Origin of the sequence: Butyrivibrio sp. WCD2001 (assembly GCF_000424485.1) — a bacterium.
Classification (GTDB): domain Bacteria; phylum Bacillota; class Clostridia; order Lachnospirales; family Lachnospiraceae; genus Butyrivibrio.
This window is the reverse complement of the sequence record NZ_AUJZ01000001.1, coordinates 57,672-173,014: the sequence shown is the minus strand read 5'-3', so window position 1 is coordinate 173,014 and position 115,343 is coordinate 57,672. Positions and strand designations below refer to the sequence as shown.

Below are 115,343 nucleotides of genomic sequence, written 5' to 3'. Positions count from 1 at the left end.
GGTAGTCGTTCTTTAAGGGATTGTTCAGATAAGCCCCGATAAGAATATCAAATGAGCCCTCTTTTTTCTTTTCGTAGTTGTCAACTTCGTAGGGTTTAAAATATTTATATGCATGCTTGATGTCAAAGAAAGAAAGTCTGCATTTCTCTGAAAGTTCCTCGAGCTTCTCCCCAACATAAGCGGATGTAATATCGTTTTCAAGTTCAAAATAAGAAGTCTTTTCATCTTCAAAACAAACACTGATACCAATAAGATCAGTTGACTCTGATGTGTCATCAAAAAGTGAAAGCTGTCCGATTTTTTCCCTCTTTTTTCCTGACGGGCTATCATCGGATAAAATTCCTATTCCGATAAACCGGTCGTTCCTTGATCCGGCATAAGACAAAGCAGCTTTAAATACTGCATCTGCTTCAGACTTCGTATTGATGTCTTTAAAATCAATCTTAATCTCTGTTTTTGTAACATCTCCCTCAAACTTCGAAAGGAGATTGCGGAAATTCAGTCTTTTAAAAAGCTCATAAGCTTCGCGATTAAAAATGTTGTCGATTGTGGCATTTTCGAAAGAGTAATCAAACTCGGCATTCACATCGATTGTTGCGAGAGTCTTACTCAAATCGCATAGCTCCCTGTTAGCCGCAAGCGATTCTCTTATTGCCTTCTTTGATATATTGTCAAGATTGGCATATATATTCTCAATAGATCCGTAAGTAGTCATAAGCTCAATTGCAGTCTTCTCACCGACCTTGGGAACCCCGGGAATATTATCCGATGAATCTCCCATAAGGGCTTTAAGCTCTATAAACTGAACCGGATTTACTTTATATAAAGTCTCGACATCACCTGCAAAATAATTCTCGATTTCTGTTTTGCCCTGTTTTGTCTTGGGAATACGAACGCAAATATGATCCGTTGCAACCTGCAAAAGATCCCTGTCACCGGAGACAAGTCTGACTTCCATGCCTTCTCTCTCGCCTCTCTTAGCGATAGTTCCGAGAATATCGTCAGCCTCAAGTCCTGCCTTCTCCATACGGCAAATGTTCATGCTGTCAAGAACTTCCTTCATCAGCGGCACCTGCTGTCTGAGTTCTTCCGGCATTGGCTTTCTGGTTCCCTTGTACTCGGCATATATTTTGTGTCTGAATGTGGGTTCGTGGACATCAAAAGCAACAGTCAGATAATCCGGCTGTTCCTCATCAATCAGTCTGAAAAGAATATTCAGAAATCCATAGACTGCACCTGTATGCAGGCCTTCTGAATTAGTAAGATCAGGAAGACCGTAGAAGGCTCTGTTAAGTATACTGTGTCCGTCTATCAGTAATAATTTCTTCCCCATTTTAAAAATATCCCCAACTAAATAATATTAAGCAAATAAAATCTATCCGTTGTCCTTATTCTCAGCGAAGCGCGATTGAAAGCGCAATCGCTGCTATAATTTCAGCAACGACCATAATCTGCAGAAAGTATGCGGTCTTCAATAATCTCTTACGCATACGAAGTCTTACCCAGGCATCATTCGTAGTGGACTTCAGTTCTTTCGTAAGGTTAAAAGTACTACCATCCTCAAGTCTCTGAATACCTGTTTCTATCAAAAACTGTATAGTAAGTTCTTCCTTACAACTTCTGCAGGATTCCATATGATTCAAAAATGACTCAAGAGAATAATTATCCAATTCATCAGCTAAAAAGCCGGGTATCATTCTCTGAAATTCTTTGCAATCCATAGTATCGCCAACCCCAATATCTTGTATGAACATAATATCGCAAAGCATACTATTAAACAATATCTAGCATACACCAAAACAGTCAATATTACAATCGGTTAAACTCCCTATATGACGGAAACGGAACTATAAATCACATATGGTGCAGAAAAATATATGGCACCAAAATCTCGTTGCTTACGCATAATCGATTTTGGTGCCATACACTTTTCTTTATATATATTCTTTATATTTCCGTTTCCTGGCTATTACTTTCTCCCCGCGATTTCGGAGGAGATTTCTTCGATTTTCTCATCAGTCAAGATGTACTTTTTCTTAAACCAGAAGATCGCGAAAAGGATTCCGATAACAGGAATGATTGTCATTGTCATGCGAAGCCCCATCTTCTGCATGATATCCACTCCCTGTGAATAGTCTATGTCTGTTGTGGTTTCTGCAGTATCATTGCTTAGCTGCAATATCTGGAGCGCAAGAGCAGCAATAAATGCCGATACTCCGGACGCAAGCTTTACCACAAAGGTTTGCATGGAAAATATAACAGATTCATCGCGGCGGCCGTTCTTAAGTTCACCGTAATCAACAGTGTTTGCAAGGAATACGGTTGTAATAACCGCAAGCATTCCGTTTGCAGAGAAGATGAAAAACGACGGAATAAAGAGGATATATACGTTATCCATTTTTGTTGATGCAAGTACAAGAAGCGATATATATCCTGCAATAGCCATTCCCATGCTTATGAAGTAAATCTTTATAGATGTAAAGAATCTTCTTAGGAATGGATATAAAAGCATCATTGCCAGAATCTGAATTCCGCCGCCAAAGGTTGAAAACAGTGTGTATGCACCTCTCCAGCCTACTGTTCCGAAATCGTATTTAAAGAAATAGATTACAAGGTTTGATGTAATGTAGATTGAGCAATTAACGATTACGATAGCTACAACTACTGTCATTGCCTGATCATTCTGAATAAGTGCTCTGAACATCTCTCCTATAGATGCTGTTTTCATGTCAACTGTGGATTTTTCCTTAACATTGATACAGCATATTACAGTAAAGAGCACAAACAAAGCAGCGATCACAATTGTAAAATATGAAAAACCGATTCGTTCTACATCTCTATCGGTGATGTCCGCTCCTCCAAAGATATGGCCAAGAGCAGAAACAGACATTACTGTTATGATTGTAATTATCGCGGAACCAACACCTGCGCATGAACGAGCGAGTGTTGTAAGCCCCTCTCTTTCTTTTCCGCCCTCAGTAAAAGCAGGTATCATTGACCAATAGGGAATATCCATCATCGTATAGGTAACACCCCAAAGTATATAGGTTACAGCCGCATAGGCTACAAGCCCGCTTCCCGACAAAGTCGGCGGTGCTGAGAACATCAGATATAGCACTATGGCATTTGTTATAGTTCCGATAAGAAGCCAGGGTCTGAATTTTCCGAATCTGGTCTTCGTCTTAGCAACTATAGCTCCCATTATAGGATCATTAAATGCATCAAAAACTCTTGCCACCATAAGAATTACACCCATAGCGGCAGCACTAACCCCAAGAATATCCTGGAAGTAATACAAAACGTATGAAGCGGAAAGCATGTAAACCATGTCTTTTCCGACTGCTCCAAGACCATAAGACGCCTTTGCGGCTCCGGACAATTTGTTATGTTCGCTCATTACTTTTTAACCTCTCAAATCAAATTACTTGTTGTTATTTTTCATCCCCATGGCAAGCTCCACAACCTTGTAAGCTCCGTCATAGAGACCTGCCTTTTTATTTTCAACAATATTGTTACACATATCATCGAGCAGCGATGTATGCAGGAACTGGCTCAGCATCTGTACTGTATGCGGAATGTCTCTACACTCAAGTGTTCCGTCTCCCACCTCGGCAGAATGTATAGCTCCCCACATCTCATGCTTTCCCACTCTCTTTATAAACAACTTGGGAACAGGATAAAATGCAAGTTCACTGGGTTTTGTAACAAGTACATCGCAGCTTCTCATAAGGAGATTGGTACAGTAAACAGCTTCAAAAATGTTCTCATGCCAGAAGCCGTGAATACCGGTCACTTCATTGGAAGGATCAAGCGCATCAGCCGCAAATTTTTCTGTATCCGCAAAATCTCCGAGGTGCTCGTGGATGAAGGAACTCATTCCCGGAATCTCTTTTTTCAGATCCTCCCAGACCTGTCTGTAATCACCCACATTTACATATAAAGCTGCTTCATTCTTCTTTATCTTCGGAAGCAGATACTTTATTATTGCAGCAAATATCTCCTTTTGTGCTCCGGCTCCGCCAATTGTAAGAAGGAATCTCATTGGCTTTTTGTTTTTCCTCCTGTCACATCTGGCCTTACAGTCATTCTCAATATTTGAAACAAGTTCATGGTCAATATAATGTCCGGTATAAACAAGTTCCTTTCCCGGCATTGCCTTGCAGACCTTATTCTTGTTCATACCGTTAAGTATTCTGTAGCCCATATATGCATTTCTGCACTGTATTGTATGAACAGATCCTTCAGAAAAATGAAGTGCCATCGGCCAGTTATCGGGAACCGCATTGACTACATACTTCATACCGGCATGGATCGCAGCCTGAGCAGGCCATACATGTGTTGCAATAACAGGAATATCCTTTGGCACATTTTTATAAACAGGTGCCATCAGCTCAGCATTTGCCTGATCAGCCGCATTATATGAAAGAGCTCTGAAGCCTTCATAGTTTACAGGCTCCCACACTAGTTTGTTGAAAATAGGATTTTTTGAAAGTCTTGATCCAAGAGAATACAAGTCATTCTGAGCACTTATCAGCTTCGTGCAGGTTGTATGCGGATAGGAATTAAGATCCATCCAGTACGGTGTATATCCCATATACTTAGCACATGAAGCCATTGCCATGCTGATTCTGTAATGTCCAAAGCCCATTCTGATATTTCCTACAATAAGTCCTTTTTCCTCATCGAAAGGCAGTGTCCCGGAAACATCAGCATTTTCAGGCAACACCTCGATATTTTTAACCCCGAGACTCTCTCCTATGTATTTATTCTCTGTTATTTTGACAGGGTAATTTGCTTTGGAGTCATCTCCGAATTTTTTCTTGTTCTTTTCTTTTGTTTTCATTGCCTTCCTGTATACTTTTTCAGGCATTTCGTTTCCGAAAATTATCTTGGATTTCTCAGACATTACCATTTATCCTTTCACTAATTGTAAAACTTATTTCTTTCTTTATTTTCTCTCCGCTCGCACGAAGACTTATTATCAGCTTACCTGTAGAACCCTGGCGCCTCTTGGATTTAATATAGGTCCCGGCCATTCCGCCTCTGAGCGGCACCGTTCTGGGGCCGATAATCTCAATTGCACCTTCTGTCTTAAGCTTGCAGGGTTCGGCAAAAAACGGTAAAACATTTCCATTCTGGTCAACAACTCTTATCCTCACCGATGCCACATCGTAAGATCTGCCCTCCATAAGCTCAGTGTTACTAACCACAGTTTCAATGCTTATCCCCTTTACCGTCTCTTTTACGATTGTTGCTGCAACCTCGCCATTCTTAATAGCCTCAAATTTAAACGATGTTGCCTCGCCGCCCCAGTCACCGATGTATTTCTGGTACATATCAACTATGTCCTTAACAGACATCCTATGGAAAAGCATCATCTCAAGACCGGTAATCTTATCGCCAAGAGATAGGCTCCCCATGCCGTGGCGTGCAGCCTGGTTTAGTGCATGCTTAACTTTTCCTGCAAAGTATTTTGAGAACTTTTCATTTTCCGCAAACTCATCACCAATAAAGTCGTCCACAAGTATTGGACCATGTTCAATATTTCTATAAGGTGACGCACCTGGATAATACTCTTTTATAAAAACATCGTTCTTATACATTTTTACGGAATCCGCATTTGTAAAGAGCCAGATATCACCGCGAATGCACTCGGGATGCTCTCCGATATCCATAGCAGATGACAGTTCCAGTACTGTCTTGTCATTTCCCTGCATTGCATATCCGTAAGCAGCAAGCTTGGGATTCCTGAACATGTCCATCACGCCGTGATAACAGATTCTGTCGCCCGAACCGAAATCCTTGTGGGTGTTGTAGTCAAACATGCACCAGCCAATGCCTCCGGCTATGTCCCTCTCACCTGCTATAGCATCCATGACTCTTATATGTCTCATCGCATGTTCGACTCTTGTATCTTCAGGATCGAAAGCTTTTGTCGGATACATATGTCCGTTATACTCTGTTACCATGTACGCCGAAGACATATCCGGTGTTGCCTGTCTCTTTTTAATGCAACCGGGCGTTTTCCCGTTATGTGAAAAGTCATTTAATGTATATACATCCTCAAGAAGATGCATTTTTGTAGCCGCTCTTACTCCTCCGGTGGCTCTCGAAGAATCAAGCTCATGAGCGATATGATTTGTTTTTAAGTAAAAATCATCATCATCTGCAGATTCATTAATTCGGACACCCCAAATAAAAATCGAAGGATGATTCCTGTACTGGAAAATCATTTCTCTTTCATTCTCAAGAGCCTGTTTTTTCCAATCCTCATCACCTATATGTTGCCATCCGGGTATCTCGGTAAATACAAGTATTCCCATTCTGTCACAGGCATCCATAAAATCCTGAGACTGCGGGTAGTGGGAAGTTCTTACGCAGTTAAGACATAAGTCTTCTTTTATTATTCTCGCATCCTCTATCTGCATCGAGGCAGGCATTGCATATCCAACATACGGATAGGACTGATGTCTGTTCAAGCCGCGCAGTTTGAATTTTCTTCCGTTTAGATAAAAGCCGTCTGCCTTAAAAGAAGCATTCCTGAATCCAAACGTTATAATTTTCTCATCAATGAGCTGATCATCTCTGTATATTCTTATGATGAATTTATAAAGTGCGGGATTTTTCACATCCCACAAGACAACAGGAAGAGTATGATAATCAAAGGTCATCTTATTTTTTGCAGCTATCCTGTTTAGTTCAGTTTCCTCTGCATATTCATCATTTGCATCCTTGGGCAGCTCACCTGAAATTCTTTTTAGTGACTCGGTTACAACACAACCGGTAAGTGATCCCTTGATTCTGAATCTCGCACGTAGGAAAGCTCCGACAGATCTTGGTGTAACATCCTTCTCCTTAAGCGAAACGTTCATAACCTCAGGAACTTCTGTATATACAAACGCTCTGGAAATATAGGTCTTATCGGTTATTTCGATAAATACATCTCTGTAAATACCTCCATAAGTCATATAATCCACCACAAACCCGAAGGGCGGAACATTCAGAGATTCTCTACTGTCAAGCTTCACAACAATTGTGTTTGGTTCGTCATAACGAATATGCTCGGATATATCAAACTCAAAGGCTGTATAGCCGCAGGAATGTGTTCCAAGAAGCACACCGTTAAAATATACCGTAGCTTCATGCGCCGCACCTTCAAAATGAATTGCAACTCTCTTGTCCTTCCAATTATGGTCTGCCCTGAAAGTCTTGCGGTAGCAGCTCACCATCTGATAAACAGCATCATCAAAATAATTGAAAGATGTCTCTGCAACTGTATGTGGGATTCTTATATTTTGAAATCCTGTATCCCTGAAATCTGAGCTGATCATACTCTCATCAAATTCGCTCTTAAATTTCCAGTCATTGTTTAAATAGATTACTTTTCTCATCAGGCTTATCCTCAATTGTGTCCGGAAACGAATTGCATGTATTTACGTTTCCACATGTTTATAGTAACACTCCACGCGTGGAGAAACAAGAAACGAAATGTGCAAATTTCGTTTCCGCATTTTGTGCAATAATACTATATTCCAAAAATATATATGTAAGGGGAATAATAATCTGAATTAGCAAAAGAAAAAGACATCCAAACATATACTGCCTGAATGTCATAATAATAGTGCCGGCGGTGGGACTTGAACCCACACGCCCGTGAGGACAACAGATTTTGAGTCTGCATCGTCTGCCATTCCGACACGCCGGCCTATGTGCAAAAATCTGCGACTCACCTATGTTAACATATCAAAAATGGATATTCAAGCACCAAATGGACATATTATCAAAAGAGCCGTCAACTATCCCATTCTTCATACTCGAAAGCGGTTTCTTTTCTTCCTGCCTTTTTCCCAAGGAAGTAGAATATGCCTGCTATAACAAGCACTCCCACGAATACGGAAAGTCCGATTATAAGCAGGTTCTTCTTATCATCATCAAGATCATCGAAACGATCCTGCGCATATGCGCAAGCACTCTTAGCCTTGGTTCCTGTAAAAGAAAGAACCTTTTCTGCACTCTTTTTAAGTTCATCAATATCGATATCCTGTATTTTTTTATCAAACAAGCAACTCATAATAATCCCCCTTTACATGGCTCATCCATGTTCTCCTGAATAAATGATATCATTTCTTTGCCGGCTTTCACAACCTCTTTTCCATAAAATCCATGACCGGCATCAGTTATCTGTATGATTTTGGCTGCAGGAAAATTCCTTCTTGCATCAAGACTGTATGAAATCGGAACAACCTGATCGATATTGCCATGCAAAATAAGTACATTCCTGTCATATTTGCCCATACAGTCATGTATATCAAGAGAAAATGCATCCTCGTAGTATCTGCGCCCTACCGGAAGACCGAAAACAGTTGTTGTTTCCTCAATCATCTCTTTCTTTGGATATCTGTTTTTAGCATCGTCAAAAAGAATATATGCAGGATATAGAAGCACCATAGCCCTGATTTCTTTAGGTGTTTTGGAAGCTGCAATAGTCGAAGCTACGCCTCCCTGGCTTTCTCCCATAAGAAATATATTCTTCCTGTCTGCAAAAGGTGCTTTTCTAATATTTTCAACCACAGCTTCTATGTCCTTGCTTTCTGTGAGCACAGACATATCAGTCATTTTACCGTCGCTCCTGGACGATAGACCACCGCCGCAGAAGTCAAAGATATAACACCCTATCCCTTCCCTTACAAGAAGTTCCGCATAAGGCCTTGTTCCTTCCCGGCTTCCCCCGAAGCCGTGCGCCATGATCACTATGGGATATCTTCCCTTAGCATCATCAGGCAAATATAGTTCCCCAGAAATGTGATACCCGTCTCTCTCCACTATATATGTCTTTTGCATAGCTGCCTCACATATAATACAGAACCACATTTTTCCGATAACTATTTTATCAAAATTTCATACAATTAACAAGTTTTGGGGCATCTATAAACGGTTAAAAAAACATAAAAATAATCTTCAAATTTTCGAAAGAAATCTATTGAATTAATTCAAATATGTAATACAATATATAGTAGTTGAAGGGGAATTATTTCAACTATATGTATGTATATGTTGGATTTTACTATTTTTGGGGGTTCTTTATGTCAGCCATTTTAACAAAAGAATTTGATATTGATATGACCAACGACAGCGTTATCGATTATACACTTATCAGACATATGCTTCGTTCCATAGGCATTAATCACTGGTCTGTATCCAAGGCAATGGATGAATATGATGTGCCTGAAGATCAGCGTGACATTTATATGGAGACTATTGCTGACAAGTTTTTTGTCAGCTGATACGATAGTATAACCCTATTCCATAAGAACAAAAACGGACATTTTTGAGAAAATGTCCGTTTTTGTCGTTCATATTTCAATATTATATATGTCCTATGTTTATTTTACAGTAACCTTACAGGTTGCTTTCTTTTTCCCATCCTTTGTAGATACTGTGACGATACAAGTACCTTTTCCTTTTGCCTTCACAACACCTTTTTTTGTTATCTTGGCGACTTTTTTGTTGCTGCACTTCCATACAAGCTGCGTAGTATCCTTAGCTGAAACCGGGTTAGTTTTTACAGTCAGTTGGAATTTCTTTCCCTTTTTCAGCTTTAGCTTTTTCTTATTCAGCTTTAATGACTTTATTTCTGAGTTTTCCTCAGTAACCGTAACATAACAGATATCCTTTTTGCCATCCGGAGAAGAAACCGTTACAGTACAGGTTCCTGCTGCTACAGCATTCACCTTGCCGTTTGAATCTACTGAAGCCACATTTTTGTTATTGCTCTTCCATGTAAGAAGTGACTCTGCTCTGGCAGGCTTAACCGTCACCTTGAGCTGACTACTTTCTCCGGCCTTCAAAGTAAGTTTATCCTTACTAAGTGACAGCGTCTTTACAGATACATAGGAACCTACAGTTCCCGTATTATAGCTTGTAGAACTCATGGGATGAAGCTGATAAAATGACGAATCCGCATACTGCGACCATCTTTTGTGATCATCAAATTCACTGTCACATTTCATAAAGTACGCATATTTTTCCTTGTCTTTTCCCGCATCCCAGGTTGCATCAATGTTATAGTAATAATCTCCAACTCTAACAATATTCCAGCCATGCCCTCCGGAACTTGTATTCCCGGCAATAAGCCTGCAGCTTACCCCCGCATCATTTAAAAGTCTGTAAACAAGGAGCGCATATCCCTGACAAACAGCACTTTTATTTATCGCAGCCGCATAGCAGGTATATTTTAACTGAGAATTACCATACTCATATTTTACGTTGCCGCATACATATTCATACACCGCCAGAATTTTGTCATATTCTCCCTTTGATGAGAGCGACAATGCGGATGAAATCTGGCTTACTTTTGCATTCACAGATTGTTCCTGCGCTGCAGAAGTATAATAAGTCATATAAAAAGTGAAAGTTCCGCTTGTTTTGCCATCCTTCTTATCATAGGCTATCTGCATTCCCATGCCGCTATAGCCCCATTTGAGATAATCACCTTCATTACCCTTGCCTGTATGCTGCATTGCAATATTGAAAGCATTATTCTCCATAGTTATAAGCGAAGAAGCATCATAATCCGTACCCGGGAATGTGAAGTACACATAGATATTCCTATCCTTACGTTTTAATCCTTCTCGCAAGACAGCAGCTGCCTCAGCTACAGAAGAACTCTTTTCCGCATTAAGAACAGACTCCTCGGTAACCCGAAGTTCAGGGCCGTGATAAAGCTCATCCTCAGAAATAATCCCGGCATATAAAGGATTAACCCTGTAGATTGCCTCTGTAGTTTCTAAATATCTGTTATTATCCTCTGCTTTGGAAATAATGGAATAATTCTCCGAAGAACTCACGAAAAGAAAGGCTATCAGAGCGATAGCGATGAACCTGATCTTTTCCCTCGTAAAAAAATATTTCATTAAATAACCCTCAATAACGAAAAAATGTTACTGAGGGTATTATAACACATTTTTAGTATCTTTACATTTATTGATGGTTTTTTTATTGTTGCAAAGCTTCAACTATTGTGGGCAAAAGCTGCTTTTTCCTTGATACAACCCCTTTTAACAGCGCTATATGGTCACTGCCTGCTGTCACATGGAAACCTGCATCAATGATACTCTCCGCCTTGTTCCCTTCAAAAGCCACAATCGAAGATTCGCTTATTATATTGGTCATCATAAAGAAAATCATATCAAGTCCGTCGCTCACCATAATATCCTTGAGCTCAGGAAGTACTCTCTCCTTGATCTCTGCAAGCTCTTCTGCGCTCATAGAATTGACCTGACCAATACCGATTGTTTTATCTTCAACTGTAAACTTTTTGAAGTCCTGATGAACAATCTGTTTTGGAGTCTTGCTTCCCATATTGGATCCTGCACGGAACATCTCCCTTGCAAAATCCTCAACATTTATCTCCGCAATAGCAGCAAGCTCTTCACCTGCGCGCTTATCTATCTCTGTACAGGTAGGTGATCTGTACATGAGTGTATCCGAGATAATGGCCGACAGCATAAGTGCCGCCGTGGTTTTATCAACCTCAATCCCAGATTCTTTATACATCGAATAGATTATTGTACACGACGAACCAAGGGGCTGATTTCTGAAAAATACCGGATTTGCAGTCTCTATCGATGATCCGAGTCTGTGGTGATCGATTATCTCAAGAATTTCTGCACTCTCAGCTCCATCAACAGTCTGACTCTTTTCATTATGATCAACAAGAATTAGCTGTTTTCTCATCGCTCCCAGCAAATTACGGCGTGAAATCATTCCCACAAAGTTCTCATCTTCATCTAAAACCGGGAAATATCTGTGGCGAACCTGTGCCATGGTCTGCTGAATATCTTCAATAAAATCATTGGTATGAAAAGAAACAAGTTGTTCTCTTTTCATGATGGAGCCAACAGGCGCGCTCTCATTGATAAGTCTTGCTACGGTAAAGGTATCATAAGGAGTTGTGATAATCCTACAGCCGCGTTCCTCCGCAAGCTTCTGTATTGTATTGGTGACCTTGGCATCTATGCAGACAACTATACAGGCTGCCTGGTTCTCTATAGCAACAAGCTGCGTTTCATAGCGGTTACCGCATATAACTATATCTCCGGGATCAATTACCTCCTCCATGATTTCCGGAGAAGCTGTCGCAATCAGAACTTTACCTGATGTAATCTGCTCTGACATATCCCCCACAAGCATATTGCCATCAAGCGTATCAACTATATTTCCGTAATAGGTCTTTGTTTCGGAAAGAATTGTCGCATCATGAACATCCATACAGGTCTCCATGATGTCATTTGTTGTAATAAGACCTGTCAGTTTTCCATTCTGAGTAATGCAAAGAGTAACTACATTCTCATCCTTCATTCTCTCCCAAGCGCGTTTTAAGGAAATATGATCATCATCAGCATGGAGGTCTCTTATCTCCATGTCGCAAACCTGTGTACGCACATCCTTTGTATACTTCGGCGCAGTTATACCAAAACGCCCCAGCACAAACTGTGTCTCCTCATTAAGATGCCCGCATCGTCTGGGTTCACAGACTTCTTCACCTGCAATCTTGTTCTTAAGATTCGCATAGCATATTGCTGCACAGACAGAGTCTGTATCCGGGTTTTTATGTCCAATAACGTATACCGGTCTCTTCTTCATAAACTTCTCCTGAATCTATGTATAAAAAATCCTCTTTTTATAGTGGCAATCTTTTGCCTATTATTTTAACTCATTTTATGTAAAAAATATTTAATTTATTCACTGTTCAAACTGGCTTCTGTATAGATCTGAGTAAAAACCGTTGGCTTTAAGAAGCGAGTTATGATCTCCCTGCTCTATAATATGTCCGTCTTTCATTACAAGTATCCTGTCAGCTTCCTTGATAGTAGACAATCTGTGAGCAACGATAAAACTAGTTCTACCCACCATCATTTTCTGGAATGCTCGCTGAATTCTCATCTCCGTGCGTGTATCAATAGAGCTTGTTGCTTCATCCAGAATGAGCATCGGAGGTACACTCAGCATAATTCTTGTAATACACAAGAGCTGCTTCTGTCCCTGAGAAAGCATTCCTCCATCCTCACTTATCACGGTGTCATATCCGTCCGGTAATTTTTTAATGAAGCTTTGAGCATGCGACTTTTTCGCCGCTTCTATAACCTCAGCCTCAGTAAAGCCTGTTCTGCCAAGAGTAATATTATCCTTTATAGTCCCGCTTCTAAGCCAGGTCTCCTGAAGTACCATTCCATAATTTTCGCGAAGCTGCGCTCTTCTTAAGTTTCTTATGTCACATCCCTCGACACTTATAGCACCCTTATCTACATCATAGAATCTCATCAGAAGATTGATAATAGTTGTTTTTCCGCTTCCAGTCGGACCTACTATAGCTACTCTCTGACCTTCTTTTACGGAAAGTGTGAGGTTTTTGATCAATTCTCTGTCCTTATCGTACGAAAACTCCACATCTTTAATTTCAATATTGCCTTTTGCAATGCCGAGTTCATCGCAAGGAACAGCATCCGGGATCTGCGGCTTTTCATCAATAAGATCAAATACTCGCCTTGCACAGGCAAGCGCATTCTGAAGTTCTGTTACAACACCTGATATCTCATTAAAAGGTTTAGTATACTGCGTAGCATAACTCAAAAAAATTGTAAGCGATCCAACACTCATTATTCCATTTATACATTCGAAAGCTCCAAAGAGTGCCACAAAAGCATAAACAGTATTATTAACAACTCTGGTGCTGGGATTTGTAAGGGATGAGAAAAATGTGGCCTTTAAGCTGGTCTTTGCGAGTCGTTCATTAATCTCATCAAAAGTCTCCTGATTTTCATCTTCGTGTCCAAAGGCTTTTACAACCTTCAGATTGCCTATCATCTCATCAATGAGCGCCGTCTGCTCAGCTCTTGCTTTAGACTGCTCCTTGAAAAGTGAGTAGGATCTTGTTGCTATAAATCTCGCAACAAGAAGTGATATAGGCGTAAGAATTACTACCATAGCAGCTATCTTCCACTGAAGATAGAACATGAAAACCAACGTACCAACAATGGTAACAATGCCTGTAAAAAGCTGTGTGAAACCCATAAGAAGACCATCTGCAAACTGGTCAACATCTGAAATAACCTTACTAACCACTTCTCCCTGTGGATGACTATCCAGATATTCAAAGGGCAATATCTGAAGCTTATCAAAGGCGTCATTTCTTACATCTCTGATAACGCTAAATGTAATTCTGTTATTAACGCCATACATAAACCACTGGCAAAGTGCAGTAATACCAATAACAATCCCCATCCTCATAAGGAGCGACCTTATAAGTTCAAAGTTCACATCCCCTTTGCCAACGATACAGTCCACAACCTGCCCTGCAATTATAGGCGCATATAGCGTTAGTACGGCTGATATAACAGCAAAACTGATTGATAAAAATATCAATAATTTATATGCGGAGGCATATTTCAAAACACGTTTAAGTTCACGCATTTACGGCCTCCTTTCCAAACTGTGACTCAAAAATTTCTCTGTAAGTCGCACTGTTCATAAGGAGTTCTTCATGCGTTCCGATTCCATCGACATGTCCGTCATCGAGAACTATTATTTTGTCACAGAATCTTATTGATGCCGCTCTCTGCGAAACTATAAATGTTACCGGCTTATATGAAAGCTTTGAAATAGCATTTCTAAGATTTTTATCAGTCATATTATCGAGAGCTGATGAGCTGTCATCAAGTATCAGAACTTCGGGCTTTTTGACAAGAGCTCTCGCTATCGTGAGCCTTTGCCTCTGACCTCCCGAGAGATTCCTGCCGCTTTGTGTTATTTCAGCTGAAAGCTGCCCCTTCTTTTCTTTCACAACTTCGGCTGCCTGCGCAGTATGAACCGCATCCCAAATCTCTTCATCACTCGCATTTGCATTGCCCCATCTGAGATTATCTCTTATAGTTCCTTTGAAAAGAACTGCCTTCTGAGGAACAACACCAATCACATCTCTCAGGGATTCAAGTGTATAATCCCTGACATCTCTTCCTTTGAATTTAACGCTTCCGCCTGTGGCATCATACAATCTCGGAATAAGATTAACAAGCGTAGTTTTTCCCGAACCGGTACCACCAATAATTCCGATCGATTCGCCCTTCTTTGCGGAAAAAGTCACTTCCGAAAGTGAATCTTCGCTGTCACCTTTGTAGCACAATGATACATTCTCAAAACTTATTACAATATCATCCTTCATTGATACACTTTTTGCATCAACGCTTCCACCTGTCATTGACCCTGTTTCTTCAAGCATGGTCTGAATTCTGTTTCCGCAGGCAAACGATCTCGTAACCTGAATGATCAGATTTGCCAGCTTAACAAGCTCTACCAGAATCTGAGACATATAATTATAAAGAGCCACTACTGCTCCGGTGGTAAGAATTCCGGTATAAACCTTATCCGCCCCCGTCTTAAGAAGAATTATTATTGCAATATTAAGAATCACATAGGTTATAGGGTTCATCAGTGCAGAAACCCTGCCAACAAACTCCTGAAGCTTAGTGAGCCCTTCATTTTTAGCTCTAAAGTTGCCCGTTTCATTTTTTTCAAGTCCGAAAGCTCTTATCACACGGACTCCCGAAAGATTTTCTCTTGTGAGGCCAAGAACATTATCCAGAAGTTCCTGAACCTTTTTATATCTTGGAATTCCCCAAAGCATAATTCCGAAAACAACTATAGACAGAACAATTATCGTAACAAGGAAAATAAGTGCCTGGTTAAAATCAATAGTAAAAGCCATAACCATTGCACCAAAGACAACAAAAGGTGAACGAAGAAGCAGTCTAAGGGTAAGATTAACGCCTTGCTGAACCTGGTTTATATCACTTGTCATCCTGGTTATCAAAGTATTGGTACCAAGGCTGTCAATCTGTTCGTAAGATAGCCCCTGGATATTCTTAAAAAGATCTTTCTTAACCGCAGCAGCAAAATAAGAAGCTGCCTTAGCTGCAAAAAACTGCGCCGTTACAGAACTGATATACCCTACTACTGCAAGAAGTATGAGGACCAGGCTCATTTTTAATACATACGAGCTGTCGCTGTTTCTGATACCCTTATCAATTATGGCTGCAACAACAAGAGGCACGATAAGCTCAAAACTGGCCTCAAGCAATTTGAAAAGCGGACCCAGGGCGGCTTCCAATGAATATTTCTTAAGATATTTCAGTAACTTTTTCATGTATAAATTCTTAGTCCTTTCGGATAGTGGTTCTTTAATGAGCCCCCCGCATACTTTGACCATCCCAGGCTGTAGCCATCAAATGTGATAAGATACCAGCCATTTGAAAGCCCCGGTTCTCTGAAGCTCATGCCTCCTATAAACTGCATTGCTTTTGAAGTATCATGAAGTTCATACGAATACCGTACAGCCTCAGTCGTTATTGCAAGTGCCAACGCATGAGATGGTTCAAACCGGTCTTTTTTTATAGTTCCCAGGTGTAACCCCGGTCTCAAAACAGTAAGCCCTCTGATTCCGGGCATCCCTTCCGGCGCCAAATATAACTGGTCACCAAAAAGAAAAGGATTACCACTTATACAGCCTTGTATATGTACAAATCCTTTTTGATCCTTAGTAATATCTATTTCTTTTATATTTTCATCAGCAAATTGCATGAAGGGTTTTATATCTGTTTCTTTCACGGGTTTTATACTTCCGTTAATACCATAATTCCCATGATTAAGGCTAATATCCCCTTCTTTTTCAAAAACTGCAAGAAAATGACCTTCTCCCTTAAGCTTATGAGGCCACAGTCTTGCCGTACATTTTTTTACTGCCTCGTTAATCTCCGAAGAAATCTGCTTCTGAAAAAATATATATTCATCAAAATCAAAAGTTCCGACAATATCTCTGACTTTTTGAATATTAGCGATATCTCCGGGAACCATGCCGTCATATAATTCTATGCTTACAGGCTTTAATCCATCCTGAATCAAAATACCGGCCTGAAGTTCATCTTCTTCAGGTGCAAAGGTACATGTAGAATAAACAAGTCGGCCGCCCGGTGCAAGCATTTTAACCGCAGATCTTAGTATATCTGTCTGTCTCTTCGCACAAAGCTCAACATTATCCTCGCTCCAGTTATCAATCGCTTCATCATTTTTTCTGAACATACCTTCACCGGAGCAGGGTGCATCAACAAGTATTCTGTCAAAATACCCTTCAAAAATTTCAGAAAGGATTTCCGGCTTCATGTTCGTGACAAGAGCATTTCTAATTCCGAGCCTCTCAACATTCAGTGATAATATCTGTGCTCTTTTCCTGTCAATCTCATTTGCTACAAGTATACCCTTACCCTTCATCCGGCATGCAATCTGAGTACTTTTTCCTCCCGGAGCAGCACAAAGGTCGAGCACCTTTTCACCAGGCTGAGGATCCAGAAAACTCACCGGCGACATTGCACTGGGTTCCTGGATATAGTAAACCCCTGCTTCATGATAAGGATGTTTACCCGGAGTTCCGGAATTAAAACTATAGCCTGTAGGTTCCCATAAGATTTCATCCTCAAGATTGGCTGAGGTTTTACCAAGAATTATCGAGGCTTTGTTGGCACTCGTATCCCCAAGTCGTATCGGATTTAACCTTATTGCCCTTACGGGCTCTCTTTCAAGGGCTTCCTCAAGCTGTTCAAATTCATCACCGAGAATGGCCTTTATCCTTTTTTCAAAATCATTACTCAAACTCATCTTTATGCTCTTTTATATATTTCTTAATTCCCTTAAAGGTTTCCGGACTAATGATGTGCTCAATTCTGCACGCATCATTTTCTGCTACTTCCGGAGATACTTTTGCAGTCAGCATGAGAAATTTTGTAAGATTTGTATGTCTGTCATAAACACTTTTGGCCTTTTTCAAGCCTTCCTGTGTAAGCTCAAGCTCACCATCGTTTGCCACGGTAATGAATCCGTTTTCCTTTAAGATTCCAACAGCCCTCGAAACGCTGGGTCTTGAAAAGCCAAGTTCATTGGCAACATCTATTGAACGAACATAGCCATTTCTCTTTTTCAAGAGATAAATTGTTTCGATATAGTCTTCACCTGACTCTTGCATATAAGCCTCCTTAAGATATGTTTTTGTATCTTTATTAGTATAGTATAAACCGTTAGCACTATCAAACTTTACAAAATAAAAATGACCGATGTGTTTTCCACATCGGTCATTATCATTTCAGTCTAAAATTATTTAGCAAAATCAGTTGCCCTACTCTCACGAATGATATTAACCTTGATCTGTCCGGGATATTCCATCTCGTTCTCAATCTTCTTAGCAATGTCTCTTGCCATTAATACCATATCGGAGTCACTTATCTGCTCGGGAACAACCATTACTCTGACTTCTCTTCCGGCCTGAATAGCAAATGAGTGATCAACGCCCTTAAAGCTTCCTGTGATCTCCTCGAGTTCTTTTAATCTGCTGGTATAAGTCTCCAGAGTCTCTCTACGAGCTCCGGGTCTTGCAGCTGAAATGGTATCAGCAGCCTGTACTATAACAGCTATAAGTGACTGAGGCTCAACATCTCCGTGATGTGCCTCTACTGCATTGATGACGGTTGCAGATTCTTTGTACTTCTTACAAATATCAACACCAAGTGAAATATGTGAGCCTTCCATTTCATGATCAACGGCCTTACCGATATCATGAAGGAGACCGGCTCTCTTAGCAAGACGAACATCCAGCTCCAATTCTGAAGCCATAAGTCCGCAAAGCTGTGATACTTCAACAGAATGCTTTAATGCGTTCTGACCATAACTTGTACGGAAACGCATGCGACCAAGAAGTTTGATGATTTCAGGATGCAATCCATGAACACCTGCTTCAAGAGCGGCATTCTCACCTTCTTCTTTAATCTTATTGGCAACTTCCTTCTGTGCCTTTTCAACCATCTCTTCAATTCTTGCAGGATGGATTCGGCCATCCACAATCAGTTTTTCAAGAGCGATTCTGGCTACCTCTCTTCTGATAGGATCAAATCCCGAGATAACAACAGCCTCAGGTGTATCATCAATAATAAGATCAACACCTGTCATGGTTTCGAGAGTTCTGATATTTCTTCCCTCTCGGCCGATAATACGTCCCTTCATCTCATCGTTAGGAAGCTGAACAACCGAAATGGTTGTCTCCGAAACATGATCTGCTGCGCATCTCTGAATTGCATTTACCACAATTTCCTTAGCGCGCTTATCTGCCTCTTCCTTAGCCTCCGCTTCCATGTTTTTAATCATGACTGCGGATTCATGTTTTACGTCATCTTCAACAATCTTTAAAAGATACTCTTTTGCCTGCTCGGAGGTTAAGCCTGAGATTTTCTCAAGTTCCTGTCTTCTCTGCTCATCAAGCTTCGCAACCTCTTGCGTTTTCTTGTTCAATGCATCTTCACGTGCATTTAAACTGGCCTCTTTCTTCTCAATTGCTTCTGATCTCTTTTCGACGTTCTCTTCTTTCTGCTGAACTCTTCTTTCTGAACGCTGAACCTCTGCTCTCCTATCCCTCACTTCCTTTTCAAGGTCATTTCTGGCCTTAAGTGATTCTTCTTTTACTTCCAGGAGTTTTTCGCGCTTCGATTCATCGGCAGCTCTTACAGCGTCGTCGATGATTTTTCTTGCCCTTTCCTCTGCGGTTCCGATCTTGCTCTCATTCTCAGCGTCAATTTTCTTTTGACGGAATGTCATGACCAAAGCGGTTACCAGTACCGAAATGACAAGAGTTGCTGCTACTGCTACAAAAATAATTGCAAGCATACAGGAGCACCTCCTTATTTAATTTTCATTGTACGATATTTTGTATAAAATGATTAAAAAATTCATTATTTCATACAATATAACAACATATTAAGTTTACGCTCAGTTTATGCCCGTGTCAAGTGATAACGCTCTTTGTATGGTGTCGCCGCCAAAGCCTTTTCGGTATAAAAATGCCATCATTTTCTGCCTTTCCTCATAGGAGGCATTTTCGTTATCAAAGTGTTTCTTTCGTAAAAGAGAAATGCATAGATCAAGCTCGGGATCATCATTTTCCTCTGAATAAGCCTCGGACACCATTTTCTCGATTATGTCAGCAGATATTCCTTTTTGTATCAGATCCTGTTTTATTCTGTTTTTACTCCGAAGATTTATCTGATATCTGATGTAATCCCCGGCATATCTCTCGTCATCAATGTATCTGTAGGATTTAAGATAATCTATAGTCTCATCAATCACAGATTCGGCATACATTCCTTCCCTAAGCTTATCCCGCAGCTTGCGTTCTGTATAATCACGTTTTTGAAGCAAATTCATAGCTCGTAGCTTTGCTCTTTTAGGAATAACCGTCTCTGTTATCTCATTAAAAACAGGCGAAGAAATCTCTTCGCCTGTTTTAATTCCATAACTTCTTATCTCGCCTCTGTACAGGATAAAAGCGAATTCGCCATCTATAAATACTTTAGATCTTTTATTGTCAAACGCTACTATATCCGTTACAGTCATGTTGCTTATGCCTCTTCTGATTTGGAAGCCTTAGACTTTTTTCCTGTGGGAGCCGGCTCCTCTTCCTTGGCTTCTTCGCCGCCCTCAAGTCCGTAATGACTCCTTACTTTTGCAGCAATTTCTTCAAGCACTTCAGGATGTTCAGCAAGATAAGTCTTAGCATTCTCACGTCCCTGGCCGATCTTGTCACTTCCGTACTGGTACCACGCGCCACTCTTATTCACAATGTCACAAGCGGCTGCAAGATCAAGTACATCACCAGTATAAGAAATTCCTTTGCCATACATGATGTCGAATTCAGCCTCTTTAAACGGAGGTGCAATCTTATTCTTAACAATTTTCACTCTTGTACGGTTTCCGATAGACTCTCCGCTCTGCTTCAAGGTCTCAATTCTTCTTACATCCATTCTTACGGAAGAATAGAATTTGAGAGCACGTCCGCCGGTTGTAGTCTCCGGATTGCCAAACATAACACCAACCTTCTCTCGAAGCTGATTTATAAAGATAACCGAGCAATTGGACTTGCTGATAACCGCTGTAAGTTTACGAAGCGCCTGTGACATGAGTCTGGCCTGAAGTCCGACATGGGAATCGCCCATATCGCCATCTATTTCTGCTTTAGGCACCAACGCAGCAACAGAGTCGACTACAACAATGTCAATAGCTCCTGAGCGAACCATTGTCTCACAAATCTCAAGGGCCTGTTCGCCGGAATCCGGCTGTGAAATATATAAATTATCCACATCAACACCGATATTCTTGGCATATACAGGATCAAGCGCATGCTCCGCATCAATGAATCCGGCGATACCGCCTCTCTTCTGAACCTCTGCGATCATGTGGAGTGTGACCGTTGTCTTACCACTGGACTCAGGTCCATAAATCTCAACAATACGTCCCTTCGGAATACCTCCGAGACCAAGTGCTATATCAAGACTGAGTGAGCCCGTCGGAGTGGTCTCAACATTCATCTGAGCCGAAGGATCACCTAATTTCATAACGGCGCCTTTACCAAACTGCTTCTCAATCTGTCCGAGTGCTGCCTCTAATGCTCTCTGCTTATCTTCTCTTTCCATACTGTTCTTCTCCTTTTCTCCAGAACAAGCGTTCTGTAATGATAATAAAACAAATGTTCGTATGTGTCAACATAAAAAACTCGAAAGTTTACCCGTAAAACAAATAAAAAATGGAAAAAATTGGCGACACGCCATAATTAAGACTTTTGTATATTACACACATCTGGAAGAAAAGTCAACCCAAAATCTGTGCATGCGAATCACACAGAAAATGCAAAGAGAGCCAGTTTGGAAACAATAAGTTCCCTTACTATCATACCTGCTTTTTCTTTTTCCGAAGGAGTAATTGCTGCAAGCTGGTTCATCGTATACACTTTTTCCTGATAGTGATCAGAGGATCCTTTTCTTAACTGGCTAACTCTTACCTTAGCCTTGAGTTGTTTGAAAACCCGAAACTGAAAATCCTCCTCTGCCAGGTAATAAAGGTGACTCTCAAGGGTTGTGGCCGGATCCATATCCTTAACTATGTACCGCTCCACGATAGTCTTAAACTTAAACGGTGCCATCTCATCCGCGAGGATTTCTGTATAACTCAGCCTTGCTCCAAAGTAATATTTTGAAACATCCTGCATGGTATATTTAAAATCATCCTCGTTTACAATGTTGTACAAGTACCTGTCCCCTTTGTTCTACCTAATACTATCATTTTTGGTGTACGATAAATCACCCTTATTCTCAAAACAAATCCGATTGAAGGGAAATCATTCCTTCTTTTCAGGTTTATAATCTATATCTTCTATCTGGTTGCCGCACGCTTTGATTGCTTCAAGTATTTTTGCTCTGTCCCAGCCGGTCTCTTCAGCAAGCTCATCTACAGTACAGCTTCTTCTGAGTTCATCGGCCAGCTCCTTAGCCTTATCCGCAACCTCCTGAACAAGCTTAACAGCTTTTTGCGCTCTGGCTGTTTCTGCAGCATCATCCTCTATAAGATTCTCCATGGCATCCATAACCATCTGAGCCAGAAATGCATCACATTCTTTATGATCTTCCAGATTGGAGAGATCTCCAACCGCCTTCATAAGAGCAATGTTGCCCTCACCTATAAGATCCTCAATAAGTACTCCCTGCTCTGCATACAGCTTTGCAACATCGGCAACCATGGAAAGGCTTATCTCTGCCAGTTTCTTCTGCGCATCTGTTTCTCCCGCCATGGCGGAAATAATAATTGCTTCCTTTTCACCGTCAGAAACAGTTTCAATCATGGATAATTCTTCAAGATACTCAGAAAGATATCCCGATTCTTCCTCACTGAGGTACTCACTTGAATCGATAGTCTCTCCAATACCTATATTGTGTTTTTTTAAATAATCATATATAAGTTCGTACTGGGCATCGCTAAGTTCAAGGTTTTCAAATGCATCCCTTATCTCGTCCTCAGTAACCGTTCCGCCCTGCCTTCTTGCATGCTTCGTAATATCTGCAAGGACCTGGGCGAATTCCTTTTCCTTATTATCAAGATTAGACATATAAATCTCCTGTTATTTCACATGTGTATGAGTAAAAAGATGTTCCTGACAATACTCATAATTGCCGTTACATTTGGAACAAAATCTGAATTCCATGGTGGGATCATCACTTTCTGTTTTGCCGCAAACAGCACATTTATGTTTCGTAATTCCCGGCGGCGTTATCTTTACAGAACGTTTGAAATCGTTTCTTCTCTTGACTTCTTTCGGCCGAAGATGCATGAGGCGTCCGCCTGAGAACCAGAAAATGGCAAAGGTTAAAAGTGAGGCCGTAATAGCAAAGAACAGATAAATATTACCATTCACAAAAGCGGAAATAGCTTCAAAGGCAAGCCAGCCACCATATACTATTCCAAGCCACTTCATCTTAAGCGGAATAATGAACATGAAAAGTACAACGTTATCAGGAAAAGTTGCGGCAAAGGCAAGCAGTATAGACATATTAATATAATATGTACTAAATGAATACGCAGCCAACTGCATCTCAAATCCGACATCTCCTGTCATATAAGGTGTATTCATTCCCATTTTTAATTCAAACAGAACAAATGCATAGCTTAAAAAAGCAGCTATGATCATTAAAAGTAAACCGGTAAAAATATAGAGATTATATTTATACTCTCCCCATACTCTCTCCATGGTCGTTCCTATTGAATAATAAAAATACAGCATGATAAGTACAAAGAAAAGATTACTCTCCGTAGGTGGAATAAGTATCCAGGTTACAATTCTCCATATCTGGCCACGCAGAATCAAATGTGGATTAAGAGTAAGCATATTTAATATGCCTGTTCCAATTGGAGCAAATCTCAAAATGTAGCCGATTATATAACATATAATAAGAACCAGTGTCAGATTCTTTATCGCATATTTCCCGAATTTCTTTTCAAAATTACTCATATAACTCCTATGATGAAAACTATCACAAAAAATAGCTTTCTTTGCAAAATTTTATTATATGTTTTTACACATTCTTATTGAGTTTATCACATTTTATGCCCTTTTGCACCGATATTTGAATAATTGATTTTTAAACTTTCTTCGATTATAATGTAGCGTAATGCGCATTTTATTTTTGCGATATAAATATAAGTAGTAACAGATTTGTTTTTAGGTTTTTAGGTTTCAGAGGTTTTTATTTATGATTTCAAAGGACTACACACTTGGCATTGACATTGGTTCTACCACCGTCAAGATTGCTCTTATGGACTCAGACAGAAACATCGTCTTTTCAGATTATAAGAGACATTTTGCAAACATTCAGGAGACACTCTTATCACTTCTTCAGGATGCTGCAAAAATAAGCGGTAATGTTACCCTTCACCCTGTCATTACAGGATCCGGCGGTCTTACTCTTGCCAGCCATCTGGAAGTACCTTTTGTCCAGGAAGTTATCTCCGTATCCACAGCACTTAAGGCTCTTGCTCCCAAGACTGACGTAGCTATTGAGCTTGGCGGCGAGGATGCAAAGATCATCTACTTTGAAGACGGTAATGTTGAGCAGCGAATGAACGGTATCTGCGCAGGCGGTACAGGTTCATTTATCGATCAGATGGCATCGCTTTTGCAGACAGATGCATCCGGTCTTAATGATTATGCCAAAAATTATCAATCTCTCTATACCATTGCGGCTCGCTGCGGTGTTTTCGCAAAATCAGATATACAGCCTCTTATCAATGAAGGCGCAACTAAGGAAGACCTTGCAGCTTCTATTTTCCAGGCTGTTGTAAACCAGACTATAAGTGGTCTTGCCTGCGGCAAGCCTATCAGAGGACATATCGCATTTCTCGGCGGACCTCTTCATTTCCTTTCAGAGCTCAAAGTCGCTTTTATCCGCACACTTAAGCTTGATGATGAGCATATTATCGATACTGATAATTCTCATCTATTTGCCGCGATCGGTTCAGCTATGAATGCACAGGAAGACTGCCATTACTCAATGGTTGATATGATTGGGAAACTCTCACATAAAATAACAATGGCTGCAGAGGTCTCAAGACTTGAGCCACTCTTTGAGTCGGAAGATGAGTATAAGGAATTCCTTGATCGCCAGAATAATTATCGTGTAAAAACTGCAAAGCTTGACACCTATAAAGGAAACGCATTCCTCGGAATCGATGCGGGAAGCACCACAACTAAATGTGCCCTCGTATCTGAGGATGGCGATCTTCTTTATTCATTCTATTCAAGCAATAACGGAAGCCCTCTTAAAACAGCTATCAGCTCTATTCAGGAAATCTATAAGCTTATGCCCGAAGGCGTTAATATAGCTCGTTCCTGCTCCACCGGTTACGGTGAAGCTTTGCTTAAGTCCGCACTTATGCTCGATGATGGCGAAGTAGAGACTATTGCACATTATAATGCAGCAGCATTCTTTGATCCTGAAGTTGACTGTATCCTGGATATCGGCGGTCAGGATATGAAGTGTATTCATATAAAAAACGAGACTGTCGACAGCGTTCAGCTTAATGAAGCATGCTCTTCCGGTTGCGGAAGCTTTATAGAGACTTTTGCAAAATCTCTTAATTACAGTGTTCAGGATTTTGCAAAAATCGCTCTGTTTGCTGATGCTCCCATTGATCTTGGTACTCGCTGCACTGTTTTCATGAACTCACGAGTTAAGCAGGCTCAGAAGGAAGGCGCTTCTGTTGCTGACATTTCTGCAGGACTTGCTTATTCAGTTATTAAAAACGCACTCTTTAAGGTTATAAAGGTATCAGATGCAAAGGAACTCGGTGATCACATAGTTGTTCAGGGTGGTACCTTCTACAATGATGCTGTTCTTAAAGCTTTTGAAAAAATTTCCGGAGCTCAGGTTACACGTCCTGATATTGCGGGTATTATGGGTGCTTTTGGTGCCGCTCTTATCGCCAGAAATCGATTCCATGAAAAGAACAGCTCCAAGACAACCATGCTTACAATCGATCAGATTAATAAGCTCGAGTATTCAACAAGCATGACCACCTGTCAGGGCTGCACCAACCATTGTCGTCTTACCATCAATAAGTTTACCGGTGGACGTCAGCACATTTCCGGTAATCGCTGCGAACGCGGTATCGGTAAAGTAAAAAATGCTGCCGGGATTCCTAATCTTTTTGAATATAAGTACAAGAGAATATTTGATTACAAGCCGCTTAATGAACTTGAAGCTAAGCGCGGAACAGTTGGTATTCCAAGAGTACTTAACTATTATGAGAACTATCCTTTCTGGTTTACATTTTTCACAAAGCTCGGATATCGCGTCGTTCTCTCGCCCAGATCCACTCACCAGATTTATGAGCTTGGCATTGAATCAATTCCCAGCGAATCTGAGTGTTATCCGGCGAAGATTTCTCATGGTCACATAGAGTGGCTCATCAGAAATAACGTTGATTTTATCTTCTATCCCGGGCTGTTCTATGAGCGCGATGAGGTAGATGGAGCAACAAACCACTATAACTGCCCTATTGTTACTTCATATTCCGAAAACATAAAGAATAACGTAGAGGCAATTACTGATGGAAAAGTAAAACTCAGAAATCCTTTTATGTCCTTTGCAAGCCTTAAGACTGCCACTGATGCTCTTGTTAAGGAATTTTCAGAGCTTCCTGCCAATGAGATAATTGCAGCGGCAAGCGAAGGCTGGGCTGAGATGGAAAAGGCAAGGGATGATATCCGAAAGAAAGGTGAAGAGACGCTTCGCTGGATGAAGGAAAACAATCGTCACGGTATTGTTGTAGCGGGTCGCCCCTACCATGTAGATCCCGAGATTAATCATGGTATTCCGGATATGATTTGTTCCTACGGTGTTGCAGTTCTTACAGAGGATTCAGTATCTCACCTCGGGACACCTGAACGCCCCCTTATCGTATCAGACCAGTGGATGTATCACTCACGTCTGTATGCCGCAGCAAGTTTTGTACGCACAAGAGATGATCTTGATCTTATTCAGCTTAACTCTTTTGGTTGCGGTCTGGACGCAGTAACCACAGATCAGGTAAATGATATATTATCAGGCTCAGACAAGATTTATACCTGTCTTAAAATTGATGAAGTTAATAATCTTGGCAGCGCAAGAATTCGTGTTCGTTCATTGCTTGCGGCTATACGTGTGCGCGCACAGAAAGAAAACAAAGAACGCACAATAGGTTCAACCGCGATTAACAGAAAGCTCTTTACAGAGGAAATGAGAGCAAATTACACCATTCTCGTTCCCCAGATGTCTCCTATTCATTTTGACATCATTGAGCCGGCTCTATGCGCATGCGGATACAACATTGTTGTAATGCAGAATGATAATAAGCATGCTATAGACATGGGTCTTAAGTATGTTAACAACGATGCATGCTATCCTTCACTCTGGGTTGTTGGTCAGATTATGGATGAGCTTCATTCAGGAAAGTATGATCTTAACAGAACTGCCGTACTTATGAGCCAGACAGGCGGTGGATGTCGTGCTACCAACTATGTTGGTTTCATAAGAAGGGCTCTGAGAAAAGCCGGTATGGAACAAGTACCCGTTATCTCCGCCAACTTAAGTAAACTTGAGGCGAACCCGGGCTTCCATCTCAATTTTGAGATGCTTGAAAGAGCTGCTTATGCGGCAGTTTTCGGTGATATCTTCATGAGATGCGTATACCGTATGCGTCCCTACGAAGTTACTGAAGGTTCGGTTAATGCCCTTCATGATAAGTGGAAGAAAAAGTGTATAGAATTTGTTTCTGCAAAGCATCTAAGCTTCTTCAAATTCCAGCGTATGTGCAGGGAAATAGTTGAAGATTTTGATAAGATACCGATTACCGATGCCATTAAACCAAGAGTCGGTGTTGTAGGAGAGATTCTTGTAAAATTTGCTCCCGCTGCTAACAATCACCTTGTAGAGCTTCTTGAATCAGAAGGCGCCGAAGCTGTTGTTCCGGATCTTTTGGACTTCATGCTCTACTGCTTCTACAATCAGGTTTACAAAGCTGATCAGTTTGGAACAAGCGCTAAGACCAAGGCCTTTTGTAAAGCAGGTATATGGGCTCTGGAAAAGCTTCGCGGCGGAGCTTCCAAAGCATTTGAAAAGAGTATTCACTTTGATGCTCCAACAAGCATTTATAAGCTTGTTGAATATGCAAAGCCTATTGTTTCAATCGGTAACCAGACAGGTGAAGGCTGGTTCCTTACAGGCGAGATGGTTGAACTCATCAAGGAAGGTGCCTCCAATATTGTCTGCACACAGCCTTTTGGTTGTCTTCCGAATCATGTTGTTGGTAAGGGCGTAATTAAGCAGATGAGAAAACTCTATCCCGGATGTAATATCGTAGCAATTGATTATGACCCGGGTGCAAGTGAAGTAAATCAGCTTAACAGAATCAAGCTCATGCTCTCTACGGCTCACACCAAGGCTCATGAAGAAGAAAAGCTTGAAGAGGCAAAAGCAATTTCATAAAGTATGAGAAATAAAAATCAGCCGGTGCATTTGCACCGGCTGTATTTGTTTACTTACTTTGCCTTTTCATTAAGTTTATCGATGTCATCCTGAAGTCGTTCCATAGCAAACTCATTAGATCTTAAAGCCAGATGCGCTTTAAGTGAACGATTATGAACATCGTTTCTCTTCTTGAAATAATCAAGCAGATTTTCATCATCGATCTTAAGGTATCCATCGGCTATTGCCCCCGGAAGTACAAACTTTTTGACTACATCCGAAAACTCAACCTCTATATACTTGCCATCCTGTTTAACAATTGTGCCTTTACCAAATTTCTCATGCGTAATCTTTAAATTCAAGGCATCCTTGTTTCCGAGAGCTGCTGCTTCTTTATCGAGATCCTCAATCTCTCTCTCCATATTGGCATGCTCAGTCTTAAGTTCTTCCATCCGCTTGGCATTCTCTTCCAAAAGTTCTTTGGTTCTCTTGGTTCTGGTCTTAGTTGTAGTCTTTACTTCCTTCTCTTCCTCTTCAAGATCTAAACCCATAGGTTACCCCTTTTCCGCAGATAAAAATCCGCAAGCTAAACATCATCGATATATTATATTTTAGCTTATTTTTTATCGTTTGCGGACATAGTACCCCATATTTCATAAAACTTTTATGTTTATAAAAAAAACATTTCAGATAGTTTCAGTCGTAAGGGCAGAGGTTGCTTTTGTTTTTTTCTCGTCATCAAGGATCTGGCCCCATCTATATGGAGTTGCCTGATATACATAATAATCAAGCCAATTGGAATACAGATTATTACAGTGAGAACGCCAGGTTAACTTTGGTGTATTATCAGGATCGTCTTCCGGATAATAGTTTTCAGGAATATGTATTGGAAGATTCTTGCTTAAATCTCTAATGTATTCGTTGTGAAGAGTCAGTCTGTCATATTCTGCATGCCCCATAACAAAAATGTTTTTGCCGTCTCTGCTCATGCAAAGAAATACGCCTGCAACAGTTGATTCCGCGAGAACTACAAGGTCTTTGCATGCATGTATCTCTGATGAGGGTGATTCCGTATGTCTTGAATGGGGCATAAGAAATACATCATCAAATCCCCTTACAAGCGGAACTTTTCTGTTCTCCACCCTGTGCTCAAATAAACCAAAAAGTTTTTCCTGCAAAGGGCGTTTCTTTATTCCGTAATGGTAATAGAGTCCGGCCTGTGCCCCCCAGCAGATATGAAAAGTAGAAGTTACGTTTGTTTTTGACCACTCGAAAATTCTGCAGAGTTCCTCCCAATAATCGACCTCTTCGAATTCCATCTGCTCAACCGGAGCTCCTGTTATAATAAGTCCGTCATAGGTATTATCCTGAAGCTCATCAAAGGTATGATAGAATCTGTTAAGATGGTTTGGCGATGTATTAAGCGACTTGTGACTGCTTACTCTCATAAAAGAAACATCTATCTGTAAAGGTGTATTAGATAAAGATCTAAGGAGCTGAAGCTCTGTATCCTCCTTTAATGGCATCAGATTCAGAATACAAATATTCAAAGAACGAATATCCTGATGCATGGCGCGATTTTCATCCACCACAAAGATATTTTCTTTTTCCAGGATCTCACGTACCGGGAGATCATTCATAATTTTGATCGGCATACCATAACCTCCATCACCTTATAAAAGGTATATTATTTTATTAATTCAAGAAATTCTTCTTCGTTTATAACTTTAATACCCAGTTCCTGTGCCTTGGTCAGTTTACTGCCCGCAGCTTCACCCGCAAGAACCATAGTAGTCTTCTTCGAAACACTTCCGGCAGCTTTTCCACCGTTTTTCGTAATAAGCTCTTCTGCTTCTTTTCTCCCAAGACTGGGCAGTGTTCCGGTAACAACAATTGTCATACCACTTAGTTTATCCGAGGCGTCCTCATCAATTTTAACAGCCATATTTACCCCGGCATCTTTCATCCTGAGTATCAATTCTTCATTATCCTTGCTGTGGAAGAACTCGTACAAATCATTTGCCGTCGTCTCTCCAATATCAGGCATAGACAAAAATCCATCCACAGTAATTTTGAAAAGATCAGTAAGATCCGATACATGTTTCATGATTTCTCTGGCTGTAGCTTTCCCGACATTTCTTATGGCAAGTCCTGTCAGAAGCATTACCGGGTCATTTTCTTTTGACTTTTCTATCTCAGATAGGAGTTTATCTGTATTCTTTTCCTTACCGATTATTCCCTTTTCAACCATCTCATCACGGTACTTGTAAAGGTCATATATATCGGCATAGCTTTTCAGATATCCGTCTTTTGTCAGGGCTTCTATGAGCGTATCACCAAGTCCCATGATGTTCATGGCATCTCTTGATGTAAAATAGGCTATAGTTCTCGTAACCTGAGCAGGGCATGTGGGATTAACGCACCTTATGTCTGCTGTATCCTCTTCCCGTACTAGCTTATGCCCGCATACAGGACATATTTCAGGAGCTTTGAATATCTCTGCAGGTTCTTCCACACAACCATTCAATTTAGGTATGATCTCACCTGATTTGAAGAGTTTATATGCTCCTCCTATACCTATTTTCATATCCCTGATGTAATCCTGGTTGTGCAGTGTTGCTCTTGAAACTGAGGTTCCACAAAGTCTTGCGGGTTTTCCGGTCTCTTTATCATGAAAACTTCCTGTAAACGTAAGCTTACCAGTTCTGCCTACATCTACAATGATTTCATCCATTACAACAACTTTTTCTTCAGGCGGGTACTTGTATGCAATATGTCCACTTGAGTATTTGCTGCCTGCCGGAAAATCGTCTCTCCAGGCTGTATGATCAACCTTCACTACAGCTCCGTCGAGATCAAAAGTAAGGTCAAATCGCTCGTCACCGATGGCATCTATCGCATCAACAACATCCTCGGAACTATTGCAGAGTCTGTGTCGTACAACAGGAATACCGAGCTCCTCCAAAGTATCAAGTGCTTTGCAGTGGCTTTCCAAAAGCTCTGCAGGACCATCCTGAACATTAAACACAAACATTCGAAGGCCGCGTTCCTTTGTAACCGCACTGTCAAGCTGCCTAAGCGTTCCCGCCGCTAGATTTCTCGGATTAGCTGCAAGCTTTTTGCCGAGCTTCTCCTGCTGTTCATTGAATCTGTCAAAGTCCTCGTGTGACATATATACTTCACCGCGAAGCTCCAGATAACTTGCACTGTACCTTATTTCCTTCTGTACATCAGGAATCACAAGAGCATTTATTGTAACATCTTCCCCGATTCTTCCATCCCCTCTGGTCTCAGCCATCACAAGCTTCATAAAACCGGGCTTATCTGTATCCGCCTCATACCTGAGAGTCATCGAAAGACCGTCTATCTTCTGTTCTACAGAAAACTGCGCATCCGGATGCTTTTCATGAACTTTATTCACCCAGGAAGTAACATCTGCCTTGTCAAATACGTCTTCAATTGAAAGCATAGGAACATTGTGAGTTACCTTCACTCCGGCTTCTCTCTTTGCTGTGCCTCCGATAATCTGGCTCGGAGACTCCTTGGTTATGAGCTCCGGATGCTCTTTCTCCATTTTTTTAAGTTCCAGCATCAACTGATCATACTCATAATCAGAAATCTCAGGAGCATCCTGATTGTAATACCGGTCCATATGATAGCGGATTTTTTCCGAAAGCTCCTTATATTTTAATTGTGTATCATTATCTGCCATAAAAAACTCCCCATAAACAACTTATTTTACCTTTTTCATACTAATTCTTCCGGACAAGCTCATAGAGCATTTTGAGTTCATCGCCCTCAATCATGCGATGCTCTGAATACCCAAGCTCACCCAGCTCAATATTCAGTATGCGCACTCTCTTCAGCCTGACAACACCATATCCAAAAGCGTCGCACATTCGTCTTATCTGCCTGTTCAGCCCCTGAGTAAGTATTATTCTAAAACAACTCTCAGATATTTTTTTCACCTTACAGGGTCTTGTCGTTTTATCAAGTTCCTTAAGATAAACTCCTTTTTCCATATCAGTTAGGAACTTTTCCGTAATGGATTTATCAACTTCAACGACATATTCCTTCTCGTGGCCGTTGCGGGATTTCATCATTGCCTGAATAAGATCCCCATCATTCGTAAGGATCATAAGCCCCTCAGAATCCTTGTCCAGGCGGCCTGCGTAGGTCACACGTCTGTCAAAACCGAGATCCTCAATTATTGTTCTCTCTGCATGTTCATCCTTTTCAGTGCAAACTACGCCCACAGGCTTATTATACGCAATAACAATTTTATCACCAAATCGGGATATCAAAACACCGTCGCAGAGAATCTCATCCTCATCGCTAACCTTCATCCCGCACTGAGCCGGCTTACCATTGACGGTTATTCTTCCTTCCTCTATGAGCTTGTCAGCATCCCGCCGTGAACATACGCCGCACATGGCAATATATTTATTTAATCTAATCTCTTCCATATTTTCTTTGTTCTTAGAATATATTCGTGGTTTTCATAGTATAAAAAAGGAACGTCCTTCATCGGAAGTCGTCCCTTTTGGTAAAACTCATTTATAAATGCAGTGGTCCTTCTTCGAAAGTTATAAACTGCGGAGTCTCTCTATTGCATCCCCGTTAAGAACAGTATCAAAGTTCTCATCCATATGACAGATTATACTGTCCTTCGTGGTTACAAATTTGCCGAACTCGTAGCACACAGAGAAAACTGCAGCAAATGTTTTTGCATTTTCATCCTTTCGGTCAAATACCATATAAAACATATTATCGGAAGGATTTCTGTACAATGTACTGCCCATGACAACATCATCGGGAATCTGCTTACTTAGTAAAATAGCTGTCCTCAAATCCTTAATTGAAAAGACAAAAGTCTTAAAGCCGATCTTCTCAAGTTCTTCAGATACCCTTTTTTCGTCTCTGTTTTCTATTCTGGTCTGTCGTACAGATCCTCTCTTTACCGGTATACTGTCATCCTCTTTATCATTCATATCAGATGAAGTCTTCTCTACCATATTCTTAACTGAATTGGTGAAATCCTTAAGACTCTGAAGATATTCACTCAATTTGGGAATTCTGTCTTCCTCCGGAACATCACCGAGTTCCTCCAGGAAATTCTTAGGAAATCTCAGTCCTGCTTTTTCAGTTAAATTCTTAAGCATATCCGCAAAAGCTCCCTCCGTATTCTCGGAAAGAGTAAGCGATATTGAATGGTCCGGAAGGACGGTTATCTGCATGGGTGTAAAAGCTCCCTGGGGCTTGTAATCAACCTCAGCAGCTGCTTTCTCCATAACTTCGTGTAAGAAATCCATAGCCTCCTGGCTCTTATCAAAAAGATCCTCGAGACGAAGTCCCTGCTCGTCCATATCATCTTCTGTAATTATGCAGTTAACAGTGTCCTTATTAACTCTTGTAAATTTCATATTAAACTCCAAATATGTCAAAAGCCACTTTCAAATCACAACATATAGTGCATTATATCACAGTATATTCAAATTACAAAGCAATTTACGCTTTATGTCCTATCAGCATATTCTCGGAAGTCCCTCACCATACAGTGGTCCGATAAGTCTTGTTCCTCCGATTGATGTATGAAGTATTACACCTGAATTATCGGCTTTTTTGACCTCTCCGATAATAGTTGCATTTTCACCATATTTTGATGACTTTATGATAGAAAGTGCCTTATCCGCGTCGTCACCTGAAACCGCGCAGATCATCTTTCCTTCGTTTCCCATATAAACCGGGTCAAGTCCGAGCATTTTACAAAAATCCCTTACTTCTCCGCTTACAGGAAGCTTATCCTGATATATATTTATCTCACAATCTGAAGCCTTCGAAAACTCATGTAAAACAGTACCGAGACCACCTCTTGTCACATCTCTCATGGCATGTACTTTTACATTCTCATCTATAAGTGAGTGGCACATCTCGGAAAGAGGCGCATTATCGGACTTAATATTATTTTTTATATTCATTCTGCCCGATAGAATTGCTGCATGGTGGTCACCGAGATTACCGGATACTATGATTACATCGCCCTCTTTAAGTCCTGAAGGTGAAAGTGAAACACCCTCGGGCATAAAACCGACGCCTGATGTATTTATCATTATTCCGCCAAAATCTCCTCGCTTTTCCACAACTTTTGTATCGCCTGTTATTATGGTGACACCTGCTTCTTTCGCTGTAGCTGCCATGGATTCGATTATCTTATCAAGATCATCCAGATCCATTCCTTCCTCAAGGATACATCCACAGGTAAGATACTTGGGAACAGCACCGCTCATAAGCAAATCATTAACTGTGCCGCATACGGATAGTCTTCCGATGTCTCCGCCCGGGAAGAAATACGGGGTTACAACAAAACTGTCTGTAGTAACCGCCAGTCTCCCGCTTCCGGGAACAACTGCGGAATCCTCCATCTGATCAAGATATTCATTCTTAAAATGTTTGGCAAATATGTTTTCTATCAGTTCAGTTGTTGAAGCACCGCCGCTTCCATGTGCCATTGTAACTTTCATCTATATTTATTCCTTATCTCTTCTTTCTGCCTGAAATATAATAATTGTAACAACTTCCCTCCGTGGAGACCATGCATGCACCATGAGCATCCTCGGGCGTACATTTATTACCAAATAAAGGGCATTCATCGGGAGATATTTCCCCGGTCAGTACCCGTGCACAGCTGCATCCCGGCGGCATATGATCCTCATCAAGACCATAGCTTCCGGCATCATACTCGCTATATTCCTTTTTCAGTCTCATACCGGATCCTGGAATCATTCCCATTCCGCGCCATGAAGCGTCACAGGGTTCAAAAAATTCGCTGACTGCTTTTCTTGCTTCCTCATTTCCTTTTTCCGTGACAGCACTCTTATATACATTCTTTATTCCGCTTTCGCCCTTCATTCCGCAAAGAGCATATACAGCAGCCAAGAGGCCCTGGCCGTCAAAACCTGCAACAACAAACGGAAGCCCTGTCTCCTCTGAAAGTTCTTTAAACAGGTCCGAACCTGTAATTACACTTACATGTCCGGGCGCAAGAAATCCGTCTATATTATCAGTATTTTTGCAAACCCATCTTATCACCTGGGGCATAGTCTTAAGGGATGTCAGGAGCTTTAAATTATGAACATCCTGCGAGATAATCTCTTTTAATACCATAGCGTAAACGGGGGTTGTAGTCTCAAACCCGATAGCTGCAAAAACATAATTCCTGTCAGGGTTATTCTTTGCCATTTTCACAGCATCCATCGGAGAATAGAGCATCTCGACGCTGCCACCGTTTGCCCTTGCATCGGCAAGGCTCATCTTTGAGCCTTTTACCCTTAAAAGATCCCCAAAAGTAAGCACTGTAGTATTGTCAGTGAGTGCCAGCTCTGTAAGCCTGTCAATTACTGCTGTGACAGTAACACATACCGGACATCCGGGACCTGATATCAGATGGATTTTGGGCGATATCATCCCCGGTATACCATTTTCAGAAATAGCCGCAGTGTGAGTTCCGCAAACTTCCATAAAACGGAGCTCTTCGCCGTCATAATTTTTTAGTTTTTCCTTTATAAGCTCTAATTTATTCATAAATTAAATCTGAATATCCTCTATTTCCCGGAAAAGTTCTTCTATCTCATCTGCTTCTTCATCGCTCATTGTCTGAATTATGCAGCCTGCATGTACCAGAACTCTGTCTCCGATTTTCACCTTTACAAGTCCTGCCTCTGCCTCAACCGTGTTGCCCGAAAAATCCACAGTTGCCTTTGTTCCGTTAAGCTGCGTAATACGACCGGGTATTGCTACGCACATAATTATTCCTTTCAAATATCATAAATACTAATTTGATTTTTCCTTTAAGTCTGCCAGATATATCTGACCTGCGCTTATTCCCTGATCATTTGTAGGAAAAACGCGGTTATAGTATACCACAAAACCATCATTTACAAGTAATCTTTCACATAATGACAAAAGAACCCTATTGGTAAAAACTCCGCCAGAAAGGCATATGCTGTTAAGTCCTGTCCTTTCTCTGAGTTTCAGACATACTCTTAAAGTTATTTGCGCTATCACATTGTGAAAGGCATATGCGAGCATGCCGATATCCTTTCTATTGGCATTATCAGTCAGATACCCAAGGAGCTTTTGCATATCAGGAATGTATTCTTCATTATCATAATTAATCCTGATCAGATCTGAAATCGGAAGGTCTTTGACAATCTCATCGGATTTCCGGGATTTCAAATAATCCTCAGCCTTATTCTGAAGCTTTATAGCACACTCACCCTCATAGGAATTGTAATTACATACCCCGAGAATACAGCTTACAGCATCAAACAGCCGCCCCATTCCTGAGCTTTTGTGTACATTTATATTATTTTGAAGCGCTGCCTTCAGTAATCCTTTTTCCGACTCATTCAGAATATGGTCAGGTATATCTATACCTGAATCATACAGATAGCAGAATGCAGATATTTCCGCATTTTTCATAGCCTCATCACTACCTGCAATTCTCACACTCTTAAAATGTCCTGCCCTCTCAAAATCTCCGCTCCTGCAGATAAGAAATTCGCTGCCCCAAATAGTATTATCAGTTCCGTAGCCTGTACCATCAAATGCTACACCAATGCACTCTGTAAGTGCATTTTCCGCCATGACAGAACCAATATGAGCGTGATGATGCTGAATCTTCAGATGTTCCCCACCAGCCTCATCTGCAAGAGCAGATGAATGATATCCCGGATGCATATCTGAAATGACAATTTTCTTTTCAGTACTTAAATTGTCAGTTCTAAAAAGCTTCTCGAATTCCGCCAGTTCATATCTTTGAAGCTTTAGTACACTATAGTCTTCCATATCTCCCAAAAACTGACTCTGGATAATTCTATCCCCAAAGCCTATAGCAAAGGAATTCTTAAGATCCGCTCCATAAGCCTCATACAGTATTTTTTCCTTAAGCGGCTTTTCCAAAAACATCGGGAGCGGCACATATCCTCTGGCGCGCCTTATGAACCTTGGACATTCATAGTCGTCTTCTGTTCGATAAATCTGTAAAACTGAATCATCAAGCGGTCTCAAAATATCACGCTCATAATAGAGTATCCCGTCAATGCTATCCCCGAATTTATCAGCAAAAACCGTATCATCTGTTATCATCGGTTCCCCGGAAATATTGCCACTTGTCACGATAAGTTCGGAAAGTTCAAGAGTAAGTAATCTGTGAACCCCTGATGAAGGTAAAAATCCACCTATCTGCCTTGAATCTCCACATACATTTTCCGCAAAAGGATCCTCTTTTTTATCCAAAAGAACTATAGGTCTTGCCGAAGATTCCAAATATTTCTTTTCAAGTTCCGAAACAAAACAGAACTGCTCTATTTTCCGAACCGAATCAAACATAACTGCAAATGGCTTTTGTTCTCTTCCCTTAAGCAGACGCAGTCTTTTTACCGTATCGTAATTATATGGACTAGCAGCAAGTTGATATCCGCCTATTCCTTTTATCCCTATAATGCCGCCATCTCTAATAACCCGTATCGCCTGTGACAAAGCATCTTCTTTTTCGAAGAAATCACCATCACTTCCGCTCCTGAAAACGATTTGAGGGCCGCAGTCATGACAGGATATTGTCTGGGCATGTCTTCTTCTCCCACTTCTGTACTCCTTTTCACAAACCGGGCACATTGAAAAGACGCCCATTGTGGTCGTCTCTCTGTCATAGGGAAGTTCTTTTAATATACTGAATCTTGGTCCGCAGGAAGCACAACTTATGAGCGGATACCGATGCCTTCTGTCTTTTTTATCAAGAAGTTCTTTCATACATTCCGGACATATACCTATGTCCGGCGGAAATACAGGCAAATAATTTTTATCAAATTCTCCGCTGCTCTCTACAATACGAAAACCGGAATGGTCACTTTGACCTTCCGGTTCGTTACATTTTGAATAATCAAGTGATACTCTTAAAACAATACTTCCCGAGGGTGAATTAGTCCTAAGTTCATCTGCAAATGAACTAATCTTATCACCATCACCCTCAGCAGTTATTTCCACTATACCACCAAGATTCTTCACTTCTCCTCTGAGCTCATATTTATTTGCAAGCTCTGCTACAAACGGTCTGTAACCAACGCCTTGGACAGCCCCTGTAACACGGATAAGTGCTTTCATTTTTATTCGTCCTTTTTCTCTGCTGCAGCTGCCTTTGCTGCCGCTGCGGCTGCCGCACGTTCCTTGGCTGCCTTCATAAGTGCTTCCTGAGCTGCAATAGCCTTTTCTGACTGCTTAAAGGTCTTGGTAACCTTTTCGGTTCCGGGCTCTGTAAAGTGAGTGTCCATAGAAAGACATTTCTTAGGACAGTTATCAACACAGCATCTGCACTGAATACAACTCATAGGTCTGATTGACCAGGTCTTCTCAGTTTTATCAACAGTTATCGCATGTGTCGGACACTTTATGGAACAAAGACCGCAAAGTACGCACACGTCCATGTCGTTTTGTACATGACCGCGAGTACGCTCAGGATATACCTTTGGCTCGAAAGGATATTTACGAGTCGCAGGTTTTGAGAACAGATTTTTTAATACTGTACCGTTAAAATTTATTAGACTCAAATCTCTCTACCTTCTTTCTAAATAAGCGTTAGCGTTCTGTACAACTGATACAAGGATCAATGGTAAGTACGAGAATCGGAACATCTGCGAAATCACATCCTGCCAGAATATCAACAAGTGCAGGAATATTAGCAAATGTGGGAGTTCTAACTCTCATACGATCGATAAACTTTGTACCGTTCGCTTTTACATAGTAAAGAGCTTCACCTCTTGGCTGCTCAATTCTTGCCATGTACTCACCGTTAGGCAATTGATTAGGTTTAACCTGTAAATCAACCTCACCTGCAGGCATCTTATCGATACACTGTCTCATAATATCAATTGACTGATAGAGCTCTTTGATACGCACTTCTGTACGAGCATAAGAATCGCAATCTGTGCTGATGATAGGCTCAAACTCAATCTTATTATATGCGCAATAGCCTGTTGATCTGATATCTCTTGCAATACCACTTGCACGAAGGAAAGGACCTGCTGTACCAAGAAGATCTGCCTTCTCGGGAGTAAGGATACCAACACCTACAAGTCTGTTCTTAACAGCAACATCATCGAAGAAAGGCTTGCTAACCATCTTAAGGCCTTCTTCAATACTATCAAGTCTCTGTCTGAAATCCTTGAGCATATCGTCCGGAATGTCGCGGCGAAGTCCGCCAATCTTCATGATGGAGAAGATAACTCGACCACCGGTTGCCATCTCAAACATATCAAGAATCTCTTCACGGATTCTCCAGCACTCCATGTATAATGACTCAAAACCAAATGCATCTGCAAGAAGACCAAGCCAAAGCATATGTGAATGCATTCTGCTAAGCTCTGAAAGCATTGTTCTAAGGAACTTCGCTCTGTCAGGCACTTCAAGGTCCATAATGTGCTCGACAGCATCACAATAGCCAAGTCCATGACCAAGTGAGCAGATACCGCAGATACGCTCTGCTACATATACCATTTCATGAAAATCTTTTTTATCTACAAGCTTTTCCAGACCACGATGGATGAAACCAATGGAAGGAATAGCCTGGACAACCTTCTCATCCTCAAGTACCAGATCAAGATGTATGGGCTCCGGCAATACAGGATGCTGAGGTCCGAAAGGAATTACACTTCTAGTTGACATAGAATCTCCTCTTTCTATTTACGTTATTTACACAAACTAATCACAAGGAAGTTACTTAAATGGAGTTTCTATAGCTGTTCTATAGAAATTACCCTTGTAGTCAAGACTGATCATCTGAATATCTATTCCGAACAGGTCATGCATCTCGTTTTCATAAAGAAAAGCACAGGGAAAAACATGACTGATACTGTTTATGGGCTGATCATTCTCAAGGATTATCTTGACCTGTAATACCTCAAGTGCCTTGCCAAAGCTGTATACAAGTTCATAGCCTTCAGCGGTCTTTGTCGCACACTGCTGCATAAGATGGTAACCATCAAACTTCAGCTTCTGCGCCTCGTCGATGACTTCCTCCGCCTTAACAATCTTAAATTCTGTATTCATCAGGCGTTTCCTCCTTCATCCTTTTTAGGCGCAGCTGTTTCAGTTGCAGGTGCTGCGGGTGCAGCTGCCTTCGCAGGAGCTGCAGCAGCGGGCGCTGCCGGCTTAGGTGCAGGCTTAGCTGTCTGTGCCATCTTGGCCTCTGCCTGCTCTCTTAATGCCTCTTCTGTCAAAACTGCATCATACTGCGTAGCCGGATCATAATCCTCAGCCTTCATACGAACTGCAATCTTACTGTAATCAACTGTGCAGTAACCCTGCTTCATTGATTCCTTAACCTTAACTCTCTTTTCCTCAAGGATTGCAAGTGCCTTAACCACACCATCAATAAGTGCCTCAGGTCTTACTGCACATCCGGGAACATATACATCAACAGGAACTACCTTATCGGAACCTCCGAGAATGTTATAGCACTCCTTGAAGATACCACCGTCACAGGAACAAATTCCGCAGGCAATAACTACCTTGGGATCCGGCATCTGGTTATAAAGCTGTCTTACAACGGGTGCTGTCTGAGCATTTATACCGCCTGTAAGAAGCAGAATATCAGCATGCTTGGGATTTCCTGTATTTATAATTCCAAATCTTTCAACGTCATAAAGTGGAGTCATCGTTGCAAGAACCTCAATATCACATCCGTTGCAACTGGATCCATCATAATGTAACACCCAGGGTGATTTTGAAATTTTCATAGTTTCTCCTTTTACTTAATTACACTTAAGATAAGCAAGTTTGTTCCGGCTGTTACAAGAATTACTACCCAGCTGGAAATAAGCATCGCCATGTATTTAACACGGGGGAATATGTTATCTATCAGTGTCTCCATGAGATAGAATATTATGCATGCAATAACAGCCCAAACGATACTGATAGGATTGTTGTAAATAAAGAACATTGCAACGATACCCATCATAAGGACTTCATCATACCATTCCGCTATCTCATAGAAAGCAAGGTTCGTACCTGAAATATCAGAGGTAAGACCCTTAACCATCTCCTGGTGTGCGTGATGAGAAGTACTCATGTCAAAAGGAGATTTTCTAAACTTGATTGTAAGTATAAACAAAAATCCGATGAGCATTCCGGGAATCTTAATGATTGCAGGGTTTGCAGCATGAATAAGATCATTTACCATAAAGCTTCCGTTTGCTTCATAAAAACCAATGGCAACCAAAAGAATCATGGGCTCATAACACATCATCTGCAAAAGCTCACGGTTTGCTCCAAGCGCACTGTAAGGGCCGTTTGTTGAATATGCAGCAAGAACCATCATAACCTCTGACATTGACAGAGCGAAGAATACCAGCAGCATATCACCGCCACCAAAGAAAAGTGCACCTGTAAAAATAGTAAATATTGTATAAGCAATCACAAAGAGAACCTGAATACTGTTAACAACAGTGGTCTGCTTTGCAAGAAGCTTATAAACATCATAAAACGGCTGGAAAAGCGGAGGTCCCTGTCTTCTCTGCATTCTGGCTGATACGACACGGTCAACACCTTCCATGAGTCCACCCAGGATGGGTGCGAGTAAAATATAAAGAACAACCTTAATCACTGTCATAATCATCAGAAAGCACCTCCGCAAACTATAATCAGCATTACGATTACGATTATTGCAGAAATCACAATACTGGGAACAAGAAGCTTATCCTCTCCGAAGTATTCTGTCATATACCAGTTTGACATATACAGAGGTCTTGCCTTTCCGAAAGAGTCAATATAATTACGGTCATCACCGGCATTAACACCGGCAACATAGGACATAGTCATCTTACTCTTCTTACCAATGGCAAGTATTCTGCTTCCTATAGGAATAGCAAATATCATGGCTACCATGATCATCATTATGATGACATCGGAACCACCGATAACATTTGGAATATTTTTGTGGAATGCCTCATTAAGTACGGGCTGAACCATGATGTCAGACATCTTCGGGAAAGCGAAGCACATGATAATGATCATCATAGTAAGCGGTACAAGTGAAATCATCTCACTCTTGGGAGTAATATCCTCGAGCTCATAAGACTGATGAATAACAGTACAAATCTTTCCAAGCCACTTAGCCCAATAGAACAATGTTGAACCTGAACCAAATACAAGGAAAAGAACAAGCCATACAGAGTTTGAATCAACGAATGATTTAAGAGCAGCCCACTTTGAAACTAGCATTCCGAAAGGAGCCATAAACATTCCGCAAATTCCGATGATCATTATGAATGCAAGCTTAGGAAGCTTGATAATAAGACCATGCATATCCTCAATGTCACGGCTGTGCATGCAGTTCTCGATATCGCCGACTGTCTGGAACAGAAGTGACTTTGATACAGCGTGGAAAAGAATAAGCATTGTAGCTGCCCATACACCCTCTGTAGTACCTGTACCAGCACAGGCTGTGATAAGTCCGAGGTTTGAAATTGTTGAATAAGCAAGTACCTTTTTACCATCACTTACTGTGATAGCAAGAAGTGAAGCTGCAAAGAATGTGAATCCACCGATAACAGTGATCATTACACCTGTGAAGGTTCCGTTAAGCATGGGTGAAAGTCTGATGAGCATATATACACCAATCTTAACCATGGTAGCTGAGTGAAGAAGTGCACTACTGGGAGTAGGCGCAACCATCGCTCCAAGGAGCCATCTTGAGAACGGGAACTGTGCACTCTTTGTAAGAGCAGCAAATGCAATAAGTGTTACAGGCACCATTACAAACATATTCTGTCTCGGAACAAGTGCTGTAAGCTGACTTAAGTTTGAAATACCAAGAACAAGATTGCAGACAAGAAGAGCCGCTCCAAATCCGCATCCGCCAAGAAGGTTCATCCAAAGTGCTCTGAAGCTGTTGTTTACAGCTTCCTCGGTTCTTGTATAGCCGATGAGAAGGAATGAACAAACACTTGTGATTTCCCAGAAGAAATAGATCCATCCGAGATTGTCGGACACAATGAGCCCGAACATGGCACCTACGAAAACAAACAAAAGTGCCAGGAAATAATTGGATCTGTCCTCTACCTCAGTATGGTGGTTATGATAGTCCTTCATATAACCAACTGCGTAGATACAGATCAGGATACCCACAATACCAACAATAAGTATCATAACTGCTGAGAGGAAATCCACTCTTAAGTGAGGCGCTCCCTCTACCGCATAACCTGATAAATCCATCGCAAGTACCGGAATTGTACCCACCATGGACAAAAGTATAGCATAATACTTCTTATACTTTATACTCAGGAAAACAACTATTGCCATGAGAAGAAGCTCTCCTCCCATGATAATATGATCATGTGGAGCAGTCGCAGTCAGATATGTATTGCGAGTAGTTCCCTTCATGGAAAGAACCCTTATGCCTACCATTATAGCGGTAGCCATAACACTGAATCCTCCTACAATTGCAACAAAATTGCGCAGTAGTGATGAATTCTTAATGCAGAACATAAGAACTGCAATTACAAATGGAAAAAGAATCAGGAAACTTACTGCTTTTAGAATTGAAATAGTCAAAGATTCTCCACCCCTTTCAGGATAATAATATTATGCAAATCCCTTGCAAAAGACCGCAAAAGTTGCCTTAAATATACTACCACAAAACATTAAGTTTTTCATAAAAAATTGTTATAAAAAAAACAAATAATTTATAAAAATTTTAGCGAACTTTCGAAATGATCAAATATAGCAATCTGTAAAGTTCTTTAGCATCATTTTCGGAAAGCTTTACGCAGTTTCCTATTTTTCCAGGGATATCTTTAGCCTGATTCTTTATCGACTCTCCTTCAGGTGTAATAGATACTAGAAGATTACGCTCATCTGTCTTGGATCTGGTCCTTTTTATATATCCTTTACTCTCAAGTTTCTTCAAAACAGGCGTAAGAGTACCGGAGTCAAGGTATAAGCATTCCCCAAGGCTCTTTACATTCATCTCCTTTTTATCCCACAGTACCATCATCGTGATGTACTGAGTATATGTCAGATCCAGTTCATCCAGATAAGGCTTATAAGCCCTTATTATCTCCTTAGAACAAGCATAAAGCGGAAAACATAGCTGATTCTCAAGCTTTAATTGATCAAAGTTTTCTTTACTCATTTTTCCCTCCAAATAACAACAAATTAAATTGCGAGCAATTATACTGCTATCTTATAATAGCACATTGCCAGTCAAAATCAATATTTTTAATAAAAATATAATCAAAATTTAAATGATTGATTTCAAAATAAAAGGATGCTGACCGCATCCTCATATTTTTATTCTTTCACCTGATGCTTAATATTCTTAATCGGTATATTCGCATATAGGGCAGGAACGCATTTCTTTTCATCGCCTGTCCCTTCTGTATCCATCTGTGTAAACTTAATATCAAGGCCTTCTTTATCCACTTCAACATATTTTGAAAGCACTTCGATTATATCATTTTTAATTCGATCCATTATTTCAGGTGAACAGTTCTGCCTGTCAGAAACCAGAACAAGTTTAAGGCGATCCCTGGCTGCCTGACCGGAAGTTTTTTTCTTAAAAACATCTGTCAGATTCATGACATATCCCCCTATCACCTATGGAAAACGCTGGCTATAGCTGCGAACAATCCCTTTCTCTCATCAAGATCAAGGAACGGAACAGAATCACCAAGTATCCTTCGGCATATATTCATATATGCCTGTCCCGCAAGTGTGCTGTCACCTGCAAGCGGTTCTCCGTTATTGGTTGCAATAACTATATTCTCATCGTCCGGTACGACGCCAAGAAGATCAATAGCAAGGATATCCACAACGTCATCGGCGCTCATCATATCGCCTCTTCTAACCATATCCGGTCTTATTCTATTGACAACAAGCTGAGTCTGTCCTATCTCATTAGCTTCCAGAAGACCAATTATTCTATCTGCATCTCGTACAGCAGAAACCTCAGGAGTAGTAACAACAATAGCTCTTTCTGCACCTGCTATAGCATTCTTAAAGCCCTGCTCTATACCGGCAGGACAATCCATAATAACATAATCAAATTCCTGCTTCAGTTCCTCACAAAGCATCTTCATCTGATCAGGTGTCACGCTGGTCTTATCTTTGGTTTGTGCCGCCGGCAAAAGAAATAGAGTATCAAATCTCTTATCTCTTATCATCGCCTGCTTCACCTTACAACTCCCCTCAACAACATCGACAAGATTATACACGATTCGATTTTCAAGCCCCATGACAACGTCAAGGTTTCTTAGCCCAATATCGGTATCAATCAGCACAACCTTCTTGTTAAGCTTTGCAAGCGCTGTACCAATATTTGCAGTAGTTGTTGTTTTTCCAACACCGCCTTTGCCGGAAGTTACGACTATTACTTCTCCCATACAACCCTCCATAGAAAATTTATATAAAACGATTATCTCTCAAAAATGCTGCGCCGTAAACATCTTTTACAATATGTCCGTTTAAAATATATGCCACCTCGGTCTTTTTGTCAGTCTGACCTTTCATAAAACTTTTCATTTTCAGCCTGGGGCCCTCATCTGAATCCGGAGAAATAGCAATCTTATCGGCAATTCTGACCTGCAGTGGATCAAGCTCCAACGCCATTATAAAAGCACTCTCATCGCCTGTGCTTCCTGCATGTGCGCTGCCTCTAAGAGCCCCCATAACAAAAATATTGCCCTCCGAACTTACTGATGCTCCGGGTTTAACATCCCCCAGAATTACTACACTTTTGACAAAAGAAAGGTCCTGGCCGGATCTCAGATTACCCGTATGTATATCTGCCTGTTTTTTTATAATATCCGGATCAATCCCTAACTGTTCTTCATCCGGTTTACTATCCTCTTCCTGTTGTACAATTACAGGTTGTTTTACATAGCTTGCAAAAATTCTGTCGGTGTCCGGATCATCTCTGATAACACAGCACACATCTATATCGCAATTATTGGAAATAGTATCAAGAATTTCATTCTCTTCTTTGTCACAAAGAGTCCTGCCTCTTATTATCATCCCCATAGAGGCTTTCCCCAGAAAGGATTTTGATTCACGGAACTTGTCAGCAATCTCTTTAACAAGAATCTCAAATGACTCCTTGGGATCCAGTTCAAGGATAATTCCTTTTCCCGTACCTTTAAGATTAACTGCCCCCATCTATAACTCCTCCCAAACAAACTTTTTCGATATTATTCAATAAAAACGCCCCTGCCGTTATATAACGGCAAGGGCAATCAAATCTAATACTTGATAGGAATATTACTGCATTCCTGCCTGCTTAGCAACCTCTTCTGCGAAGTTCTCTTCTCTCTTCTCGATGCCTTCACCGGTCTCAAAACGAACAAAACGCTTGATAGAAAGGTTTGCGCCATTCTCCTTAGCAACCTGAGCAACATACTGAGCAACAGTCTGCTTACCATCTTCAGCCTTTACGTAAACCTGCTGGTTAAGGCAGATCTCCTTAAGCTCTTTCTGGAGACGGCCCTCGAGCATCTTCTCGATGATCTGCTGAGGCTTTCTCTTTCCTTCAGGAAGTTCTTCATTCTCCTTAGTAGCCTGAGCAAGAAGAATCTCCTTCTCATGGTTTCTGAACTCTTCAGAAACATCGTTCATATCAACATACTTAGGATAAAGTGCTGCAATCTGCATTGCAATGTTCTTGATAGCATCCTTGATGTTATCGTTAACAACATCTGTATCTGCCTCAACAAGAACAGAAATTCTTCCGCCACCGTGAACATAAGGTACTACAATACCGTTCTCTGCAGTAACCTTCTCGAAACGACGAATGCTGAGTTTCTCAGAGATAACTGCTGTGATATCGATAAGTGCTTCCTGAACTGTCTTAGAAGTATCAACATTCCACTTCTCAGCCATGAAGCTATCCATATCCTTAGCGTCAGACTCAACAGCCTGCTTTGCAACTGCCTCAACAAAAGTCTGGAACTGCTCGTTCTTAGCAACGAAATCTGTCTCTGAATTAACCTCTACAACTGCTGCAGTCTTATCATCCTTAACTGCGATTCTTGTAAGGCCCTCAGCTGCGATTCTGCTAGCCTTCTTCTCAGCCTTAGCCTGACCGTTCTTTCTAAGGAACTCAACTGCTGCGTCCATGTCTCCGTTTGTCTCAGTAAGAGCCTTCTTGCACTCCATCATACCTGCGCCGGTAGACTCACGTAACTCTTTAACCATTGCTGCTGTGATAGCCATGTGTATTATCCTCCACGATATTTAAATTATATTTTTCAAATAATATTCTGAATAAGGATTACTCCTCAGTAGCCTCTGCAGCCTCTTCGTCTGCAACCTGCTCCTCAGATGTAAGGTTCTCTGCACCCTGGTTAGCCTCGATAACAGCGTCAGCCATCTTACCAACAAGAAGCTTTACTGCACGGATAGCATCATCATTTCCGGGAATGATGAAATCAAGCTCATCAGGATCGCAGTTTGTATCGCCGATACCGATAAGTGTAATACCAAGTGCCTCAGCTTCCTGAATGCAGATTCTTTCCTTCTTAGGATCTACTACAAAGATAGCATCAGGGATTCTCTTCATATCGCGGATTCCGCCAAGAACCTTGTCAAGCTTCTCATATTCCTTCTTGAGCTGTGCAACTTCCTTCTTAGGAAGAACATCGAAAGTACCATCTTCCTGCATCTTCTCAAGCTTCTTAAGACGATCAATTCTGCTCTGAATTGTACGGAAGTTGGTAAGCATACCACCAAGCCATCTCTCGTTTACATAGTACATGCCGCAACGCTCAGCCTCAGACTTAACTGCGTCCTGCGCCTGCTTCTTAGTACCAACGAAAAGAACTGTACCACCCTGTGATGCGATCTCAAATACTGCCTTGTAAGCCTCGTCAACCTTAACAACTGACTTCTGAAGATCGATAATGTGGATACCGTTTCTCTCTGTGAAGATGTAAGGAGCCATCTTAGGGTTCCATCTTCTGGTCTGGTGTCCGAAATGTACACCTGCTTCAAGTAACTGTTTCATAGATACAACGCTCATGTTATTACCTCCATTTGGTTAATCTTCCGCATTTCTTTGCTCTTTTTGCCCGAAGGGGCGTTAAATCCTCCGGAAAGCTATCACCCTATCCATGTCAGACACCGGATGAAATCTGGAAATACGTGTTTATTTGCTACACTGTCAGCTAAAAATGGGCATAAAAAAACCCAAATGCTCACAGCTTCATAAGAATACCATGATTTTGGGCTTTTGACAAGACATTTTTATTTGGTAATTATTGATGTGATCTCCTCAAAGGAAGCACCTCGAGGGATCTGTTTCGTTCCGGATCGTATAAATCTATCCTTCCCGGTACTTATAAGGTAGTTATTATACTCAACTCCGTCAGTAATAATTCCTGCCTCTCTTAAAATTCTGGCACAGTCATCCGAATCACTGCCGCTTGGCAAAACAACAACCACATAATTTGTATCACTGCTGTTTGCCACCTGAGAAGTTTCTGAACTTTCATTAGAAGAATCGTTTGCAGAAGCAGCTTCACTTACTGAGGCTTCTTCCGGGGCAGTTTCTGACTCGTCTGTTGAAGTTTCTGTTTCTGAAGTTTCTGCTCCTGTTTTTTCGGCTTGAAGAGTTTCTGTGGAAGCTGTTTCAGAAGCGTCATCCGAAGCGAGCTTAACATCTTCTTCGGCTGAAATGCTTTCACTGCTTTCTCCAGTCGGTTCGCTCTCCTGCGTCTTTTCATCCACTTCAGGAACTGATTCACCTGCCGCAGACTCGTCTTCGTGGATTTCTTCAAATATTTCTTCTCCTTTTTCATCCACTTGCGAATCGGATGCAGTGTTATTGGCTTCATCGATTACCTCCGAATTCTTAGCCGTCTCCGAATAGCTTGACAACGTACTTTCGGCTTCAACCATCCCGAGCTGCTTAGCCCTCTTTATTATTTCCTCATCACTCATTTTGGCAGTACGTTTTCCAAGCGCAATACCCATTATCACAGCTGTAAGGACAATTCCGAGACCAAGTCCCCTTAAATAATATTTTAGTTTCATGATAACTCTTTCATTCCCCCAAAACCGCTGTTACATTATTGAACTGCGGTTTTTCTTATGTTTTCCGGCAAGATCTATTACAAGCTTAACCTCTCCTATGCCAAGTCTCAGTTCTCTCGCAATGACTACCGCTGACTTTCCTGCCTTATGCATATCAAGTATTTTCTGATTTCTTGAAGCGGGATCACTTATTACATCATTATTCGGAACAACCACCTCTTCAATAGTCTTTTTCCTTGTAGCATCGGAAATTGAAACTACCTTCGCAGGCTTTTCAACCTGAGCAGGTGCCTCTTCCATTGGGATTTGTTCAGTAGAATCATCTACAGCAACAACAGTCTGAATTTCAGGCTGTACGAGGGGAGTGTTCTCAATAACCTCATCAGCAATATCATCAAGAAAATCATTCTCATCTGAATCCGGCCAATATTGTGAGCGAAGTTCCATTGGCTCGTTATCATAATACTCCAGTTCTTCCGACATAGCCCGGGCTGCACTTTCAGGCTCCGAACCTATTACTCTGTTCTGAGTCTTTTTAGCTGCAGCAGCATCAGCTCTGTCAAGAATATCGGCAAGTGATGAAAACTGCGGTGCTGATTCCTCCTGCACCCCTGCCTCAATCTCCGCCTGCTTCGCTTCTTCCTGTAATCTGGCCTGTCTTGCGGCTTCTTCTTGTAACTTAGCCTGTCTTGCGGCTTCTTCCTCGGCGCGTAGTCTTGCTTCTTCCTCAGCCGCTTTTCTTTTTGCTTCAGCCTCTATCTCAGCTCTTCTTCGCGCTTCCGCTTCACGCTCTGCCTGTCTTCTTTCTTCCTCTTCGCGAAGAGCCTGTTCTCTGGCCTGAGCCTCCAGTTCAACCTGTTTTTTGGCCTCTTCCTCAAGCTCAGCCTGCCTTTTAGCTTCTGCTTCCTTTACTTCCTTGGCAGCACGATTAGCCTCAGAAACAGTGTTTTTGAGGTTCTTGTGCTTGTCATTAAGCATATCATACATAAAAACTACTTCATCATGATTTTTATGGATATCATTCATGACAGTATCTGAATATTCGCTTATGGCAGACATCTTCTCGTTGGTTACCCTGTCCATTGCACGCTCGGCCTTATTAATTGCCTCCTCCATGCAATCATCAAGCATCTCATCGATTTGTCCCTGAGAATTCTTGATCGCTTTGGAAACCATATCATTTATCTTCTGATTGGTCTTGTCAAAATCGAAACCGGCAGCCTCTTTGCCTCCCGGAATCAGATACCCTATTATAACCGCCAGGACTCCGGCGGCGATTAAAATTATTTCCGTGACACTTATCATAACATCCCCACTCGAGCAAAGTATCCCGCTCCTCCATAACGAAATACATTATCTAGTATTATAAAGTGTTCAGATTTTGAAGTCAAACCCCGAGGAAATATGCATATCCAAAGGCTTTCCATCGGCCCCTATAAGGGTTTCAGACAGCTTTTCAAGCTCCTCGGGAGTTCTATACTTGTTTTTACCTTTTCCGCCATTTCCAAAGTACTCATTTTTTCCTTTTTCTTTGGCATCGTGTTTTTCTTTTTCCTGCTGGGAGACATCTTCTTTCTTAATCACAGAATTGGACTTCTGATCAACTTCTTTGTTGAACTCGGTCTGGAAGGCATTCTGATCAGTGAAGACCTTGTTGTCTTCATTTTGCTTAATCTGTGAAAAATCGTTAGTTCTTAAAACATTGCCCTGAAAATCAATTCTGTTAATCGACATATTTACCTCCCTTCTCCCGCAATATATCTCCCCTTTCTATAATTATTATATCGTACCAAAACGCCAAAAACATTATATTGGCCCGGTTTTTACATATCCATCCCTAAGTTCGAATCTGCAATAAGTAGATTCTGTTTTGAGCGTAGTCTGCTGATCACCGATATGAATTGTAATTCCCGGATATGCCGTCCCTTCAACTACGACGTAAGCATCCTTTGAATCCGCAAGCTTTTGCTGAAGCTGCTCAAGTTCTTTATTGTTCTTCTCAATCTGAGATACCAGAACTTTATTCATTGTGATAAGCTGCTGAGCCTGTCTGGTCTGTTCCGGCGAAAGCTGTCCGCCTGTTCTAAGTCTTTTTGTAATGGACTCAACGGTTGGCTTTATAGTAACCAGACGCTTGGTCGAATCCGAAACTGCCTTTTGAAGTTCCCTTATTCTTACTTTTATGTTGGGATCCGCACCAACTTCAATAATGGTTGTGGCTCCCATATCACTTCCAAGATCCTTTGCAGTTATCTTATCAGTAGCTGTAACTCTGCCGCCCGCAATAAATCCCTTTTTACCGGAAACGTTGATTTCCGTTCCGGAAGAAACATTTGAATGAAGGATACTCTCGCTTGTAACACTTCCTTTCGCAGTTACTTTCGAATTTTCAATAAACTTGGTAACAATATTACCTCCGGCCTTTATTTCTCCTTTACCCATACCGTTAATGCCGCGTTCCAGAATAATATCGCTTCCGGCATTTAAGCTGGCACCTTCAACAACACCTTTTACGATAATATTTGCACCTGCTTTAATTGAAAAACCTGATGCTACAGTTCCTTTTACTACCACACTTCCGTCATAATTTATATTTCCCGTCGAGACATCAACGTTTTCAAACTCTATAACGTTACTTACCGTAACTTTACCGTCCTTCAAAGTGACATGCCCATCTGCATCAGCATACAAAACGAGCCCATCCTCGGAAAGATAAGTATTTTTGCCTGGAACAAGCTTTAATGCCTTTACGGGATGAGGATTCAAAATCTCGCCATAAATATTCTGTCCGGGATCTCCGGGGTCTTCGGGCGTTAGTATGGCAAGCTGCTCGCCTTTATGTACATGGTTAATAATATTCAGATTAAAATAGTCAACACTACCGTCTTCACGCATAGTGGGTTTCGCATGCAAATCCGCCTTGAAAGTATAATCAACCTTCGCATTGGTCCCTTCTCTTGTTTTTGACCCTTTTGCCACCACGATTTCCTTGCAATATTCTCTATCAGAGAAATAGTTGCTTATAGCTTCAGAATCTATCCCAAATACAATATTTCTGTACGCAAGATCTTCGATAAACTCCTTAGGGGTCATCTCCTCTGCACCTTCGGAAGGCGCATAAAAAAATGCCGAGGCCTCCATACGGTCACGGGAAATAGTGAGCCTGTAGCTCTCTCTTTCCGGGAAAGCCGCGTTGTCGTTTAAAACAACAAGCTCTCCTGTCGCTTGCGTAACAGCCTCGTTCAGCACTTGTGGTCTATAGCTTATTGATCTTTCATCAAGGTATTCCTTGATATCATCATATTGAAGGGTTTCTCCGAAATCTGTAGGCGGAAAAACCTTTATACCGGTCGTAGTGGGCATAGTGATTAGTTGAAAATAACCGTTCATTCATACCCTCCTGTCAATTAGCCCCTTTAGCCAAGTTGTGTAAGTATGCCCATGTACTTTCCGAGTTTTTCTCTCATTTTTTGCAGAGCTCTCGTGTGCAACTGTGAAACTCTGGACTCGGAAACCTCAAGCACATTGCTTATTTCCTTTAGTGTCAGTTCTTCGTAATAATATAAAAGAATAACTTTCTTCTCTTTATCGGTAAGAAGAGCCAGACTTTCGGCAAGCATCTTCTTAAGTTCTTCTTTTTCAATTGCTTCCTCGGGTTTTTCAAAACTCGAGGCAAGATTATTGGTATCCTCCGGAACATCACTTCCCTGTTCCATAAATTCATTCAGAGAAACAACACCGGTAACCTTCATCTGATTCTGCCAGTTTACATACTCATCATCGGAAATACCGAGTTTCGAAGCTATCTCCGTATCAGTCGCAGGATGCCCCTGTTCTTTTTCGATCTCATGTATCGCCGCCTCAATTTTTTTCTGCTTCTGGCGGATGGTTCTGGGAATCCAGTCCATCTTCCTTATCTGATCAAGAATCGCACCTCTTATACGGACGCTTGCATAGGTTTCAAATTTGACATCCTTCATAAGGTCAAACTTATCTATGGCGTCAATCAGACCAAAAATACCATACCCAACAAGGTCGTCATACTCAACGTTGAAGCCAAGGTACATGGAAAGTCGCCCCGCCACCAGTTTCACAAGCGGAGCATACTCCAAAATAAGCTTCTCTCTAAGTTCAGGTGCTTTATTCTTATGATATTCATTCCAAAGCTTACTTCTTCCAGTCTCATCCATAAGCTAACAGTCCCTGTCAAAATTCCGAAAAGTCTTCCCCGACTACGAAATCATCGCTTTCTCCGAATGGATTATACTCATTCGGTGTATTTTGGTTTTCTGTTTCTTCATCTGCCAAAGCAGCAGCCTCTTCGGCAGCCAGCCTCTCAGCTTCGGCCTGCGCCTCAGCTTCGGCAGCAGCAAGTTCATCGGCTTCTCTTTGAGCTATAGCCTCTTCCTGAACAAGAATTGCATCTTCTTTGGCTCTGTTCAAATTGTCAAAATGACTGACAATCAGCTCAAAAAATCTACCAACCACAAAAAAAACAGCCAATGATAAAAGAAGAGTTTTAATCCAGGCTCCGATTTCGTAATGCTGCAGAAGTGTGAATATCGCCATGAATCCACCTCCAAGCAGCATAACGAAAGCGGTAATAAGTCTTGTCTTAGGAGCTTCGGTAATAACCCTTGTCTCCTTATGAAATTTTCTTTCTTTTTTCTTCTCTTCCGGCTTTTCTTCGCTGGCCTCTACTATTTTCTCTTCAGTAATCTCTTCAGCACTCATATCGTCTTTTCCGGTTTTCCTACTGCTCTAATGACAAAGTTGCCGTTCTCTGGATAGAAAATAACAGTACGTCCGTAAGAATCTCCGGTATCCTGCGCCAAAATAGGAATACCCAGTTCTTTTAGTTTTTTAATCGTAGCTGCTACATTTCGTTCTCCCACACGCATGGTAGCATTGCCGGAATTAAACGCAAACATCTGGGCGCCACCGGCTATCTTTGCCACAAGGCGTGATTTATTGGCACCTTTAGCCACTACCTGCTTAATAAGTTCATCAATTCCTGTATCCGCAAATTTCGGAATATTGGAATTGTTTTTTATTTCTTTAGAATCAGGTAGCATAATATGTGCCAAACCGCCAATTTTCGTTACCGGATCCCTTACAGCAATCCCTACACAGGAGCCAAGTCCAAGTGTCGTGATACCGTCAGGAGAGACGCAAATATTAAGATCGGCCATACCAACCTTGATAATTTGACTCATTCACTTAGCTCCTTATCCACTAATTGTGACATCTCCCATTCCAAGAGATGAAAGTATCTTGCTGTAACCATCCATATCAGGCAGAAGAATGAAATATCCGCTCAGTGTCTCGGTGTCAAAAAAGCTTGTCTCAATAAGAAGAATCTTGTCACCCATCATACCGAACTCAATAGCAGGCACAGAAAGTATTGCTCCCGCCATATCAATGGCAATAAACGGTACTGAAGGCAGCAACTTAAGATTAGTAATCATAGAAAGTGAATTCAGATAAGAGCCTGTAATAATGTTACCCACTTCCTTGATTGCTGAAAGCTCCGTATCATCAAAAGGAACTGTTTCGTCCTTGTCTTTAATACCCATAAGCATATTAACAAGATGTCTGGCTGCTTTCATACCCAGAAGGAACATAATACTTCCATTAATGTCCCCTTCAACGCTCAGATAAATGCCTGTCATAATCTGTTCAGCACCACCCATCAGGTCTCCGACGTCCTTAAAATCAAGAAGTCTTACCTGTGGTACAGACATATCAACCTTAGTATTAAGCATCTGTGCAAGAGCTGTTGTAGCATTTCCTGCGCCGATGTTGCCCAGCTCTTTTAAGACATCAAAATACTGGCTGGACAGATTCTCCAAACTCATTTCACTCAAAGGTCTTCCTCCTTCAAATACTCTTAAGCCTTAGCCTTGTCATCTTCCATCTCTACCATTCCAAGATCAAGAATGGAGACAAGCCCACCTTCATATTTTCCAACACCGCTTATGAAACTGTTAAGCTTTTTGCCCTTATCGGCACTGTAGGTTACCTTTTCAATGCTCTTACTTCCAAGAGTAAGAACCTGATTAACCTGATCTACAATAATTCCAATAAGAGTATCTTCCTCAGCCTTAAGAATGATTATTCTGCTCTTGTCCGTTATCTCATCCGGTTCCATATCCATCTTGAGTCTGAGGCTCATTACAGGAACAATGACACCACGAATGTTGATAACGCCCTTAAGGTAATGCGCTACCTGCGGAACCCTTGTGATCTGCTGCATACGTACAATGTTATCAATATATTTGATATCTATTCCATACTGTTCGTCGCCAAGCCTGATGATAATATACTGAATCAGTTCGCCGACATCCTGAGTATCTCTTAATTCATTCATAATATTATCCTTTCTTTGTGGAAGTTATGCTAACTGATTTGTATCCAGGATCAGAGCTATCTCGCCATCACCAAGTATTGTTGCGCCACTTATCATACGGCACTTATTCATGTATCTGCCAAGAGGCTTGATAACAATTTCCTGCTGTCCCATGAGTTCATCAATTACAAGACCAAACTGCTGATCACCTTTTCTTGTGATAACAACAACAAGATCTTCATCCTCATTCTTCGTGCTCTCTGTTTCAAGAGCTCTGCTTACACGAATAATAGGAGTTACACTTCCGCGAAGATTAATAACCTCCTTATTCTCAACTGTTTTAATGTCGGTCGGAGCAACGTCCTCAATACTCTGAATTGAATCAAGCGGAATTGCATATTTCTCACCGCCAACTACAACCATCAGAGCCTGAATGATAGCAAGTGTCAGAGGCAGTCTGATCTGCCAGGTACTTCCTTCTCCAAGCTTTGTCTTAACACTTACTTCACCGGATAGGGACTCAATCTTTGACTTAACAACGTCAAGACCTACGCCACGTCCTGATACTTCAGTAACCTGCTTTGCTGTGGAGAATCCGGGATGGAAAAGGAAATCCACGCACTGCTGCTCTGTAAGTGAAGCTGCTTCCTCAGGTGTTACGATACCTTTCTCAATAGCTTTGTTCTTAACTATTTCAGCATCGATACCGTTACCATCGTCACCAACTTCGATAACTACGCTGTTACCATCCTGGAACGCATGCAGGAAAATATGACCTTCTTCGGTCTTTCCTCTCTCGGCACGAAGTTCTGCGGACTCAATACCGTGATCGGCACTGTTACGCAACAAGTGCATCAGAGGATCACCGATTTCATCAACCACGGTTCTGTCCATTTCAGTATCTTCACCGGTCATGGTCAGTTCCATTGTCTTGCCAAGCTGCTTATTAAGATCTCGAATCATACGAGGGAATTTCTGGAGTACGCTCTCGATAGGTACCATTCGGACTTTCATGACAGATTCATGAAGATTGGTAGTAACGCTTTCCAGATATTCTATCTGCTCGTTTACATTGCCACTTACAATTCCTGCTGAATTTGCGGCAGATATCAAAGAGTTCTTCGCAATGATAAGCTCACTTACCAGGTTCATGAGGACATCCAGTTTATCGATATCAACACGAACTGTGCGGTTAACAACAGGCTTACCAACAGGCTTCTTGCCTCCGGCATCCTTAGCCGGTGCCTTCTCTGCAGGCTTAGCTGCAGGCGCTGCGGGTGCTGCAGGCGCTGCTGCTGCGGGTGCAGGTGCTGCTGCGGCTGCAGGTGCTGCTGCGGGTGCTGCTTCCTCCGTGCTGGCTGCTGCATTAGGATCATAATCACCTATCTCGCAGTCCTCAATTTCAGAAACGCTCTTTACTATTTCTTTGATTTTTTCCTTATCTTCTTCGTCTGTAGAAATGATTAGACTAAAATTGAATTCAAACTTTTCATCCTCAATATCCTGGGTAGAAGGCTCGGAAACAACAAGCTCGCCGATATCCTCTATTCCCTTAAACACGAGGAATGCTCTGGCTGCCTTAAGAATGCAGCTCTCCTGTATCTTAACATTAAGGCCATAAAGCTTTTTGCCCTGACTCTTCATATCTTCCAAATTGCCCTTGGTGTCAGGATCAATCTTTATAGCTCTGTAGTCCTTTGTAGGATCAGCATCGGGTGCAGGTCCTCCTGCTGCGGGCGCTGCTGCGGGCGCTGCTGCAGGTGCTGCTTCTGCTGCAGGTGCCGCTTCTGCTGCGGGCGCTGCTGCAGGTGCTGCTCCTCCACCTGATGCTCCAGCTCTGATATCAGCCAAAGCCTTGATAATATTAGCATTTTCCTCAGTTCCTTCGTCCTGTGACTCTGTGATATTATCCACATAAGCCTGTATTGCATCCAGACACTGGAACAAAGTGTCGATCATGCTTGAATCGATTTTGAGTGTGCCGTTACGCACATCAGAAAATACATCTTCCATATCATGGGTAAGATTCTGCATGTTCTTATAACCCATGGTACCTGCCATTCCTTTCATGGAATGCGCAGAACGGAAAATTTCATTAATACAATCCTCGTTCTCCGGATCCTGCTCCAACTGCATGATGCTGTCATTCAGTGTTTGCAGATGCTCCTTTGCTTCGTCGAGAAAGACGCCTAGATACTGAGAAACATCCATAATCCCTTTACCTCCATAAGAAAACCCTCACGCAGGCGTCAGAAATCAGGAAAAGCTAGTCATCGAACACCTACGTTCATAATGATTTCCTGGGCTACGTCATCAAGCGTAACGACCTGATTAACGAGACCAGCTGTTGCCAATGCCTTAGGCATGCCATAAACTGTGCAGGATGCTTCATCCTGACCAATGACATGTACCTTCTTAACCGATTTCAGATTTTTAATTCCCTCAGTACCGTCAGCACCCATTCCGGTGAGTACCACGCAACAAATTGAGTCGTAATCGGAATCCATAAGTGACTCATACATAAAGTTTGCACATGGTCTTACACCTTCTCTTGTGGGACCGTCCACATAGTGAATGGTGTGCTTTCCACCGGAGGTCAATACATGCATATGCTTTCCGCCTCTCGCGATATAGACGGTGCCGGCCTGAAGAACATCTCCTTCAGCTGCTTCCTTAACCGTAACCTCAGATAAGGAATTAAGTCTCTCAGCAAGGGATGCTGTAAAGCCTTCCGGCATGTGCTGTACAAGTACAACCGGTGTTTTAAGATTTTTGGGAAGTTTGGGAATAACCGCCTGAAGCGCACGAGGCCCACCCGTAGAACTTGCAATCGCAACGATACGATTACCTGTGACCTTGTCTGCATGCTTAGCGACAATATCCACCATCTTACGAGAGGCTTTGATTTCATCAATCGAAAAAGCCTTCGCACTAACCGGCGCTTTTGAATCGCAAACTGCTGCGAGAGTTCTTGTAAGCGTCGTAGTGAAATCATCGCCGCGGCAATCCGAGGCGCGATCCGGTTTGTGAATAAAATCAAGGGCGCCGAGTTCCAAACAGTCGAGGGTAACCTTCGCCCCTTCCTTAGTATCTGTGGAACACATCATAACTTTCACCCTTATTTTATTTTTGTTAATCTCCTTGAGTAACGTAATTCCGTCCATGCGAGGCATGTTGATATCAAGAATACATGCATCATATGAATTTTTCTTCAGCAACTCAAGGGCTTCAACTCCGTCTTTAGCCTTATCTACAACCTGAAATCTTGAATCTGAATTAACTATATCACTAAGTACGGTTCTCATGAGTGCAGAGTCATCAACTAATAAAATTTTTTTCGACATTTAGTTTTGCTTCTTTCTAATTTTTCGTTCTTCCTCAAAGATAAAATGTATGATATCTTCTCTGGAAGTTTCGTCAATGTAGCTGTACTGTATGCGGTGCTCATACAGTCCCGGCCTGTTTTCGAGTTCCTGTACCCGAAGTACGGTGCACACCATCTCGTACTCCACATTATTAATGTTTCCGGGTAAGCGATATGAGCAGTAAATCGTACTGCCCTCTTCATATTGGAAATTAGCGACAAATCGTAAACCACCGCCGCTGATATCCACTATTACACTTCGCTGAAGAGGCTTATTCGTCCCAAGCAGAAGTCCCCAATTTCGTCTTATAGCTTCCACTTCCTCCTCAGAGAATATCCTCGACCTCAGTTCCAACGCACAACTAAATCTGTAGTATTCTCTTCTCTGTAACCTCTGAAGGTTGCTCAGAAGATCAAGGACCAGAATATAGACATTGTTACTTCGATATCTGTCTATGATTCTTCCGTAACACTGGAACAGTCCCCTTGAGCTGTAAAAGCACAAACTATATTCACCGTCCACGGGAAGTAATACCAACTTCCCCTTGTCCATCGGCATGAGTACTTCAATTCTGTCCTCTGACAAAACATCGGTAATCTTGCTTAGGTGAATTTTCTTCGTGCGGCTGTCATCGTCCATCCAGACCTTCCCGATGGCCTTCAGTTCAATTTTGTTGCCTGGCGCAATATAGTCCGCAAGCATACAGGTACCCCTCTTACCTTTTATTTATTGACCGGATGCTTTGTCTCCGGTATTTTTCTCCGAATTCAATTTGCGACCTGTAATAATATGTGAAAAAAACGCTGCCATACCCCTTGGCTTATATTTTTCACTCTCCGTTTTCTTCACAAGATCAGCTGCAATCTTTTCAAAAGATTTGGCTGACTTTGAATTAGGATACTGTATTGAAACCGGTGATTGCTGCATAACACCGCGAGCCAACATCTGATCCTGTGGAATAGCTCCCAGATATGCAAGCGGAAGCTTTAAATATCTGGCAACTACAGCATTTAATTTATTAAATAACTGTTGTCCCTCTTCTGCGGAATTAACCCTGTTGGAAACAACTTTAATCATCGTATTGTCTCTGGAAAATCTCTCCTGCTGGTTTAATGCCTTAAGCAGAGAATACGAATCCGTTATCGATGTGGGTTCCGGAGTGGTAACAAGTATTATTTCACCACTTGCTACGAGGAACTCCATAACTGCACTCGAAATACCCGCACCGGTGTCAATTATTATTGTATCTGCAATAGCATCGAGCTCAGCAAGATTAACGATAATATCAACCAGGTATTTTCTTTCCAGATTATACATACCCGAGATTCCCGATCCTCCGGATATAAATCCGACACCTTCGGGCCCCCAGGTAATAATGTCCTTTATATTCTTATGCTGGTAAATCAAATCGCTAAGATTATGTTTGGGTACGGTTCCAAACATAATCTCTATATTGGCAAGGCCAAAATCCGCGTCAAGAATAATGACTCTCTGTCCCATTCTTCTAAACTGTATCGCCAGATTTATTGAAACATTTGATTTTCCTACGCCTCCCTTACCGCTCGTAACCGTTATGATTCTGGCGAGGGGTCTCTGGGGGGCATGTTCTGCTTTTATAATTTCTCTTAGCTGTTGTGCCTGATCCATAAAAATAATCCTGTTTCTATTCTATCAAAATATGCAAAAATCATCTACTATTTTCCGCCAAGAAGCCCCTTAACACTTCTCTGTGCATCAAAGACGGCAATATCGCTCGGAACGTTCTGCCCGTTAGTTATATATGACATAGGTGCCCCCGTGTGCATATGTATATTGTACAGATTTCCGGCTGAGCTTGTCTCGTCCATCTTGGTGAAAATCAGTTTATATTTCACGAGCTCCGAATATCCGTCAGCTATCTCAATAAGATCCCTGTATTTGGTTGTTGCGGAAAGTACGAGATAGTTTTCGGTTTCTACGCATTCTTCAAGTGCATTTATAAAACCTATCATTGTCATCTTCTGCTCTTCGTTATGAAGGCTGTGGCCTGCCGTATCAACCATGAGGTAATCATAATCCTTGAAATCCTCAGCTGCCTGCTTCATCTCTTCAACAGAGTAAATAACTCTGAAGGGAATATCCATAATGGTCGCATAAGTACGAAGCTGCTCAGCGGCAGCAATTCTGTAGGTATCAACTGTCAACAGTGCTACCTTCTTCTTTCTGTTTATGCATAGATCCGAAGCCAGTTTCGCAATTGTTGTAGTCTTACCTACGCCGGTGGGACCTATGAAAATCTCAGCTATCGGGCCATCCTGGCTCTCCTTGATTCTGCTGGCCGGTCCAAATTTAAGTACCATTTTCTGATAAACATTGGCAAGAACATATTCCATCGGAATATTGGGTTTACTTACCTTTTCAACCTCATCGGTAAGCTGATTTGCATAAATCTCATCAACCTCATTTTCTATCAGAGTATTGTATAGTACACGAACAAATGAAAGCGTCTCTTCCGATACAGTGTTCTTTTCCTCACGTATATCCGACTGTTCCTCAGAATACAGGTCAGTTTTCACATCATCCTTCTCGTTTTTGAGATTTTGCTCAAGAAGGTTATGAAGACTGTCCAGCTTTTCCTCGATTGCACTGCTCTCCTCCTGCAAGACATGCTCCTTTATCGGCTCACGTTTCTGAGTTGCAGGGGACTGAGAAGCTGAAGAAACTTTTAACGGAGGAATCTCTCCGTCTGCCTGGGCCTTTAACAGTTTGTCTGCCATCGATGCGGGCTTACTTGGTCTTACTGTTTTTGAATCCTTTGCAGGTTTAACAGACCTCGTTATCTTCGATGGTTCATCTTCAAGCGCTACCGTAACCTCTATTTTTGAGGGCGCAAAAATAGAGAAAAAGCCACTCTTTTTAACCGGTCTGACATTCATTATTACAATGTTGTCTCCCAGCTCCTTCTTTGCAATTTCTGTAGCATCCGATTCAGTTTTTCCGGTAAATTTTTTAATAATCATTTTATGCCGCTACCATTCCTACAGACTGCATTTCAACATTAGGTTCCACTTCATTGTATGAAAGGACAATAAGATCTTTATAATAGTCCTCTGTCATCTTCTTAAAGTACATACGCACTATAGGCGATGTCATAATAATTGGTATCATTCCTGCATCCTCAAGCTTTTTAGCCTGCTCTCCGACAGACTTCAGGATTGCCTTGGTTCTGGTGGGATCAAGAGTAAGATAAGCACCTGTCTCTGTCTGCTTGACTGATTGCATTATCTCCTGCTCTATCTTAGGATCAAGAGTTATGACACTTGTTGTTTCACCCGGATAGAAATACTTGTTGGAAATCGCTCTTCTGAGGCTTTGCCTTACATACTCAGTCAGAATATCGCTATCGTGAGTAGACGGCGCATAATCAGCCAGTGTCTCAAAAATTGTAACAAGATCTCTTATGGAAATACCCTCTGAGAGAAGATTCTGAAGAACCTTTTCAATCTCGCCGAGGCTCATGAGCTTAGGTACAAGTTCATCAACAAGTGCAGGATTGTTCTCCTGCAGATTGTTAACAAGGTTCTGGACATCCTGTCTGGTAAGAAGCTCTGCAATATGATTTCTTATAACCTCAGTCAGATGAGTAGCAATGATTGAAGGAGGATCTACTACGGTATAACCGAGCGATTCCGCACGCTCTCTCTGGCTCTCTGTTATCCAGGTTGCAGGCAGATGGAATGAAGGCTCAAAGGTAGGAATACCCGTTATTTCCTCCTCGACGTTACCGGGGTTCATCGCCATGTAGTGGTCAAACAGAATCTCACCGTCGCTCACCTGAATTCCCTTAATCTTAATGATATATTGGTTGGGATTAAGCTGAATATTATCGCGCAGGCGAATAATCGGAACCACGGTACCAAGTTCCAGTGCAATCTGTCTACGTATCATAACAACTCGGTCGAGAAGGTCACCGCCCTGATTTACATCAGCAAGCGGGATAATCCCGTATCCAAATTCAAGCTCAATAGGATCAACCTGGAGAAGACTTGTAACATTTTCAGGCTGCCTGATTTCCTCAGCCTGTTGCTCCTCTTCAGCCATAACCTCTTCCTCAGTCGCACCAATCTTCGATTCTCTGTCCATAAGGAAACCCAGTCCCGCTATAAGGCCTCCGAGCGGTATATACAAAATATTAGGAAGCGGTGTAAATACGCCCAGAGCAGCCACTACGCCGCCAACCAGGTACAATGTCTTGGACATGGAAAAGAGCTGCCCAATAAGAGCAGGTCCAAAGTCTGCTTCCTTGCCGCCTTTTGTAACAAGAATACCTGTGCTTAGCGACACAAGAAGTGAAGGTATGGAACTTACAAGTCCGTCACCCATTGTAAGGATGGAATATTTATCAAGTGCATCCGTTACAGGCATCCCCTGCCTGAGTACACCCATCAGGATACCACCGACAATATTTATTATGGTGATAATAAGTCCTGCAACCGAGTCTCCTTTTACATACTTCGTAGCACCGTCCATTGCTCCAAAGAAACTCGCTTCATTCTGGATCTTCTCACGTCTCTCTTTTGCTTCCTGATCTGTGATAGCTCCCGTGTTAAGATCGGCATCAATAGCCATCTGTTTACCGGGCATAGCATCCAGTGTGAATCGAGCCGATACTTCAGCGACACGCTCTGAACCTTTGTTGATAACCATGAACTGAACAAGAATAAGCATTCCGTACACAATCGCACCAATGATAAGATCTCCGGCTCCTACGAAAGATCCGAATACCTCAATAACCCTTCCGGCATCTCCTCCAGTGAGTATAAGACGCGTAGATGATACGTTAAGTGCAATACGGAAAATTGTGGTGAACAAAAGGATAGTCGGGAAGAATGACATATCCAGTACTTCCTTGGAAAACATGGCTGTAAAAAGTATCACAAAAGAAAGTGACAAATCCATCGCCAGAAGCGTATCCATCAGCCACGTAGGAATAGGGATAATGAGCATCATAATAGCTGCAACAAAATAAAGCGCTACTCCATAATCAAAAGCACGCTTTCTTATTGTTTCAAGCAAGCCTGAATTCATGATTATCCCCCTTTCCCCATTTTTTCATAATTATACATAATTAGTATAGCGCATACCATATATTGTATTCAAGAGAAAAATGGGGCACAAGTTTAGAGGAAGTTCTGCTCTACTCTGTATGACATCTCACCAGACTCGAAAAAACCTCGCTAAGTAATTACACTTTTCCCTGCAGGTGATATACAAATGCCAGAACCTCAGCAACTGCCTGATACAGCTCCGGCGGGACAAACTCTCCGACTTCCACATTTGCATAAAGCATACGGGCAAGAGGCTTATTTTCTACTATTTCTATGCCATGTTCCTTGGCAACATCTTTGATTCTCTGAGCCAGATAATCCTCACCCTTTGCCACAACCTTAGGCGCATCGTAAAGATCTGCATCATAGGAAATCGCAACAGCATAATGCGTAGGGTTTGTGATGACAACATCTGCCTGGGGAAGCTCCTGCATCATTCGACGCTGTGAAGCCTGCATCATTCGGCGACGCTGCTGTCCTTTGATCTGAGGATCTCCTTCTGTATTCTTGTATTCATCTTTTACTTCCTGCTTGGTCATTCTCATATCTTTCTTGAATTTCCTTCGCTGGAAGACAACATCTGCCGCCGCGATAATTACATAAATCGCAGCAATCCTTATTCCAACATCGATAACCATCGATCCCATAAGACCAATGGCCTGTTTCAAAGGCATATCATAGAGTGTAAAAAGCGACGCTGTGACACCTGTAAAATAGTTATATACAACAAAGCTTATTATAGCTATTTTGGCAATTGATTTAAAAAGTTCAAATAAAGATCTCGAAGAAAAAATCTTCTTGAAACCGTTTATCGGATTAAGTTTACTAAGTTTGGGCTGAAGAGGCTTACTTGTCACCTTCCATCCAACCTGAGCAACATTAGACACAAGTCCGATAAGAAGAGCTGCAGCAAAAAAAGGCAGTGCCGTAAGAAACATGATAATTACCGCATGTTTCATCACTGCTGTAATATTCTGAAACGGAGTATTTCCGGAATGCATTATTATAATGTCCGGAATCTGAGTATATACATACTTGAACATCCCCGAAAAATTATTCCCCATATATCCGTAAAGAAGTCTGATCATAATAAAAAGCGCAAGAAGACCTGCCGCATTTCCAACCTCTCGGCTGTTAGCAACCTGTCCTTCATTTCTGGCATCCTGCAACTTTTTTGCTGTGGGTTCCTCGGTTTTTTCACCGCCGGGACCATCCGCAAAAAACTGCAAATCATAAGAGATCATAAGGCCATTATTAAGTTGTCCAAACTCCTCACATAAGGTCATTTATAAACTCCGTGATCATTTGTCGCATATTGGAAAATATGAAATCCGACGCATTGTAAAGCAGCGTACTGGTTATATACATAATAAGCAGTCCAACGATAAGCTTGAGCTGCATACCAACAGCAAACATGTTCATCTGAGGTGCAACTCTTGCGAGCACACCCAAAATAACGTTCATCATGAATGTGACAATAAAAATCGGAAGACATATGCGAAAACCGATGATCATATACGCACTCAAAAACTTTATCATTGAGTTAAGAAGCTTATCCGAATTGAATATCGCTCCGTTAACCGGTATCAGCAAAAATGAATCCGCAAGAGCCGAAACAAAGTATCTGTACAAACCGCTCACAAGCATCATTGCAAGAAATGAATACTGGTAAAGACCTGCCGAGACAGGCACCTGCTCTCTTGAATTAGGGCTCATTACCTGTACCATCGAAAGTCCGACCTGCATATCGGCAACCTGTCCTGCAAGCGAAGCTATCAAAGTACATATCTGTGCCGAGTAACCTATTATAAGTCCCGTAAAGAACTCCTTCAGGACAATTATGGTGTAGCCTAATACCGTGTTATACTCGAGGGTATTCACAGGTGCAAGGCCATATAAAAGAAAAGACAGGAATACCGAAAAACAGATTTTTACCCGGTGCGGTGTATTATTCATACTAAAAAAGGGCGCAATATAAACAAACATTGTCACCCTCACAAGTATTAGCAGAAATATCTCAAGGTCACCATAGGTGAATGTGAAATCTATCAAGTCATCATCCTCCGCTAATGAATGTACAGAGAAAAATCTGACCAAATTTTTACTACATAGTTGGACAGCTCAGTAAGCATCCAGTTTCCGAGAAGCATAAGCGCCAAAAAAGTAATAATTATCTTTGGCACAAATGTCAGAGTCTGATCCTGAATGGACGTAACAGTCTGGAAAATCGAAACAGAGAGACCAACTATGAGGGATACCAGAAGAACCGGCACCGCTATTTTTATAACCATGAATAAACCGTTACTCATGATGGCAGTTACATCATCTACTGTCATAGTTACCTCCTTAATAGAACGTCTTCACAAGGCTTCCGATTATCAGATTCCAGCCATCCGCAAGTACAAACAGAAGAATCTTGAACGGCATGGAAATAGTTGTCGGCGGCAACATCATCATACCCATACTCATAAGTACCGATGATACAACCATATCTATTACTATGAACGGAATATAAATCAAAAAGCCGATGATAAAAGCTGTCCTGAGTTCACTGATAAGGAAACTCGGAACCAAAACCGCATTGGGAATACTGTCCAGTTCCCCATCCCATTCGATATCATCAATTTCCATGAAAAGGCGAACATCCTTAGTCTGAGTCTGGCCATACATAAAATTCCTGAAAGGAATCATAGCTGTATCCAAAAACTCCTGCTGCTCTATTTCTCCCTTGTCAAAAGGAACAACTGCAGTGTCATACACCTCTTTAAGAGTCGGCTGCATAATGAAAAATGTAAGAAAAAGAGCAAGTCCGAGGAGAACCTGGTTGGGCGGTGATGTCTGCGTGGCAATAGCCGTTCTCGTAAAGTGAAGCACTATGATGATTCTGGTGAAACAGGTCATCATGATAAGAAGAAGCGGTGCCAGCGAGATAAGTGTCAGGGTAATAAGGATACGAAGCGCACCGTTTATAGTCCCGTTTCCGTTATCATAGGTTACAGTGACAGTATTTGCGATATTGAGTTCTTTAAGGTCGTCTGCATCCTTAGCGGAACCCGGCTCAGTTATATTCGTCCTCTCTCCGTCCGTCCCCGTAAGATTAGTCTCCCTGTCAACAGTCGGATCTGTAGGATGCGTATCATCTATGTAAGAGGTTGATGCATATATAGTCACAGACCCACTGTTAAAAATACAAAAAGCCATAACGAAAGAAAGGCATAACAAAGAAATGCCTTTCCTCAATAATGGCTTTAAATCAAATACTCCCCGAAAATTCTTCATACCTTTTACTTCTTCTTAAACCGCTCTAAAACTTTATCAAATTCCTTGGCAAAATCAACAGGTTCTGAACCCCTTACTGCCGGCGGTTCATACTCATCCTCCGAAAGCTCGGTCAGAAGAGTGACCGAATCTTTACTTACAGAAATTACCAGATACTTATTAACAACCCTCACAATCTGAAGATATTTTGTAGTTGAAATCCTACAGGTCTCCATTACCTCCATATTTGATGTGAAGGTGGATTGCTTCTGATATTTCGCAATCCATTTTGTTACATAATAGGTCGCAGCCAGGACCAGAAAAAACAATATAAGAACAGTAATCAGCTGCGCCACCGATGAAACTCTCATTTTTATGACCTTTCAGAAAATTACTGAACTATTTCTGTTACACGTACGCCGAAGCTTTCCTCGATTACTACAACCTCGCCCTTTGCAACAAACTTACCGTTAACAAGGACATCTACAGGTTCACCGGCAACCTTTTCAAGCTCTATGATGGTACCCGGTGCGAAATCAAGGATATCGGAAATTGCCTTAGCTGTACGACCAAGTTCAACTGTAACCTCAAGCGGAACGTCCTTGATAAGGCCGATATTCTCTCCGGCTGCCATCATGGGGCCACCACCCGCAAAGCTCTGGAACTGAGCAGGCTGAACATTTGCTCCCATCATCTGAGGCTGCATCATAGGCATACCCATAGGCATCATAGGCATACCCATCTGAGGCATACCCATCTGGGGCTGCATTCCCTGCATCATTGAAGGATCCATTGCAGGCATTCCCTGCGGTGCAGCAGCGCCCATGCCCATATCCGGTGCCATACCCATATCGGGTGCAGCTGCCGGAGCAGGCGCCGGTGCCGGAGCAGCTTCTTCAGCAGGTGCTTCGGTACTGATAGTATCCTTAAGGCTCTTAGCAAAATCTATAGGATACAATTGCATAAGGGTCGAATCCACGAGTTCACCGATCTGCAGTTTAAATGTAACGCGGCAGAAGGTTCCTGTCAGGAACTCGGAGATCTCACTTGGATCATCATCGATCATATCGAGCAGGGTAGCCTCCGGCGGACTGATATCGACTTTCTGACCAATCATGGTAGAAAGTGATGTTGCCGCAGCACCCATCATCTGGTTCATAGCCTCGGAAATAGCTGAAAGCTGAAGTTCCCCAACCTCACCCTCAGTATTTGTTCCGTCACCACCCATCATAAGATCGGTGATAACCATAACATCATGCTCCTTGAGGATAAGGATATTAGTACCCTCAAGACCTACCGTATATTTAATCTGAATAAATACACAGGGTTTCTCATAATTATTTAAAACTGTATTCCAGTTAGCAAGCTCTACCTGAGGCGTAGTGATATTAACCTTCTGATTAACAAGGGAATAAAGCGTTGTAGCTGAAGATCCCATACTGATATTGGCAACTTCACCTATCGCATCCTTTTCCTCATCATTCAGAAGACTCTCATCAATTTCTCCGGCAACGAAACCACCGCCACCGCCTGAAGGAGCATCTGCAGCAGGAGCATCTCCGCCCGCGTCAGCAGCGGGAGCATCTCCGCCACCGGCATCACCACCTCCTGAATCCATACCGGCGAGCAGTGCATTTATTTCTTCCTGTGAAAGCATTCCATCCATGCTGCTACTCTTCCTCCTCTCTAATTACCGACGTTATCTTGACGGCGTATTTATCTTTAGCTGTTCCGGGCATTGCAGTGAACTTATAAATATCACCGACATATACCTGTAATTCGCTATTAACCTGATTATCAAGTCGAATTATATCGCCCCTCTGGAGCTGAACAAAATCGCTGACCGATACGTTACATTTCCCCAATATGGCCTTAACCGGAACATCGACATGTCTGACAAGAGACTCGAGATGTTCACCGTAAGTATCATCATCATGCTTCTGCATGGTTGAAAACCAGAACTTCGTATTCAACTTATCCATAACACTCTCAAGCGTGAAGTACGGAAGACAGATATTCATCAGTCCCTCGACATCACCGATCTTGATATTAAGTGTCACGATCGCGATCATATCAGTAGGTGAAATAACCTGTGCAAACTGCGGATTGGTTTCAATCCTCTCCATGATAGGATTTATCGCAAGAACGTTCTCCCACGGTTCAACCATAAGCTGCATACATATGGTTATCAGCTTCTCAATAAGCGGCATCTCAATATCGGTAAAGGGCCTTGTCTTATCAAGTCCGACGCCCTCTCCTCCGAGCATTCTGTCTATAAAGGCAAAACCGATATTGGCCTGAAGCTCAAGAATAATGGTTCCCTGCAAAGGTAAGAAATTTATAATTCCCAAAATTACAGGGTTACTCAGTGCGTTACTAAACTCCGAATATGTTACGGTCTCGGAGTTTGCCACCGAAACCTGCACGTTTTTTCTAAGATAAAGCGGAAGTGTTGTTGATAACAATCTTCCATAATGTTCATAGATCATCTCGAGGGTTCTCAGGTGTTCCTTAGAGAACTTTGCCGGTCGTTTAAAGTCGTAATCCTTGACTTTCTTCTCATCCGCAGCGGACATCTGATCCACGTCGAGTTCACCGGTATTTAGAGCCGCGAGTAGATTATCTATCTCATTCTGTGATAATACTTCACTCAAGCGTAGATCACCTCACTTTTACAGTAACAAAGTACTTTCATAACAAACTCTTTTCATACTCCCAAAAATAAAGACTATATATATTACTGATATACGGTTCCGGAAAAGCTTACATCATAGATAAAGCCGGATCCGAAAAGTTCCTGTATCTGCTCCAGAAGAGTAGCTTTGGCTTCATCCTCATGCTGTCTGATCTCATCCAGTGTATACGCACCGATAACAGTGGTAATCTTGGACTTGATCATATCCTGATAGGTTGCAATTGCTTCATCCGTACCATAGGTATTGTAATCCTCATTGGATTTATCCATCGAAAGAACGATGGTTGTAAGCATGTAATGTGCTTTTCCGCTTCCGTCCTCTTTAAGCGTGATAGTCATATCAGCAATGGAATATGATGCAACATTTGCAATATCCACATTACCTGTAGCGGATCCCGAAAATCCCTGACCGTTTTCACCACCGTTGGCCTCAATCTGAAGAGCGGCTGCGATATCTCCGATAAGAGCAACTGCCTGATTGTTGGTGGTCATGACCGTCAGCATCATAAATCCTGTCATACCTGTGTTAACTAAAAGTAAAGCCAAAATAATAATTGCAAGCAGGTTCTTTTTCATTTTTTTGTCTCCCTTTTAATACATTGGACTGAGCGGATTGTATATCCTTATCTCTACTCGCCTGTTCCTTGCTCTTCCTTCCGGTGTGGAATTGTCCGCAACCGGTTCATACTCTCCTCTTCCCGAATGCTTCAACTTTGAAGGGTCAAGATCGGTATTCTCAATAAAGTAGTAGAATACCGAAAGTGCTCTTGCATCACTAAGTTCATCATTGTTTGTTATCTTACCTGAAGATCTGTGCATAGGAACATTATCTGTATGTCCCTCGATCTCTATCGTCCCACCGGCATATCTCTCAAGAACCGAACCGACTTTATTAAGAATCGAGTCTGCTCCCGGCTTAAGTACAGCGTTACCGGTGTCAAACAAAATCGCTCCCTGAAGTGTCAGCTGCACGAACTGGCTGGTAAAATTAACATCAACCTGTTTTGCCACATCCAATGAATCCAGGGCTTCATTGACCTCAGCCGCCAGCGCCTCCGAAGCCTTGAGCTGTTCAGCCTCAGCCGCCTCCTGAGTTTCCTCAGAATTAGCACCTTGCTGGGTAGCATCACTCTCTGTAGACATCTCTGTGGAATCACCCTCGGAACCAGTTCCGGTTGCATCTCCTTCCGATCCGCTTCCTTCTCCTCCGGTTCCCTGCATGATACCACTGGTGTCTCCTTCTGTGTTTATTCCGGCTCCGCCGCTCTCACTGGCATTTTCGCCCTCGGAATCGGTAATATCCTCATCCTGGGAACCTGACTGAGATACACCCATTGAGATAATATAGTTGGACAGCTGATTGAGCTGTGAAATACCGTCTCCGACCAACGCGCCCTGACCAAGTGCAGCTTCACCACCCTGGAAAATACCAAAGGCTGAACTGAAGGATGCGGCAACCTCCTCGAACTTCTGCGCATCCATGGTAGCCATAGAGAAAAGCAAAACGAAGAAGCAAAGGAGCAGGTTCATAAGGTCACCGAAAGTACCCTGCCACGCCGGCAAACCGGGCTTTATTTCTTCTGGTTTTTTAGCCATTATTCTCCTCCGCCTCCGTCACCGGTACCGTTCTCTGCCTCATAAGCAGCTCTGTTAGCAGGTGAAAGGAACGATTTAAGCTTCTCCTCTGTTACACGCGGGTTTTCACCTGCCTGTATAGAAAGAAGTCCCTCAATGACAATACTTTTCATAGTATATTCTGCATTATCCCTTGCCTTGAGCTTATTCTCGGCAGGGTAGCAAAACCAGTTCGCAAGAACCGATCCGTAGAACGTTGTGATAAGGGCAACGGCCATGGACGGTCCGATTGATGAAGGATCTGACATGTTCTGTAGCATAAGAACCAGTCCAAGAAGGGTTCCGATCATACCCCAGGATGGTCCCATACCTGCAACATCAGCAAAGAATGTATAATTCTCTTTATGTCTTTCTGACATAGCATCTATCTCAGCTTCAAGGATAGCCTTAACCAGTTCGGGCTCGGTACCGTCAACTATAAGTCCGACACCCTTCTTCATGAAAGCATCTTCAATGTTGCTGGCAGCTTCTTCCAATGCCAGAAGTCCCTCTTTACGTGCAGTATTGGAAAGATCAATTATCTGCTTGATAACAGCCTTAGTATCATCCGCCGGCATCTTAAAAATCAGCGTGTAGGATTTAAGGCCGTTAATGAAACTGGGCATGGTTCTGGATGCCAAAACCGCCATGAAAGCTCCGCCAAACGTGATCATCGCGGAAGGCGCGTCGACGAAGTATTTAACACCGGTGATACCGGCACCAAACACAATACTCAGAATCATGAAAACGAAACAAAGCAATACACCAAGTAATGACGCTATATCCACTTAGTTTTCTCCTCTCATAAAAAAACTTTAGCCGAACTTATTTCTCGTTACATTTCTTCATGATCTCAGGAACAGATTCCTGTACAATAAACTTACGTCCATTCGCCATAATAATGACTGTGTCGGGGGTGGCCTCCACTGTTTCTATAAGATCCTCATTGACCAGCATAATGCGGCCATCAATTCTGGTAATCTCAATCAATTTTTAGCCCTCATATAATTATTTTTGAAAAAAGCATTCAGAAAATAATCTCCCCCTGAAACAAAATTATTACGAATCAGTTTAATTAAGATAATTTTATCATGCTTTTTCGATGAATAGGCATCCTGAAAGACGCAAAAACACAGCTTTTGTATTTTTATTTCAAAATGAATAGCTTTTGACGAAATAAAATTACACGCTACATCTTGTGCATACTTCATTTTTGATTATACAACATCTCGTGATTTATTAAAATAGTTTTGGCTCTTTTTCTGAAATAATGATGGCCTGTTTTTACTTTAAAGAATTTTTCGGGTTTGTTTATTTGGATTTAATATATTGTTTTCTGATCAGCAGATAATTCAATGATGTTATTGAAAATTTATTTCATAATTTCTAAATATTATTGTAATTAATTTTCAACCGAATCTCTTCTAGCAAAAATGGCGCTCAGGTTTGAGCGCCATTTTTGTTTATCTTAGCTTTATCTCCCCCTCGCTAAGTTATTACCTCTTCAGATTTGTCAGCTCCTCAAGGAGTGTATCTGAAACTGTGATGATTCGGCTGTTAGCCTGGAATCCACGCTGGGTTGTGATCATGCTGGTGAACTCACTTGAAAGGTCTACGTTTGACATTTCCAGAACACCTGTGGTGATGTATCCGCCGTCTGTTGTTACATCCTGGATTGTAGCTTCACCGGAGTTAAGTGTCTGTGTATAGAGGTTATCACCATTCTTCTCAAGACCTGATGCGTTAGCAAACTCTGCTGTTGCGATCTGGCCAAGGAGCTTTGTCTGACCGTTTGAATAGGTTGCGTAGATTGTTCCATCCTTACCGATCGTAACACCGTTCATCTCGCCGACTGCACGTCCGGTCTTAAGACTTTCCTTATCACCCTTAACTGCTCCGATTGTGGAGGTTGCCATTGTATTGTAGTTAGTTGTGGATGAGAAATCCATGTTTACATCTGTGAAACCTGCCATCTTAGGCTGTCCATCGATAACAGCATCCTGGTTGAAATTAAGAACGATCTTCTCTGTGGGCTGCTCGATGGCGCCGGTCTTTGCATTGTACTTAAGTGTAATTGCGTTGTTTACAATCTGAAGTGTTCCGTCATCAAGGATGTGATAGGTAAGTGTCTCGTAGTTTCCGGAAGTCTTGTCAGGTGTGTAGTTATAAACATCCGGGAAGAAATCTGCTGTAGCTGTTGCATCGAAGATCTCTGATACATAGCCGGTTCTCGGAATCTTGTCATAAACTGTCTTGCCTTCTTCACTTGCATTCTTGTATGTAGCTGTTGTCTCGTCCTCATCAATTTCGAATGTAAGCTGTGTCTCGGTTGTTGTCTTTGTAATTGCAAAGCTCTTTACACCTGAGTTATTCTTTGTTCCGATTGTAAGAGTTGATCCGTCATCGCTGAGCTTATAGGTAACATCATCATTACCGGGTGTGTAGTTGTAGATAGCTTTTAGTACATTCTTCTGTGAGTTTGTAAGTGAGCTGATATTTCCTGAAAGCGGTACTGCTGTCTCAACTTCGCTCTTGTAATTTCTGTATACGATGTTTGATCCGGTATTCATGTAAACCGAATAGGTATTTTGGTTCTGATATTCGTTAGCAGCTGACTTTGTACTTGTGGTCTTGTAGATAGTAATCTTACCGTCTGTGGCAATTTCGTATTTGTAAGTGTAGGTACTGTTATCATCGGATGCCGGAATATCATTGGCTGTCATGCCGTAGCATTCAAGTATTTCAAGTGATTCGGGATCAAGACTTGAAAGAGAACCCTTTCTGTCAAACTTATGATTTGTCTTATCCTTACTGAAAACAGCTGTTGTTCCTTCTGTTGAGTAAACATATTTTGTGCTGTCATAAGGTCTTTCGGTAAGCTGTGTGGTTGCAACTGTCGTTTTTTCAACAGTCATCTCTCCGGTATCAGAAATCGTATATTGATATGTGTACAGCTCTGTACCGGTTGCATTCTGTGCCGGAAGTGCTGTTGCTGTAAGCCCCAGAGCTGTAAGTACATCTGCATCAGTTGATGCACTAATAGTATCAGTTATATTTACTTCTTTTGTTGTTGATGCACTAACTTCAATTGTCACTTTACCTGTAGGGTTATCATAACTTCCTGCCTGAACAGTCAGATTCCTGGTAAGTGTTCCATCTCCTGCTACAGTTGTTTCAACCTTGATAATATCGATTTTTCCGTTTGTAAGGTTGATTGTATAGCTGTAATTATGATTCGCATCTACCGGATAGTTTGATCTGGATAAACCATATGCCTTTAACAGATCATCCGTTAAAACATTAGGCCCGGATGCAGTTTCGGGAACATCTATATTAGTATCTGTATTTCTGTTATTCAATGTAATTGTTCCCGAATCATACTTAACTATTCTGTAATCTGCATCAAGCGGCTTTTCTTCATGTGATTCACCGTTTCTATACAGTGTAAGACCTGATACTCCGTCAGATGAAAGTGTATATGAATAAGTTACACTGTCTTCGCCTGTCTTAGGAGTGTAATCAAGGTCATCAACCTTTAAACCAAACATTGACTCCAAAACTTCCTTCTGACTGGAATCAAGAACACCTGTATTGGGCATATCCAGAGTTCTGGGAAGTGTTGCATAAGTGGAATTCTCATAGGTTCCGTATGTAACTGTGGTATCTGTGCTGCTGTTCTTATAATAGGTTCCAAGGCTTGATGATGATGTATCTGCCTGTGTTACAGGGTATACGCTGATGGAGCCGTCGGTGTTAATTGTGTAATAATCTGTAGATGCTACTGAGGTATCTCCTGCTACTCCGACTGTAAGTCCGTATACATTTCTCAGAAGTGTGGGGGCCTTATCAACGAGATCTGAAATTGCTCCGCTTGTAGGAATTCCTGAGTATGCGGTTGATCCTGCCGAATTTTTAAAGGATACGTTCTTGGCACCAACTGTTGCTGTATAGTTAACTGTTGTTACTGTCTTTGTCCAGGAATCACGAAGTCCGTAGGTCTGCTCATCATTGTCGAGATCTGTGAAGGTTACGTTACTGAGCTTTTCTGCTCCAATTGTATTTCCTTTGGAATCAAGGATGTCTTCAAGAGTCATTGTGTAGGTATGCTCGAGATCGTCTACGTCGCGAACTGCGAATTTTGCTGTGTAGAGATAACCAAGATTGTCGTAGAACTCAAGAGTTACGGTTTTTCCGTTATCACTTGTGATGTTTGTATCGTTTGCGTCGATGTTACCGCTTACGAGACCTTCGGTTGTTCCTTCCGGAGGATATGTCATGTTCTCGGCACTCATGATCTGAAGTTTGCCAATACCGCCGTTTGTATTAACGGTAATGGCACCTGTCTCGGGATCTTCCTGTGCTGACCATCCGTATACGAAGTAACCTGTTGACTGCATTGCAAGGTTTCCTGCACCGTCTACGTAGAAGGAACCGTCTCTTGTAAACATTGTCTGGTTTCCGTTATTTACTACATAGAAAGCGTCGCCGGTAATTCGCATATCGAACGGATTGTTAGTTGTTTCCGTTGCGCCCTGCTGAGTGATTGCTGTTGCAATCGCGCCTGATTTTGCACCAAGACCAATCTGACGTGCATTGATACCACCGGTTCTCTCGGTAGCTCTGGATGCGCGCTGCGTAGTCTGGTACATCAAATCACTGAAGGTGATAGACTGTGACTTGAAGGATGTGGTGTTAACGTTCGCGATGTTATTACCGATAACATCCATCTTGACCTGGTGGGTCTTAAGTCCTGCTACACCAGAAAAAAGTGATCTCATCATAAGGCATGTCCTCCTACTTTGATGGGGGACGGCACACATATTCTATTTTCCGGTTGGAATGAAAAAGAAGGGGAAACGTGATTGAATTCCGTCTGGCGTTCGGGAATTCGTGACCTCCTTAGATACTTACCACTTCCGATAAGCTTACGGACAGCTGCCCTGTCCTCGGTCCGGTCATATTTCTTCTTTCATTCTGTCCATTTTATAGAACTTATGCGATTACCGCTCCGTCTATATTGGTAAAAATGTTGCTGCCAGTTTCCTGACTATCCATCGCTGTAACTACTGTGTTGCTCTTTACATTTACGATGAAGGCAAGCTGATCAACCAGGATAAGTGATTCGTTTATTCCTTTCGCATTGGCCTGATTCCTTGCGTTATTCAGGCGGTTCATCTGATCCTGTGTGAGCTCAATGTTGCGGTCACTTAGTCTGTTGGAAGCGTGCTTTGAAAATCTGACACCCTCCCTGCTTTCTTCGATCTGAGAGAGGATTTTGCCAAAGTCCGAATTCTGGACGCCGGCGCCGCCTCTGATCTTCTCGCCCTGACCAAAGTACTGGTTCTGAACCTGTTCAATTGAAAGGAATCCGCTTGTATTATCTATTCTCACGGCTTACTCCTTTCCATAAACAAACACTAAGCCTAATTGCTTTACCGCTCTATATTTCGGCTTACTAATCAAAAACTTAAACCCGATTTACAAATTTACACAAATTTAATAAATGATATGATTCATTTATTCGGTTGATACGCTTTCATCGGGGTCGTTTGTTATCTCGTCGATCTTAGCTTCCTTCTCTGCCTTCTGTCTTTCCTCGTAGTCTGCCTGATTCTGGTTAGCTTCCTTTACAAGTTCCTGAGCTCTCTTATAATACTTTTCAAGTTTATCAATATCAGACTGATCAAGAAGAGCAATTGCATCCGCATCCATATTCTCGTAAAAGCTGAAGGCCTTGTAAATTGCATCCGCATCGGTAAATACCATGTTTTCATAAACAGGGAACTTTTCCATCATCTCTGCAAGATCATCTGCCTGATCATGAATCTCTACAAAGTGGCTGTCCGCTACTGAGCTTACATCTTCCATCTTGTAATCTGTTCCGTCTATGTTCAGATATGCTTCTCCGCTCTTGTATGTTACATAGTCAACCTTGCCCTGAACCTGCTGGCCCGCCTCATTTGTAACGATAACGGTTTTTCCAACAAGGTCGGATGCTCTGGACATTGAGAAGGCCTCTGCCATATTGGATAGCTGTTCAACCTGTGTAAAGGTCGCATACTGATTGATATACTCGGTGTTAGAAGTCGGCTCCAAAGGATCCTGGTACTTCATCTGTGCACAGAGAATATTCATAAATGCGTTTTTGTCATATCCCTGATTGGCCGCCGCTTTAGTAGCGTCACTGGTTTTGCTCTTGGTATCAACGAGTTTACCGTCTTGAACTACTGCATTTACACTCATTTAATTACCTCCGCCGTATATCATGCTGAAAAATCGACTGAGTTGCCGTTAATCGCCATCATCTCAGCAGTGAGCTGATCTTCCTCGGCTATTTCTCCGACTTCCTCTAAGGAAAGGTCTCCGAGTCTTATTCTTCTCATGGGCTTTCTGACAGAACTCTGCGCATCAGCATCATCTTCTCTCTGGCTCTGGCTGTCATTAAGTGCCTGATCAAAAGCTCCTGCGTTTACTGTTACTTCTACTGCAGTAACCTTTACGCCCTGCTCATTAAGCTTATCCTGAAGCTGCTGTATCTGGCTTTCAATGGCTGCCCTTACATCTTCGTTCTGAGTGAGGAACTTTGCTATTACATTTCCGTCCTTAGCCGCTTCGATGATTACATTTACATTTCCGAGGCTTGCCGGATGAAGCTGAAGTTCCATTGCGGTTGTATCGGATCTTACATTCATTTTGATATACTCGGTTATCTGATCCATTATCTCCTGAGTGTTAGCCCTTGCCATCTGCCCATAGCTTTCGGTCTCCACTACTTCGGTAAGAGATGCTGATATCTGATTCATCACCTGGTTGTATACAGACCCTTCTGTGTTTTCCTGTTTCTTGTTATCACTATGATGCTCTTCGTGGTGTTCCTGTGTCTCTACTGTAAGCTGGAAATTTGGAGTTGCTTCTTCGTTTTCAGCAATTCCTGCTGCCTCTGTAGTTGTAGTTGTTTCTTCTGTTTTAGTCGCCTCTGCCACCTGCTGGCTTACTTCCTTTACAATGCCGTCACCTGTAAGGTCAAGTCTTACCGCCTCAGAGGATACCGCATTTTCAAAGGTCTGAGTAATTACAGGATTATTTGTATCTGCTGCAAGTTCACCAATTTCCTGTCTGGGTTGCTGTTCACTTAAAGCTTCGTTGAAATCCTCAAGTGCGGAGTTAAATCCTTCTTCGTTTAATCCAAACTCCTCCATGAGGTTCTGTCTGGTAGTATCTACCGCATCCTGCATATTCTGTACATTCAGATACAGATCTGCGTTGGTTACGATGGCCATTACGTCATTTGCACCGGTAAGCTGACCAACTATCTGTGTAAGATTTGTAGGATCAAGTATTGCTACATTTGTAAGTCCCAGTGTTGCCATTGCATTCTCGATGTCTTCGATATCTACACCAAGTTCATCTGCAAGCTGTTCCATCAGAAGTCTGCTGCTTTCAAGCATAGCCTGTTCCAAAGCGGTCTCGGCTTCGTCTGCCGCTGCGATAGCAGCTGTGTCTTCGCCGGCATTTTCTTCTGTTACGGTCACAACCTGGGCATTTTCTTCTGTCTGTTCCGTGACATTTGAAGTTTCTACAGCTTCCTCGGCCGTTACATTTTCCTTTTGTGTATCTGCCTTTGCTGCCGTTGTCTCGTCTGTAGTAGTTGTCTCTTTTACAGCTGTCTGTTCACTGTTTTGTGTACTCGCCTGCTGAGCTGCCTGTGACTTTTCGTAGGTCGCACTTACATTATTTGTTGCTGCTCCTGTCTGTGTAAGAGTCCTTGCTACATCTGTTGTAATTGACGCTGTCTGCTTCTGCGAGTTGGCATTTAAAAGCGCTTTCTGGAAATCTGTAGTCTGCTCCTTTGTAGCAGCAATTCCTTTTGCTGTCTGGGTATTGGTATATGTATTTAGTGTTCCAATACCGGGAATCGCGTTACTTATCAAAGCTTTTTCCTCCTTTCCCTTTTAGATTTGGGTATGGTTTGCCCATAGCTTTACATAACTAATATCGGCCATGTGGGAGAAAACTTAACCCGCATGGCCGAAAAATATTAAAAATTTATAAAAATTCCCCTCATCCGGCACTTCGTGCCACCTTTCCCCCAAGGGGAAGGCTTAGTTGCCTACTCCGGATACTGTAGCCTTATGTGTGGCAGGTTCCATGTAGTCGGTAACCTTACCTGCATATTCCTCTGTCATCTTATCAAGAATAGCACCGCGGTTTTCGGCACTCATCTTGCCCAAAATTCTCGAAATGAGTCTTACCGCATCTCCGGTATCATTCTCAATCATTGCATCAAAGATTGCTGCAGCTTCCTTTGCCTTCATGGATGAATATGCTTTTACATATTGTTCCAGTTCAATATCATCCGCTTGTCCCTGAATGATCTGTGCATAAATCTGCGCTGCAACATCAGGTTCAATCTCCTCGTAGTACTTTCGATATTCATCTACAGAAGGAGCATTATCCGCGTAAACAACATTCTTGTAGAAGTCCTCTTTTTCCTGTTCAAGCTTGGACTGATTCTCCTCAAAAGGCTGGAGTCTTGTCACCTCTGTCTGAAGCTTTTCATTCTCTTCCTGAAGGTTCTTGTTTTCCTCCATCTCCTTTCGAAGCTCGTTCTCAAGCCTCTTGATATAGAGATTAGCTTCATCAAGGCTGCTTGCAAGCTGTTCATCAACCGGATTCACCAGCGGCTGTTGTGCCTCCTCCTGCTTCTTCTTTTCTGTAGGTGTGTAGCTTCCCTCCGGAAGAATATTGTTGATTCCGGGGATATCCCCTATGATCGGAGCAAGAACATTTGAACCGAAGCCTCCCACATCCAGCTTTATGAAAATGCCCATAATAATCAGCCAGATCAAAATGATAATGAAAGTGATAACAAGTGTAGCCGCACCGCCACCATCATCACCGTTGAGCTCAGCATTTCTCTCTGCCAGTTCAGCTTCCTTCAGCTTTGCAGCTTTTCTCTGCTCTTTTAGCTCCTGGCGAAGGGCTTTTCTCTCTTCTTTTATTTTTTTTCTGGCTTCTTTATCAGGATCTACCGGCTTGGGTAAAACCGAAGCTTCAGTATTATCCTTTGCGGGTTTGTCTGCCATTACTGTTCCTCTCTGGTACGTTTGGTGTATGTGAAGCTTGATCTTTCATCAACTTCTTTTGCCTCGGCTTCTTTTTCTTCCTCGACAAATTGTTCATAGGCTTTTTCTCTAAGCCTCTCCTGCATCTTCCTCTCCTGCACGGCTCTGGTGAGCTTCATTCTTGCGACTTCGAATTTTGCTCTGTAAGCATCAACCTTAACTTCCTGATCCTTTATTATGACATCCATCTGCTTTTCGTAAAAATTGTTGTCCATGATCTTCTGAACATCCATTATACTGGCGCTCCGAAGCTCATAGCCTTCCTGAATAAAAGCATCTCGCGTTTTATTGTAGTCATTCAATATATCAAGCTGATCATTAAGTTCCTTCAGAGCCTGGGCGAATTCCATCTTGACCTGCTCTTCCTGTTGGAGTCGCAGATTAAGGACGCCCTGAAGGGGATAGTTGAATCTTGCCATGGCCCCTCATCCGGCACTACGTGCCACCTTCCCCCCTAGGGGAAGGCTTCTATCTTATTCTTTGAACATGCTCTCCAGCTGCGCTACGACTTCCTCATAGGTAAACTTTTCATCCGTCTCCTGCATAAGGAATTCGTTCACGGCATCTATTTTGGATACGGCATAATCAATGTTCTTATTGGCTCCAGCCTTATATGCTCCGATGTTTATCAAATCTTCAGCATCGGAATAGGTTGCAAGCACATTCTTTAGCTTACCTGCTGCTTTCTTCTGTTCCGAAGGCGCAATGGCGCTCATACATCTTGAAATGCTGGCAAGTACATCTATAGCCGGATAGTGGTTCTTTTGAGCTAACTTTCTATTGAGGACTATGTGTCCGTCAAGAATACCTCTGGCGGTATCTGTAATAGGCTCATTAAAATCATCACCATCGACCAGGACAGTATAGAGGCCTGTAATTGAGCCTTTTCTAGACTTACCCGCTCTCTCAAGGAGCTTAGGCATCTCAGCATATACACTCGGCGGATAACCTCTTGATACCGGAGGTTCACCACTCGCAAGTCCTATCTCTCTTTGTGCCATGGAAAAACGTGTAAGAGAATCCATCATCAAAAGCACGTCTTTTCCCTTATCACGAAAATACTCCGCAATTGAGGTTGCGGTTTTAGCCGCTTTAAGTCTCTCAAGCGCAGGTTTATCAGAGGTTGCAACCACAACTATTGAGCGTTCCATGCCCTCAGGACCAAGGTCTCTTTCTATGAATTCACGGACCTCCCTTCCACGCTCTCCGATAAGGGCAATGACGTTAATATCCGCATTGGTATTTCTTGCAAACATACCCATAAGAGTAGACTTACCGACACCGGAACCGGCAAATATCCCGATTCGCTGTCCTTTTCCTACTGTAAGAAGGCCGTCCACTGCCTTAACTCCAAGTGATAAAACATCCGAAATCGGATCTCTTGTCATTGGATCCGGCGGCTGATTTTCAACAGAGTATGCTATTCCGTTCTCAAGAGCAACGCCCTTTCCATAGTTGGTTCCGTCTATTCTTCCAAGACCGTCAAGGGTTTTTCCAAGAAGACCTTCTCCAACATTAACGCGAAGCGGCGAGTCTGTATTTTCAACAATACTGCCGCTTCCTATACCGCTAATATTCTCATAAGGCATAAGAAGTACATGATTATCCTTAAAACCCACGACCTCAGCCATGGTTCCCCTTCCGGAAGGTCTGGCTGTAGCTTCACCTTCCTTCTTCTTGGAATAAATATAACAGATATCTCCCATCTTAGCCTCGGGGCCCGCAGATTCTATCGTAAGTCCGACAACATTAACAACCTTGCCACGAACTTTATAAAACATGTTGTTAGATATCTTTTTATATTTTGAATAATCGATAATTCCATTTGCCATCAGCGCCTACTCCTGTCAAATGATAGAAGCTTTAACTTTCTCGAAAGTTCCGAAAGCTCCACGCCAAGAGAGCAGTCAAATACACCACCCTCGGATTCAATTATACATTCATTCTCTTTTAGAAGCGGATCCTCAACAATTTCAAGAGTCGAATTCGGGGATGCCATTACTTCCTCAAGATTTGCCTTTTCATCGGATACCAGATCATAATCATCGGCCGATATATGTAAAATAATATCAACTCCGCTCTCCATCTTGCCAAGTGTAGTTCTTATGAGATGAAGTATTATATCTTTATTTTCTCGAAGGTCAACATTAAATACATGCTCGTAAATTTGCGTCAATGTATCAACCATATCAGGCTCAATGCTCGCAACCAGCTGCTGAAAATCCGATTGTTGCTTATCTTTTTCGGCCTGGATCTCCTCCTCGGCCTCTGCCTTCATCTTTTCTATTTCCTCAGCGGCCTGTTTTATTCCTTCTTCATATCCGGCAGCTCTGCCTTCCTCCATGGCCTGATTACGTATTTCATCAGCCTGAGCCTGGGCATCATCAACAATCTGTTTGGCCTGTTCCTCTGCCATTCTGATCTGTTCATCAATCTGCGCCTGTATCTCTTCCAGATTAATCTGCGGAACTTCCTCCGCCGGAGGCTCCGGCTCGGGTGTCATATCCATACCAAGGTTCATATCCTCCTCGGACATGCCCATTCCCTGGTTATCAAAATTATCTCCCTGATATGCGTAATCACCCATTGCTCCCGGGTTCTCACCATATCCTTCAGCCGGATTTGTGCCGTACATACCCTCCCCTGAATCATAGGGGATATTCTCTCCAAAACCTTGCTGGCCTTCCATTCCGTAACCGGAATTCTCATCATAAACGCCCGAATTATCAAATCCATCGCCATAATTCTGAACACTTTCTTCCGGAAATCCCTCCTGAAAGCCCTCATTAAAGCCACCAATCTGATTCTGGTCATCAAAATTGGTGTTGCCTATGATATTTTGACCCTCATCGTAAGCACCTACCTGTTCAAAGCCAAGTCCTTCCTCAAACGCGCCAAAAGCAGGCACTGGTTCACCTTTCTCCAATGCCTCCCTTCTTTTGGCTTCCTGGGCCTGATATTTTTCTATTTTCTGCTCAGCAAGTTCGTTGTTATCAATGATGTGCTTATCGTTTTCATCAACCTGATACCAACCGAACTTAAGTAAATTAGATTGATTAGACAACCAGGTCATCACCTCCGCCTCTGGAGATTACAATCTCACCGGCATCCTCAAGCTTACGTATAACATTAACAATCTTCTGCTGTGCTTCCTCAACATCCTTCATACGAACAGGTCCCATGAAGTCCATGTCTTCCTTAATCATTGCAGCAAGACGCTTAGACAGGTTGTTAAAGATAGCGGTCTGTACCTGTTCAGTAGATCCCTTACAAGCAAGGCCGAGGTCAGCATTGTCAACATCACGCAGCACGCGCTGAATAGCACGGTCGTCCAGAAGAAGGATATCCTCGAAGACGAACATCTTCTTGCGGATCTCATCTGCAAGTTCAGGCTGCTCGATTTCCAGAGTCTCCATGATATGTTTCTCAGTAGCACGGTCAACTGCATTGAGGATTTCAACCACAGCATCTACACCACCGACAACCGTATAATCCTGGTTAACCAGTGATGAAAGCTTGGACTCAAGAACTCTCTCAACTTCTTTGATCGTATCGGGACTTGTTCTGTCCATTGTTGCGATACGCTTTGCAACATCAGCCTGTCTCTCAGGCGGCAGCGCACCAAGGATCATAGCACTCTGTGCCGATGACATATAGGACATAACAAGAGCAATGGTCTGCGGGTGTTCATCCTGTATGAAGGTAAGAAGCTGTGAAGGATCGGCCTTTCTGATAAACTCGAAGGGCTTAACCTGAAGAGATGCAGTCAGTTTACTGATAACATCCATCGCCTTATCTTCACCAAGAGCCTTCTCCAGAAGTTCCTTAGCATAGTTGATACCACCCTCAGCAATATACTGTTGGGCAAGACAGATTCCGTAAAACTCCTCGATAACCGCTTCCTTAACCTGAGGTGTTACACTTCTGGTGTTAGCAATCTCAAGAGTCAGTTCCTCTATCTCATCTTCTTTCAAATGTTTAAAAATGGCGGATGACTTTTCCGGTCCGAGGGCAATCAAAAGGATGGCTGCTTTCTGCGTTCCTGAAAGATTCGCAGTAAGAGCCGGATCATAATTCCCTGCGGGAGGTAATCCACCCGCCGCTGCGGCAGCGGCGCCACCTTCTAATTCGTCATCATCAAATTCTTCGCCGTCGATAGCCATTGTAAGTATTCCCCTCCGTGATTTTTAAGAATTATATCTCAAAGTCTTCCTTGAGCCAGTTGCGAAGAAGTATCGCTGCAGCTTCCGGATTCTCTTCGATAAACTTCTCGATGAGTTTCATAGTCTCGCTTCCTTCTTCCATGGTTATATCCGCAAGACCACCTTCCTCCTCAAGATATTCATCCGGCTGTGATTCGAGAAGCTCCTCAACTGAAAGTTCATCAGGCAGAACCTCGTCCTCAGCTTCTTCAATCTCAATTTCTTCTTTTCTGGTTCTGATACTTCTCCAGATAACAAATGCAAGAAGTCCGAGAATAAGAAGTATAAGTATCGCCTGTAGGACATCCGTAAAGGTAAGTCCTTTTCCCTCTGAATCAAAGAATTCAGGCTGTTCGTACGCTGTCATTGAAATATTTGCTGCCGAAATACCTGTCGCTTTGGCAACAATATTTATCGTATCCTCAGCCACCTCTGCCTGTGTGACCCCGGTATTCTCCTTAAATTCCTTCCAGGTCATGTTCTCATGCTCTTCAGGCTTATAGTTATCCTCGTTATAGATAACATACTTTGTAGCTGTAACGGAGATTGTGGACTCTTCATAATTCACCTTACCTGAAGGTGTATCAACAGTTGTAATCTCCTCGTTAGGAAGATAATCCTTGGATTCCTCTTCTATCGTAGATGATGAATTCTCATTATCCTGAAGCATATAGGAGGTCTCATCATCATTATTTGTATCAGTTCCGGGAATGCCGCTTGTGCCGTTTACATTCTGGGCACTGTAGTTATCCTCATGACTCAAAACACCCTGTGTCTGATCCTCAGCAGGTGTATAAGTATGTGTCGTCTTTTTTATATTTGAAAAATCAAGTATCAAGTTACTTGCAACTTCAATATCGTTGTAGAGCTTTGTGCCCTTAAGGACTCTGATAACTTCATTTCTCACCTGCTGCTCTGCCTTGGTCTTGGCATTAAGCTGAGTGCTGGCAAGTCCTGCAGCGGTAGTATCTTCGGAACCGGAGAACAAAAGATTTCCATCGCTATCCATGATGGTTATCTTCTCCGTTGTATTATTTCCAAGTGCCGTTGCTGTTGCCTTAGCAAGAAATGCCGCATTGTCTTCCGTAAAGGACTCAGGATCCCTAAGTCTTAAGAATATCGATGCTGAAGATTCCTCGTTTTTGGATAAAAGAGTTCCATCATTGATCGGTATATGAAGCTCAATTCTGGCACTGTCTATATCATCAAAGTACTCTTCAAAATCGTGTCCGAGCTTACTTTCAAGATAAGCTATGTATTTTTTTTGCTTATCCGATTCTGTTGTTGAAAAGCTGCCGTTGGTTACATTATCAATACTATAGGTATCGGGCTGTATATAGTTTGTACCCAGCAAAAGAGAGGCATTACTCTCATCCGATTTCAAAACCTCGAACCTGAGATTGTCCTCTGATTTTCTGTACTTAATACCGTTTTCATCAAATAATTCAATTATCTGTTGCGACTCCTTCATAGTCTCAACAGTAGCAACCGTTACATATTTGGGCTGGTTGTATACAGTAACCAGTATAATAATTACCATGATTACTGCAGCTGCGCAGGCTCCAATAAGCGTCTTCTGTCTGATTGTAAAGCGATTCCACCACCCAAGGATCCTGTCCCTGAGATCCAAAAGACGTTCTCTCATACTCCTCTCCTCCGTACTTACTACTAAAGCTTCCCCTCATCCGGCACTTCGTGCCACCTTCCCCCAGGGGGAAGGCATATAGTTTCTTCGTGCCACCTTCCCCCAGGGGAAGGCATATAGTTTCTTCGTGCCACCTTCTCCAAAGGAGAAGGCTAATAAATCAATTTATATCTGCATCTGCATGATTTCTTTATATGCAGAAAGCATGCGGTCTCTGACCGCTACCGTATACTGCAGTGCTGTCTCGGCTTTCTGCAGCGCTATCGCAAGATCATGTGTATTATCCGTCTCACCGAGAGACCACTTAATCTCCTCATTCTCAGCATCTGACAGATACGCATTCGTAGTATTTATATTTTCAACAGCTCTCTTGAAAATATTATTAAAAGAACCATCGTTACCAAATCTGTCCCCAAGTGGATTAGTAACCTTGGAATTAACCTTTTCAGCATTTCGAATCGCTGTCGAATGAACATTTCTTATCTGACTAATATCAATATCTGCCATTTATATCTCCCCGCGGATCCCCTGTCCGCAATTAATCTTGCAGGTCATCACTCCGGCTCAGATGAATCATTCAATAATCATCAGCCCTGAGCTATGGAAAGTCCCTGACTCATAAGATTCTTACTTGCATTAAAAGCTGTAGCATTAGCTTCATATCCTCTCTGCGCATCAATGAGATTAGTCATCTCTGTAACGATGTCAACATTAGGATATGTAACATAACCGTACTCATCCGCATCCGGATGTGACGGATCATAAACCATCTTGTAATCGGTCCAGGTGTCATCCTTGATTGAAGATACCTTAACGCCTCTTCCGCTATAGTGATCCAGTCTCTCGTTAAGAATCTTGGAAAAAGGTGTCTGAGTACCTTTTTCGGAAAAAGTCACCACTTTTCTCGTATATACATCACCGGTAGCATCCCTTGTGGTATTTGCATTGGCGATATTCTGGGAGATGATATCCATGCGAAAACGCTCAGCTGTCATTCCCGAAGAGTTGATATTAAAGGAATCAAACATATTACCTGTACTAATCATAGGCTATACCTCACTGTCCTCTCATGGCTGTCTGAAGGTTGGAAAACTCTGACTTAATCCCGAGCATAACACCCTGATATTTAAGCTGGTTAGCTGCAAGAGTTACGTTTTCAGTATCAATGTCCACGTTATTGCCATCCATTCTGTATGAAAAGTTGGAATAATCTGTATACGGTCTTGGTTTCAGTCTGCTTATCTTAAGATCCGAGACCTTTGCATCCATGGTCTTATACCTGGAGTTTCCAAGAGCGCGTTCAAGCTCCCTCTCAAATGCAACGTCCTGTCTCTTGTAGCCGGGCGTATTAACATTTGCAAGGTTATTGGATAAGACTTCATTCCTTACCCATGAAGCATCAGCAGTCTTATCAAGAACATTAATGTAATCAAACGCGTTACTGTTGATCATAGTCTCCCCTCCGTACATAGTAAGGCAGGATAATCCTTTTAATCCTTACTATCATATTATGATGATTTTAATCAAATTACAAGCAATTTGGCAAAAATTATACTTTATATTGTGTTTTTTATATGTCACAGGCACAATATAAAGAAAAGGGATTCGTCACTTCGACAAATCCCTTTATCATTGCACATCCTGTATTTATTATTTCGGAAAAGCTCATAAAGCTCTTTACATCTGCGCCTTAAGTTTTTTTATTTCATCAAATACAACATCATTTAAAACTTTAATATATGTCCCCTTCATTCCCGAGGATCTGGATTCAATTACTCCTGCACTCTCAAATTTGCGAAGCGCATTTACAATAACACTTCTTGTTATTCCGACTCTGTCAGCAATCTTGCTTGCTACCAGAACACCTTCCATACCGTTTAGCTCATCAAAAATATGGATAATGGCTTCCATCTCTGAAAATGACAGTGTACTTATCGCCGACTTAACAACTGCAAGCTTTCTGCTTTCCTCTGCATTTTCTTCATTAACGGCTCTCAGCATCTCAAGGCCTACTACCGTTGTGCCATATTCACAGAGAATAATATCATCGATATCATAAGGCTCATTGCATTTATAAAGAAAAAGTGTACCGAGTCTTTCTCCTGCGATTTCAATGGGTGTAATGATTGCCTGGTATTTTCTCATGTCAACATCTTCAAAGCCAAGCGTCTCCAGATTTACATTTTCTTTAGTGGACAAAACCGTGAGGAGTCTTTCGTTCAGCATTGGATCTATGAAGCTTCCTACATCATCAACAAGCATTTCTCCCAGAGAATCAACGGCAGATGTCTCACCGATACCTAGAACCTTGCCCTTTCTGCTTATTACCAGCATGTTGGAATTAAGGATATCGCAAAGCACTGTGCAAATATCGTTAAACACAACCTTTCCGGAATTGCTATTGTGTAGAAGTTTCCCAATTTTTCTGGTTTTATCCAAAAGCTGTACACTACTCATGAAAAAAGTCTCCTTTTATCTGAAAATGCCACTAAGTTTATATAAATCTACTACAACTAACGTGATTGTACCACATAATATACAATACATCAAAGCAATTTGTGCATATTTTTATTAAAATTTAATGAATAGAATGTACAAATCAAAATAAAGAAAAAGCACAGACAGAAAATATAAATTCTGTCTGTGCCATATATATTTAGATCAATTAATCCTCGTCTTTACCGCGGTCTTCGATATATCCGCACTCAGGATCATTACATACAAGTTTGTTATTCTTTATAAGCATGAGTCCGCCGCATCTTGGACATGCTTTCTTGGAAGGTTTCTGCCATACCATGAAGTCACAATCAGGATTGTCTATGCAGCCATAGTATAAACGACCTTTTCTTGTTCTCTTAAGCACTATGTCTTTTCCGCACTTAGGGCAGGAAACGCCTGTCTTTTCATAGTAAGGTTTGGTATTTCTGCACTCAGGGAAGCCGGGGCATGCAAGGAATTTACCATGCGGTCCGTATTTAATAACCATGTTGCGTCCGCAATTTTCGCAGACAACATCGGTTGCCTCATCCTGAATCTCAACCTTTTCAATTTCCTTCTGAGCTTTCTCAACGGCATCTGCAAGATCGGGATAGAAATTCTCTACAATGGTCTTCCACTTAACATCACCCTCAGCCACACCGTCAAGGAGAGTCTCCATGTTGGAAGTAAAGCTTACATCGACTATTTGAGGGAATGCCTCGTTCATCATCTTGTTGACAGCTTCTCCAAGCTCAGTGACATATAAGTTCTTATTTTCTTTTGTAATATAGTGTCTTGCGAGTATGGTTGTTATTGTCGGGGCATAGGTCGACGGTCTTCCGATTCCGAGCGCTTCAAGATCGTGTACAAGAGAAGCCTCTGTATAGTGAGGTGCTGGCTGTGTAAAGTGCTGTTTTTCCTCATAATCCTGAAGTTCAAGCTCTGAATTCTCATCGATTCTCTTTGCCAGAGTATTCTTCTCAATCTGGTCCTCATCATCGGTATAGACATTCATGAAACCGTCAAATACCGTTCTGGACGCAGCAACTGTAAAGCGGTGGTCTCCCGCATCTATTTTCACGGAAGTTGTCTCATATTTAGCAGCTGCCATCCTGCTGGCCATAAATCTGCGCCAGATAAGCTGATAAAGGCGGAACTGATCTCTGGTGAGGAATTCCTTAACGGCTACCGGCGTATTGTTAACATCTGTAGGTCTTATAGCCTCATGCGCATCCTGAATCTTTGCTCCGGATTTACCGCCCTGAGTTGCCTCTGCAAGATATTCTTTACCAAAAGCGTTTGCAATATAATTTGCTGCAGAAGCCTGGGCTTCCTCGGAAACACGCGTCGAATCCGTACGAAGGTAAGTGATTAGTCCGACAGTTCCTGCCTTACCCATATCAATTCCTTCATAGAGCTGCTGCGCCGTGCGCATTGTCTTCTGTGTCGAGAAATTGAGGGATTTTGATGCCTCCTGCTGAAGTGTCGATGTCGTAAAAGGAAGTGGTGCCTTCTTTGTACGCTCACCCTTCTTTATTTCGGAAATTTTGAATTTCTTTCCCTTTAAGTCTTTTACAATTTCGTCAAGCTCTGCTCTGGAAGAAATGTCAATCTTTTTGCCATCTTTTCCATAATAGTGTGCGACGATAGGTTTCTTCTCTCCCTTAACCTTAAGGGTAGCATCAAGAGTCCAGTATTCCTGAGGAATGAATGAATTGATCTCATCCTCTCTGTCACAAATAATTCTGAGTGCTACAGACTGCACACGTCCTGCGGAAAGTCCTCTCTTAATCTTCTCCCATAAAAGAGGTGATATCTGATAACCAACCATTCTGTCCAGTACACGTCTGGCCTGCTGAGCATCGACAAGGTTCATATCGATGTCTCTGGGATGCTTCATAGCTTCCTTAACAGCTGATTGTGTAATCTCGTTAAAGGTCACTCTGGAAAAACGATCCTTTGCATCCTCTAGCTTAAGTGCTGTCATAAGGTGCCAGGAAATTGCTTCTCCTTCGCGGTCAGGGTCAGTTGCGAGATAAATATGATCTGCATTCTTTGCCGCTTTACGAAGAGCTGCAAGAACATCGCCCTTACCCCTTATAGTAATATACTTTGGTTCAAAATCATGTTCTACGTCTATTCCCATCTGACTTCTGGGAAGATCTCTTACATGGCCGTTACTAGCTGCTACTTCGTAACCTGTACCAAGGAATTTTTTTATTGCTTTCACCTTTGTCGGTGACTCAACAATAAGTAAATTTTTCTTTTTTGCTGCCATTAAAAATGCCCCTCTTAAAATGTATTAATAGTAGAAACAGGTTCATTCCGTTTCATAGTTTCGTAATATACACCAATTTTAGGGGCTTTGCAATATGAATTTAAAAAATGAAAAAAAATGAAAGGGCACCGACCTCATCGATCGATGCCCTTTAGTTCTGAATTTCCAATGGACTTGTCTCCTTTTCTGTAATTGTATTTCCACGAATCCTTAAGCGAAAATCACGCTGCGCATCATGACCTTCTTGTGACCACCGGCATCCTCGTTACTCGCCGTTCCTGCAGCCAACCGATTCGTTAAGATGAAATGAATAGAGCGATCGAATTGGTGAAGCACACGCCGCCGCATCTCACCTCTATTCTTAAAACAGATAAATCTGTCTGTTCTCACTCCGGTAAAGCACTCGCTACCATCGCTATTCCTTAGAATTTATCTGCTCTCTTGTTGGTAAAATGATAATATCAATATTGTTCCAAAATGTCAATACACTTTACAAATATTTTTGCTTTATTTAGAAAAATAAATATTAATTTCAAATTAGTCTCTATTTTCTGTCTTTTTAGTGCAAATTGCATACTGTTTTTGATTCAATTTTATTTATACCCTTCTTTATTTCGTATTTTACAAACATATAGTCTTTTAAAAATCTTGCTTACTATATATTGTATTCGTAATTGTCACCCTTGCATTTTAATTGTAGTTGACAATCAATACAATTTATTATATTCTCTCATTGTTATCCGTTTTTTATCGATATACGGTGACAAAAATAATCATCAAAGAGAATCTGTTCTATTCTTTTTGAGAGTATCCAAAAAATATTTCGAAAGGACTTAAGCTAAAAATGAACGAGCAACAAGTTGATGCAAAAACAAACGAATCTACCGAAATACAAGGAACAGCTATAAAGGACTTATGTTTTATCAGTGTTTTTTGTGCAATCATATGTGTTCTATCACAACTTTCAATCCCGATGCCCGCCGGGGTTCCCATGACACTGCAAACACTCATTATCCCCATCGCAGGTATTGTCCTTGGAAAAAGAAGAGGAACCTATGCCACTCTTTTATATCTTCTTATCGGAACTGTTGGAATTCCTGTCTTTTCAGGATTCAAGGGCGGTATCGGTATAATTTTCGGATTGACGGGTGGTTTTCTTATCTCCTTCCCTATTCTTTCATATACCGCTGGGCTCGGTGATGAAATAGCAGCAAATGTTCTCCGCAAGCAAGGCCGGAAGAGTCCGCATATTTATTTCACTATTCTCGTGCTTTGCCTGGCAATAGGTGCTACAATCAATTATGTATTTGGAACAATTTGGTTTATGCTCTTTTCTAAAAGCACCTTTATAGCGGGGTTTACTGCATGCGTACTTCCGTTTATCCCCACCTCAATAGTGAAGATAATACTGGTCGCGCTTATTGCTCCGCAGCTCAAGAAAAGGCTTAGTAGTATTCTATAAGGAAAAATATGACTGACACTAAATCTCTTGTACTGAATTATCTCGAAGACAACTCCGGACGCTTTTCTTCCGGAGAAGTTATTGCGAAGGAACTTAAGCTGTCAAGAAACAGTGTCTGGAAAGCTATAGAATCCCTGCGTAGAGAGGGCTACATTATTAATGCCTCTCCTCGCAGGGGTTATTCTTTGTCAGCACCTGCAGACAATATTACGCTCTCAGGAATTGCAAAATATTTATCTCCCGGTGTCGACTCCGAACTAATTACAATCTATGACGAACTTGAATCCACAAATAAAACAGCCCGGAGCATGGCTTCCTTTGATGCACCTCACGGCAGTGTAATCATTTCGAAAACCCAGACCGGAGGTACCGGAAGAAAGAAAAGGCACTTCTCATCTCCCAAAGGCGGCATATACATGAGTATCATTCTTCGCCCAGAAAGGATGAATATTTTTGATTATTCTCTGATCACCCCTTTTGTCGGTGTCTGTGTCTGCAAAGCTCTGGAAAGCGCCATCGGCGTATTTCCCTCAATCAAATGGCTAAATGACCTGTATATTGATGACAAAAAGATTTGCGGGATCCTTTCCGAAGCAGGAACTGATTTTGATACCGGCGAACTTCAATATATTGTTATTGGTATCGGCATAAATTTCAATTCCGATATAAACGAATTCCCACCGGATTTAAGAAAGACAGCGGGAAGTTTGTTTGAGAAAGGCGGAGAGACTATATCAAAAGACCGGCTTATCGCTGATATTTTAAACAACATTCTTACAAATGATGTGCCGGACTGCATCGTAGAAGAATACAAATCAAGAATGAAAATGCTTGGAAGTACAATCAGAGTAATCACTACAGATGGAAATTACGAAGCAAAAGCTATTGATGTGAACGAAAAAGGGAAGCTCATCGTCGAGCTTCCCGATAAAACAACTAAAATATTATCCTCTGAAGATGTAAGTACAAAGAGCATTAAACCCTGAGCGTAATAATCGCCGCTTACGGCAAGGTTATTTTGCCTTTACCATCATCTCCTTAAGATCTGCAGGCGTAAAGGAATAGGCTTTTCCGCAAAAATGACATTTAATCTCTACATCTTCGCCATCCGATGCAAGGTCCTCTAATTCCTTCTTTCCAAGAAGAGTCAGCGCTCTTTCTACCCTGTCTCTGTCACATCCGCAGTGATACTTAACCGGCATGGTTGCAGTGATATCTATATCAAAACCTGCAAGTACCATGTTCAGCATATCTTCCGGAGTATTTCCCTCCTTAAGAATCTCTGTAACAGTCTTCATTCCCTGGATATTACCCTCGAGCTTTGAAATAACTTCCTCTGATGCCCCTGGCATAAGCTGAACAATAAACCCTCCGGCTTCCATTATTGAAAAGTCTTTATTAACGAGAACTCCAAGACCTACCGAAGAAGGAATCTGTTCTGATTCCACAAAATAACAGGTCAGGTCATCCGCAATCTCACCTGACAAAAGCTGTATCGTTCCCACATAAGGGTCCTTAAGTCCAAGATCTCTTGTTACGGTAAGTGTACCATTACCTACTGCCCCGCCGACATTAAGATGTCCTGCATCATTATTGGGAAGAACAACAGTATTATTCTTCACATATCCTTTAACCTCTCCTCTGTTATTAACAGTCGCAAGAAGTCCTCCGATAGGGCCGTCGCCGTCAACGGTAATAGTAAGCGCATCCTTTTCATTTTTCAGCATGTCACCCATCATGAGAGCGCCACTCATAAGGCGCCCCAATGCAGCGCTGCAAATAGGAGTTAAATCATGTATTTTTCTGGCCTCATCCACCAGATTTCTTGAAGTAATGGCAAATGCCCTTATCTGCGCATCAGCTGCAGTAGCACGCACCATATAATCCTTATATTCCATATAACCTCGTTTATAATTCTGTTATCTGTCTGTTAAGTGTCAGAGGTTTATGCCAGGCTTGCTGTAATAATTGCCATTGAGTAAACCTCTATAGCATTACAGCCTCTTGACAGGTCATTGATCTGAGCATTAAGACCGAGAAGTATCGGACCGTATGCTTCAAAGTTACCCATGCGCTGAGCAATCTTGTAACCGAGGTTACCGGCATCAATATTAGGGAAAATAAAGGTATTTGCATGTCCTGCCACAGGTGATCCCGGTGTCTTAACTCGTGCAACCTTAGGGGAAACAGCAGCGTCAAACTGAAGCTCACCATCAATCGGAAGCTCAGGATACTTTTCCTGTGCTTTCTTAGTAGCATTCTGCATCTTTGTAACAGAAGGGCTCTTAGCTGAACCCTTTGTGGAGAATGAAAGGAATGCAACTTTGGGATCAACACCGAAAGCCTTGGCACACTCTACTGTCTCTCCGCAAATCTCAACAAGCTCATCCTCAGAGGGATCAATGTTGATAGCACAGTCACCCATTGCAATAACCTCGTTATCGCCTGTAGCTGAAGGACGAACAAGAATAAAGCAGGATGAAACAACCGTGTTACCGGGCTTAGTCTTGATGATCTGAAGTGCAGGTCTTACCGTATCAGCTGTTGAATAGGTAGCGCCGCCAAGGAGGCAGTCAGCTTTCTTCATCTTAACAAGCATGGTTCCGAAGTAGTTTGCATGTGACAAAATATCACGAGCCTGCTCGGGAGTCATTCCTTTGCTCTTACGAAGCTCAACAAACTCTGCAACCATAGCCTCAAAATCGTCATAGTTTGTAGGATCAATTATTATTGCTCCTCTGATGTTATAACCCTCATCCTCAGCAACCTTGTTAATAACATCAGGATTACCAAGAAGAATAGGCTTTAAAAAGTTACCTGCAAGAAGTCTGGATGAAGCCTCAAGAATTCTGGGATCCTCACCCTCTGTGAAGACAATAGTCTTCGGATTAGCTTTAAGCTTGGAAATCATTTCTCCAAAACCGTACATTTATATTTCCTCCTAATTTATGAATAGGCAGGCTTGAAACAGCCCGCATTGGTGATAATACATAGCCTGAGCATACAGCTCATTTATAATTATGCCTCAAAATTATAACTCTTAATGTCTTAAAATCTCAAGAAAAGATAAAATTTTATCAAAGTTTTAATAAACGCCTGACATCAAGATAAAAAGTAAAGCCGGATAATCGCATAAAAACGACTATCCGGCTCTATCCCCATTATATTAGTCGGGGAGATCTATTTTCTTACCATCGCGGTGCATTGAGAATTTATCCATAGGATAATTTTTAAGGTTTTCAAGAACCTTTCTTCCGTCAGCCTTTGCAAGAAGTGTTGCTCTGGCCTTGGTAATCTCTGTCTCCGTTTTATGCTTGGAGGGTCCTCCGACGCAGCCTCCGGGACAAACCATACCCTCAATGAAATCATCAGGGAACTTGCCCATCTTAAGAAGCGTCAGTGCTTTCTTACACTCAAGACCACCGGCTGCTCGATGCAGCTTAAGGTCACCGATGTCCTCACCTCTCTCCTGCATGCACTCGATAACGGCATTTGCAACGCCGCCGCTGGTAGCAAATCTCTTACCCCAGATTGAGGATTCCTGATACTCATCATCCACAGGCTCGAACTCTACATCCTTAGATCTCATCAAGGCTCTGATTTCACCATAGGTTACTACATAATCTGCATTATCCGGAACATCAGGATCCTGAGCCTCTGACTTTTTAGCTATGCAGGGGCCGACGAATACTGTAACGCATCCGGGACGCGTAGCCTTTAAATATCTGGAAATAGCACACATAGGCGAAACAGTTGAAGACATGTTGTTTTCAAACTGCTCAGGGAAGTGCTTCTTAAGCATATTGATAAATGCAGGGCAGCATGACGTAGTCATCTTCTTGCCTTCGGCGTAAGCTTCGGCCCATTCCTTTGACTCATAGGCAGCTGTCATATCCCCGCCAAGTCCAACCTCAACCATATCTGAGAAGCCGATCTTTACAAGCGCCTTTTTAATTGCAGCCATAGTGATGTTCTCACCAAACTGGCCTTCTGTCGCAGGAGCGCACATAGCAATTACTTCCTTGCCCTCCTTGATAGCCTCAATTATCTGAACAAGATAAGTCTTGGATCCGATAGCTCCGAAAGGACAGTTGTGAATACAATGTCCGCAGGATATACACTTATCCTCATCAATTTTACAATATCCATACTCATCGTAAGTGATTGCTCCTACAGGGCAAGCCTTGTGGCAGGGACGTTCAAGATGAACAATTGCTCCATAAGGACAAGCCTTGGCACACATTCCGCATTCCTTACACTTAGCGGGATCAATGTGCATCTTCATGTCACCAGGATGAATAGCATCGAACTTACATGAGTTAAGACATGCTTTTCCCATACAAAAACGGCAATTATCTGTTACTGAAAATGCTGAAATAGGACACTCATCACAAGCAGGATCAATAACCTGAACCACATTTTTTGAATTCTCGTTATAGGAAGTGCTCTGTCCGCATGCCAGACGAATTCTCTGACGCACTATCTCTCGCTCCTTGTAAACACAGCATCTGTACTCAGGCTTCGGTCCGGGCGCAACCTGATATGTAAGCTTGTCTTTGTGCTCCTCGTCAAGCTCTCCCTTCCAGGCAAGGCGGCAAACCTCCTCCATAATCTTGTGTTTAAAACTTACCAGTCCTTCGTCGTTTGTTACCATAGAAATCTCCCAATTCTATAAAATCAATTTACAACTACATATATAAACCTATCATCCCAAAGGAATTTCAAGGTATATTACAATTCAATACGTCTGCAAAAATCCAGACCCTCCATATCATGAGAAGTAATAAGAAGCGGATTTCTTCCCTGTTTTTCTCTGATATACTCAATTGCCTTTATCCGATTTTCAAGGTCAAGTCCTGTAAATGGCTCATCCATAATAAGCATATCCGATGGAATAGCACATGCTCGTACTATCGCAACTCTTCTTTTCATTCCTCCCGAAAGCTCAGATACCGGTTTATGAATCGCATCCTCGGGAAGGAGTCTTAAGAGTTCCTCCTCGGCAACTTTTACTGAGTTTTTCTTATTGACCATAACAACATTCTGAACTGCAGAAAATTGTTCGCAAAGTCTGTTTTCCTGAAAAACCACTCCTGCGTTCAGATATGGATATTTATAATCACCCATCAGATGAACTCTTCCGCTATCAGGTTCTTCAAGGCTTAAAAGAATTCGTATAAGCGTTGTTTTTCCGCTTCCCGAAGCACCTGTAATAACATAAGAATGATCATTTTCTATTTCCAGATTAAAATTTTCAAGGACTTTCCTCGCCCCATAGGATTTGGAGATATTCTCAAGGTCAATTGTCATCCTGCACCTCCTCATCCTTACTGTTCACAGCCTGATTATTTGCCGATGCAGGCACGAACAGTTTCTTTAGTATGGAAATTATCATTATAAATATTTTTTCAACTACAAATGAAGCTAAAACAATCGTAAATGTCCAGGCAAAGACCTCTGCTGTATCAAGATTTATCTTAGATCTGTAGAGCCCGTTACCCATAGTGAGGAGCGGCTGCCCTATTACTTCAGCTGCTGCGCCGCTCTTAAAGCCCATGCCTACTGCGACTGAAATCGCACTCATATATGATGGGATAAGAGCCGGAAAATAAATATATCTTATTTTATTGGCAGATGGCATACGATATACATGTGCCATCTCGAGAAGCTTATCATCTGCTGCGGATAAACCGTTTGTCGTTGCCAGATATAAAATAGGAAAAACCACCAGCGCTACTATCACTGTGGACAAATTGTCACTACCAATCCAAATAAGTATAAGCACAACAAAGCTTGCTACAGGCACTGACTTCACAGTAGTCACCACAGGGGAAATGAATTCTCCTACAATTCTGTATTTAAGAGCTATAGCCCCCAGAACAATTCCCAGCACACAGCCGATCACCACTCCTGCTACAATATGAAGCATTGAGGTTACAACCGATGCTGAAAAATCAGGTGTTTTTGCCATCTGGATAAGCGCGTTTAATGACTCTGCAGGGCCTGCAAGTAATATTTTGTTGTGGATTATTATAGCCAGCAGTTGCCAGACCAATAGCCAGAAGGCCACAATGCCGGTCTTTTTTACTATTTTCATAAAACCTCAGAAATAATTAGTCCAATGTATAGAAGGCATCATCCGGAAGGTTGCCGCCAACAGATTTAGGATCCTGATCAAAAAGAACCTGTAAGTAGCCTGAAAGTGCAGTCTTTGCATCATCTCCCGAAATACAAACAATATTGCAGGAAGGAAGTGCCTTTGCAGCTATCTCCTTTTTCTCAATAATTCCATACTCTTCCACAAGAGCTGCAGTTCCTTCGACATCTGATATGGCCATGTCTGCACTTGCCTTATGCTCTTCAATGAACTTCTGAACTTCTAAGTTATGCTCATTTAAGAAGTCGTTTCTGACAACAGTTACGCCTGTTAAGAGCTTTGATCCATCGGAAACCTGATCCCATTCATCGGTAAGATCGAACACTGCCGATACAGCATCGTTCTTTGCAGATGCCACTGTAGCAAATGGCTGCGGAAGAATTGCCACCTTTGATGCGTCCTCCTGAAGAAGAGCCGCAATTTCTGTTGCCTCGGACTTAAATTCTATATTGCAGTCAGTAACGCCGTTTTTATCAAGAAGGTATCTGAGAACATACTCAGGTGATGCACCCTGTCCGGTAGTCACTACTGTTTTGCCCGCAAAATCCTTAACACTCTTTACGGATTCGTCACCGGTTACGCAATACAAAACCCCCAGTGTATTGATATCAACGAGGGAAACGCCTCCCTCAGTCTTATTATAAAGAACAGATGCCATATTGGCAGGAACAAGTGCTATATCAATATCGCCTGACACAACTCCCGCCATGATTTCATCGGGCTGAGTCTTCATTGAAAATTCATAGTTACCGGCAGACTCTCCGTTCTCGGAATCCTTCATAAGATTCACAAGTCCCATAGTTGTGGGACCCTTGAGAGAGCCAACTCTTACAGTAACCGAGTTGCTTGTCTCTTCTGCCGATGCTTCCTCAGTCTGCTTTTCCTCTTCAGTTTCTTCTGTAGTTTCTTCTGCTACTTCTTCAGCAACTTCCTCTGCTGCTTCTTCTGTTACTTCTTCATTTGATTCTTCAGCAGTTGCTTCAACTGTTTCTTCACTTGCCGGTGCAGATTGCTTCTTTTCTGTGTTTCCACAACCAACAAGGGTGGACACAAAAAGAGTCGTTGCACATAAGATAGATAATGCTTTTTTCATTCTAAACTCCTCGTATACCTTGCTTATTACTGTATTTGTGCATAAAGTCCGATTTAGTATATCATAAAACATAAGGGTATCACAATCATTTTATGGCTAACTAAAGGGCCATAACCTGTCCATATTTACATTTGACGCGCTCTTCCAAATTTGATATTTTATTATAAGTAAAAGGGAGTAGTTGTCATGCATCTGCATGTAACATTCATCCGTCAGTACGGGAAGATGTCCTTCCCCGGATATGTTGTAATTAACGAGACTTTTACTGCATTATCTGCAGTATCAGTCTCTTTTTTTATCAAATATAAAATAGCGAAAGGAATTATAAAATGAAAACTCTTGCAATTATCTTATTTGTGGCGATGTATATCGGACTTATCGCATTTCCGAAAAAGCGTGCATATATCGCTCTGGGAGTTGCCGCAATATTTATTGTGACCGGTATTCTCCCCTACACTAAAGTAGTTTCGGCAGTTGATTGGAACGTACTTCTTATGATTTTCGGAACGTTACTGCTTGTAGATTACTTTATTGAATCGAAAATGCCAAACCTGATAGCAGATCATCTGCTTGATCTTGCTCCAAATGTAATGTGGGTAACAATTTATATGTCACTGTTCTCGGGACTGATATCTGCATTCATCGACAACGTAGCCACCCTTCTGATGGTTGCACCGGTCGGACTCGCAATCTGCAAGAAGCTCAAGATAAATCCTGTTCCGATGATCATTTCGATTGCAGTATCATCCAATCTGCAGGGAGCTGCTACACTTGTCGGCGATACAACTTCCATTATGCTTGGCGCTTATGCAAAAATGGACTTCAATGATTTCTTTTGGATGAACGGCAGACTTGGAATCTTCTTTGCGGTAGAGCTTGGTGCTCTGCTTACAGTTCCGATCATGATGATTCTTTTCAGAAAAGATAAAGAGCCTGTATCCGCAGAAGAAAAAACAGTCGTTAAAGACTATGTCCCTACAATAATGATGGTTGCCCACGTCGTTTTGCTCATGGGCGCTTCATTTATCCAGAACAAACCTGAGATTACAAATGGTGTCATCTGTCTTGTATGTTCTCTTATCGGAATCGTATGGGAATACTTCAAAGATCACGATGTAGACAGAATAAAAAATGTTGTTAAGAATCTCGACTATGATACCGTGCTCCTTCTTACCGGATTATTCATGGTAATTGGCGGCGTTACAGAGGTTGGTCTTGTGGATGATCTCGCAAAGCTCATTGTTAAAGCCGGTGGAAATAACATTTTCTTATTATTTACAATTGTAGTTTGGGGCTCAGTTCTCATTTCTGCCTTTATCGACAACATACCTTACGTAGCTACGATGCTTCCCGTACTTCAGGGTGTTACCGCGTCTCTCGGAATTGCTCCGTATCTGCTCTATTTTGGACTCCTTTGCGGTGCTACCCTTGGAGGAAACATCACTCCCGTAGGAGCAAGCTGCAATATTGCAGGTGTCGGAATGCTCAGAAAAGAAGGATATGAAGTAAGCTTCAAAGATTTCACCAGAATCGGTATTCCTTTCACATTGGCTGCCGTTATCGGCGCATATGTGTTCTTATGGGTACTTTGGAGATAATAATGCAGCAAAAAACTTCCTCTTGTCTCTCCTTTGAGAACAAGAGGAAGTTTTTTATTTTACATTTTTATATCAATTCAAAATGTTTCAGAGCCTTCCATATCCCATCATCATCAAGCGATGCTGTAATATAGTCGGCATATTCGGAAAGATCATGATAGGTTCCGCCCATACCTACACCGACACCGGCTGCTATAAGCATCTCCTTATCATTTATGCTGTCTCCGAAAGCAAAAGTATTGCTGATATCTTCTCCGAGAAGCTCACATACCTTCTCAATTCCGACGCCCTTATCAAAGCCCTTGGGAACCATCTCAACTACGGTATCGCTATGTATCATGTAATCATATAGGTCAGACAGCTTTTCAAAGCATTCATCGCGCTTTTCTACCGGAATCTCTGTGGCGCAGGAAAGCTTTTGCATCTCCCATTTGCCCCAGCATTCATCGATTCCTCGCAGACGGTCTCCCATCTCAGCTATAACCTTATCACCATACATATCGCCTTCAAAATCAGACAATTCCAGGTATAAGTGATTGGGGCCTTCCAGAATAGGCTTGAAGCCGTAAGCTCTTACTGTCTCAATAGTTCTTATGGCATCGTCTGCCGGAATAAGGCGATTATAAACCACCTCGCTGTTGTACTCGATCATAGTTCCACAGGCTGATACTATGCCATCAAAACCTATTCCCAGCAGATCTTCATTAGTGACAAAGGCTCTCGCCCTGCCGGTATTTATAAAGCACTTATGCCCATTCTTCCGTGCAGCGCGAATACCTTCTATAGTCTTATCACTTATTTCATTTTTGTAATTCCAAAGTGTTCCGTCTATATCAAAAAATAAAACCATTAAAATACAACCTTCTTGAAGGACTTCTTACCTCTCTTAACCATCACACCATCACCGGCAAAAGTCTCCTTAGTGTATGTAGTCTTAAAATCGGTAACCTTGTCATCGCCAAATGTTACACCACCCTGCTGAACTGCTCTTCTAGCCTCACTTCTTGTAGGGCAAAGTCCTGAAGAAACAAGTACCTGAAGGATATCAATAACTCCGTCTCTGAAATCCTCTTCCTTAAGAGAAACAGCAGGAACATTTGCAAGATCTCCGCCGCCTGCAAATAAAGCTCTTGCACCATCCTGAGCTTTCTTCGCCTCTTCTTCTCCATGAACAAGCTCTGTAAGCTCATAAGCAAGAATTTCCTTCTTCTCATTGATTCTGGAATCTTCCCACTTCTCCATCTCCTCTATCTGCTCGATAGGAAGGAACGTAAGCATCTTAAGGCACTTATCAACGTCAGCATCGCCGACATTTCTCCAATACTGATAGAAATCATAGGGTGATGTCTTCTTGGGATCAAGCCATACAGCATTACCAGCTGTCTTACCCATCTTATTGCCCTGTGAATCTGTCAGAAGAGTTATAGTCATAGCATGTGCATCCTTACCGAGCTTTCTTCTGATAAGCTCTGTACCACCAAGCATGTTACTCCACTGATCGTCACCACCAAACTCAAGATTACAGTTATATTTCTGGAACATGTAATAGAAGTCATAGGACTGCATAATCATGTAGTTAAACTCTAGGAAAGACAGTCCCTTTTCCATACGCTGCTTATAGCATTCGGCACGAAGCATATTGTTAACTGAAAAGCATGCACCAACCTCTCTGAGAAGCTCTATATAATTGAGGTTCATCAGCCAGTCTGCATTGTTTACCATCATAGCCTTGCCTTCGCCAAAGTCAATGAATTTCTCCATCTGGCGCTTAAAGCACTCTGCATTGTGATCGATATCCTCTCTTGTGAGCATCTTTCTCATATCGGATCTTCCGGAAGGATCTCCGATCATGGTAGTACCGCCACCGATAAGAGCGATAGGCTTATTTCCTGCCTGCTGAAGTCTCTTCATAAGAGTAAGTGCCATAAAATGGCCTGCTGTAAGGCTGTCTGCAGTACAGTCAAAACCGATATAGAAAGTAGCCTTTCCTTCATTTACGAGCTCTCTTATCTGCTCTTCATCAGTTACCTGCGCAATAAGCCCTCTTCTTTTAAGTTCTTCATAAATTTGCATAATACACCTCCGTTTTTTATGCGAGGACGTCCTTTTGGTTCTCCTATAAAAGCCAAAATAAAACGCCCTTCGCAATCAATTATAGATTACGAAGGACGGGTTTAAATCCGTGTTACCACCTTCATTCACATGTAATTCACATCACATGCCTCAGCAAGTACTTGGAATATTCCGCATACTCTTCCGTCTAACGCTCGGTTCTCGTCGCGGCTTACTAGATATATCATTCCTCCGCGCAGCTCCCGGATGTATTCATCTAATGAGCATATCCGCGCCTCTCACCAACCGGCAACTCTCTGTGGCTGAATCATTAGACTACTTATTCCATTCATAGCCTTTACGTAATAATTATCAATATTTTTGATTTATTGTCAAGAATATAATTTTATAATTCAGATTTTTGTCCAGATTGAAAGCGACTTCATATTTTTCTTGAAATATGGGGTACTCGTAATAGATGCCCGGCCACTTGAAAACTCTGAAAAACCACCACTATTCTTTCCAATCTCCTTTTTAACTCCCGTGATACCTATGAGAAGTTTCCCTTCACTTTTTTTAGGATATGTAACATCATATGTTACATCCCAATTTTGGGTAATTGTATAACTGGCCTTAACATTTCCTTTTCTCTGTACAAGTTTTTTTAACTCTCTATTTGTGACAATCATTTTACAGGAAAGTACAGAGCCCAAACGTCCCGTGTCCGCATCAAGTATAAATGAGCCACGATCAAGAGCACTGTTTTTATGCTTACTTGCCATAACAATCTTTGCTGCATTGTTTTTGATTTTATTGAGCGTCGATTTTGGATAGTAGCAATGAATTGATACTTTGGCCCGCTTTGCCTTATAGCTTTTACCATTGTATACGAATTCCCCATCTTTTTTCTCTACAGTATCAAATCTCACTTTCATCTTTTGATAACCGATACCGGGAAAATATGTCTTTATCGTATATGTGCCGTTCTCTTTTGCAGATGTATTTAACATCCCCTGCGAATATGCTGCAGCACTTACAGTATGGGGTGTGTATGAAAATACTATTACAGATGCAAGAATAACCATTGAAAGGATTTTAAAAACTTTTTTCATATACCATTCCTCTATATTTTTTGATCAAGGATATTATATCAAATTCAAGGAGCTTCGTTCAAAAAAATACAAAAAGGGATCGGTGCGAGACCAATCCCTTTCACTAATGCGATTTTTAATTACTGAAGTCTGATAGCTGCAATGTTCTTTTTGCTTCCACCAAATCCTGCCTGATTAAATGTGCAATAACCATACTGATAGGAATTCAATGCGCTGTATGAAGGCTGACCCTTTTTAAGACCTGCTATACCAACGCAAACGTCCGGTGAATAAGCAGGGCATACAACCATAAGCTTGAAATTTCTGCTCTTAGGAGTAGAAACACTACAATGATATCTGTAATATCCGCTTCTGTATACAGCTTTCTTTGTAAACTCACTGCTTGACTTTGTGATACTTGAATATTCCGCTGAAACTGCTGCTCTGGTACCGTTTATATCATTACCCTGACTATCTGTAAGAACCCAAGTATAAGTCGAGAGTGAAGACAAACCTTTCCTGGAGCATTCCTTATTAATTCCTATACATTCATCTGTGGTGAATTTTGTGTTCTGCAATGTAAAATCAACATAATATACATTGTAGCCCTGGGAAGATCCCATAAATCTTTTGTCGTGACAGGTAACCTTTGCCTTGTGTGCCTTGGCACCCTTATAATACTTTGACTGTACCTTCTTAGTCTGTCCTACATTTACAGTAGTAATTCCGGCAGCAAATGCTGTCTGAGGCATTGCAGTGAATGTAATAGCACATGCAAGAACAACGCCTGCGAGTGTTTTCAATACTTTTCTCATTTTCTTTTCCTCTTTCCTCTCTCATATAGAAGACAAATCATTTCAGCAATGAGCCCCATAACTCATTAAATGATTTATCAGCTTAAAACGTACTTTGTAATATTACCACATTTGGAGAAAAAAATGAAATAAAATTTTATAATTATTTTATATTTACGAAAAAAAACTCACATACCATTGTTAAATGGTATGTGAGCTTAAATTACCATCCCTGAAGGTCGTTTTCGTCCTTACCTTCTCTGTTCATAAGATCCGTAACAGCTTCAATCGCCGGTTTATTGTTAAACAATACCTCATTAACCTGCTCGACAATCGGCATCTCAACGTCATACTTTTTCGAAAGTGCAAGCGCAGCTGATGCACTATTAATTCCTTCCACAACCATTTTTACCTCTTTGGTTGCCTCGTCAGCGGTTTTACCCTGCCCGATAAGAATTCCAGCTCTGCGGTTTCTCGAATGCATAGATGCACAGGTCACGACAAGATCACCGATTCCTGACAATCCCGAAAATGTCTCAAAGTCGCCACCCATAGCAACTCCAAGTCTGGACATTTCCGCTATGCCTCTTGTTATGAGAGCTGCTTTGGCATTGTCACCATACCCCAGTCCGTCGTTAACTCCTGCCGCAAGCGCAATAACATTTTTAAGGGCTCCGCCTATCTCTATACCAAGCATATCCGGGCTGGTATATACACGAAATGTATCAGCCATAAACGTATTCTGAACTTCTTTTGCGGTATCCTTGGAGAATGCACTTACAACAATAGTTGTCGGCAGATCCTTTCCAACCTCCTCGGCATGTGACGGGCCGGAAAGAACAGCCACATCCCTTCCCGGGAGTTCATCAAGAATAACATCAGACATAAGCATAAGGGATTCTGCTTCGATTCCTTTAGCACAGTTAACGATTATCTGGTGTCCCTCTTCCTCAGGCATGAGGTAGGGTTTCATTTTCTTACAAACCTCTCTGACTGCAACAGAAGGAACCGTTATTACTACCATATCCTTGTTCTTTAGTGCGCCTTCGAGGTTATCTGTTATCTTTATACTTCCATCCAAAATTACTCCGGGAAGCTTGTCCTTGTCCTCTCTGTAAGTTCTGAGCCTCTCGGCAGATTCTCTGCTCCTCGCCCATAAGGTTACATCCGATCCGTTTTTCCAGAGTCTCCATGCGAGTGCAATTCCCCAGCTTCCGGAGCCTATGACGGCTATACTGTTGTCCACATTATCCTCCTCAATCTACTTTATTTTTCTTCCAAATATAGGTTTTTCTCTCTTCACCGCGAATCAGCCTTCCAATATTGGTTCTGTGCTGATAAAACGCAAGCGCAGTCATAGCAAATGCTATAATATACATTTCAATAAGGTGCGGCTGAGACATGTTTAAAAGTCCCATTTGTCCTTCTACTACGAGCTGGATAAAAAATACTGCATAAAGACAAAGTGAGCCAAGAGATACAAAATGAGTGATATTAAAAGGGATCAAAAATGCAAGTAGTCCTCCGATCACAAAGGTCCATTTAAATGCAAGAATATATCCTGCCGTACAAGCTATTCCTTTTCCGCCCTTAAATTTCATATAAAAGGGGAAATCATGCCCCAAGACACATCCTGCAGCAGTATATATCTTCAACAGATACTTCATGTCACCATATCCGTCACCAAGAATCATCTTACATAAAAATGAAGAAACCACTACAGCCGCTATACATTTAAGCATATCCCCAAAAAGTACTGTAAATCCGGCTTTTGCCCCAAGAACACGAAGCGTATTTGTTGTACCGGCGTTGCCGCTTCCGACATTTCTGATATCCACACCTTTCATCCTGCAATAAATTACAGCAGTCTGAATAAGGCCGAAAGCATAGCCAATTAACAGACACAAAACTCTAGCAATCATACAAATCCCCTCCCGGGCCCCTTCATCCGTCAGCTTCGCTGACACCTTCTCCCCAGGGAGAAGGCATATATTTTAGAGTCCCCTTCTCTTTTTTACTTACTTTAATGTGTATTTCTTACTTTACTTCTTGTCATTAGTCCTCTCTCGGATAATAAACTTAAGAGGTGTACCCTTGAATCCGAAAGATCCCCTTATCTGATTCTCAATATATCTGGTATAGGAAAAATGCATCAACTTCTTATCATTAACGAAAATCACAAAAGTAGGTGGCTTAACCGCAGCCTGGGTGATGTAGTAGAGCTTTAACATTTTACCCTTGTCTGACGGAGGCTGCTGCATTACCACTGCCTGCATCATTATTTCGTTGAGGACACCGGTCGCAACACGCATAGCGTGATTCTCACTTACTGCATCTATCATGTCATACAGCTTTACAAGTCGCTGTCCGGTCTCGGCCGAAATAAAAATAATCTCTGCATAAGGCATGAAGGAAAGTACGCTTCTTACATCCTTTGTGAACTCATTAACCGTCTTATTGTCCTTCTCGATAAGATCCCACTTATTAACCGCAATTATGATTCCCTTGCCGCGATCATGCGCAATTCCAGCAATTTTGGCATCCTGTTCAGTGACCCCTTCATCAGCATTTATAACTATGACAGCCACATCAGCTCTTTCAACCGCGGTAACAGTTCTCAGGATCATAAATTCCTCGAGCTTTTCTTTGACCTTGTTTTTCCTTCTAAGGCCTGCGGTATCTATGAAGGTATATTTCTTACCGTTATATTTTACCTCTGTATCAATCGCATCTCTTGTAGTTCCTGCGATATCTGACACAATAAGTCTGTTTTCTCCGCAAAGTCTGTTTATTATAGAGCTCTTGCCAACATTGGGCTTACCTATAACAGCAACTCTTATTGAGTCATCCTCTTCCTCTTCGCTGTCAGAAGCTGTAAAGTTCTTGGTAACTTCCTCAAGAAGATCTCCGATTCCCTGCTTATTCGCAGCGCTTATGGGGAACGGCTCACCGATTCCCAGATTGTAGAACTCATAAACATCCATGGAATCACGCTTAAAGCTGTCCACCTTATTGACGCAAAGAACAACCGGTTTTCTGGATTTCCTAAGCATATCCGCAACCTGTGAGTCCGCATCAGTCAGCCCCTGTTTTACATCACACATAAAAATGATAACATCGGCAGTCTCAATCGCTATTTCAGCCTGAGCTCTCATCTGCGCGAGAATCGTGTCATTTGTATCCGGTTCTATACCGCCTGTATCCACAAGTGTGAAATTGTAATTAAGCCACTCGACATCCTGATAAATTCGATCTCTGGTAACTCCGGGAGTATCCTCAACAATAGAGATATTTTTCCCTGCAACTGCATTAAACAGGGTACTTTTTCCTACATTGGGTCGTCCCACTACCGCAACTATGTTTTTTCTTTTCATAAAATACCATCCTGCTTCGTAATTAGTCCCCTTATGAAATCCATACCTCCGCTTTTTATAATGCGAACCTTAACCCCAAGCTCGCTCTCGATATCGGATACTCTCACATCATCCAGGAGATAATCTTCTCCTGCCCTAAGTACATTCTGTGGAAGTATCAGCGCATCTCCAAGCTTTTGCCCTTTAAGCTGTGCAATTATGTCCTGTCCTGTAAGAAGCCCTGTAACGGTTATTCTCTCACCAAAGAAATTATTTATAATTTCATGAACATGAACCGTAAGTCCCGGTGCTGCTTCGGTAAGCTTTCTTGCCATCTCGCATATAAACGGATATATAAGCCTGCCGCTAGCAGTTGACACCTCTCCTTTATATTCACTTAATGGAATGCCATCGACCCCGTTTTCTATTGCATCCCTAAGCGCTTCATCAAACTCATCCAGAAGAAGCCTGACCATCCCCACTCCGTTTTCAAGCTGTCCGTAATCGTCATACGCTTCTGCGGGAGGAATCGGAAGCTGTGCAATCATATACCACTCATCCGAGGCATGTACAAAATGGTCTCCGTATTCCTCAAAAGACTTCTCCTGCCAATAATTGATTTCCTTTATTACAGCTACGGCATCATCTTTTTCAAACGGTTCCAACGGAAACAGACCATCCCTGTATTTGGACAAACCGACCGGAACTACTGAAACACTCTTAAGATTTGGTCTGTAATTATATAGATCGGTAAGCGACCTGTGAAGTTCTTCCCCGTCATTAACACCCTTGCACAGAACAATCTGTCCGTTCAGCTCAATTCCGGTACCCGGCTCGCAAAGCCTGTCAACCTTTTTCAGTGCTTCGCCGGCAAATCTGTTATTTAGCATCTTGCAGCGAAGTTCAGGATTAGTAGTCTGAAATGATACATTTATCGGAGAAAGATGATATTTCAGAATCCTGTCGATATCTTTATCACTCATATTTGTAAGAGTGACATAATTCCCCTGAAGGAAGGAAAGTCTCGCGTCATCATCCTTAAAATACAGCGTCTCTCTCATCCCCGGTGGCATCTGATCTATAAAACAAAAAATACATTTATTGCAGCAGGATCTGTAGTCATCCATAAGTCCGTTATCAAACTCTATGCCAAGATCCTCGTCGTAATATTTTTCTATGTCAAGCTCCCACTCTTCTCCGTCCGGTTTTCTAACAAGAAGGGTGAGCTCTTCATCCTGTACCATATACTGGTAGTCAAATATATCCTCTATAGGTTGACCATTTATTGCAAGCAAATAATCCCCGGCGGCAATTTCCAATTCATCCGCTATGCTTCCGGGTTCAACCTTTTTTATCAAATGTCCTTTATTATCCATAAAACTGATTATACATTAAATTTCTTGACGTGTCAGTATAAGATACAATAAGATAATAGCGTAAAAAATCTATTATTATTTTTGTTAGGAGATAAAATGCCTGATTTTCATAAATTAGATTCATCAATACCGGTTGCTCCGATCGCGCTCATGGTCATGGAGTCTGCCAAAGGACTTGGAGAACTGGTCAATGCACGTCTTGTCGAATTCAGACACGACCTTCACAACACCCCGGGTAACGACCCCGCTTTTCAGGGATATGTTAAGGATGAGTACAGGGTTAAATATGCTAATCCCCGCTTCGGAAGCGGTGAGAGCAAGGCTCAGATTTATGAGTCACTTAGAGGTAAGGATGTCTTCATTCTCACCGATGTTATGAATCATTCAATGACCTACAAAATGTATGGTTATGATAATTACTACTCTCCCGATGATCACTATCAGGATTTAAAAAGAGTCATTGCTGCCATCAACGGTAAGGCAAGAAGGATAAACATCATTATGCCATTCCTCTACGAGGGCAGACAGCACAACAAGAACAATCGCGAATCGCTTGATGCCGCAGTTATGTTCTCGGAGCTTTACAGCATGGGTATAAGCAATTTCATTACCTTTGATGCCCATGATCCCAGAATATCCAATGCAGCTCCTATTTCAGGTTTTGATAACTTTATGGCATCACCGCAGTTCATGAAGGCTATTATTTCGGAAATTGATGATCTTACTGTTGATAAGGAACATCTGACCGTTATAAGTCCTGATGAAGGCGCTTTGGACAGAGCGGTTTATTTTGCAAATGTTCTTAACGTTGATACCGGAATGTTCTATAAGAGACGTGATTACAGCAAAGTTGTAAACGGTTCCAACCCCATTGTGGCACATGAGTATCTCGGTTCCGCAATTGATGGCAAGGACGTTATCATAATCGATGATATGATTTCCTCCGGTTCGAGCATGATAGACACCTCCAGACAGCTCAAGAAAAAGGGCGCAAAGCGTGTATTTATATGCACAACCTTCGGCCTTTTCACGAACGGAATGGAAGTATTCGATGAGGGTTATAAAAACGGTGACTTCGATGCGCTTATAACCACTAATCTCATCTATCAGAATCCTGACTTTATGAACAGAGAGTATTATCACATTGCTGACATGAGTAAATTCCTTGCGACAGTCATTGATTTCATGAACCACGATGCATCGCTCAGTAACGTTATTACTCCAACAGAATCTATTCACAGTATCATTGATAAATATAATGCCAGAACAGCAAAAGCTGAGGACCTGTTTGATTAACAGGTCCTCATTTTTTAATAGCCTTTTTTATTATTTATCCCATTTTTTCCGAAGCAGGATTTCCGTTGCTGAATTTTCCGGTTTCAAATCCCACATTTACCTTGAACAAATCACCGTCAAGAATAATCTCAAACTCTCCTCCCATTGCTGTAGTAAGACTCTTTGCAATGGATAGTCCAAGTCCCGAACCTTCGGTACTTCTGGAAATATCTCCTCTTATGAATCTCTCTGTAAGTTCATCCGCGTTTATATTCAACTCATTTTTCGAGATGTTCTTAACAGAGAAAACTGCTTTGCTGACACCTATCTCCGTTTTTGCCACAAAAAGATCCATATATACTCTTGTATCCGGAAGAGCATATTTGCATACATTGTTCAAAAGATTCTCGATGACACGATACAGCTGTCTTGCATCAGCCTGAATAAACACATCATACTTCTCGCACTTAAGAATGGGCACCAGCCTGAAGCTCTCGAATTTCTCATAGAACTCACCAAGAATCTGATTTACAAACTCGGCAAAATTGAGCTCCGTTATCGTAAGTGTAATATTGCCGGAAGAAATCTTCGAAGCCTCCACAAGATCGTCTGTGAGCTGCCTCAGTCTCTGCGACTTATTATCAAGTATCCTTATATATTCACTGACTTTCGGATCGTCAATGTTTTCTCTTTTCAGAAGATCAACATAATTGATTATTGATGTAAGAGGCGTCTTGATATCATGCGATACATTTGTTATAAGGTCAGCCTTCAGCTTCTCATCTCTCATACTTCGATTTACAGCTTCTTCAACAGAAACCGAAATCTTGTTTAGTTCTTCCCCAAAGTAGACATTACTGCTGTGAAGCTTATTAACATCCACCTTGACATCAATCTCGCCCTGAGCAATCCTTTTTAGCGCATCAAGGATGATAAACTTATCATTGTTAAGGTTTATAATATATAGCGCCACAGCAACGTCAAGGACTATAACTATAACAATTCCTACAGCGCCCCATCTGAGAATAAGATATAGATTAAGCAGCGTAGAAGTCAAAAACGGCAGCACCGTTCTCACAAAAAGATTCTGCCTGAGTGTCATCTTACCAAAAAGCTTATGAATCAGCCCGATAATAAACTTAAACAGGGATGTTTTATATAATTGTCCTGCCTTGGCTCTTCTGATTATGCTGTAAATTGCATAACATATGGCATTATCACCTACAAAAGAGAGTCCTCCTGCAAGAAGCGACATATTCATTGTGTTATATTTAACAACTTCATAATTATTGATGGCGAATTGGAATAGCCCAAACAAAATACCCAAAACAGCCAGTGAAAACACAAACACAATTTCTATCGGGATAACATCTATTCTCTCAATCCCGCCTACTTTTCCGTCAGCGTATTCGATTCGTCCTTCATATATTGAAAGATGGACAAGTACAATCACATACATCACCGCGAAAATTGCACTTATTATATACAGTTGCCTGTAGTACGGCATATACCTGTTAAACGCTTCTTTTCCAACCTTGAAATCATCTATATTGGCAGTCTTGTTAATATCGATTGCAAAATAGAACTTCATTTGATCGGGGAAGGCATATTGATAATTGCCAAGAAGCTGTCTTAAGGAATCCTCGCTTATCTGAGTATTGGTTGAATATTCGATATCATAAGGGCAGTAATAAATATACCTTCCGTAGGACTTGAAAACATCCTTCAAATTCAGTCCGTTTGTGCCGCTCTTAAGTGAATCAACATTTGTAAATACTTCAGTGCGGGCGTTAATCGTTCTGGTGATATAATATCTGAAATTCGATTTGTAAAACGAATATTTGTCCTTATATGCATCATAACGCTCATACCCTGCAGCCATTGTGGATGCGGTCTCGGTGATATTTGCACATAGCTGATTATACTCATCCCAGCCCGAAACAATATCCTCGATATTTTCACCGTTAATGGTTTTATATCTGGGAATCAAAACAGTATGTGATCCGGCTCCGTCCTTATCGACTTCCTTTACATTGGTTCTTACCGCATTGTTTTCAAGCTGAGAGTTTAAGAACGCATTCATTCCACCCTCAGCATTATTTTTCAAGAGATGCGTGTATACTGTAGTAGCAGATAAGAAATCCTTGCTCTCTTTTGTAGTAAAATTCGCATCATCATATTCAAAGCCATTCTGGGACCACTTGATCAGATTTGAAACCGGGTAAACCGCAGTAATATAATCGCTCTGTAAAACTGTATTTCTGTTAATAAAAGCGGTTACATCAATATTTTTATCTCCGTTATATACTCCATCGGTCTCAAAAAGAGTCTGATATGCGGCAAGCTCCACCGCATTTCTCAGATTATCAAATAATATTGAATTAAAAAGCTCCGAATCGGCATATTCTTTTCCGATGTCGTCCTTCTGCAAATTATAGACAACACCGCCCGTGCCCGTGAAGGTAGACCCTTTATAAATATAAAAAACAAGAGCAACTACCGCAGCAAAACATATGTGCTGAAAAATTCTCAGTATATATCTGCTGATCCAGGACATGGTCTTATGCCTGAATATTTTATCAAACATTATCAATCCTCAGTGTCGATTTTATAGCCTACCCCCCAAACAACCTTAAGATATTTGGGATTTTTGGGATCAATCTCAATTTTTTCCCTGATGTGTCTGATATGTACTGCAACAGTATTATCAACAGACACTGCGTTCTCGTTCCAGATATTCTCGTATATCTGGCTGATAGAAAACACCTTCCCCTTATTCTTGATAAGGAACATCAGAATGTTGTATTCAATTTTGGTAAGCTTAACCTCTTCTCCGTCCACGGTTACAGACTTGGAATTGTCATTGAGAACAAGTCCGCCGGCGCGGAAAATGTACTCATCATCGGCATCCTTTGTATCCGCATTTCCAAGCTCCGTATAGCGACGTAGATTTGACTTTACTCTGGCCACAAGTTCAAGCGGATTAAATGGCTTAGTCACATAATCGTCCGCACCAATATTGAGTCCTAGAATCTTATCCGCATCCTCTGATTTGGCGGAAAGAATAATAATCGGGATGGAACTGTGCTCTCTTATCTTCATTGTGCACTGAATTCCATCCATTACCGGCATCATAATATCAATGATAGCCGCATGAATCTCATTTGTTTTTACAATCTCCAATGCTTCAATGCCATTGAAGGCTTTAAAAACATTAATTCCTTCTTGTTTTAAATATATCTCAATAGCTTCAACTATCTCTTTATCGTCATCACATACCAAAACGTTCTGCACTATCTGTAAATCCTCCTCTATTATCACCACGCATTGTAGGGAATATATGAAAAAGCATTTTTATGCCATCTTATATGAATAGCTGATGTTTCGTCAACCTTTATGGCAACAACATCATATCTTATCGGGCATTCCTCGCTTATACCGAACCGTATTTTATAAAAATCCGACACCCGGCAGATTGTCTTCTGCTTCCGGGAATTCAC

At 41.8% G+C, this 115,343-nt stretch carries 104 protein-coding genes, 1 tRNA gene and 1 other annotated feature (2 of these 106 cut by a window edge); of the genes, 6 read left to right on the top strand and 99 right to left on the bottom strand.

Annotation, left to right across the window (positions count from 1 at the left end; all coding sequences use genetic code 11):
* The 8 genes from polA to G630_RS0100750 all read right to left on the bottom strand — a co-directional run.
* On the bottom strand, positions 1-1,333 hold the 5' portion of the coding sequence (polA, locus tag G630_RS0100785) for a DNA polymerase I (protein WP_026497435.1). The gene continues 1,397 nt to the left of window position 1, outside the view; 1,333 of the gene's 2,730 nt are visible here — the first part of the coding sequence; its start codon is at positions 1,331-1,333; its stop codon lies off the left edge, out of view.
* A 61-nt stretch (positions 1,334-1,394) separates the two neighbouring features.
* Positions 1,395-1,721 (bottom strand): zf-HC2 domain-containing protein, encoded by a 327-nt coding sequence (locus G630_RS0100780; protein WP_022760097.1) that lies wholly within the window; start codon positions 1,719-1,721, stop codon positions 1,395-1,397.
* A gap of 248 nt (positions 1,722-1,969) precedes the next feature.
* Positions 1,970-3,397, bottom strand: a complete 1,428-nt coding sequence (locus G630_RS0100775; protein ID WP_026497434.1) for a glycoside-pentoside-hexuronide (GPH):cation symporter — start codon at positions 3,395-3,397, stop codon at positions 1,970-1,972.
* A gap of 24 nt (positions 3,398-3,421) precedes the next feature.
* On the bottom strand, positions 3,422-4,906 hold the full coding sequence (locus tag G630_RS0100770) for a DUF6937 domain-containing protein (RefSeq protein WP_026497433.1): 1,485 nt from the start codon (positions 4,904-4,906) through the stop codon (positions 3,422-3,424).
* Positions 4,899-7,391, bottom strand: a complete 2,493-nt coding sequence (locus G630_RS0100765; protein WP_049946025.1) for a glycoside hydrolase family 2 protein — start codon at positions 7,389-7,391, stop codon at positions 4,899-4,901. The genes G630_RS0100770 and G630_RS0100765 overlap by 8 nt, the downstream gene beginning before the upstream one ends.
* Before the next feature lie 231 nt (positions 7,392-7,622).
* Positions 7,623-7,705, bottom strand: a tRNA-Leu gene (locus tag G630_RS0100760).
* Positions 7,706-7,792: 87 nt separating this feature from the next.
* Positions 7,793-8,071 carry a hypothetical protein gene (locus tag G630_RS0100755; RefSeq protein WP_022760101.1) on the bottom strand — a complete coding sequence of 93 codons (279 nt, stop codon included), beginning with the start codon at positions 8,069-8,071 and terminating at the stop codon, positions 7,793-7,795.
* Positions 8,068-8,841, bottom strand: coding sequence for an alpha/beta hydrolase family protein (locus G630_RS0100750; RefSeq protein WP_022760102.1), 774 nt, complete (start codon positions 8,839-8,841; stop codon positions 8,068-8,070). Before G630_RS0100750 ends, G630_RS0100755 begins: the two co-directional genes overlap by 4 nt.
* Before the next feature lie 242 nt (positions 8,842-9,083).
* Between G630_RS0100750 and G630_RS0100745 the strand changes: the two genes are divergently transcribed.
* Positions 9,084-9,284, top strand: coding sequence for a hypothetical protein (locus G630_RS0100745; protein ID WP_026497430.1), 201 nt, complete (start codon positions 9,084-9,086; stop codon positions 9,282-9,284).
* Between the two features lie 99 nt (positions 9,285-9,383).
* Here the strand turns inward: G630_RS0100745 and G630_RS0100740 are convergent, their stop codons facing one another.
* The 12 genes from G630_RS0100740 to G630_RS0100685 all read right to left on the bottom strand — a co-directional run bounded on the left by G630_RS0100740 (position 9,384) and on the right by G630_RS0100685 (position 23,926).
* Positions 9,384-10,913 (bottom strand): Ig-like domain-containing protein, encoded by a 1,530-nt coding sequence (locus G630_RS0100740; RefSeq protein ID WP_026497429.1) that lies wholly within the window; start codon positions 10,911-10,913, stop codon positions 9,384-9,386.
* 82 nt (positions 10,914-10,995) lie between these two features.
* Positions 10,996-12,645: a putative manganese-dependent inorganic diphosphatase gene (locus tag G630_RS0100735; RefSeq protein WP_044958371.1), complete on the bottom strand. Its 1,650-nt coding sequence runs from the start codon at positions 12,643-12,645 to the stop codon at positions 10,996-10,998.
* Between the two features lie 99 nt (positions 12,646-12,744).
* Entirely contained in the window at positions 12,745-14,472 is a 1,728-nt protein-coding gene (locus tag G630_RS0100730; RefSeq protein ID WP_026497427.1) for an ABC transporter ATP-binding protein, read from the bottom strand.
* The gene (locus G630_RS0100725; RefSeq protein WP_026497426.1) at positions 14,465-16,201 is read right to left on the bottom strand and encodes an ABC transporter ATP-binding protein; all 1,737 of its coding nucleotides are present in this window, start codon (positions 16,199-16,201) and stop codon (positions 14,465-14,467) included. The genes G630_RS0100730 and G630_RS0100725 overlap by 8 nt, the downstream gene beginning before the upstream one ends.
* Positions 16,198-17,706, bottom strand: coding sequence for an RsmF rRNA methyltransferase first C-terminal domain-containing protein (locus G630_RS0100720; protein WP_026497425.1), 1,509 nt, complete (start codon positions 17,704-17,706; stop codon positions 16,198-16,200). Before G630_RS0100720 ends, G630_RS0100725 begins: the two co-directional genes overlap by 4 nt.
* Positions 17,693-18,070, bottom strand: a complete 378-nt coding sequence (locus G630_RS0100715) for a metal-dependent transcriptional regulator (protein WP_026497424.1) — start codon at positions 18,068-18,070, stop codon at positions 17,693-17,695. Before G630_RS0100715 ends, G630_RS0100720 begins: the two co-directional genes overlap by 14 nt.
* A gap of 128 nt (positions 18,071-18,198) precedes the next feature.
* Positions 18,199-19,758: a ribonuclease Y gene (gene rny / locus G630_RS0100710; RefSeq protein WP_022760110.1), complete on the bottom strand. Its 1,560-nt coding sequence runs from the start codon at positions 19,756-19,758 to the stop codon at positions 18,199-18,201.
* A gap of 102 nt (positions 19,759-19,860) precedes the next feature.
* Complete coding sequence (locus tag G630_RS0100705) at positions 19,861-20,484, bottom strand: regulatory protein RecX (protein ID WP_026497422.1); 624 nt, start codon at positions 20,482-20,484, stop codon at positions 19,861-19,863.
* A 5-nt stretch (positions 20,485-20,489) separates the two neighbouring features.
* Complete coding sequence (recA, locus tag G630_RS0100700; RefSeq protein ID WP_022760112.1) at positions 20,490-21,560, bottom strand: recombinase RecA; 1,071 nt, start codon at positions 21,558-21,560, stop codon at positions 20,490-20,492.
* Positions 21,561-21,760: 200 nt separating this feature from the next.
* Positions 21,761-22,171 (bottom strand): hypothetical protein, encoded by a 411-nt coding sequence (locus tag G630_RS0100695; protein WP_022760113.1) that lies wholly within the window; start codon positions 22,169-22,171, stop codon positions 21,761-21,763.
* 90 nt (positions 22,172-22,261) lie between these two features.
* Positions 22,262-23,026 (bottom strand): RNA polymerase sigma factor region1.1 domain-containing protein, encoded by a 765-nt coding sequence (locus G630_RS0100690; protein WP_022760114.1) that lies wholly within the window; start codon positions 23,024-23,026, stop codon positions 22,262-22,264.
* A gap of 12 nt (positions 23,027-23,038) precedes the next feature.
* A complete protein-coding gene (locus G630_RS0100685; RefSeq protein ID WP_022760115.1) occupies positions 23,039-23,926 on the bottom strand; it encodes a hypothetical protein in 888 nt (295 codons plus the stop codon).
* Between the two features lie 241 nt (positions 23,927-24,167).
* Between G630_RS0100685 and G630_RS0100680 the strand changes: the two genes are divergently transcribed.
* A complete protein-coding gene (locus G630_RS0100680) occupies positions 24,168-28,439 on the top strand; it encodes a 2-hydroxyacyl-CoA dehydratase (RefSeq protein ID WP_026497420.1) in 4,272 nt (1,423 codons plus the stop codon).
* 53 nt (positions 28,440-28,492) lie between these two features.
* On the opposite strand, the gene G630_RS0100675 is transcribed toward G630_RS0100680, so the two are convergent.
* The 62 genes from G630_RS0100675 to topA all read right to left on the bottom strand — a co-directional run bounded on the left by G630_RS0100675 (position 28,493) and on the right by topA (position 91,592).
* Positions 28,493-28,969: a hypothetical protein gene (locus tag G630_RS0100675; protein ID WP_022760117.1), complete on the bottom strand. Its 477-nt coding sequence runs from the start codon at positions 28,967-28,969 to the stop codon at positions 28,493-28,495.
* 135 nt (positions 28,970-29,104) lie between these two features.
* Positions 29,105-30,073 (bottom strand): homoserine O-acetyltransferase MetA, encoded by a 969-nt coding sequence (metA, locus tag G630_RS0100670; RefSeq protein WP_022760118.1) that lies wholly within the window; start codon positions 30,071-30,073, stop codon positions 29,105-29,107.
* A 32-nt stretch (positions 30,074-30,105) separates the two neighbouring features.
* Entirely contained in the window at positions 30,106-32,130 is a 2,025-nt protein-coding gene (gene ligA / locus G630_RS0100665; protein WP_026497419.1) for an NAD-dependent DNA ligase LigA, read from the bottom strand.
* A gap of 40 nt (positions 32,131-32,170) precedes the next feature.
* Complete coding sequence (locus G630_RS0100660) at positions 32,171-32,884, bottom strand: pseudouridine synthase (protein ID WP_044958368.1); 714 nt, start codon at positions 32,882-32,884, stop codon at positions 32,171-32,173.
* A 120-nt stretch (positions 32,885-33,004) separates the two neighbouring features.
* The gene (locus tag G630_RS0100655) at positions 33,005-33,841 is read right to left on the bottom strand and encodes an adaptor protein MecA (RefSeq protein WP_026497417.1); all 837 of its coding nucleotides are present in this window, start codon (positions 33,839-33,841) and stop codon (positions 33,005-33,007) included.
* A gap of 102 nt (positions 33,842-33,943) precedes the next feature.
* Entirely contained in the window at positions 33,944-34,939 is a 996-nt protein-coding gene (hypE, locus tag G630_RS0100650) for a hydrogenase expression/formation protein HypE (RefSeq protein WP_026497416.1), read from the bottom strand.
* Positions 34,940-34,952: 13 nt separating this feature from the next.
* Complete coding sequence (gene hypD, locus G630_RS0100645; RefSeq protein ID WP_026497415.1) at positions 34,953-35,999, bottom strand: hydrogenase formation protein HypD; 1,047 nt, start codon at positions 35,997-35,999, stop codon at positions 34,953-34,955.
* 3 nt (positions 36,000-36,002) lie between these two features.
* Positions 36,003-36,221, bottom strand: coding sequence for a HypC/HybG/HupF family hydrogenase formation chaperone (locus G630_RS0100640; protein ID WP_022760124.1), 219 nt, complete (start codon positions 36,219-36,221; stop codon positions 36,003-36,005).
* A 27-nt stretch (positions 36,222-36,248) separates the two neighbouring features.
* Positions 36,249-38,579 carry a carbamoyltransferase HypF gene (hypF, locus tag G630_RS0100635; protein ID WP_026497414.1) on the bottom strand — a complete coding sequence of 777 codons (2,331 nt, stop codon included), beginning with the start codon at positions 38,577-38,579 and terminating at the stop codon, positions 36,249-36,251.
* Between the two features lie 2 nt (positions 38,580-38,581).
* Positions 38,582-39,022, bottom strand: coding sequence for a 4Fe-4S dicluster domain-containing protein (locus tag G630_RS20160; RefSeq protein WP_022760126.1), 441 nt, complete (start codon positions 39,020-39,022; stop codon positions 38,582-38,584).
* A 28-nt stretch (positions 39,023-39,050) separates the two neighbouring features.
* Positions 39,051-40,136, bottom strand: a complete 1,086-nt coding sequence (locus tag G630_RS0100625; RefSeq protein ID WP_026497413.1) for a hydrogenase large subunit — start codon at positions 40,134-40,136, stop codon at positions 39,051-39,053.
* Between the two features lie 51 nt (positions 40,137-40,187).
* Entirely contained in the window at positions 40,188-40,520 is a 333-nt protein-coding gene (locus tag G630_RS0100620) for an NADH-quinone oxidoreductase subunit C (protein ID WP_026497412.1), read from the bottom strand.
* Complete coding sequence (locus tag G630_RS25685) at positions 40,520-41,209, bottom strand: NADH-quinone oxidoreductase subunit B family protein (RefSeq protein ID WP_044958366.1); 690 nt, start codon at positions 41,207-41,209, stop codon at positions 40,520-40,522. Before G630_RS25685 ends, G630_RS0100620 begins: the two co-directional genes overlap by 1 nt.
* Positions 41,210-41,220: 11 nt before the next feature.
* Complete coding sequence (locus tag G630_RS0100610; protein WP_022760130.1) at positions 41,221-42,087, bottom strand: respiratory chain complex I subunit 1 family protein; 867 nt, start codon at positions 42,085-42,087, stop codon at positions 41,221-41,223.
* On the bottom strand, positions 42,087-44,024 hold the full coding sequence (locus G630_RS0100605; protein ID WP_022760131.1) for an NADH-quinone oxidoreductase subunit 5 family protein: 1,938 nt from the start codon (positions 44,022-44,024) through the stop codon (positions 42,087-42,089). The genes G630_RS0100610 and G630_RS0100605 overlap by 1 nt, the downstream gene beginning before the upstream one ends.
* A gap of 142 nt (positions 44,025-44,166) precedes the next feature.
* Positions 44,167-44,604 (bottom strand): MarR family winged helix-turn-helix transcriptional regulator, encoded by a 438-nt coding sequence (locus G630_RS0100600; RefSeq protein WP_026497409.1) that lies wholly within the window; start codon positions 44,602-44,604, stop codon positions 44,167-44,169.
* A gap of 158 nt (positions 44,605-44,762) precedes the next feature.
* Positions 44,763-45,050, bottom strand: coding sequence for a cell division topological specificity factor MinE (gene minE / locus G630_RS0100595; protein WP_022760133.1), 288 nt, complete (start codon positions 45,048-45,050; stop codon positions 44,763-44,765).
* 14 nt (positions 45,051-45,064) lie between these two features.
* The gene (gene minD, locus G630_RS0100590; RefSeq protein ID WP_026497408.1) at positions 45,065-45,853 is read right to left on the bottom strand and encodes a septum site-determining protein MinD; all 789 of its coding nucleotides are present in this window, start codon (positions 45,851-45,853) and stop codon (positions 45,065-45,067) included.
* 19 nt (positions 45,854-45,872) lie between these two features.
* On the bottom strand, positions 45,873-46,625 hold the full coding sequence (locus G630_RS20150; protein WP_049946024.1) for a septum site-determining protein MinC: 753 nt from the start codon (positions 46,623-46,625) through the stop codon (positions 45,873-45,875).
* A gap of 102 nt (positions 46,626-46,727) precedes the next feature.
* Positions 46,728-47,678 (bottom strand): translation elongation factor Ts, encoded by a 951-nt coding sequence (gene tsf / locus G630_RS0100580; RefSeq protein ID WP_022760136.1) that lies wholly within the window; start codon positions 47,676-47,678, stop codon positions 46,728-46,730.
* Between the two features lie 58 nt (positions 47,679-47,736).
* Positions 47,737-48,483: a 30S ribosomal protein S2 gene (gene rpsB / locus G630_RS0100575; protein WP_022760137.1), complete on the bottom strand. Its 747-nt coding sequence runs from the start codon at positions 48,481-48,483 to the stop codon at positions 47,737-47,739.
* 224 nt (positions 48,484-48,707) lie between these two features.
* Complete coding sequence (locus G630_RS0100570; RefSeq protein ID WP_026497407.1) at positions 48,708-49,496, bottom strand: hypothetical protein; 789 nt, start codon at positions 49,494-49,496, stop codon at positions 48,708-48,710.
* Positions 49,497-49,526: 30 nt separating this feature from the next.
* Positions 49,527-50,801, bottom strand: a complete 1,275-nt coding sequence (locus G630_RS0100565) for a DUF6115 domain-containing protein (protein ID WP_026497406.1) — start codon at positions 50,799-50,801, stop codon at positions 49,527-49,529.
* A gap of 69 nt (positions 50,802-50,870) precedes the next feature.
* Positions 50,871-51,230, bottom strand: a complete 360-nt coding sequence (locus G630_RS0100560; RefSeq protein WP_022760140.1) for a hypothetical protein — start codon at positions 51,228-51,230, stop codon at positions 50,871-50,873.
* Positions 51,231-51,302: 72 nt separating this feature from the next.
* Complete coding sequence (locus tag G630_RS20145; protein WP_044958365.1) at positions 51,303-52,886, bottom strand: DUF342 domain-containing protein; 1,584 nt, start codon at positions 52,884-52,886, stop codon at positions 51,303-51,305.
* 26 nt (positions 52,887-52,912) lie between these two features.
* Entirely contained in the window at positions 52,913-53,686 is a 774-nt protein-coding gene (locus G630_RS0100550; RefSeq protein ID WP_022760142.1) for a FliA/WhiG family RNA polymerase sigma factor, read from the bottom strand.
* A gap of 16 nt (positions 53,687-53,702) precedes the next feature.
* Positions 53,703-54,230 carry a hypothetical protein gene (locus tag G630_RS0100545; protein WP_026497405.1) on the bottom strand — a complete coding sequence of 176 codons (528 nt, stop codon included), beginning with the start codon at positions 54,228-54,230 and terminating at the stop codon, positions 53,703-53,705.
* On the bottom strand, positions 54,227-54,712 hold the full coding sequence (locus tag G630_RS0100540) for a chemotaxis protein CheD (RefSeq protein WP_022760144.1): 486 nt from the start codon (positions 54,710-54,712) through the stop codon (positions 54,227-54,229). The genes G630_RS0100545 and G630_RS0100540 overlap by 4 nt, the downstream gene beginning before the upstream one ends.
* A 12-nt stretch (positions 54,713-54,724) precedes the next feature.
* Positions 54,725-55,363 carry a chemotaxis protein CheC gene (locus tag G630_RS0100535; protein WP_022760145.1) on the bottom strand — a complete coding sequence of 213 codons (639 nt, stop codon included), beginning with the start codon at positions 55,361-55,363 and terminating at the stop codon, positions 54,725-54,727.
* Positions 55,364-55,386: 23 nt separating this feature from the next.
* A complete protein-coding gene (locus G630_RS0100530; RefSeq protein WP_022760146.1) occupies positions 55,387-55,866 on the bottom strand; it encodes a chemotaxis protein CheW in 480 nt (159 codons plus the stop codon).
* 24 nt (positions 55,867-55,890) lie between these two features.
* Positions 55,891-58,056: a chemotaxis protein CheA gene (locus G630_RS0100525; RefSeq protein ID WP_022760147.1), complete on the bottom strand. Its 2,166-nt coding sequence runs from the start codon at positions 58,054-58,056 to the stop codon at positions 55,891-55,893.
* Positions 58,057-58,115: 59 nt separating this feature from the next.
* Positions 58,116-59,189: a protein-glutamate methylesterase/protein-glutamine glutaminase gene (locus G630_RS0100520; RefSeq protein ID WP_022760148.1), complete on the bottom strand. Its 1,074-nt coding sequence runs from the start codon at positions 59,187-59,189 to the stop codon at positions 58,116-58,118.
* On the bottom strand, positions 59,190-59,912 hold the full coding sequence (locus tag G630_RS0100515) for a flagellar brake protein (protein WP_022760149.1): 723 nt from the start codon (positions 59,910-59,912) through the stop codon (positions 59,190-59,192).
* A 24-nt stretch (positions 59,913-59,936) separates the two neighbouring features.
* Positions 59,937-60,857: a MinD/ParA family protein gene (locus tag G630_RS0100510; RefSeq protein WP_022760150.1), complete on the bottom strand. Its 921-nt coding sequence runs from the start codon at positions 60,855-60,857 to the stop codon at positions 59,937-59,939.
* Between the two features lie 47 nt (positions 60,858-60,904).
* On the bottom strand, positions 60,905-62,209 hold the full coding sequence (gene flhF / locus G630_RS0100505) for a flagellar biosynthesis protein FlhF (protein WP_026497404.1): 1,305 nt from the start codon (positions 62,207-62,209) through the stop codon (positions 60,905-60,907).
* 1 nt (position 62,210) lies between these two features.
* The gene (gene flhA, locus G630_RS0100500; RefSeq protein ID WP_022760152.1) at positions 62,211-64,277 is read right to left on the bottom strand and encodes a flagellar biosynthesis protein FlhA; all 2,067 of its coding nucleotides are present in this window, start codon (positions 64,275-64,277) and stop codon (positions 62,211-62,213) included.
* Between the two features lie 157 nt (positions 64,278-64,434).
* Positions 64,435-65,583, bottom strand: coding sequence for a flagellar biosynthesis protein FlhB (gene flhB, locus G630_RS0100495; RefSeq protein WP_022760153.1), 1,149 nt, complete (start codon positions 65,581-65,583; stop codon positions 64,435-64,437).
* Positions 65,570-66,349: a flagellar biosynthetic protein FliR gene (locus G630_RS0100490; protein ID WP_022760154.1), complete on the bottom strand. Its 780-nt coding sequence runs from the start codon at positions 66,347-66,349 to the stop codon at positions 65,570-65,572. Before G630_RS0100490 ends, flhB begins: the two co-directional genes overlap by 14 nt.
* 14 nt (positions 66,350-66,363) lie before the next feature.
* Entirely contained in the window at positions 66,364-66,633 is a 270-nt protein-coding gene (fliQ, locus tag G630_RS0100485) for a flagellar biosynthesis protein FliQ (protein WP_022760155.1), read from the bottom strand.
* A gap of 10 nt (positions 66,634-66,643) precedes the next feature.
* The gene (fliP, locus tag G630_RS0100480) at positions 66,644-67,498 is read right to left on the bottom strand and encodes a flagellar type III secretion system pore protein FliP (protein WP_022760156.1); all 855 of its coding nucleotides are present in this window, start codon (positions 67,496-67,498) and stop codon (positions 66,644-66,646) included.
* Between the two features lie 83 nt (positions 67,499-67,581).
* Positions 67,582-67,926, bottom strand: coding sequence for a flagellar biosynthetic protein FliO (locus G630_RS0100475; protein WP_022760157.1), 345 nt, complete (start codon positions 67,924-67,926; stop codon positions 67,582-67,584).
* Positions 67,927-67,946: 20 nt separating this feature from the next.
* Positions 67,947-69,221, bottom strand: a complete 1,275-nt coding sequence (gene fliY, locus G630_RS0100470) for a flagellar motor switch phosphatase FliY (RefSeq protein WP_022760158.1) — start codon at positions 69,219-69,221, stop codon at positions 67,947-67,949.
* A gap of 4 nt (positions 69,222-69,225) precedes the next feature.
* Positions 69,226-70,209: a flagellar motor switch protein FliM gene (gene fliM, locus G630_RS0100465; protein WP_026497399.1), complete on the bottom strand. Its 984-nt coding sequence runs from the start codon at positions 70,207-70,209 to the stop codon at positions 69,226-69,228.
* Positions 70,210-70,292: 83 nt separating this feature from the next.
* Positions 70,293-70,826, bottom strand: coding sequence for a flagellar basal body-associated FliL family protein (locus tag G630_RS0100460; RefSeq protein WP_022760160.1), 534 nt, complete (start codon positions 70,824-70,826; stop codon positions 70,293-70,295).
* A 15-nt stretch (positions 70,827-70,841) separates the two neighbouring features.
* A complete protein-coding gene (locus tag G630_RS0100455) occupies positions 70,842-71,846 on the bottom strand; it encodes an OmpA/MotB family protein (protein ID WP_026497398.1) in 1,005 nt (334 codons plus the stop codon).
* Positions 71,846-72,652, bottom strand: a complete 807-nt coding sequence (locus G630_RS0100450) for a motility protein A (RefSeq protein ID WP_026497397.1) — start codon at positions 72,650-72,652, stop codon at positions 71,846-71,848. Before G630_RS0100450 ends, G630_RS0100455 begins: the two co-directional genes overlap by 1 nt.
* 37 nt (positions 72,653-72,689) lie before the next feature.
* Positions 72,690-72,854: a flagellar FlbD family protein gene (locus tag G630_RS24075; RefSeq protein WP_022760163.1), complete on the bottom strand. Its 165-nt coding sequence runs from the start codon at positions 72,852-72,854 to the stop codon at positions 72,690-72,692.
* 506 nt (positions 72,855-73,360) lie between these two features.
* A complete protein-coding gene (locus tag G630_RS25680; protein WP_026497395.1) occupies positions 73,361-76,645 on the bottom strand; it encodes a flagellar hook-basal body complex protein in 3,285 nt (1,094 codons plus the stop codon).
* A gap of 211 nt (positions 76,646-76,856) precedes the next feature.
* Positions 76,857-77,255, bottom strand: coding sequence for a TIGR02530 family flagellar biosynthesis protein (locus G630_RS0100430; RefSeq protein ID WP_022760166.1), 399 nt, complete (start codon positions 77,253-77,255; stop codon positions 76,857-76,859).
* Positions 77,256-77,381: 126 nt separating this feature from the next.
* Positions 77,382-78,107: a flagellar hook capping FlgD N-terminal domain-containing protein gene (locus G630_RS23155; RefSeq protein ID WP_022760167.1), complete on the bottom strand. Its 726-nt coding sequence runs from the start codon at positions 78,105-78,107 to the stop codon at positions 77,382-77,384.
* 20 nt (positions 78,108-78,127) lie between these two features.
* A complete protein-coding gene (locus G630_RS0100420) occupies positions 78,128-79,795 on the bottom strand; it encodes a flagellar hook-length control protein FliK (protein ID WP_026497394.1) in 1,668 nt (555 codons plus the stop codon).
* 171 nt (positions 79,796-79,966) lie between these two features.
* A complete protein-coding gene (locus G630_RS20125; protein WP_022760169.1) occupies positions 79,967-80,950 on the bottom strand; it encodes a hypothetical protein in 984 nt (327 codons plus the stop codon).
* The gene (gene fliJ / locus G630_RS0100410; RefSeq protein WP_022760170.1) at positions 80,950-81,408 is read right to left on the bottom strand and encodes a flagellar export protein FliJ; all 459 of its coding nucleotides are present in this window, start codon (positions 81,406-81,408) and stop codon (positions 80,950-80,952) included. The genes G630_RS20125 and fliJ overlap by 1 nt, the downstream gene beginning before the upstream one ends.
* 54 nt (positions 81,409-81,462) lie before the next feature.
* Complete coding sequence (gene fliI / locus G630_RS0100405) at positions 81,463-82,821, bottom strand: flagellar protein export ATPase FliI (protein ID WP_022760171.1); 1,359 nt, start codon at positions 82,819-82,821, stop codon at positions 81,463-81,465.
* Complete coding sequence (locus tag G630_RS0100400; protein ID WP_196805723.1) at positions 82,821-84,053, bottom strand: FliH/SctL family protein; 1,233 nt, start codon at positions 84,051-84,053, stop codon at positions 82,821-82,823. The genes fliI and G630_RS0100400 overlap by 1 nt, the downstream gene beginning before the upstream one ends.
* A complete protein-coding gene (fliG, locus tag G630_RS20120) occupies positions 84,046-85,152 on the bottom strand; it encodes a flagellar motor switch protein FliG (protein WP_022760173.1) in 1,107 nt (368 codons plus the stop codon). The genes G630_RS0100400 and fliG overlap by 8 nt, the downstream gene beginning before the upstream one ends.
* A 31-nt stretch (positions 85,153-85,183) precedes the next feature.
* Positions 85,184-86,836, bottom strand: coding sequence for a flagellar M-ring protein FliF C-terminal domain-containing protein (locus G630_RS0100390; protein ID WP_026497391.1), 1,653 nt, complete (start codon positions 86,834-86,836; stop codon positions 85,184-85,186).
* 165 nt (positions 86,837-87,001) lie between these two features.
* The gene (gene fliE / locus G630_RS0100385) at positions 87,002-87,343 is read right to left on the bottom strand and encodes a flagellar hook-basal body complex protein FliE (protein WP_022760175.1); all 342 of its coding nucleotides are present in this window, start codon (positions 87,341-87,343) and stop codon (positions 87,002-87,004) included.
* A gap of 80 nt (positions 87,344-87,423) precedes the next feature.
* Positions 87,424-87,882: a flagellar basal body rod protein FlgC gene (flgC, locus tag G630_RS0100380; protein ID WP_022760176.1), complete on the bottom strand. Its 459-nt coding sequence runs from the start codon at positions 87,880-87,882 to the stop codon at positions 87,424-87,426.
* A gap of 10 nt (positions 87,883-87,892) precedes the next feature.
* On the bottom strand, positions 87,893-88,288 hold the full coding sequence (gene flgB / locus G630_RS0100375; RefSeq protein WP_022760177.1) for a flagellar basal body rod protein FlgB: 396 nt from the start codon (positions 88,286-88,288) through the stop codon (positions 87,893-87,895).
* 225 nt (positions 88,289-88,513) lie between these two features.
* A complete protein-coding gene (codY, locus tag G630_RS0100370) occupies positions 88,514-89,293 on the bottom strand; it encodes a GTP-sensing pleiotropic transcriptional regulator CodY (RefSeq protein ID WP_022760178.1) in 780 nt (259 codons plus the stop codon).
* Between the two features lie 208 nt (positions 89,294-89,501).
* Positions 89,502-91,592, bottom strand: a complete 2,091-nt coding sequence (gene topA / locus G630_RS0100365; protein WP_022760179.1) for a type I DNA topoisomerase — start codon at positions 91,590-91,592, stop codon at positions 89,502-89,504.
* 991 nt (positions 91,593-92,583) lie between these two features.
* Between topA and G630_RS0100360 the strand changes: the two genes are divergently transcribed.
* Positions 92,584-93,054 (top strand): biotin transporter BioY, encoded by a 471-nt coding sequence (locus G630_RS0100360; RefSeq protein WP_049944830.1) that lies wholly within the window; start codon positions 92,584-92,586, stop codon positions 93,052-93,054.
* 8 nt (positions 93,055-93,062) lie between these two features.
* Positions 93,063-94,040, top strand: coding sequence for a biotin--[acetyl-CoA-carboxylase] ligase (locus tag G630_RS0100355; RefSeq protein ID WP_022760182.1), 978 nt, complete (start codon positions 93,063-93,065; stop codon positions 94,038-94,040).
* A 27-nt stretch (positions 94,041-94,067) separates the two neighbouring features.
* On the opposite strand, the gene hslO is transcribed toward G630_RS0100355, so the two are convergent.
* The 6 genes from hslO to G630_RS0100325 form a co-directional block, all read right to left on the bottom strand.
* The gene (gene hslO, locus G630_RS0100350; RefSeq protein WP_022760183.1) at positions 94,068-94,952 is read right to left on the bottom strand and encodes an Hsp33 family molecular chaperone HslO; all 885 of its coding nucleotides are present in this window, start codon (positions 94,950-94,952) and stop codon (positions 94,068-94,070) included.
* Positions 94,953-94,999: 47 nt separating this feature from the next.
* Positions 95,000-95,983 carry a phosphate acetyltransferase gene (pta, locus tag G630_RS0100345; protein ID WP_022760184.1) on the bottom strand — a complete coding sequence of 328 codons (984 nt, stop codon included), beginning with the start codon at positions 95,981-95,983 and terminating at the stop codon, positions 95,000-95,002.
* A 237-nt stretch (positions 95,984-96,220) separates the two neighbouring features.
* Complete coding sequence (locus G630_RS0100340) at positions 96,221-97,708, bottom strand: 4Fe-4S dicluster domain-containing protein (RefSeq protein ID WP_022760185.1); 1,488 nt, start codon at positions 97,706-97,708, stop codon at positions 96,221-96,223.
* A gap of 77 nt (positions 97,709-97,785) precedes the next feature.
* A complete protein-coding gene (locus G630_RS20115) occupies positions 97,786-98,364 on the bottom strand; it encodes an ABC transporter ATP-binding protein (RefSeq protein WP_022760186.1) in 579 nt (192 codons plus the stop codon).
* Positions 98,354-99,151 (bottom strand): ABC transporter permease, encoded by a 798-nt coding sequence (locus tag G630_RS20110; protein WP_049946022.1) that lies wholly within the window; start codon positions 99,149-99,151, stop codon positions 98,354-98,356. Before G630_RS20110 ends, G630_RS20115 begins: the two co-directional genes overlap by 11 nt.
* Before the next feature lie 16 nt (positions 99,152-99,167).
* On the bottom strand, positions 99,168-100,304 hold the full coding sequence (locus G630_RS0100325; protein WP_026497388.1) for an ABC transporter substrate-binding protein: 1,137 nt from the start codon (positions 100,302-100,304) through the stop codon (positions 99,168-99,170).
* 329 nt (positions 100,305-100,633) lie between these two features.
* Between G630_RS0100325 and G630_RS0100315 the strand changes: the two genes are divergently transcribed.
* On the top strand, positions 100,634-101,902 hold the full coding sequence (locus G630_RS0100315; protein ID WP_022760190.1) for an SLC13 family permease: 1,269 nt from the start codon (positions 100,634-100,636) through the stop codon (positions 101,900-101,902).
* A gap of 67 nt (positions 101,903-101,969) precedes the next feature.
* On the opposite strand, the gene G630_RS0100310 is transcribed toward G630_RS0100315, so the two are convergent.
* The 8 genes from G630_RS0100310 to G630_RS0100275 all read right to left on the bottom strand — a co-directional run bounded on the left by G630_RS0100310 (position 101,970) and on the right by G630_RS0100275 (position 110,568).
* Positions 101,970-102,752, bottom strand: a complete 783-nt coding sequence (locus tag G630_RS0100310; RefSeq protein WP_022760191.1) for an HAD-IIB family hydrolase — start codon at positions 102,750-102,752, stop codon at positions 101,970-101,972.
* The gene (gene tyrS / locus G630_RS0100305; protein ID WP_022760192.1) at positions 102,752-103,975 is read right to left on the bottom strand and encodes a tyrosine--tRNA ligase; all 1,224 of its coding nucleotides are present in this window, start codon (positions 103,973-103,975) and stop codon (positions 102,752-102,754) included. The genes G630_RS0100310 and tyrS overlap by 1 nt, the downstream gene beginning before the upstream one ends.
* A gap of 88 nt (positions 103,976-104,063) precedes the next feature.
* Positions 104,064-104,316 (bottom strand) — a binding site (T-box leader).
* Between the two features lie 51 nt (positions 104,317-104,367).
* Positions 104,368-105,066, bottom strand: coding sequence for a hypothetical protein (locus G630_RS0100300; protein WP_022760193.1), 699 nt, complete (start codon positions 105,064-105,066; stop codon positions 104,368-104,370).
* Between the two features lie 119 nt (positions 105,067-105,185).
* Positions 105,186-105,860, bottom strand: coding sequence for a hypothetical protein (locus G630_RS0100295; RefSeq protein ID WP_022760194.1), 675 nt, complete (start codon positions 105,858-105,860; stop codon positions 105,186-105,188).
* A gap of 202 nt (positions 105,861-106,062) precedes the next feature.
* Positions 106,063-107,085 carry an NAD(P)H-dependent glycerol-3-phosphate dehydrogenase gene (locus tag G630_RS0100290; protein WP_022760195.1) on the bottom strand — a complete coding sequence of 341 codons (1,023 nt, stop codon included), beginning with the start codon at positions 107,083-107,085 and terminating at the stop codon, positions 106,063-106,065.
* 10 nt (positions 107,086-107,095) lie between these two features.
* Positions 107,096-107,761, bottom strand: a complete 666-nt coding sequence (gene plsY, locus G630_RS0100285; RefSeq protein WP_022760196.1) for a glycerol-3-phosphate 1-O-acyltransferase PlsY — start codon at positions 107,759-107,761, stop codon at positions 107,096-107,098.
* Positions 107,762-107,881: 120 nt separating this feature from the next.
* A complete protein-coding gene (gene der / locus G630_RS0100280; RefSeq protein ID WP_026497387.1) occupies positions 107,882-109,213 on the bottom strand; it encodes a ribosome biogenesis GTPase Der in 1,332 nt (443 codons plus the stop codon).
* Positions 109,210-110,568: a DUF512 domain-containing protein gene (locus tag G630_RS0100275; protein ID WP_022760198.1), complete on the bottom strand. Its 1,359-nt coding sequence runs from the start codon at positions 110,566-110,568 to the stop codon at positions 109,210-109,212. The genes der and G630_RS0100275 overlap by 4 nt, the downstream gene beginning before the upstream one ends.
* 96 nt (positions 110,569-110,664) lie before the next feature.
* On the opposite strand from G630_RS0100275, the gene G630_RS0100270 reads away from it, so the two are divergent.
* On the top strand, positions 110,665-111,864 hold the full coding sequence (locus tag G630_RS0100270) for a ribose-phosphate pyrophosphokinase (RefSeq protein WP_026497386.1): 1,200 nt from the start codon (positions 110,665-110,667) through the stop codon (positions 111,862-111,864).
* Positions 111,865-111,898: 34 nt separating this feature from the next.
* Here the strand turns inward: G630_RS0100270 and G630_RS23150 are convergent, their stop codons facing one another.
* The 3 genes in view from G630_RS23150 to G630_RS0100255 are tightly spaced (at most 23 nt apart) and all read right to left on the bottom strand, a layout consistent with a single transcriptional unit that may run on beyond the window.
* Positions 111,899-114,430, bottom strand: coding sequence for a sensor histidine kinase (locus tag G630_RS23150; RefSeq protein WP_049946021.1), 2,532 nt, complete (start codon positions 114,428-114,430; stop codon positions 111,899-111,901).
* 2 nt (positions 114,431-114,432) lie between these two features.
* Positions 114,433-115,137 carry a response regulator transcription factor gene (locus G630_RS0100260; protein ID WP_022760201.1) on the bottom strand — a complete coding sequence of 235 codons (705 nt, stop codon included), beginning with the start codon at positions 115,135-115,137 and terminating at the stop codon, positions 114,433-114,435.
* Positions 115,138-115,160: 23 nt separating this feature from the next.
* A protein-coding gene (locus G630_RS0100255) for a YraN family protein (RefSeq protein WP_044958361.1) crosses the window boundary here: on the bottom strand, positions 115,161-115,343 show its 3' portion. The gene runs 198 nt beyond the window's last position; the window shows 183 of its 381 coding nt (coding positions 199-381); the start codon falls outside the window, past its right edge — the gene reads right to left on this strand; the stop codon is at positions 115,161-115,163.

Excerpts from the sequence above, each read along its gene's own strand:
- G630_RS0100780 (WP_022760097.1), bottom strand. The coding sequence starts at position 1,721 with ATGGATTGCAAAGAATTTCAGAGAATGATACCCGGCTTTTTAGCTGAT.
- G630_RS0100775 (WP_026497434.1), bottom strand. The coding sequence starts at position 3,397 with ATGAGCGAACATAACAAATTGTCCGGAGCCGCAAAGGCGTCTTATGGT.
- G630_RS0100770 (WP_026497433.1), bottom strand. The coding sequence starts at position 4,906 with ATGTCTGAGAAATCCAAGATAATTTTCGGAAACGAAATGCCTGAAAAA.
- G630_RS0100765 (WP_049946025.1), bottom strand. The coding sequence starts at position 7,391 with ATGAGAAAAGTAATCTATTTAAACAATGACTGGAAATTTAAGAGCGAA.
- G630_RS0100755 (WP_022760101.1), bottom strand. The coding sequence starts at position 8,071 with ATGAGTTGCTTGTTTGATAAAAAAATACAGGATATCGATATTGATGAA.
- G630_RS0100750 (WP_022760102.1), bottom strand. The coding sequence starts at position 8,841 with ATGCAAAAGACATATATAGTGGAGAGAGACGGGTATCACATTTCTGGG.
- G630_RS0100745 (WP_026497430.1), top strand. The coding sequence starts at position 9,084 with ATGTCAGCCATTTTAACAAAAGAATTTGATATTGATATGACCAACGAC.
- G630_RS0100740 (WP_026497429.1), bottom strand. The coding sequence starts at position 10,913 with ATGAAATATTTTTTTACGAGGGAAAAGATCAGGTTCATCGCTATCGCT.
- G630_RS0100735 (WP_044958371.1), bottom strand. The coding sequence starts at position 12,645 with ATGAAGAAGAGACCGGTATACGTTATTGGACATAAAAACCCGGATACA.
- G630_RS0100730 (WP_026497427.1), bottom strand. The coding sequence starts at position 14,472 with ATGCGTGAACTTAAACGTGTTTTGAAATATGCCTCCGCATATAAATTA.
- G630_RS0100725 (WP_026497426.1), bottom strand. The coding sequence starts at position 16,201 with ATGAAAAAGTTACTGAAATATCTTAAGAAATATTCATTGGAAGCCGCC.
- G630_RS0100720 (WP_026497425.1), bottom strand. The coding sequence starts at position 17,706 with ATGAGTTTGAGTAATGATTTTGAAAAAAGGATAAAGGCCATTCTCGGT.
- G630_RS0100715 (WP_026497424.1), bottom strand. The coding sequence starts at position 18,070 with ATGCAAGAGTCAGGTGAAGACTATATCGAAACAATTTATCTCTTGAAA.
- rny (WP_022760110.1), bottom strand. The coding sequence starts at position 19,758 with ATGCTTGCAATTATTTTTGTAGCAGTAGCAGCAACTCTTGTCATTTCG.
- G630_RS0100705 (WP_026497422.1), bottom strand. The coding sequence starts at position 20,484 with ATGACTGTAACGGATATAGTAGCGTTTGACAATAAAAGATCTAAAGTA.
- recA (WP_022760112.1), bottom strand. The coding sequence starts at position 21,560 with ATGGAAAGAGAAGATAAGCAGAGAGCATTAGAGGCAGCACTCGGACAG.
- G630_RS0100690 (WP_022760114.1), bottom strand. The coding sequence starts at position 23,026 with ATGTCTAATCTTGATAATAAGGAAAAGGAATTCGCCCAGGTCCTTGCA.
- G630_RS0100685 (WP_022760115.1), bottom strand. The coding sequence starts at position 23,926 with ATGAGTAATTTTGAAAAGAAATTCGGGAAATATGCGATAAAGAATCTG.
- G630_RS0100680 (WP_026497420.1), top strand. The coding sequence starts at position 24,168 with ATGATTTCAAAGGACTACACACTTGGCATTGACATTGGTTCTACCACC.
- G630_RS0100675 (WP_022760117.1), bottom strand. The coding sequence starts at position 28,969 with ATGGGTTTAGATCTTGAAGAGGAAGAGAAGGAAGTAAAGACTACAACT.
- metA (WP_022760118.1), bottom strand. The coding sequence starts at position 30,073 with ATGCCGATCAAAATTATGAATGATCTCCCGGTACGTGAGATCCTGGAA.
- ligA (WP_026497419.1), bottom strand. The coding sequence starts at position 32,130 with ATGGCAGATAATGATACACAATTAAAATATAAGGAGCTTTCGGAAAAA.
- G630_RS0100660 (WP_044958368.1), bottom strand. The coding sequence starts at position 32,884 with ATGGAAGAGATTAGATTAAATAAATATATTGCCATGTGCGGCGTATGT.
- G630_RS0100655 (WP_026497417.1), bottom strand. The coding sequence starts at position 33,841 with ATGAAATTTACAAGAGTTAATAAGGACACTGTTAACTGCATAATTACA.
- hypE (WP_026497416.1), bottom strand. The coding sequence starts at position 34,939 with ATGAAAGTTACAATGGCACATGGAAGCGGCGGTGCTTCAACAACTGAA.
- hypD (WP_026497415.1), bottom strand. The coding sequence starts at position 35,999 with ATGAATAAATTAGAGCTTATAAAGGAAAAACTAAAAAATTATGACGGC.
- G630_RS0100640 (WP_022760124.1), bottom strand. The coding sequence starts at position 36,221 with ATGTGCGTAGCAATACCCGGTCGTATTACGCAGCTTAACGGAACAAAG.
- hypF (WP_026497414.1), bottom strand. The coding sequence starts at position 38,579 with ATGAAAGCACTTATCCGTGTTACAGGGGCTGTCCAAGGCGTTGGTTAC.
- G630_RS0100625 (WP_026497413.1), bottom strand. The coding sequence starts at position 40,136 with ATGTCAACTAGAAGTGTAATTCCTTTCGGACCTCAGCATCCTGTATTG.
- G630_RS0100620 (WP_026497412.1), bottom strand. The coding sequence starts at position 40,520 with ATGAATACAGAATTTAAGATTGTTAAGGCGGAGGAAGTCATCGACGAG.
- G630_RS25685 (WP_044958366.1), bottom strand. The coding sequence starts at position 41,209 with ATGAAAATTTCAAAATCACCCTGGGTGTTACATTATGATGGATCCAGT.
- G630_RS0100610 (WP_022760130.1), bottom strand. The coding sequence starts at position 42,087 with ATGATTATGACAGTGATTAAGGTTGTTCTTTATATTTTACTCGCACCC.
- G630_RS0100600 (WP_026497409.1), bottom strand. The coding sequence starts at position 44,604 with ATGAGTAAAGAAAACTTTGATCAATTAAAGCTTGAGAATCAGCTATGT.
- minE (WP_022760133.1), bottom strand. The coding sequence starts at position 45,050 with ATGAATCTGACAGATGTTTTTAAGAAAAAAACTTCCGGTCAGGCAGCC.
- minD (WP_026497408.1), bottom strand. The coding sequence starts at position 45,853 with ATGGGAGAAGTAATAGTCGTAACTTCCGGCAAAGGCGGTGTTGGAAAA.
- G630_RS20150 (WP_049946024.1), bottom strand. The coding sequence starts at position 46,625 with ATGGGGGCAGTTAATCTTAAAGGTACGGGAAAAGGAATTATCCTTGAA.
- tsf (WP_022760136.1), bottom strand. The coding sequence starts at position 47,678 with ATGGCTATCACAGCAGCAATGGTTAAAGAGTTACGTGAGTCTACCGGC.
- rpsB (WP_022760137.1), bottom strand. The coding sequence starts at position 48,483 with ATGAGCGTTGTATCTATGAAACAGTTACTTGAAGCAGGTGTACATTTC.
- G630_RS0100570 (WP_026497407.1), bottom strand. The coding sequence starts at position 49,496 with ATGAAACTAAAATATTATTTAAGGGGACTTGGTCTCGGAATTGTCCTT.
- G630_RS0100565 (WP_026497406.1), bottom strand. The coding sequence starts at position 50,801 with ATGATAAGTGTCACGGAAATAATTTTAATCGCCGCCGGAGTCCTGGCG.
- G630_RS0100560 (WP_022760140.1), bottom strand. The coding sequence starts at position 51,230 with ATGTCGATTAACAGAATTGATTTTCAGGGCAATGTTTTAAGAACTAAC.
- G630_RS20145 (WP_044958365.1), bottom strand. The coding sequence starts at position 52,886 with ATGAACGGTTATTTTCAACTAATCACTATGCCCACTACGACCGGTATA.
- G630_RS0100550 (WP_022760142.1), bottom strand. The coding sequence starts at position 53,686 with ATGGATGAGACTGGAAGAAGTAAGCTTTGGAATGAATATCATAAGAAT.
- G630_RS0100545 (WP_026497405.1), bottom strand. The coding sequence starts at position 54,230 with ATGAGTGCTGAAGAGATTACTGAAGAGAAAATAGTAGAGGCCAGCGAA.
- G630_RS0100540 (WP_022760144.1), bottom strand. The coding sequence starts at position 54,712 with ATGAGTCAAATTATCAAGGTTGGTATGGCCGATCTTAATATTTGCGTC.
- G630_RS0100530 (WP_022760146.1), bottom strand. The coding sequence starts at position 55,866 with ATGAATGAATTAAGAGATACTCAGGATGTCGGCGAACTGATTCAGTAT.
- G630_RS0100525 (WP_022760147.1), bottom strand. The coding sequence starts at position 58,056 with ATGGATGTTTCTCAGTATCTAGGCGTCTTTCTCGACGAAGCAAAGGAG.
- G630_RS0100520 (WP_022760148.1), bottom strand. The coding sequence starts at position 59,189 with ATGTCGAAAAAAATTTTATTAGTTGATGACTCTGCACTCATGAGAACC.
- G630_RS0100515 (WP_022760149.1), bottom strand. The coding sequence starts at position 59,912 with ATGCTTGCGGACTATATTGCGCCAGGCAACAAAATTGAACTGAAGGCC.
- G630_RS0100510 (WP_022760150.1), bottom strand. The coding sequence starts at position 60,857 with ATGGATCAGGCACAACAGCTAAGAGAAATTATAAAAGCAGAACATGCC.
- flhF (WP_026497404.1), bottom strand. The coding sequence starts at position 62,209 with ATGATTATTAAAAAATTTACCGGAAAAACTGAATCGGATGCTACAGAA.
- flhA (WP_022760152.1), bottom strand. The coding sequence starts at position 64,277 with ATGAATTCAGGCTTGCTTGAAACAATAAGAAAGCGTGCTTTTGATTAT.
- flhB (WP_022760153.1), bottom strand. The coding sequence starts at position 65,583 with ATGACCTTATGTGAGGAGTTTGGACAACTTAATAATGGCCTTATGATC.
- fliQ (WP_022760155.1), bottom strand. The coding sequence starts at position 66,633 with ATGACAGTAGATGATGTAACTGCCATCATGAGTAACGGTTTATTCATG.
- fliP (WP_022760156.1), bottom strand. The coding sequence starts at position 67,498 with ATGGCTTTTTGTATTTTTAACAGTGGGTCTGTGACTATATATGCATCA.
- G630_RS0100475 (WP_022760157.1), bottom strand. The coding sequence starts at position 67,926 with ATGAGAGTTTCATCGGTGGCGCAGCTGATTACTGTTCTTATATTGTTT.
- fliY (WP_022760158.1), bottom strand. The coding sequence starts at position 69,221 with ATGGATGGAATGCTTTCACAGGAAGAAATAAATGCACTGCTCGCCGGT.
- G630_RS0100460 (WP_022760160.1), bottom strand. The coding sequence starts at position 70,826 with ATGAAAAAGAACCTGCTTGCAATTATTATTTTGGCTTTACTTTTAGTT.
- G630_RS0100455 (WP_026497398.1), bottom strand. The coding sequence starts at position 71,846 with ATGGCTAAAAAACCAGAAGAAATAAAGCCCGGTTTGCCGGCGTGGCAG.
- G630_RS25680 (WP_026497395.1), bottom strand. The coding sequence starts at position 76,645 with ATGATGAGATCACTTTTTTCTGGTGTAGCAGGACTTAAGACCCACCAG.
- G630_RS23155 (WP_022760167.1), bottom strand. The coding sequence starts at position 78,107 with ATGAGTGTAAATGCAGTAGTTCAAGACGGTAAACTCGTTGATACCAAG.
- G630_RS20125 (WP_022760169.1), bottom strand. The coding sequence starts at position 80,950 with ATGGCAGACAAACCCGCAAAGGATAATACTGAAGCTTCGGTTTTACCC.
- fliJ (WP_022760170.1), bottom strand. The coding sequence starts at position 81,408 with ATGGCAAGATTCAACTATCCCCTTCAGGGCGTCCTTAATCTGCGACTC.
- fliI (WP_022760171.1), bottom strand. The coding sequence starts at position 82,821 with ATGGCAAATGGAATTATCGATTATTCAAAATATAAAAAGATATCTAAC.
- fliG (WP_022760173.1), bottom strand. The coding sequence starts at position 85,152 with ATGGCTATCGACGGCGAAGAATTTGATGATGACGAATTAGAAGGTGGC.
- G630_RS0100390 (WP_026497391.1), bottom strand. The coding sequence starts at position 86,836 with ATGAGAGAACGTCTTTTGGATCTCAGGGACAGGATCCTTGGGTGGTGG.
- fliE (WP_022760175.1), bottom strand. The coding sequence starts at position 87,343 with ATGGCAGATATTGATATTAGTCAGATAAGAAATGTTCATTCGACAGCG.
- flgC (WP_022760176.1), bottom strand. The coding sequence starts at position 87,882 with ATGATTAGTACAGGTAATATGTTTGATTCCTTTAATATCAACTCTTCG.
- flgB (WP_022760177.1), bottom strand. The coding sequence starts at position 88,288 with ATGATCAACAGTAACGCGTTTGATTACATTAATGTTCTTGATAAGACT.
- codY (WP_022760178.1), bottom strand. The coding sequence starts at position 89,293 with ATGAGTAGTGTACAGCTTTTGGATAAAACCAGAAAAATTGGGAAACTT.
- topA (WP_022760179.1), bottom strand. The coding sequence starts at position 91,592 with ATGGCAGCAAAAAAGAAAAATTTACTTATTGTTGAGTCACCGACAAAG.
- G630_RS0100360 (WP_049944830.1), top strand. The coding sequence starts at position 92,584 with ATGACACTGCAAACACTCATTATCCCCATCGCAGGTATTGTCCTTGGA.
- G630_RS0100355 (WP_022760182.1), top strand. The coding sequence starts at position 93,063 with ATGACTGACACTAAATCTCTTGTACTGAATTATCTCGAAGACAACTCC.
- hslO (WP_022760183.1), bottom strand. The coding sequence starts at position 94,952 with ATGGAATATAAGGATTATATGGTGCGTGCTACTGCAGCTGATGCGCAG.
- pta (WP_022760184.1), bottom strand. The coding sequence starts at position 95,983 with ATGTACGGTTTTGGAGAAATGATTTCCAAGCTTAAAGCTAATCCGAAG.
- G630_RS0100340 (WP_022760185.1), bottom strand. The coding sequence starts at position 97,708 with ATGGTAACAAACGACGAAGGACTGGTAAGTTTTAAACACAAGATTATG.
- G630_RS20115 (WP_022760186.1), bottom strand. The coding sequence starts at position 98,364 with ATGACAATTGACCTTGAGAATATCTCCAAATCCTATGGGGCGAGGAAA.
- G630_RS20110 (WP_049946022.1), bottom strand. The coding sequence starts at position 99,151 with ATGAAAATAGTAAAAAAGACCGGCATTGTGGCCTTCTGGCTATTGGTC.
- G630_RS0100325 (WP_026497388.1), bottom strand. The coding sequence starts at position 100,304 with ATGAAAAAAGCATTATCTATCTTATGTGCAACGACTCTTTTTGTGTCC.
- G630_RS0100315 (WP_022760190.1), top strand. The coding sequence starts at position 100,634 with ATGAAAACTCTTGCAATTATCTTATTTGTGGCGATGTATATCGGACTT.
- G630_RS0100310 (WP_022760191.1), bottom strand. The coding sequence starts at position 102,752 with ATGGTTTTATTTTTTGATATAGACGGAACACTTTGGAATTACAAAAAT.
- tyrS (WP_022760192.1), bottom strand. The coding sequence starts at position 103,975 with ATGCAAATTTATGAAGAACTTAAAAGAAGAGGGCTTATTGCGCAGGTA.
- G630_RS0100300 (WP_022760193.1), bottom strand. The coding sequence starts at position 105,066 with ATGAAAAAAGTTTTTAAAATCCTTTCAATGGTTATTCTTGCATCTGTA.
- G630_RS0100295 (WP_022760194.1), bottom strand. The coding sequence starts at position 105,860 with ATGAGAAAAGTATTGAAAACACTCGCAGGCGTTGTTCTTGCATGTGCT.
- plsY (WP_022760196.1), bottom strand. The coding sequence starts at position 107,761 with ATGATTGCTAGAGTTTTGTGTCTGTTAATTGGCTATGCTTTCGGCCTT.
- der (WP_026497387.1), bottom strand. The coding sequence starts at position 109,213 with ATGAAAAGAAAAAACATAGTTGCGGTAGTGGGACGACCCAATGTAGGA.
- G630_RS0100275 (WP_022760198.1), bottom strand. The coding sequence starts at position 110,568 with ATGGATAATAAAGGACATTTGATAAAAAAGGTTGAACCCGGAAGCATA.
- G630_RS0100270 (WP_026497386.1), top strand. The coding sequence starts at position 110,665 with ATGCCTGATTTTCATAAATTAGATTCATCAATACCGGTTGCTCCGATC.
- G630_RS23150 (WP_049946021.1), bottom strand. The coding sequence starts at position 114,430 with ATGTTTGATAAAATATTCAGGCATAAGACCATGTCCTGGATCAGCAGA.